This window comes from Paenibacillus sp. GSMTC-2017, from assembly GCF_016019935.1.
GTDB lineage: Bacteria > Bacillota > Bacilli > Paenibacillales > Paenibacillaceae > Pristimantibacillus.
In genome coordinates, this window is record NZ_JAECMT010000003.1 from 288,358 (window position 1) to 403,700 (window position 115,343).

Genomic DNA, 115,343 nt, shown 5'->3' on the forward strand with positions numbered 1-115,343 from the left:
TATTACATTTTTATCGGGGTATAAAGAAAATTGGTTGCTGTTTGTTATTGCTGCTGTTCGCGCGCTCGGGGCAGGTATTCAAACACCTGCGGTTGGGGCTATATTACCTCAAATTGTGCCAGAGGATAAGCTGACAAAGATAAATGGAATAAACGGAACTCTTCAAGCACTCATGATGTTTGTTGCCCCTATCGTAAGTGCGATGTTGCTTTCTAAGTCTACGATTGAAGCGATATTTTTTATCGATGTTGTAACGGCGTTAATGGCGGTCGTTATTTTATCATTCTTTTTGAAAATACCTTTGCACCAAAAAGCTGCTGGTCAGCAAACGACAAGTTATTTGGAAGATTTTAAATTAGGAATAGACTACATTAAAAATCATAGTTTCCTTAAAACGTTCTTTATCTTTTTTGCCCTGTTCTTTATATTGATGGCACCAGCTGCCTTTTTGACACCACTCCAAGTAGCACGTAGTTTTGGAGACGAATATTGGAGACTGACTGCCATTGAAATAGCTTTCTCAGTCGGTATGATGACTGGTGGTGCTGTTATTGCATCATGGGGAGGCTTCCGTAACAAAGTATTTACGATGACTTTTGCGAACCTCATTATGGGTGTTTGTACGGTAGTATTAGGTATTGTACCGATATTTTGGATCTACTTAGCAGTGATGGCTTTATTCGGAGTAGCTATGCCAATTTTTAGTACTCCGACTACTGTCTTGCTGCAAGAAAGGGTAGATCCGAATTACATGGGACGAATATTCGGTGTGTTTGGTATGATTTCAACTTCCATGATGCCAATCGGAATGCTCATATTCGGTCCGCTATCGGATGCTGTAGATATTGAATGGTTGCTTATTGGAACAGGACTGCTGATGGTCGTATTATCGCTAGCATTCGTTCGTAACAAACGTTTAGTTGAAGCAGGGATGCCGCTTGCAATAGACGTGCCTGTAGAGCAGAAGTAATTGATAAGAAGAACATCCAACGATTGATATAACATTGATCTTAAAAAAGGCTGGAGTTTCTCATTTGGGACTCTGGCCTTTGCTATTCAAAGAGTTATAAATATGGATGGGACGTTTTTGTGGTACAATGATACGGGCAATTATAGATAGCTATGAGTAATAAATTAATGTGTATAGATGAATGGAGATAAAGAAAAATGAGTTTGTTAACAGTTGAGCAATTATCGCATACGTTTGGCGATCGGGTATTGTTTAGAAACGTATCTTTTCGTTTGCTTGAGGGTGAACGTGTCGGGCTTGTAGGTGCGAATGGTACAGGGAAATCTACACTCATGAATATTTTGACAGGGAAGCTACTTAAGGACGAAGGAAAAGTAGAATGGACGCCACGCGTTCGTTATGGTTATTTAGACCAACACACGAAACTTGAAGCAGGTAAAACAATTCGTGACGTATTAAAAGATGCATTTCTACCTTTACTTGTTTTGGAACAGGAACTTAACGAAGTTATTGCGCAAATGGGCGACGCAGATCCAGATAAGCTGGACCAGCTTTTAGTACGTATGGGTGAAATTCAAGAGGAACTGGAAATTGGCGATTTTTATTTGATCGATGTAAAGGTCGATGAAATGGCTAATGGACTAGGCCTTAATGCAATAGGACTTGATCGCGACGTAACGGCGCTTAGCGGTGGACAGCGGACGAAGGTTCTACTCGCCAAGTTGTTGCTTGAGAAGCCGGGTGTTTTGTTGCTGGATGAGCCTACCAATTATTTGGACGAAGAACATATTAATTGGCTGACTAATTATTTAAAAAATTATCCGCATGCGTTTGTTCTTATTTCTCATGAAACGGGCTTTATGAATCAGGTTGTTAACGTGATTTATCATCTTGAATTTACGAAGATGACGCGTTACACAGCCAATTATGATAAGTTTATGGAGATGGCTGAGCTGAATAAGGCACAGCATATCGACGCTTACGAAAAGCAAATGGATTATATTAAGAAGCAAGAGGAATTTATACAAAAAAATAAAGCGCGTGCTTCAACTTCTGGGCGTGCGAAAAGCCGTGAGAAGCAGCTCGACCGTATCGATCGCATCGACAAGCCGGAGGAGGCAGCTAAGCCGACTTTTAACTTCAAAGAGTCTAGATCCAGCGGCAAAACTGTATTTGAAGCACAGGGAATGGTTATCGGCTACAATAAGCCGCTTCTTCCTAAGATGGATATGGTCATTGAGCGCGGTGATAAGATTGCAATTGTAGGTTGCAACGGTGTAGGTAAATCGACGCTCCTTAAAACCATTCTTGGCGTTATTCAGCCACTAGAAGGCAAAACTTATCTTGGTGATTATTTATCACCAGCTTACTTCGAGCAGGAAGCTAAAGCTCCAACGATGACTCCGTTAGAGGATGTATGGGATGAGTTTTCATTTATGAACCAACATGAAGTTCGTGCAGCGCTGGCCCGTTGCGGTTTGAAAAATGAGCATATTACACGTTCTCTTAACCAGCTCAGCGGTGGAGAACAGGCGAAGGTTCGTCTTTGCAAACTGATGATGCGCGAAAGCAACTGGATATTGTTCGATGAGCCTACGAACCATTTGGACATCAATGCTAAAGCCGAATTAAAGCGAGCGCTACAAGCATATAAAGGTACAGTCGTTCTTGTATCTCACGAACCTGATTTTTATGAGGATTTTGTAACAAAAACGTGGGATGTAGAAGCTTGGTCGATGGAGAGCGTGAAGTAATCTACAGATGAATTGATTATCGTAGCAGTAAATTTTGAATACATCGTCACACGGGCAGTATGTCCTTGGTGGCGGTGTATTTTTTATGCTCAAAATCAAAACAGAGTCGAGAAGGAGGAGCTAGAATTATTTTGAGATGTTCTATACTTGGAGAAAAGGGGATGTCAGAGTGAATCGGAAGCAATGCTCATCAGAGTCACTGGTCATTGCATAGGCACTCCAAGCAGTTGCAGTAAGTCTAGACTTATGATGAGCATACTTTTTTACAGGTAACTTAAAAGTGCCTACTTGTTTACTTTTATGGATATTTTTATAATTACAGCAAGTCGACGAATATATTCCGTTTTATGGGAGGTGATCCATTTTCCTGCTGGTAGAGGCTGTTGAAATATTTTTCAATTTCCGGTTACGACTTCTAATTTATGATAGGCTCCTCTCGTAGAGTAGAGAGTTTTTACACAATATATATACTTCAAGCAGTGTAACATTATCTTTAGAGGGAATTTCACTCTTTAATTCGTGAAGATGAACAATAAATTTAGGAGGAGTATTAATGAAAAAATATATTTTGCTATTATTGACTCTTATTCTATTAATTCCAGTTAGCGCAGTTTCTGCTGTTAAAGATGTTGGCTCTTATGCAGAAGTAGATCGATATATTGACCCATCTCTACCAGAAAAAGATAAACAGATTTTGAGAGAAGTGATGCTGAATCTTGATAAAGAGGATCGCAAAAATGTTTTTTATATTAATGAAGCAGACGGTTTTTTTACTGCTAATAAAGTTGAAGCACTTAAAGAGTTTAAAGTGAAATATAAAAATTTAATTAATACTGATGGTAAGTTGAAAAAAGATCCTAACTATGTTGAGCCAAAATACGAAGTGGAGAAAGAAGCAGGTTTAGTTAGTACATTGGCATATTTACCACCGACGAATGTTTGTCCAACTGCACATACGGGACCATTCCGCAGAGTGAAATCAAAAATTGGTTATTCTAGAGTAAATGCGTACGTGTATCTACCTCAAAAAGGAACAGAAGCGGTAATGACTCCTAAATCAAAGACCGTAAATGGTGTAACTAAAATGACAGGCGATACTGCTTACATGTATCTTGGTGCAATAAATACTGCTACCGGTCAACAAGTAGATGCTGGTCTTTCATTAAATTATGGTGATGGAATTCCTCCTGTTAATCCAACTGAAGAAACGTGGGCAATGACTTGGCTTGGGATGGATTCAATTGCAAGTGGAAGTCCTGCTAATTTCAAAATGGGGACAACAGCATTTATGAAGTTTTATATCCCTGCTAATAATCAAGCTGCTTTATATGTAAGTGGAACTGCTAAAAATGGATTGCCGCTTGAACAAACTATGGTTTGGAATGTACTTCCGAATAAACAATTTACTCCATCAGGGGCAAATATGTTGGTCAAAAGGGTTACATCGATTGCACAGTCTATAGGATACGAAGATTTTACAACGGGCAGTTACTTAAATAATGCTAGATGGAGCAATGTGAATATAGGAACAACGGCTGGATCTGAAACACCTTGGAATGCTTCTCATATCGGAACGGGTACGAGTGGTGATCCTTCACATTGTGGTTACAAAGCAAATAGTGTGTTAATTGATTGGGTTTCATGGTCAGAAGAAACGATTAAAATAAAAACAGGCATTTTGCCTTAATTTATCGCTAATATTAAAAACTATCACTTGGATTATTCCAGTGATAGTTTTTTAGTTTACATTATTATAATTGTGAAAGCCTATTGTTTGTATTACTCGACATCCGAAGAGTCACTTTTTGGCGTAACAGCCAACCAAAGTTCCATTTCGTATGTGCCGTTGCCTCTGTCATAGGTCATTTCAAATTCTGGACCGACTACAATGTAATTGCAGGTTGGAACCCACTCGCTCCAAATACGCTTCCAAAGTTCATGAATGTTGCTTTGACCATTAGGATATATTCCTGTTGAGAAAATCGCATAGGTGTGTGTTGGGATAGCGAGCGGTTCAAACCCATCTGGAAGACCAGCTTGTGGCATAAAGTATCCAATCGTATAGGTGAATTCATTACCCTGATTGCTGTGAAAAGCAGCATGGATTTGTCCATTCTCCCCTAAACCTGCTGCTGTGCGGATCCGATCGACGGTTCCATCCTCGATACATTTGGTCCAAAATGCAGGTATCTCAATAAATGGATTTTCCCCGCCAGTATTGATCTTAGCCGAAACTCCGAACATTTCAAAAGCTTCTTTATCTTGAATGGTGTAATTCATTTCTGCAGCCCCTTTAATTGAAATATGAAAGGATAACCGCGGATAGGCTTTTAGTGTAACACCCTTGTCGCGCGCTGACATAGGCATTACACCATGCAATTTTTTGAACGCTCGAGAAAAAGCTTCTGGCGACTCATAACCATATTTCAATGCGATGTCGATAACTCGTTGTTCATTGTGCTGAAGCTCAAATGCGGCAAGAGTAAGCCGTCTTCGCCTTATATACTCTGATAGAGGTACATCGACTATGAATGAAAACATCCGCGCGAAATGAAAGTTTGAGCAACAGGCGATTTTGGCAATTTCATCGTGATCGATCTTTTCAGTTAAATGAGTCTCGATATAATTCAAAGCGTTATTCATGCGATCCAGCCATTCCATACGTTACCTCCTTTCAAGTTCAATTGTAGTAGGATTGGAGAAGGGATACTTAGCAATTGATGCACGGAAATATCAGGTAGGAGACATTCAATTTTCTCTTCATATACTTATAACGTTAAGTATGTAGCATGAATATTATGGATATCAAGTCTGAATTTTCGAAAAATGTTGTTTACCTTCTCATTAGATTTTGGTAATATAAATCCACAATGAAATGCGATGAAGAGACGAGTAGATAAATGGATTCTTTCCCAGAGAGCTCCGGTTGCTGAAAAGGAGTAAGGAAGACGTTATCGAAAAAAGACTCAGAGCAGTGCACCGGAACCTGTTATTATAAACGGGGGGTGGTGTGCCAGGAGCTCCTGTTACAGAGCTAGAGTATAAATGTGATTTAAGGTCACATCGTACTTGATGAGGCGATTATGGCGACATAACTGCGAATTTAGGGTGGTACCACGAGAATCCAATCTCGTCCCTAAGGCTGATATCAGTCTTAGTGATGGGATTTTTTTATTATAACAATAGGGGAGATGGATCTAATGACACAATTGTTGAGAGCAGGAATTGTTGGTGGTACAGGAATGGTTGGGCAAAGGTTTGTTCAACTACTGGATGGGCATCCTTGGTTTAAAGTAACGGCTATTGCAGCTAGCGCTAGCTCAGCTGGCAAAACATACGAACAATCCGTACAAGGCAGATGGAAATTGGATACGCCAATTCCCGATGCAGTTAAATCTATCGTTGTACAAGATGCTTCCAAAGTTGAAGAGTTTGCTGCCGACGTTGATTTTATTTTCTGTGCGGTAGATATGAAGAAAGAAGAGATCAAAGCGCTCGAAGAAGCTTATGCTAAGACAGGTACACCTGTTGTTTCCAATAACTCCGCTCATCGCTGGACTGCTGATGTGCCGATGGTTATTCCAGAAATTAATCCGAGCCATCTTGAAGTTATTGCAGCACAGCGTGAGCGTCTAGGCACTTCCACGGGCTTTATCGCTGTTAAGCCGAACTGCTCCATCCAAAGTTATGTGCCTATGCTTCATGCTCTTAAAGAGTATAAGCCAAAGACGGTTGTAGCATCGACTTATCAGGCGATTTCCGGTGCTGGCAAAAACTTTACGGACTGGCCAGAAATGCTCGACAACGTAATTCCTTACATTGGCGGTGAAGAAGAGAAAAGCGAGCAAGAGCCGCTTAGAATTTGGGGAAGTGTTGAAGACGGCGCAATTGTAAAAGCTAACGAGCCTCTTATTACAACGCAGTGTATTCGTGTTCCAGTACTTGACGGTCACTTGGCGACAGTATTTGTATCGTTCGAGAATAAGCCTTCTAAAGAAGAGATTCTAGAACTTTGGAAAAACTTCAAAGGTCGCCCGCAAGAGCTTGGATTGCCAAGTGCGCCTAAACAGTTCATCACATATTTCGAAGAAGAAAACAGACCGCAGACGAAGCTTGACCGTGATATCGAAGGCGGAATGGGCGTATCAGCTGGTAGACTCCGTGAAGATTCCTTGTATGATTATAAATTTGTAGGCTTATCACACAATACACTTCGAGGAGCGGCTGGCGGAGCGGTTCTCATCGCAGAGTTGTTGAAAGCAGAAGGTTATATTACAGCGAAAGTTTAAAGTAAGTTTAGCTTATTAAACAAGCAGGTCGATTTACCCTCTTTTTGGAGTTGGTGGATCGACCTTTTTTCTAACTAAAAATAGGAAGTGGAAAATGAAATTAATAAAAAATTTTACAAGTTTTATTTTAATTAGTCTTCTATTTTTAGCTCCATTGGTTATTAGTTCAGTCTCCATTGCAGCTCAGATTAAAGCCTCGTTATCAGTTAGTGAACTATTGGGTTTCACCAAAGAATCATATGATTTTACTGAAGTAACTGGAGTAGCAGTGTCTGATGTCATTGATAGATATGTAAATAGAGTTGAAAATATAAACAGCGGTCTACTTACAAAAGATTATTTCAAGGAGCAGGAGCGAGCTGTATTAAGAGATTATCAATACCCAAACCCAATTTATTTTTATTTGTCTTTATTTATTGTTTTGATATATGTAGCTGTAAACGCATATTATATTAAAACGATCCAGAAATCAGTTATTCTGAAAATCATCCCAAGTATACTTACTGCGATGATTTGCATTTATTTTGTTATTAGCTATTCTAGTGATTACTTGTTTATCATACAAAAGTTCGACTACATATTTTATAACTTCTTATAAGCAACGAGAAATTAATTAGTTGCCAGCTTAGAAAACACTTCCTTCATATATTCAAGACCTTTATATTGTCCCATTGCTAGCATACGAGGAGTGAGTACAATGAACAGAGAAATAATGAATATTCATCATGTTGGTCATGTTGTAACAAATAGGGAAGCAGCGATGGAGCATTACAGGAGGTTAGGCTTGAATGTTCACCGCCAGATATCCGGCGCTAGCGCAACATGCGGGCGAGACACCTAAGCTACTTGGTGCAGGTAATACGCATGTCTCATTTCTCCGTAATTTTATCGAAATTGTAACGGTGGTGAAAGAAGGAGAGAAACTCCCTGATGATGCGAGCATTATCCCGCTCCTAGTTTCTGTTTGTTATCTGGAAATTGATGGGGAGGTAGTGCCGGAAGGACGGCTGGCCGTTGCAGAAATCCACAAGCCAAAAACGTGCGTGTGTTCACTCTTGGCGAACACGTACGAGTAACCATTGTTCCCGAATGTTGTTTATGCGATATTTTACCCGGTGAATTAGCGCCGCCACTTCCTGGGTTTGCAGGATTTTCAGTTGCTGTACGCGACATTGTTGAGACGCGCTCTTATCTTAATGAAAGAGGGGTTCCAGTAGTGGAAACCCCAGCAGGAGAAATAATGGTACCGTCGATAGCAGGTCTAGGCACAGCTATCATCTTCCGCCAATTATAGTTTTGAAAGATAGGCATCAAGCTGATCAAATGTTCCTCCGAAGCCTTGTTTCATAGAATCAAACATGCCTTTGTAGAAGGCGTGTTGCTCTGCAGTTGCATTGTGAGGTCCGCCACGAAGAGTAAGGGTCGTTTGACCATCTTGTTCAGTAAACGTTATGATATTCATTACTTCAATAGGAAACTCGGAACTGAACTGAGGAAGAATGGTGTTGCCCTCTGCATCAGCGAAGGAGTTTATAAAGACGATTTTTTCGGGTTTAACGATTTCTTGATAGATGAACTTGCCCCACATTTCAAAACCATCTGGAGTGCTCATACTATAATGAAATGTTCCGCCAGGACGGAAATCAAGCTTCTTCACTTCAAGTTTCATACCCTTTGGTCCCCACCATTGTGCTAAGTGCTCGGATTGTGTCCATACTTGAAATACGAGTTCACGAGGTGCGTTGAAGGTACGGGTAATAACAAGTTCTGCTTCCTCAAATTCGGCTTGATTGGTGTTTAATGCTTGATTTTCAGTCATTTCTATTCCTCCAATTATCAATTAGCTAATCATTGTGCTTATTGCTTATAGTCTTCCTAATAGTCTGAGCGAATAAACTTATGCATTGAATATACCTTATTGAGAATATTCTTGTCAATGAATATTTAATGTTCAGCGGCTAGCATCAATTCGTATATTTTACGGGCTGTGTTGACGTTACGGACAGTTACACTTTGGTAGAGCTTCGTACCGATAATTTTGTTCATGCCACTTTTTCCAGCATGTTCCCTATTATAAGACCAAAGAATAGCTCCGTTAACATAGATGACGTGGTCAATATCCGGTTTTATGATCACATTTGTGAGGACAGATTCATCATTGACTTCATCCCATAAATATAGGACATCACTTTTCATACTTTGGTCGTTTGTCCAGTTAGGGGGAAGAGATTCCATAATCGTTTTGATTTCAACAAGAGTGCGGATCATGACTTTGATTGAAAGACTAAAGTCATTAACAATGGCTTCTTCTAGTATGTTGGCTAGTTCTTGCGGGGACCGATGATTATCAGTGAAAATAATATTCCCAGTGTTGATGTATGTTACAACATCATGTAAACCGACTCCCTCAAATGTGTTCTTGAGCTGTTTCATATCAATTTTATTATTACCGCCTACATTAATACCTCGCAATAATGCTACAAAAACCATTATTATCCCCCACAATCATAATGATAGTTTGAAATGTATAACAAGATTATACTGTAAGAAGATGAGAGTTTGTAATGGATGTGGCTTGAAGATAACGGTATCACATACTAAGGTTATGTTCGGAGGAACTATGACTAAACAGACAAAAGAAGAAGTAGTAAGATTCCTACATACATTAGACAAAAAAGAGTATGAAAAGTCGCCATTATTATGGGATGCCCATCAAAAATTAAGAGAGCTTTTGGATCAATTCGACGATATGGATAAAGTATTTGCTGAATGGCAAAACACAATAGAATATCAGAGATTGGGTGTCACAGAAAACGAGAGTATTATTGAAGATGAGGTATATGTTCCTTATGTCGCCATAAGTCACGGGATAGAAATAGTAAAAGAATTAGGTATTCCATATTCCAAAAACCAATTGGAGAATAGATTAATTGAACTGGGGAAAATAGCAGGAATAGAGGATAGTTTTCCTATGGCGGAGTATTTGTCTTTCTTAAACGGGACTCTTATTACAAATCCGAGTCTTTCTGAAAAGCTATTTGAAAATAGAGAAAAGATAGTTATGAACATTTCAGAAAATGAAGGTAAATATATAAAGATTATTAACGAGCCAACTATAATAGTTTACACCATAAGAAATGGTAATGAAGATAGAGAATACTGACTTCGTTCTTGACATTACCATTAGTGTCATACTTTATAATATAATTACCAACTAAAGGGAGGAGGCACTTCATCTGAAAATAAGTAAATTAGCTCATCTAACTGGGGTAAGTGCAAGATCTGTACGGCATTATGAAAAGAAAGGATTACTATCGGCATCACGTCTAGATAATAACTACCGAGAATTTGATGATTCCATTGTTGAAACGATAAATACGATACAACTATATCTTAATCTAGGTTTAACAACGGATCAGATTAAAGATATTATGTATTGCCAACTTCCTAAAGATCCAGCCGCAGACAAAAAAGAAGTGTATTGTGAAGAATTGATGCAAATATATGAAACGAATCTGAGTGAAGTTATTAGACAAAGGGATGCATTGGCTGAGGCCGAATTACGTTTGGAAAAGCAAATAGAATTAATGAAAGATCGTCGTGATCAATGGGAGCCGAATAGAGGAGGGGAATTATGACTATTTTAGTGACAGGAGCTACAGGAAATGTTGGTCGTCATATCGTTAATCAACTAGTCCAAGCGGGTCAGCATGTGCGTGCGCTCTCGCGCAATCCAGAAAAGGCGAATCTGCCTGAAGGTGTGGAAATTGTGAAGGGTGATCTGTCATCCCCCGAAACTTTGAATCATGCACTTGTTGGTGTTACAGGCATACATTTAATTACATTTAATGGCGAAGGGTTCGGAGCTTTGCAGACAGGAGCTGAAATAGTAGGACTGGCTGAGAAGGCAGGGGTTAAACGTGTCACCGTACTGTGGAACGGAGAACCTGGACCGGTAGAACGTGCTATTGAAGCAAGCAATCTTGAGTGGACTTTCCTCGAGCCTGTTGAATTTATGTCTAACACACATGAGTGGGCAGAATCTATTCGTTCAGAAGGTATCGTCCGTGACCCATTCGGCGACTCGCTTAGCGCATTGATTCATGAGGCGGACATTGCTAGTGTTGCAGTTGCTGCTCTAATTGAAGGTGGTCATGCCAATAAAGCATATACGTTGACCGGTTCTGAAGTGCTTTCTGTAGCGGATAGGGTTCGTATTATAAGCGAGGTTATCGGCCGAGACATTGATTTTGTTAGACTTACCGTGGAAGAAGGGCGTGAGCGTATGCGTGCAAGAGGAGCCCAGGAAGATGTCATTGATTTTGTCATTGGCTGGCATGCTAATCCGCCCGAGTCTGCATACACTGTAGTGCCGAACGTGGAACAGGTCACTGGTCGACCAGCACGTACTTTTGCTGAGTGGGTTAAAGAGCATGAACAGAACTTTAAACGTGCATAAGCCCAATTTTATTCTAAAACCTAAGAAGAGATAAAATAAAGACTGGAACATATACATACATCGCCGTGTATTCATATACTCGCAGCGGTGTATTTTTTATGTCTATAAACAACAATTAATCAATGAACAAGACGATTAGAAGCAATATGTTAGATAATCTTTCATAACCGTTACATAAAACTTACAACTTATAGGAATTGCCTATAGTTTTATAGTTTTGAATATTGAAAATATAGTCCGGCTGTAATATATTGAGATAAGCAATTTATCCAATCTAGCAAAGAGGTTTTGATATGAGACAACCCCGAAAATTATTTTTTAGATTTACAATTAGTCGTAAACTTTTTGTTGGATTTATTATGGTTCTTCTCATTTTGTTGTCTACGGTCGCGTTAGGATATTCTCAAATCTCTAAAGTAGACAAAGAATATGCCGCCATTATTAAAAATCAAGCGTATAATTTGATCCTCTTTCAGAAACTTAATGTAAACGTCAAAAAGGAACAGTCAAGCCTCCGTGGTTATTTGTTGCTAGGCGATGCAACTACGCTGCAGGACTTCACAGATGCACACAACGACTATAAAGCATTGAGTCGTGACTTGGAAAAATCGATTAAGAACCCTAAAGCTGTTGCACTGCTTCAAGAAGTAATCAAGTTAGAAAATCAATATTATCATGTCTCAAACAAAGCGATTAAGCTTGTCGTAGCCGGCAATGCAAAGGAAGCTCTTGCCATCACATCAACAGAAGGGCAAGAAATTGTTGCCAAGTTTGACCAAAAGGTTGAAGAGTTATCCGCGTATCAACAAACGCTCTTGGATGAAGGGAATCAAGCCGTACATAAAGAAGTCGAGATCATCAAGCTAATGGTTCTTTTGTTAGGGGCATCAGCTGTGGTCATCAGCCTTCTCATATCATGGTTTATCGGCCGGATCATATCCAGACCAATTGTTACACTTGCACAAACAGCGGAACGAATTGCTGCAGGAGACCTCACTTCGAAAAAAGTGGATGTGCGCAATAATGATGAGGTAGGTGATCTAGCCATTTCCTTCAACGAAATGTCGGATCACTTGCGTCAGCTTATTCAACACGTTGGTTCAAGCGCTGAACAGGTAGCAGCATCATCTCAGCAATTGACGGCAACGAGTGAGCAAGCGTCTTATGCATCAAGTCAAATTGCAATTACGATGCAAAAGGTTGCAGTGGACGCTAATAATGGCTTCAACCATTTAGAAGAAGCATCCAAAACGATCCATGAAATGTCTACGGGTGTACAACATATCGCTGACAGGACGAATATCGTATCGAGAACTGCAATTGCAGCATTTGAAAAAGCGTCAGAAGGCGATCACGCTATTCAGACTGTTGTCGGACAAATGAGTTCCATTCATCATACGGTAGAAGGTTTATCTGCTCAGATTAACGGCTTGGGAGAACGATCCGCACAAATTGGGAACATTTTGAATGCCATATCCGATATTGCGAGGCAAACGAACATATTGTCTCTGAACGCCGGAATAGAGGCGGCAAGGGCAGGAGAGCATGGACGAGGGTTCCTTGTAATCGCAAGCGAAATACGAAAGCTTGCAGAACAGTCGTCACAATCTGCAGATAAAATTGCGCAATTAATTGTTGCTATTCAGGTTGAAACGGAGCATGCAGTACAAACGATGGGAACGACTAGTGAAGAAGTATCGGCTGGCATTGAAGCTGTTCATTCAGCAGGTGCTGCGTTTACACAAATAAAAACCTCAGTTAATTCTGTAAATGACGAAGTTCACGAAGTATTATCTTTAATCCAGCAGATGGCTGGAGGAGCGGAGCAAATTGTTAGTGCAATGAAAGCCGTCACTGTTGTATCTGAATCAACATATTCTGGGACACGTGAAGTATCTGCGGCTACTGAGGAGCAACTTGCTTCGATTGAGGAAGTATCAGCTTCAGCTAAGGGTTTGTCCAATATGGCTGAGGAGTTGCAAACACAAATAGATAGGTTCAAAGTGTAGAAAAAAAGAAGGCCGGTAAGTTCTCAACTATTGAGCAACTTTCCGGCTTTTTAACTAGTATGTCATTCGGTTATTACTATTAAGTGGGTTTAAGCTCATCTATGTATTTTTTAATCGTTTCGGACTCAGGGAAAAGACGGATGTCGAGTAGAAGTACTGTATAAGCATCCACTCTGAGTTAACTCATCTGCTATAAAAGGAATTTCGCTCTCCCGGATATAATAAGTCTCCGACTTTTGCTCCGTAATAACAGTATACTGATCCATTGTGATATCTACGCCGTCTGCTATCGCAATCGCAGTTAAATGGTGTACAAGGGAACGTGTGATGCGGCTCACAGATTCTCCTAGCAAAGCAATGATCATATAGCTAAGACGAGATAACCAAATGAAATCACAGTTTGTCATGAGCGATACAGCTGTGCCATGGTCTGGCAACAATATCAAATGGCTTGAAAACCCAGTATCCATACCGCTATGAGATACGATGCGACTACCTTTATATTCTCCGAGAAACCAGCCAAGACCTATTGTTGCCATTTCCGCTCCATAACCAGTGCTAGCAGTGGATTGCCACATACTAGTATAACTTGTAGGCGATATGATGTTATGATCATCTTTTCCGACACCTTTATTTACATGCACTAGAGCATATTTCCACATATCCTCTGCATTAGCATATAGCGTAGAACTAGGAGCATGTCTTCGATTGTACGGAAAGATTTCGCTTACTGTGGGTCCGTAGCCATCCCTTGCCGAGAGAATATGAGGCCCGGATAATTGCGTATCGATTTCTTGTTTTAAGTAGGAGCTTGCGTGCATACCTGCCGGTTCGAGGATATTGGTTTTCATGCAATGATATCGCCTAACATCTCATATCCTATGTTACTGTATATTGCGGTTTATCCCACTCAATGATTTAAGTCGCTACAACAGTTTTTGAAATGGTTAGTATAAGTAATTAATCGGTATAATTAATTTTTATCAAATGGCTTCTGAGATTACAAAAGAAATAGACCGATAGCCACTCATTAGAGTTGCTACCGGCCTTTTAATCATCTGTTAGATATTAATAAACTAATCGTAATTCATCTTCTGTTGTTAAGCCCTGAGCTAACGCTTGCTCACGTAGTTTCAGGTACAATTCAGCTTTCGTCGCATTGATATACGGTAGAACAAAGAGGACACCGACGAATAATGCTAAAACTCCTAGAATGATCCAACCTAGGAAACTTAGATCAAGTACGAATATACGGAATTTATGACCTCGCGTCATTCGATTACTTAACTCCACCGCACGTGAAGTGCCAATGTTGGGGTTATCCGCCAAAATATATGGCACCAAACTATATGCGTACGTCTTTACGATACCAGGAATGATGAGGAGAAGATACCATAAGAAAGTAAGGAATCCTTTCCAAAGCATTGCTTTCAAAATAGACCAGTAACGTTCACTTTTAAAGGAATATCCCAAATTGTTTAAGTTCACATCTTGTTCGGCAGATCGCTTAAAGTAGCGTGTCACACCAACTTCAAGTGCGAAACCAATAAAGATACGAAATGCAAATGCTAACAACATCCCAAAAATTAAAATCACTATGAAGATAGCTATGAATGGTCCCATAGCCGCCCAATCAATATCACTGCTCGAGGAATCGGATAAATCGAAATTTGAGTTAAAGCTCGGAACGCTACCTCCACCACCTACGAATGCCAAGATTATACTTGCCAAAAATGCTTTCCAATAAGACTTGCGAAGAACATTTTTTGCTTTTTCCTTCAGTTCTTTACGATCCCACATTCAAATCCCTCTTTCCTTACAAGCTCGATTACATATCATACATTATTTTTATTAATGTTCAAAGTGGAAAAGAAGTGAAATTTTTGTCGAAGTCTGATTTTGTAAAGATTGTTTATGAAGCCGTCCATACGATAATGTACCAGATTGCTGCTTGGGCAAAAGAGTCAGTTGCGCAAGCAGTAACGATCAAGTGGATGAATGGTGTTACGCATGCTCAATTCAAAGGGAAACAATTAGCTGTAATAAAATGAGGTTAGTAGTTATTGCTTCTGCTCTAATAGGTTACATGTAATTTTTGTTACGATATGTCTTGGAAATAGACGAGGTGCTTGAGTCAATAACCAGTTTTGAAATCCTGGGACAAATATTTAGTTACTTGAGTATAAGATACTGCGTAAACATTAGTAAAACCATATGCCCACATAATAAAAAAGTACCGTTTGCTTTTTAATGAAAGCTGAACGGCACTTTAATGATATGTATGATTTTATGTGTAGATTGCAGCTGCTAAAGATAGGTTTATTAAGCAGCGATAATACCTTTTGCATGTAGTGCGCTTTGAGCTTGCTCATTTGCTGGACGATATCCTTTTTCTAGCAGCTCTTTAATGTACATGTTGTTATAAATGAAGGAGAAGATAATGCCTGGAATCCATGCGCCAAATCCTAAAGTGAAGAAACCAATTGCAGATGCAGTAAGGAACATAATTGCTGCCCATTTCAAATCTCCTCTGAAAAGAGCCGGGAAGAAACCGAAGAAGAACGTTGTCCAACTAAATCCTACCTTCACACTTTTCAAACCACCAGCAGCGTTTATCAGTTGTACATGCATAAATATAAACTCTCCTTTTATACAATGTTTTTAAGTCATTTTCCAGTATAGGGAATAATTATTACTTTGTCGATAAAAAAAGTAAATTGTCGTAAAAAAGTTTTCCGATGCTAAAAAATGAGTATTATAATAGTGAGAAATAACAATATATCAAAAATAATTTGAAATGAATGGGGGAGCAACGATTGCGCCTAGTTTTAAACGATATTAATAAGAAGTTTGAAGATAAAGAGGTACTAAGAGGAGCGGGATTTACCTTTGAGAAAGGTAAAATTTATGGACTGCTTGGTCGTAATGGAGCTGGCAAGACGACATTATTTAACTGTCTAAGCGGAGAGGTTGCGATGGATAGTGGGGAAGTCTTGATTGAGGAAAATGGGAACTCGCGGAAGCTGAGCGAGCAGGATGTTGGGTATGTATATTCGTTGCCGATATTGCCGGAGTTTCTGACAGGGTATGAATTTGTGAAATTTTTTATAGACATTAATCGGGATAAGCTGCAGATGGACAAGAGTATTGATCATTATTTTGACATGATGAGCATGACGATGGAAGATCGCCACCGATTAATAAAAGGTTATTCGCACGGAATGAAGAATAAGCTGCAGATGTTGTTATTTCTGATGACGAAGCCACCTGTCATTTTGCTCGACGAGCCGCTTACATCGTTCGATGTCATCGTAGCACTAGAGATGAAAAATATGCTCAGAGAAATGAAAAGTGATCACATTCTCATTTTCTCCACACATATTTTACAATTAGCAACTGATCTATGTGATGAGCTTGTTGTTTTGAATAAAGGAGAGTTGTCAGCGGTGCCGTCTGAACTGTTGCATAGTGAAGATTTCGAACAATCCGTCATTAATTTGTTGAGGGACGAAAGCCATGTTTAGAACGTTCCTTACGCTGTTTTCCATAAGGGCCTCAACAACGACGAACATGCTTATTTATTACATTCAGAAGCTACCAATTATCGGCAAGTTGATTAAAGGAAATCTTTACTCACAGTTGGATGTAAAAAAAGCTATATCAATTATAGCGATAATTATTACCCAGTTGTTTGGGTTTGCACTTCGTTTCCTATATGTAGGACTTTTATTGTTTTTACCTGTAATAGGATTAGGTGAAGGATTGTCTGATGAGGATCGCCTTAAACAGTTTGTACATATTTTTGCGATGATTAGTTTCGTGGCTGCAAGCGTTAGCACAGCGACTATTCTTGAGCCAAAACGTGAGAAATATGTAGCTGTGAAGTTGATGAGGATGTCGCCAACGAGGTATATGCAGGCAACGTTTGGTTATCGTTATCTCACTTTTTTTGTATATTTGGTACCTGCTATGCTCATATTCGGAACATTAGCGGGAGCTTCCTTTTTAGAAGCATTGTTATTAGCTGCATTGATTACACTATGGCGAATTGCTGCAGAGTACGGGCATCTTAAACTTTTTGAAAAAACGGGAATTGTTTTGATTAAACAAACAGCTATCGTTTGGGTTGTTATTTTTGCTGGATATGTGGCTGCATACGTACCAATTTTATTGAATATAGTGCCACCTACAGAAATGATTTTATTGAGTTTGCCTGCGATAATTGTTATTACTGCGGGAGGATTATTCGCGGCGATAAAGTTGGTGCGTTATACCGGTTACAGAGAAGTTGTTGATGCGGCAACTAAAAGAGATGATCCGTTGCTTGATTTAGGCCGTATGATGACGGAAACCAATAAGAAAAGTGTAGAGTCGAAAGACAGTGATTATACGACAGACAACAAGCAGAAGATTAATCTTGAGAATAAAGAAGGGTTCGCATATTTGAATGCGATTTTCTTCCACAGACATCGGAGTTTAATAAGCAGTCCAGTTAACAAACGATTGGCTATTATCGGTGCTGTAGGAGTAGTTGGCGTTATGTTGATGCTCCTATTCAAAAATAAAATGCAGCAATGGCATTGGGATTTAGAAGCGATATTTCCATTCTTATTTCTTATTATGTACTTCTTATCCGTTGGGGAAACCATATGTAAGGCGATGTTCTACAACTGTGATCTCAGTCTGATGAGGTATAGTTTTTACCGCAGTGCGGCCTATGAGCATTTTAAGATTCGTCTGGGGAAAATAATTGGTATGAACTTGCTCATCGCAGCGACAGTTGGAGTTGCAATAACAGCTATCCATGCAGCTGCAGGAGGGGAATGGCTAAGCCAACAACTGCTTATGCTGTGGTTATGCGTCATTTTGTTATCTATTTTCGTCTCCATACATCATATGTTTATGTATTACATTTTCCAACCGTATTCTACTGAACTGAATGTGAAAAACCCGCTGTACTATGCTGTGAACATGCTAGTATCTGCGGCAAGTGGAGTCATGATATTTTCTAGTGTTCAAGCAGTTCCTCTCACTATTGTTTTTGTCGCTCTGACAATCATTTATCTGGTTGCAGCACTTGTCCTTGTACGCAAGTTTGGTGCAAAGACGTTCCGTGTGAAGTAAGCAAGTGTTTTCATGAGTGCCATAAAACTTAGCAAATATGATCAAAAACTTCCTGTAATCATTTGTTATTCTTCTATTAAGCAGAATAACGATGAGAAAAGGAATGAGTAACCATGAATCTTTCGGTGATGGATTATGTGAAAGCAACTGCTATTGGACTTATTATGGCAGTCATTGTTTCCGGAATAAATATTGGCATTGCAAGTGCGATAAGTTGGTACAATGGGAATCCACCTGTCGATATTTTCTCAGTAGCACGGCTCGGCATATTTGGAGTAGTGTTCGTATTTGTAGGAACTCAATATTTGTTTTCTAAACAGAAGTCGAGGGGTTAAACCGAATAAAGGGATGGAAGTAGCAGTGGGTTTGTAAGGGTGTGGGTTGGAGGGCTGTGACTGGTTATGAGCTTAGATGCTCAATCCTGTTGCAGCCCTCTTTCATGCGATTTGCTATTGACCGATTGGTTTAACAACATATGCAATACTGTTTTCACGGTCGCCAATACGACCATCGATAGCTTGGAGCGCCCAGCCGAATGATAGAACAGAAGATAGCGAAAATGTTTCAGTTTCTGTAAGAGACACGATAACGGCTTCTTTACCAGGATCAAGCACTAGCTCAGCATCAAGTTGTAATGCAATCAATATCCAGCTATGTATCCCTCGAATCGTATTGTATTTAATCTGATAGCCGTCATTTACTGCACGTTCAAATGTGTCGGCATGGTCGCGAGCTAACTCGGACAAACCCGAATAATTAAATTGAAACTTACTTTCATCTTTAGGTAGCTTGGAAGCATACACATTTCTAATTATTTCTTCGTTTGACCAGCCATATGCCTTTAACGATTCTAACTGAAGGGCGTCCCACTGTGATAATTTCGTTTCTGGTTTGATTACGTTTCCCATATCTACATTCTCCTTCGATTCAAATGTACTATTCATATGCTATGCGAAAGAGACTGCCCGAGGCGTTTGCCTAGGACAGTCTCTTGCCGCTATGTGAGCTTATTTGCTTGCTTTATATGCGTTCAGGAATTCTTTAGCTTTTGCTGGATCAGCTTTCAGTTCAAGACCAGTTTGAACAATCGGACTTAGTGTGGACACAGCCTTGAATTTATTGCCGCTGTAATAAGCCAAAAACTCATCTTGGTTAATCGAGTAAAGGACAGCTTTTCTTAGATCAGCACTTTCTGCAATAGGGCGGTTTTTCGTATTGAACAGTAGGTAAGAAGCAGCATTGCTTGGTACAGTTTGTAGAGCAAGCTTGCTGTCGCCTTTTACTACGTCAAATTTCGTTTCGCTAACTCCGTAATAGATGTGAATCTCACCGCTGCGAAGTGCGGATAGGGCGCTGTCTGCATCTTTAATGAAACGGATTTTGATGGTAGAGATGTTTGGCTCATGTTCTGTACCCTTCATGTAACCAGGGTTTTTGTAGAAAATAGCTTCATAATCATTTTTGTGTGACAAGATGTAAGGGCCGCTTGTGTTCAGTGTGTTGTTGTACTTGCTACCTTCTGTAACCGTATTTTGGTCACCGTAAGGAATATCTTTGTTTACATCAAAGTTTGCAACATCGTACGTATTGATCTTTTCAACCTGTTTTTTAGATACGATACCTGCAGATTGGTGAGCTAGATAGTTTAATACTTGCGGGAAAGGTTTTGTCGTCGATAGTTTCACGACTTGGTATTTACCGTCTTTGTTGCTTGCTTGTGTTTTATCTGCCACTAGTGCAGATATTTTTGTTCCAAGACCTTTTTCAAGGGCTGACTTCACAGTGTCACTGCCACCGGATACTTTTGTAGCATCAAGTACTGCGGGATCTGTTACTAACTCAATGTTTTTAATATGTTCATGGAGCGTATAAGTACGATGGTCTGGTACAGAGTTTTTGTCCTTCGCACGATTTAGTGAGAAGATAACGTCGTCTGCGCCAACGCGCTCGCCAGTATTAACAACCGCTTTGTCTTTGATTGCAGCAAAGTTGATGTCATCTCTTAGGATGAAATAGTAGTCAGAATTGCCTTCGGCAATTGCATGGTTAAGTGAAAGCGATCCTACAGAAGTGATCTTGTCGTCGTCTGTTAGGTTAAGTAGGCGAACGTTACTGTTTGTATTGATGATGTTAATGGAACCGTCGTTACCTTTAATCGGATCAAGCGACGTTAGAGTCGGGATCGTAGATTGAAGTACAAGCGTGTCAGTCGTACGCTTGGACGGATCTTTGAAGTCTAGATCTTCCCAAGGAAGGGAGCGGGATTCCGATATACGAACAGAATCTTTGTTAAGAACTTCTTGGTTAAGAGCTTGCGCCTTTAGTGAGCTATAGAGTGGAGCAATATAGGCTTTTTCAAAAACAAGCTTCTCTTCGAACTTTTTGTACGTCTCTTTGTATTGATCAGGTGTTTGAGCGGAAGCCTCTTCGATAAGAGCATCAATCTCAGAATCTGCAAGAATGCTGTAGTCTCCACCAGTCTTGAATAGTGAGCGTACTGCGTAGTCCGGGTTACCTGTTACAGTTGTCCAGCTAGTAAGAGCGATATCAAAGTTGCCAGCGTCTTGTTGAGCTTTATAGCTGCCGTAGTCTGCTTGTACATTTAGTTTTACGTTAAAACCGTTTTTCGTTAATTGGTCGCGAACGATGTTGAGATCAGCTTCATTAGCGCTCATACCAAGCAATTCGATATCAACTGCTTTGTTGTCAGTGACAACTTCTGTTCCTTGTGTTGGTTTAGGTACTTCTGTAGCTTCTTCTTTTGTTGTTACTTTGCAACCACTAAGCATAATCGATAAGCTCAGTATGAGTATTGCTGCAAATTTACCTTTGTTCTTCATTGTAGTTCCCTCCTATTGGTGTAAAAAATATATGTGAACTCAAATGAATTCGTCGTCGATTCGTAGTTTCGTAACGTAGAAGTCGATGGAATATGAATGAGCTACATGACATTAATACAAAATCGATTAATGATCCAGCTTTGGATCGAGTGCATCGCGCAGCCCGTCGCCAAGGAAATTGAATGAAAGAACGAGCATAATAATAGCGAGACCTGGATAGATAGCAGTAAATGCATGTGTTTCTAGATAAGCACTGCCTAGTTTTAATATGTTGCCCCATTCTGGTATATGTGGCTCTACTCCAAGACCAAGGAAGCTTAAGCTACTCGTCGAGATGACTGCTGTACCGATCGTTAATGTCGACTTTACGATCATTGGAGCAAGTGAGTTAGGTACGATATGTTTAAACAATATCGTCCAATCGCTTGAACCGAAAGCACGTGCAGCTTGCACGTATTCTAACGATGATACGAGCATAACGTTTGCTCTCATTGTCCTAGCATAGGTTGGAATAGCTCCGATACTAAGAGCAAGAATCAAATTAGTTGTGCTAGCGCCAAATGCAGCAATAATCGCGATAGCGAGCAAGATACCTGGAATAGCATAAAGAATATCTAGCGCACGCATAACGATGTTGTCCGTATGTTTACCGTAATAGCCGGATATTGCGCCGAGTGCCCCTCCGATTAGGACAGGAATTAGGGTGGACAAGAATCCAACGATTAGTGAAATGCGAGCACCGAAGACGATACGCGAGAATAGGTCTCTACCGAAATTGTCAGTACCAAGCGGATAAGTTAAGCTTGGTGACTGGAGAATGGCGCTGTAATTATTTTCGATGGCCAAACTGTATTCGAACGTTAAGTAGCTACTTATAGCCAAAACAGTTAGAAATGTAATAAAGAGTAGTCCTAACATGGAAGTAGAACTTCTAGATAACCGTTCAACGAAGTTACCGAGCTTGGAGCCAGATGAATATCCGTTATCTCTGATCTTAGCAATCAAGAGTAAACCAAGGAATAAAGAGAATATGTTACCTGAGATCGAAATGATAATATATGCACCTGCAACAATTCCCATCCAGCGAGGGGGAATAGCTTGGTCCCCATATTTGGCGATCAATAGCAATCCGACTAGTTGGATTACGATTGCGATAATTAGCAAAAACATACCCATAAGAAAGCCGTTGGCGACAAAAGGTTTAAACAGGTTAAGCGTTGATACAGCGAATACGAGTATCGTTGCGAGCAAAGAATAGACAGCGAGAGTATAAGAAGCGCTCTTTTTCCGTTTAATAAGTTGAAAAGCGCTACTAACAATAAATACGTTCGCTGTTAGCAAGCTTAAGAGCAGCGCATAGCCCAGTGATCTTGTGGATCGTTTGATCTCACCTGAACGTGTGAGGTCTCTTTTAATGAGTGCCCATACAATGAATTGAAAGAGGGCAAACCCGAAATAAGTAAGAGTAGCTAACAATAATACTGGCTTCGCTGCTCCGTCAGCTTGCGAGAAGCTGTTCAGCAGCAGTATAAGAGCTAGAGCAAATGAAACAATGCCGGCGAAGCTGGCTTGGCCGTACTCTGGTGATGACTTTAGTCTGAACCGGATTTCTTGTTTCGATAATAAAGGATTGTTCACGGTTAGCACCTGCTTTAGTATTGTTTCATTCTGGAACGAATGCGTGGATCAAAAAAGGCGTATAACAAATCGACGATCACATTGACGATAGATATAGTAATGGCAGTATAGATAACGCCGCCCATAATACCAGGAATGTCAGGAATGAACTGTTTATCTACGATATAACTACCAATACCGCTTATGTTGAATACTTTCTCTGTAACGGCAGCCCCTCCAAGCAGGGCGCCGAACTGTAATCCGATTACTGTAATAATAGGTATTAATGCATTGCTTATGGCATGTTTTCTAAGCACATGTCTACGAGAAAGTCCCTTTGCCTTGGCGGTAATGATATAGTCTTCGTTGATGACTTCAAGCGTTGAAGAACGAGTCATACGTGCTACAGCGGCTGTAAGCCCGGTACCTAAAACGATAATTGGCATAATTGCTGATAACCAATTATCCGGATTATACGTTGCGGGTAGCCAAGGTAACTTAATCGAGAAGTTCAGTATAAAGATAAGCCCTTGCCAGAAGTTCGGTATTGATAATCCTAACAAAGCGATAAACATAAACGTATAGTCAAAAAATGAGTTGGGCCTTGTCGCCGAAATGATACCAACTGGCAAAGCGATAATAATGGCAATTAACATTGAAATGAAAGCAAGCGTCAACGTTACTGGAAACTTATTAGCAATTGCAGTTGTAACGTCTTCATTACCGGTAAACGATTTGCCGAGATCAAATGTTAATATGCCCTTTAGCGTGTTCCACAACTGGACAAGATAAGGTTGATCCAGACCGTAAAGTTGATTGAAATTAGCGATTTGTTCTGCTGTTGCTGTCTCGCCTAATACGTTACCCGCGGGATTCATCGGCGAAATGTAAAGAATCGTAAATACTAATATCGCTACTCCTAAAATAACGAATATCATCATGAAGAGTCGTTCTACAATGTACTTAAAGTAAGGGTTTGCGTAAATAGCCATAAGTACATACATTGGGAATCCGAGCACGAGTGAAATGGTAAAAAAGATTGGGTTGCTTATGAGCCAGTGATACGTATCACCGAACGTGAATTTATGTCCTGTCTTCAGGTCTAATCGTTTCGCGAGAAGGCCTTGTACCTTTTCGTTAAACTTTTTAGAAGCAATCGCTTCGGATTGTAATGCCACCTGATCTGGGCTAACGTTTTGACCGAAAAAGTGATGTTTGCGCTCAAGTTGTTCTCGTGCTTCTTGTAGAAGTATGTTTTTGTAACCTGATTGAATGAGCTCGTGTTGGATTTCTTCTATAATTCCGTGATAACCGTGCTTAGATCTACGATATAGGTAGATTCCAAATACAACTAAGGTTATTGGTGCTCCTGCTAGTAAAAGAAACAGCCTATAGGTGGGATGAAGTAACATTTTACGGTAGACTGCAGCTATTCCGTCTGTGAAGCCGTTCCCTTTTGCTGTAGTGTGTCCAATCAAACTATTCGGCTCCTTTATATGCGAGTTTTTTAAATTGTATTATTCCGATAGATATAGTATATTTTATTTTGAGAGTAGAGTAAAGTCAACAATCTCATTTAGTAATATTACTATTTCATTATATAATGAAATTAATACTAATTATTGGTTTTTTCGAAAAAAGAGCTTGCAACAATTATAGAAAGTTACGTTTGTGATTGGATGAAAACTATTTTATATAACAACATTGTAGGTGACGACATGACAACTTTATTGAAAGTTAATCAATTATCTGTTTCTTTCTTTATGCGTGATAAGGAAGTAGAAGCGGTGCGGAACGTCAGCTTTGAAGTAAAGGAAGGCGAGACGCTTGGTATTGTAGGGGAATCGGGAAGTGGTAAAAGTGTAACTGCGAGATCGATTATGAGATTGCTTCCGTCTCCACCTTCTATGATGAAGGGTGGGGAAGTGCTCTTCAAAGGCGAGAACTTAGCATACAAGACGGATTCAGAGATGGAAGCCATACGCGGTAAAGACATTGGAATGATCTTTCAAGATCCGATGTCCTCTCTAAATCCGACGATGCGAATCGGGAAACAAATTGAAGAGAGCCTAATCAAACATCGGAAGCTAAGCAAAGCGGAAGCTCGTAAAGAAGCAATTGAAATGCTAAAGCTGGTTGGTATTCCGAACAGCGAAGAGCGCTACTACCAGTATCCACATGAATTTTCTGGTGGAATGCGTCAGCGGGTTATGATTGCAATCGCACTCGTTTGTCGTCCATCGCTCCTAATTGCTGATGAGCCAACAACTTCACTTGACGTAACGATTCAAGCGCAGATCTTGCATCAGATGAAAGATTTGCAGAAACGACTGGGAACCGCGATTATTTTGATTACACATGATCTTGGTGTTGTTGCAGGTATGTGTGACCGCGTCGTAGTGATGAAAGACGGAGAAATCGTTGAGACTGGAACGACTGAAGAAATTTTCGAAAATCCACAACATCCCTATACGTTGAAGCTTCTTCATGCACTGCCAAGATTAGATGAGAAGAAGAAACCAAAGCTTGTTTCTGCGATCTCCCGAGATAAGGATGATGTGCCGATACTTCAAGTTCGTTCCTTGAAGCAACATTTTGACATGGGTAAGGGGCATATTATTAAGGCGGTCAATGACATTAGCTTCGATATTTGGGCTGGTGAAACGATCGGCGTTGTAGGGGAATCGGGGAGCGGGAAGTCGACGACTGGTCGGACCATTCTTCGATTAAATGAAGCGACTAGCGGAGAAGTGCTGTTTAAGGGCATACCGCTGCAACAGTTGAATCGTTCGGAGATGAAGATCATGCGGCGGCATATGGGAATGATCTTTCAAGACCCGTACGCCTCGCTTAACCCGAGATTACGAGTTGTAGATATTATAGGAGAGTCGCTCGACGTACATGGACTAGTTGCCAGTAAGAAGGAGCGGTTGAAGCGAGTAGAAGAGTTGCTTGATTTAGTAGGACTAAACGAGTCGCATGCGATGAGGTATCCTCATGAATTTTCGGGAGGACAGCGTCAGCGGATCGGCATAGCTCGAACATTAGCTGCTGAGCCGGAATTTATCGTTTGTGACGAACCACTATCTGCCTTGGATGTTTCTATTCAAGCTCAAATCGTGAAACTACTAGAAGAGTTACAGCAACGACTGGGTTTGACTTACCTATTCATCGCTCATGACTTGTCGATGGTGAAGCATATTAGTGATCGTGTAGCGGTTATGTACAAAGGACGAATTGTGGAGCTTGCCGAAAGTGAAGAGCTTTATGCGAATCCGATCCATGACTATACGAAATCGCTACTCGCAGCGATTCCGGTTCCCGATCCACGTATCGAATCGAAGAAAAAGCTTGTCGTACACAGTGAAGCTGACAAAGCCGATCCTTACGGACTGGATAACTCAGAATTCGTAGAAGTGAATGAGGGACATTGGGTTGCTGTTGCTAATGGATAATAGGTAGTGGATATAAACACATATATAAAATAGGAAAGAAACAATGGAAGCCGAGCACTCTTCGTAAGGAGTGGTTCGGCTTTTTATTATTTTATATGAAAAAATTTCATTTCCACATTATCTAAAAACATGTAAAATTAAGGTTGTTAATTATTTGAGTTAATTCTAAAGTTATCGTTCCAAGAGATCACTTGAAAAAATGAAGGAGAGGGACGTTATATGAACAATACAATAAAAGTGATCATTTTGTCAGTCGTTTATTTGGGTATATTTTTTGGTACATTTTCATGGTTCATCATACCTGTATCAATAACGGGATTCATGGATTATATGCCCACGTATAGTGAATCATTAGTTGGTTTAGTTATTGCGATGCTTTACGTGAATACATATATTTTGTGGCTGTGGTGGTTTTTTAAGTGGAACCCCAAGAAGCACTTTAAGATTCAGCTCGTTGCATTTCTAATATTATTCCTGATGCATGGTTACGTTAGAAGTATTGAGTAGTGTGGCTGAAGGGCGATATTCGGTATGGTGTAAGTTATGGTTGGTTTGCAGCAGTATCTAAAATGAAGGACACACGATCCGCTATTTGAGGTAAAAACGAGGAATCTGCATTTGAGAGGACACACGATCCGCTATTTACTCGAAATAGGACCAAAACTCATTGGGAAATTTGAAATAAGAGATCTGGTGTCCTTCAAGAGTGAAAAACGAGCGAAAATCAGCAAATAACGGATCGTATGTCCTCGAAAAGATTAATTCACCGGCGCCGCCGGAATCCAGCAAATGAAAGTACTGCCCACCCCGGGCTCGCTCTCAGCCGTAATGTGCCCACCCATAATAGAGCAGAATCTGCTCGTTATGGAAAGGCCAAGTCCTGTTCCGCCATATATACGAGTTGTGGAAGAATCAGCTTGTGTAAATGGTTGGAATGCTTTCTCTAATTGCTCAAGGGTCATACCGATCCCTGTGTCCTTAATGAGAAAGCTGTATCCGTGTTTGCCGTCCCGAGCTTCAGCATAAACGTTAAGCTCAATTGTACCTTCGTGCGTAAATTTCCCCGCATTGCTGAGCAAATTGAGTAATATTTGTCTGAGCTTCGTTACGTCAGCTTCCATCTCACCACGCACATGCTCAGTATGTAGTACATTCCTGTTGCTTTCAATAATAGGCGTAATCGTTGTAACGACATCTTGGATCATATCGTAGATTTCGAATGTCTCGTAATACATCTCCATCTTGCCCGCTTCAATCTTCGAAATGTCCAAAATATCGTTAATTAGGGAGAGTAGATGTTTTCCTGCTTTCCCGATTTTACCTAAATCCTCTACAAATACTTGCTCGCCAATTTCTTCTGCTTCCTCCATCAACATCTCACTATAACCAATAATCGCGTTCAGCGGTGTTCGTAGTTCATGGCTCATATTAGCAAGAAACTGGCTTTTTATTTGATTTGCTTTAATAGCTTCATCATGTGCTTTCTCTAATTGCGCTGTTCGTTCTTTGACTAGTTGCTCCAAGTGCTCATTTAGTTGGTGTAATTCCTTATTTATTTTTAGTATTTCAGTTGATTTCCCTTGAATTTCTGAATCTTTAAAAGAGAACTTATTGGAGATGTATATACCGATTAGAGATAGCCCTAACGTAAATAACGTTCCTCCAGAAATAATATAAGCAAGCCACTTCTGATCCAAGATCATTCCATCGCTCGGTGAGCGTAATGATAATTGTTCGATTTGAAAATGTGCAGCCATCATGCCGATATAATGCATACCAACGATTGCGGCTCCCATTAATAATCCACTACCAAGCTTTTTCCATATTCGGCTGTAAGTACGTTCATCATCTTTACGGAAATAACAAGATAGCCACAATGCTGCAATAGAGGCTACGACAGCAATGAGGATAGATAGAGCAAAATAAATAGGATCGTAATCGATGCCAATCATCATGGCTTCCATCCCGACATAGTGCATCGCAACAATTCCGCTTGCGAGTAACATTCCTCCACTAAGTAATTGCCGAAGGGATAGATGTTCCCGACCTACAATATGAAGGGCGGCAAAAGAAGCAGCAATGGCAAACACAACCGAAAGAATAACAGTTGGCATATGATAAGCGACTGGAACAGGCAATGAAAAGGCAAGCATGCCAACAAAATGCATGGACCAAATACCCATTCCCATCGCACAAGCGCCGAAAAGGAGCCATTTCCATCGTTTACGTCCATACGATGTACTAATTCGGCCTACTAAATCGAGTACCGTATAAGAAGCTACAACGGCAACGATATAAGAAAAGACGACCAATACGATATCGTATGTACCATGTGCATGGTTCATTTATTATCCACTCCTAATAAACTCCGTTTATTTATTGTAATTCGACAAAATATGATAAATACCTTTCCTGTTTTTTCGGAAATAAAGCCCTTAATATGCCTTTATCCCTACAATTAGAAGAACTCTATCGATTAATGTCGAATGATGAACTATAATGATAGCGAGTATGGAAAGATTATCTAATAACATATACACAAATGAGGAAAAATAATGGATGAGTTATGGATGAAAACGGCAACGTTTTTGATCGTAGATGATCAGGAATATAACATAAGTTTGCTAGAGCGCATATTGACACGAGCGGGTTATACGAATCTAATCACAACGACGGATGCGACGCAGTTAGAGTTACTATATCGAGACAACGAACCTGATATTGTTTTGCTAGATTTGCATATGCCAGTTATGGATGGACTGTCAGCTTTACAACACTTAAAGGAATGGAAGCGGGATGGCGACTATTTGCCAGTGCTTGTACTAACTGCTGATGTAACACCAGAGGCGCGGATGCGTGTTCTTCATGAAGGTGCAGATGATTTTATTACTAAACCATTTGATAGGACTGAAGTTGTGTTGCGGATCAAAAATTTTCTAAAGACAAGATATTATTATTTACAGCTCCAAGAGCAAAACCAAGATTTGGAGATAAGAGTTCAAGAACGAACGAAAGAGATTGAACAGGCAAAAAACGAAATTTTGACTGTATTAGGACGTACTGCGGAGTTTCGTGATGATGAAACTGGGCAACATACTCAGCGAGTTGGTCAGCTGGCAGGAAAGTTAGCACACGCCTTAGGATTACCTGAAGAAGAAGCAGATCTTATTAGACGAGCTGCACCTTTGCATGATATCGGGAAAATAGGAATTTCAGATACGATCTTGCTCAAGCCAGGTAGGTTCACGCCCGAGGAATTTGCAAAGATGAAACAGCATACGGAAATTGGGTCAATTATATTGCAAGAGAGTCAGTTCCCAGTGCTGCAATTAGCTAAAAGTATTGCGCTCTCTCATCATGAGAAATGGGATGGCTCAGGCTACCCGAGTGGTCTTAGTGGAGAGGATATTCCACTTGTCGGAAGAATTGTAGCTATTGCTGATTTCTATGATGCGCTTACACACGAACGTCCGTACAAACGAGCATGGACACATGAGGAAGCTATTGCTGAAATTCAGAATCAAAGAGGAATCCATTTCGACCCACGTGTTGTTGATGCTTTTTTAGAAGTAATAGAACCCTTCAATGACAATGAAAGTATAGAGTAGTAATAGAGAAACAGGAGGATGATTCATTGTGAAAGGAATGGTATTTACTTCTTTTTTAGAAATGGTAGAAACTAAGTTTTCGCTGAAGCTGGTAGATGAGATCATTGAATCGGCGGATTTACAATCAGGAGGTAGCTATACAACTGTAGGTACGTATGACCACCATGAGATGATCAAGTTGGTTGTCCAGCTTAACGAAAAAACGGGTATACCTGTTGCCGACTTAGTTCGAACATTCGGAGAATATTTGTTTGTTCAGCTGTTAACTATGCATCCTGATTTTGCAGTTGAAAACAGTACCGTATTCGAATTTTTGCAAAAGGTAGACAGCTATATTCATGTAGAGGTTCGTAAATTATATCCGGGAGCGGAGCTTCCAACTTTTCAATATGATACATCAATATCTGGAATGTTGATTATGACATATAGTTCCTCAAGACCTTTTGCTGACTTAGCAGAAGGGCTTATTAACGGTTGTATAGCCCATTACGGAGAATCAATAGAAATGAAGAGAATTAATTTGATCGATGGCACGTCAGCCCGCTTTGAATTAACGAAGGTGGAGGCATAGTTCGATGGATGACATTGATGTAATTCGCAGGATGCTTGAGCGAGAGAAGAAGGCCCGTCAAGCAGCGGAACGGATTGCCGAGGAAAAAACGCGTGAAATCTATTATGTAAACCAAGAGCTAAGACAATTAAACGATCAGCTTGAGGAGCTAGTTAAGGAGCGGACGATTGAACTGTCTAATGCTCGCGACGAAGCGATTGAAGCCAATCAGATCAAAAGCCAGTTTTTGGCGAGTATGAGCCACGAATTACGCACACCACTAAATGCGATTATTGGTTATAGCGAAATGCTCAAGGAAGATATGGAGATGATGGGTGAAGCAGTATTTGCTGATGATCTTAACAAGATTCATAGTGCGGGTCGGCATTTGCTTACGCTTATTAACGATATTTTGGATTTATCAAAAATTGAAGCGGGCAAGATGGAATTGTATATGGAGCAATGTAATATTGCATCTGTTATTCATGACATTGTAACTACAGTTCGTCCACTTATGGAAGTGAATAAAAACGAGATTAAAGTAGAATGTACAGACGGATCTTTCAAAACGGATGTAACGAAGCTGCGCCAAATGCTCTTTAATTTACTCAGCAATGCTAGTAAGTTTACGAAGGATGGTACGATAACACTGCAGGTGTTATTTGAAAGTGTAGCTGGCATGCCAGGCATCGCTTTCCGTGTTCATGATACTGGAATAGGCATGACATCAGATCAACTTGATCAAGTATTTCAAGCATTTAAGCAAGCGGATTCGTCTACAACGAAAAAGTATGGCGGTACGGGTCTAGGTCTAGCCATTAGTCAAAGCTTGTGTAATATGCTTGGTGGAAATATAAGTGCAGAAAGTGTATTTGGGCAGGGAACGACATTCACGATCTGGCTCCCTTTATTAGAACAGACGGTACCTGGACGACTGGATTTGATCATGCAAGGTGATGGCAAATCTGCAACAGACGAAGCTAGAACGATTCTTATCATCGACGATGACCCTGCAATGCTGAGGCTAATGCAGCATTATTTGGGCAATGAAGAGTGGAACGTACAACTTGCTGAGTCGGGCCAAGAAGGGATTCGGTTAGCGAAGAAGCTGAAGCCTTCAATTATCGCATTAGATGTACTCATGCCAGGAATGGATGGTTGGAACGTATTAGCAACGCTGAAGAACGACTCTGAGCTCGCTCATATTCCTGTTGTGATGATTTCTATGATGGATGAACAACATCTCGCTTTTGCGCTTGGTGCATCGGAGTTTCTGACTAAGCCGATTTATCGAGATCGTTTAATTTCTATTTTGGATAAATATATACCTGAGCGACATTCACGATCTGTCCTTGTTATTGAAGATGATGTAGTAACAAGCGACATGATGACTAAGCTTTTAAAGCGTGAAGGTTATCGCGTCACTAGAGCTGGCAATGGTCATCAAGCGTTGCAACGTTTGAATCAAGAAGTGCCTCAATTAATTTTATTAGATTTAATGATGCCAGAAATGGACGGGTTTGAGTTTGTTGCAGCTATGCGTGAGCATGAAGAGTGGCGCTCCATTCCAATCGTAGTTGTGACAGCCAAAAGTATTACGGAAGAAGATCGACAAAGACTCAACGGCTATGTGAAAAATATTGTGCAAAAAGGGCATCTTGATCGCAAAGCGCTCATGCATGAAGTGCGCCATTTGATTGCCCTTAGGGCAGATGAGGGGGAAGAACGTGTATAATATTTTGCTCGTTGAAGATAACGAAATGAATCGTGACATGTTATCGCGTCGCTTGCTACGGAAAGGTTACCAAGTAATAATGGCATCTGACGGTAGACAAGGCATTGATATGGCAAAAGCAGATTTACCTGACCTCATTTTAATGGATATGAGCTTACCGTTAATCGATGGCTGGGATGCGACTAGGGAGCTGAAAGCATCGAACGAAACAAGTCATATTCCTATCATTGCTTTAACCGCACATGCTATGGCGAGTGACCGAGAAAAGGCATTTGACGCAGGCTGCGATGACTTTGACACGAAGCCAGTTGAATGGAATAGACTTTTGGAGAAAATAGGACAGTTTCTAAAATAATTGTGTAAAGTAACATTATAACTTCGTTTGTTTTAAAGTGGGGGAAATAGAGATGGCGAGCGAACAAAAACCTGTAAATGATACTTTTAAATTTATATTGGTAAATGCGGTCAAAATTCCGGGTGTGAAGGTAGACCGGCGAGAGTTTTTGACAGGGCAATTTGCCGAGTATGATACAGACGGTCAATTAAGTGTCATTATCGAAAAAGGTCCGATTAAAGCAGGAGTCAGCTTAGATGTGATTGATAAGATGGCTCGGACATTAATAGAAAAACGTACTCTTGCAAGCACAGCAGCATCTACCGTTGCAGGAATTCCTGGTGGACTTACGATGGCGGCTATGATTCCAGCCGATACCCTTCAATTTTTCGGTGTGGCATTGCGTATGTCGCAAGAATTAGCTTATCTATTTGGTCGCGATGATCTGTGGGCGGACAATGAATTAGATTCAGAAAAAGTTATTCGCGAGCTTATTTTATTCCTTGGCGTCATGTTCGGTGTAGCTGGTTCAGCGTCAATGCTGAGAATACTAACTGCGAGCATAGCAGAGCATCTTTTAAAGAAGATACCACAACAAGCTTTCGCTAAAACGTTGTATTATCCGATTGTTAAAAAAGCAGCTGCTTATATAGGCATTAATATTTCTAAAAAAACGTTCGCACAAGGTGCATCAAAAATTGTACCGATATTAGGTGGAATTATTTCAGGGGGATTAACGTATTTCTCCATGAAGCCAATGGGCAATCGGCTAAGAAAAACATTGTACGAAGCTGCAAACGACTATTCTGAATTACAGTTCAATCAGGATTATGAAAACGTGAGGAAATCGATTCAAGATTCTGATGCCACCATAATCGAAGGTGAATGTATTGAGATCGATATAACTGCGGAAGAGCAACAGGCTGAGAAGGACGAACCATGTGATACTACCGTTCCCGAGAAGGGTAGCGTTGCAGACGAGTTGCTAAAGTTTAAACAGTTACTGGATATGGGTGCTATTACGCAGGAGGAATATGATCGTAAAAAGTTCGAACTGCTGAATGCATAATGATTACATTTGATTTAAGCGAAGTAAGGCTTAATGTTGCATGAGTCGACAGGTAACGTGTTCAATTGTATAATTGTGATAGAATTATACAATTGATAGATGGTGGTGAAGGTCATTTTATATGTTGCTGCATTTATACTATCCTTTTTAATCGTGCTAGTATTAATCCCTCCTTTTAGTAGACTTGCTTTCAAGATTGATTTTGTGGACAAGCCTAGAAAAGATGTTGAACGTAAGCTTCATCGCAAGCCGATTCCTTTAACGGCAAGTTATGCCATATTTATTGGCTTCTTTATAACCTATTTAATTATTGCAAGAGATTTCTCTTTGCAGACAGGTGCTATTTTTCTGGGCGGTATTTTATTATTAGTCATTGGAACGATAGATGATTGGTACAAAACAAAGGGCAAAGACTTTCCAGCATTACCGAAACTTATTGTTCAATTATCAGCAGCTATTTTGGTTTATGCGTCGGGAATCGTTTTTACCGGTTTCTACAATCCCTTTTCAGGTGACTATGTCGTCTTACCTGTAATTTTGCAATTTCTATTAACGATTTTGTGGATATTCGGTGTTACCACCGTCGTCAACTTTTCAGATGGATTAGATGGACTAGCTGGTGGACTTTCACTAATATCTGCAACGACATTATTTATTGTTGCTCTTGCTATGGGACAATCAAACTCAGCAATGATGGCTATCATTTTAGTAGGTGTAACTGCGGCGTATTTACGTTTCAATAAACCTCCTGCTAAAGTATTTATGGGTGATGCCGGGGCAACTTTTCTTGGTTTCGTCTTAGCAGTTATTGCACTGGATGGTGCGTTTAAACAAGCTACAATATTATCGATTTGTATACCGATATTGGCGCTTGGTGTTCCTATCTTTGATAATCTATTCGTCGTAATTAAACGATTCATGCAAGGAAAAGCGATTTATCAAGCAGATGCAAGCCAGGCTCATTATCGTTTGCTTCGTGCAGGGCTTAACCATAAACAAGTGCTTATGTTCTTGTGTTTAGTTAGTACGTGCTTTGGTTTATCTTCTATTATCTTGTTACTCGTGCAAATATGATGGAGCACAATCATCTAGATAATTAGATTTTTTTGAGGTGAAAGTCGCAATGGATATTCGAAAGTTAAATGAGAATGAGCAAGTTCCACTATCATTATTATTGCTAGCGGATCCTTCTCAAAAAATAGTTGAAGAGTATGTTGCAAGAGGTCAATGTTTTGTAGTTGAAGCAGACGGCAGCATAATAGGTACCTATGTTTTAATACGAACAAGACCAGAAACGATTGAAATTGTAAATATTGCAGTTGCGGAACATTATCAGGGCAAGGGCATTGGTAAACGTTTGGTACACCATGCGATTCAAGAAGCTAAAAGTCTTGGTATAAGGACGATTGAAATTGGCACTGGTAATTCAAGTGTTAATCAACTTGCGCTATATCAGAAATGTGGCTTCCGAATTACAGGAGTAGATAGAGATTTTTTCATTAGACATTACGATGAAGAGATCTTTGAAAATGGGATTCAAGTTATTGATATGATAAGATTATCGCAGGACTTATAAGTTTGTAAGTTAGGGCGCGTGAAGGTCATCGACTCTCACGCGCCCTATTTGTGTATGCTTGAACGAGGTTGCTAAGTACTGTCACGGCGAATAAAAATGGGTTCTATCAGAAGTATCTACCCCATACACTTGGAAAAGTAAACAGATAAAACTTTTTGGAGGGATACTGTAATGAGTAATGTACAAACAAGGGAATTAGTGGCGAGTATTAGATCGGAGAAAGCACCACTAAGTGGTCAAAAAAATCGTTCGAGCGGAAACTTCAGTACAGAAGTGCTTCCAACTGGGACAAAAAGATTGTTATGGGAAGTCGAAGGCGGCGGTGTAGATCCATATGATATCACGTTTAATGTAATGAGAGATGTGTCTGCAGGAACTGATCCAGTGGAATTAGAAGGAGTCATTACTGGAAATGCATCCAGAGTAGTCTCTGCAAGATCCCTATACATTGCTAATCCAAGCGGTGCTCAGTCTTCTTTTGTAGTAAAGGTGTACGCTATCGTTTAAGAAGTACGGCATCTCTTTAAAATGATAAAGAAAGGCCGACTGTCGGTTATGACAGTCGGCCTTATTCATTGGTTCATTTCCGTAATTCCTATTTTGCTGAAAATGATCCAGAAATAGCGATACTAGAAAACATGCTATTGTATTCACGAATATGGCGTATCCCTACAAATAATTAAGCCTCGTAACCAGATGAAGCAGGCGGTAGAAGGGATTCTTGTTGCGCGGAATGCTCTTGAAGTAACTCGCCCCATTCATATAGTTGCCACAGGATAGGAATAAATTTTTGACCTAATGGGGCTAAATAGTATTCCACTCGTGGAGGATTTTCATCGAATACTTCTCGTTTAATAATTCCATGGTACTCCATCTCTTGTAGTTGCTGAGTCATAACCTTTTTACTAATACGGGGCATTAAGCGTAAAAATTCATTATACCTTCGTCTTTGATTATCACGTAAATACCATACAATCATAATTTTCCATTTACCTTTCATAATATCGATTGAAAATTCTACCGGGCATTTTGTGTTGAAATGATGTATATGCACCACTGCACCTCCATTCGTATCGTTATTTCTATTTTAGACTATATCACCTAGTTTGTGGAAACTAAATAGAACAAAAAGACAGCTAAACGATGAACCGTTTAACTGTCCTTTTAGTAGATTAAATTAGTTACTAAATGCTGCTTTCCAATCATCGTCAGTGACCGTTTTTTGAGTAATTTTCTCTTGCAATTCTTTTGAAATTAGGGGTCTACTGTAACGTATATAATCGGCCTCAATTGTATGGTCTGGAGCGCCATTTAGATTCGTAAGAAAATTTATTCCGACTTGGAGCTCTTCCGGCAAGTGATCGCGTTCCATGGTAGATGCAAGTTGCCATTCTCCTTGATCATCTTCTTTATATAACTTCACAAATGTTGAACCTACACGCACCATACGTAGAATAATCCATTCTGATGCCACTTCTTTTATGAGATAAGAAGATTGACTGTTTACTGTTGTTTTATAGTCTACAATTCTTTTGTTGCCTTCTCCGCCTGTAGTGATGTACTCCCAATTTTCACCGTTTGCAGGTACTATTTCGCCTTCGATCTGACTTGGTGTTCTAGCCATAAGTCCTGCTAGATCATAAGCTCCACTCGGGATAGAAGAGGATTTACCGAGGACCTTCACTCTCAACGTAATAGAAAAATCTCCTTTAATTTTCTTATAGGACAGGTGGCCTGTATTTATAGAATACCAAGTGCCTGCTGTTGGCAAAATGTATAGAGAGCCCGGACGTGTCGTATTAATATCCATAACTTCAAAAAATCCTTCTTCTTTTTTGGAATGAGAGACATCATCGGCTATCAGCCATTGATTAAGGGTGCTTGCATCGTCAAACTCATCACTTAGAATTGCCAAGTCGTCTGTCGATTCTATTGTTTTATCATTAGTGCTACCACAACCAACGGTTAATCCTACACACATCATCATCGTGAGAATCGGTGTAAATCGTTTATTGAGATTCAAAATATCCCTCCTAGAAATGGTTGTTGCATCGTCGACGTAATTTAATAGTAATCAATTGCATGAAATGGAACAAGAAGGCACTTTAAGGTAACCTGCATGAACAAACATTTGATGATTAAAAGTAAACATAAAAAAGGACAACTACCAAACAAGGCAGTTGTCCTTCTATATGCAAATCTGTGGAACTAGATGGCTATTTTTAATCGTCAGAACGGAGCAGTAGTTTTGCTCCATAAGCTTGCTGTATGAGGACTTGGGTACCAGTTTGGCGCATGGGCAGTATGTGACTGGACACATCTGTAGAACTGGCCATCATAAAATACGATTTGCCCCGCTGTATATGTCCCTCCGAGCACCCATGATTCTATAACAGTTAGATCAACAATGGCTGACGCTTGGTATGAATACGATTCAATGTCCGTTTGCTTCCATAGAGCTGGTGTAAGGGCAGGCGTCCAGTTGGTCGCATGAGCTGTATGAGCTTGAATCGCTTTATAGTAAAGGCCATTGTATTCAACGATATCATTGACCTTATACGTACCTTGCCATCTCCAAGGTGTAGCGATAACTTCTGGTCGTAATGTGATATTGGTAAATGCTGCTGGTAGTATGCCATTTAGAGTTGTTTCGATTTTTAAGTTTAACGTTTCTCCATATGCAATATCAGTGTCATTCGTTCCTTGCAATGTATAGCGGTTCCCTTGCTTGCTCGTAATAATAGCATTAGTTACGGATCTAATATCGCCTGCAAAGTCAAATTGAAGCACCCAAGGAGAAATGGTGTTGTTTCTAGCAGGATCTACATAGAGGTTTGTAATTTGCAAATCAATGAGAGCAGTTTCATAGGATGTTCCGATTCCCCATGCAGTTCCTTGCGCAGTGGCTAATAGTGGTGGATTAGATTGTGCAGAGGCTGCTGGAACAAGTAGAGAGACAACGACTAGGGTGAGCGCTAGAAAGGAGAAGATAGACTTAAACCGCTTTTTTTGCATGGATGATTCCTCCTAAAAGTGAGTGGATTTGGTTAGCCATATTACTGTATGCTGCTCAATTTACAGTTAGTATTACGCTTTCACTTAACAAGATTATGACTTAGGTAGAACTTAATAATAAAACGTAGGAACTGTTCATATGATGGCATTCGGACAGCAAACTCCTTTCTCTACTTATTTGCAATTGACACAAATATTAGAAATGGTTAATATGAAATTAAATAAACATATGAGTACTTGTTCATATGTTATGGGGTGATGTGAATAATGGAGTTAACAAATTATCATGATTGGAGGGGAATCAAGTTCGTTTAATTATGCAATACCCACTTCCTTTCGTAAGGTGAGGCCATGAAAAAACATTGGAATAAATCGTTATTTACTATTCAAGTTGTGAGTATCAATTCCATTTTTTTGATTTTACTTGTTTATATTTGCATGAACGTTCATTCGCATCCATTTATGGGTATATACGCTGAATTGCATAATGGCAAGTGGCAAGTAACAAAGGTTGATAAAGAATGCGGAGCAAGCAAATATTACGACATCGAAGAGGGCGACATTGTCCTCAAAGTGGACGGAGTAAGTCCAGATGAGAATTACAATATAAAAAAATGGAACACCGTAGAGGGATTTTCTTCTGCTTCCTTCGTTAAGTCTAACGGACAAATTATTGGGATCACGGTTGATGATAAGTTAAGTAAAGATTGCATTAATTCTACAATGCCTTATACGATACTGGCCCTAATCATATGGTCTGTAGGGATTTATGCACTTTATAAACGGCCTCCCTCCAAAGCCCTTCAGTCCTTTTTTTTACTAAATCAAGTTTCTGCTATCGTTGCTATTACTGCATATCCGGCTAGTAGCGGCTTGTTGTTTGCAAAGGTAGCCAATATTATCTCAGCAGCTTGGATTCCCTATCTATTAATCGTTTTATTCATTCGTTTCCCAGTAAAAACGCAAACACCATTTATTTACATCGTTAAACTAATTAACTTATTTAGTGGAATTTTGTTCACTTTAGCTCTCACGTTATATCTTATTACAGGGTTGTCTAGTGAAATAATGATTGTTTTGTTTAGATACGGATTATCCATTAGCATTGGAATCTCTTATATTGTTGGGATTGGCATTGCGATAAGGAATATGGTTAGAATCTCACTTGCCGAAAATCGGTTGATGTCGACTTTATTGTTAGTAGGTACCAGCGCAGTTTTACTTATTCCTCTCATCTTTTCTATCTTGCCAGAGGTTGTGACGGGGGATGTAATTGTGGTACTCGAAGTAAGTATATTTGCTAACCTCTGTTTACCAGCCATTTTTCTGTATGCACTTGTCAAGCGACGTGAGTTCAATATTCAAGGTCATGTTCAACAATTGATGCAGGATTATGCTCAAAGTAACCTTTCTCAAAATCGCTTGCAGCCAACAAGCAGGGAATATACTGATCCAGTCATTGTAAGCCAAATGTTGATTCATGCTCAAGAAGCAGAAAAGCAACGACTAGCGGCACATTTGCACGATCATCATTTGCAAAATCTTATTTTTATAATGCGTGATTTTGAAAGGCTTAGTATGAATGATCCGAGCAGGATGGATTCCAATTCCTCTTCCTCCTTGCTGGAGTCAATGAAAGATGCCATATATGATGTTCGAGAAATTTGTGCCGAGTTATACCCTTCGATGATAGAAGATTTAGGTTTGAGATCTTCTCTGCAATGGCTCATTCGAGAGACGAAAAACAGACATAACATTTCTATTGATTGGGAGTATATCGACGTTCAAGAAGAACGGCTTCACTATACGGTCAAAGTGAGCCTATTTAGAATCATGAAAGAATTGGTTGCGAATACGCTCAAGCATGCAAAGGCAAGCCATCTATTTATTAGCCTTGTGTCTAAGTCAAACATGTTGATTTGCGAGATAAAGGATAACGGAATGGGTTTTGATCCATCAAGAGATCAATCGGGTAACGTTTCGGGTAAACATTTTGGACTGATTATGGTTCAGAAGCGCATTCACAATTTAGGTGGAAAAATGAAAATGATCTCGGACGTTGGGGAAGGAACAAAGGTGACGTTAAGTATTCCTATAGTGGAGGGATCACAATAGTATGGGCGGCACAAAAGTTTTTTTGGTAGACGATCATCCTATGGTCATGAATGGCCTGCAGTCCTGTTTGGAGCAGGAAGAAGATATTCAAGTGATAGGTGTTTTTCATAGCGGGGCTGCTGTACTCGAACAATTACAAAAGGGGATATGGCCTGATCTAATTATTACAGATGTGTGTATGAAATCGATAAGCGGATTCGATCTAACTCGTACAATTAGAACGAAGTATGGCAGTGAAATAAAAGTAATTATGCTAACGGGTTATTATTTTGAGGAATATATGAAAACAGCATTTGAGCTGGGTGTTCATGCTTTCATTTGCAAAGAGTCTCCATACAGTGGAATTGTAAATGCTATTCGGCAGAGCATGCTTGGCAATGTGCTTATTCCTGAGACATTTCAACGTGCAGGAAGAAAAGAGAGTTTAACTGTCGTTGAAGCAAAAGTGTTGCAATTTATTGCAAAAGAATGGACGAATGTGCAAATCGCTGAGAAGCTCGATGTCAGTAAAAGGACGATTGAAAATCATATTACGAGCATATTGAACAAACTTAACGTGGATTCTCGAGTAGGTGCGGTAGTACAAGGCATTCAAAGAGGAATTATAGGTCCGTATAGGTAAGTTTATATCTTTGAATATTCTGACAATATGTGCAATTACACATATTTAGTTGTGGAAATCCACTTTAAATATGCGAGAGATACGGATAGAAGGAGCTGTGAATCGTATGATAACCTTAGGAAGCTAATCTATTAATGCAATTATTTGGGAGGTCAAACAATGTCGACGATGAAACAATTATTTCAGAACATGAAAGACTTGAATTTGGATCCGGTGAGCATGATTGCTGCCTCAACACGTGAAATGTTTCGATGGGAACGGAAAGACGCTGAGGAAATGATAGGATATTTGATGGCAAATAACTTCAAATACCATTATGAAAAAAACACGTTCTATCGCAAAATTTGCGATGAAAGGGGCGTGACACCAGAGCAGGTTCAAGGTTTCACCGACATTAACAGTATACCACTTATCCCAGTAGCTAATTTTAAACAAGCAGATTCCCACTTGCTTATGTCGAAGTCACTCAGTGAAGTTGAGTTTGAAATGAGAAGTACGGGAACGAGCGGTATTCCTTCTTTATCCCGCAGAGACTCCCAGTCTGTCAGCCGAGCTGTTTTCGGATTATATGCGATGTATCGAGATCTGTTTCAGTTTTCAAAAGGAGCAGGATTGTTTTTGTTCCCTTCCCCGGAGGAAATGCCTGAGATGGGAATGGTTAAGGTGCTTAATATGTTTGGAGGGTTGTTTGACGCTACAAAGTGTCTAGTAAAAAGAGCCTCGTTCAAACCGAAAGAAGCGATTGAAGTATTGCAAAATTGGGATGGCATTCATACTCGCCATATTGTGGGACCTCCTTTCCTCGTATATAAACTTATCAACTATCTAAAAGAAAATAACATTCGTCTTAAGCTGGATAAAGGAACAAAAATTATTAACCTCGGAGGTTGGAAGCGGTTCTGTGGAATGGAAATTCCGAGAGAGCAGTACAACCAAGAGATTGCAGAATATTTAGGTATAGAAGAGAACCAGGTTAGGGATATGTACGGTCTTGTAGAATCAAATATTTTGGCAATTGAATGTGAAGAGCACTCCAAGCATGTACCGCCTTGGGTATACTTCTCCGTCCGTGACGTAAAGGATCTTTCACAAGAAGTTCCTCAAGGGCGCCGGGGTGTACTTGCCATAATGGACCCAATATCGCTTGCATATCCAGGTTTTATTTTGACCGAGGACTTGGTTTATTTGGAGAAAGAAAACGAATGTGCTTGCGGTCGGGTAGGACAAAAAGTTGTCTACATATCCCGTATTGCTGGCGCAGAAGTTGGTTGTTGTGCCATTAATTTAGAGAAGCATATGGATGAGATGGAAGCTGATTTGACGTGCAACGTATAGTCATGGAAACGAAAAAGCGAGGAGCGTATCTATGTATAATTCTATCATTGTAGATCATTTCACTTCACCTCGAAACATAGGGGAGCTTGAAGATAGGGATGAGGAAATCAGCATAGGGAATCCAGTATGCGGAGATACCATTCATCTGCATTTGAAAAAGAATGACAAGACAATCGTTGACGTGAAGTTTAAAGCTTACGGATGTGCCACATCCATTGCGACAGCTAGCGTTTTCTCTGAATACATTAAGAACAAAACGATCGATCAAATTCGCGAAACGGTAAATCCAGCTCGTGAAGAAATGTTAGGTGAACTGGAACCTTCACAGCGTCATTGCCTTGATATTTTGGCACAGTTATTCGGTCATTTCGACAGAATCACTGCTTAGGAGGACGTTATGGCTGAACGATATTTCGACTATAATGCAACGACTCCATTAGACTATGAAACAGCGAACTGGATGTTTGAGCAGATAGGGCTGTTCGGCAATCCATCGAGTACGCATACGTACGGTGATCAAGCGAAACAAGCATTGATCCGTGCTAGGGAGCAAATATCGCTGGCTCTAGGATCTTTGCCAGAGGAAATTATTATTACTTCTGGTGGTTCGGAGTCAAATAATTTTGCGATAAAGGGATGGCTGAGTCAATTTCTGGGCTGCCCCGGACACATTGTGACAACTTGCATGGAACATCCTTCTGTCTTGCAAGTTGTTCAGTATATGGTAAAAAGTCATGGCTTCCAAGCGACGTATCTCCCTGTGAACAGAGAAGGTTTTGTAGCGGTAGACGACTTTAAGAGGGCACTGCGTCCAGATACTCAACTGGTCACAGTAATGTTAGCGAACAACGAACTAGGCACTTTGCAGCCGATTCGAGAAATGGTTGACGCAGCTAGAGGGCACGAGCTCTTTTTTCATACCGATGCTGTGCAGGCAGTGGGTAAAGTGCCGATCGGGCTCCAGCAATTAGGGGTTGACGCGCTTTCCTTTTCAGCGCACAAATTTAATGGACCTAAGGGCATTGGCGGTTTGTTTGTGCGAAAAGGTATTGTATTGGAGCCGCTTATACACGGAGGCGGTCAGGAAGCTGGATGGCGCAGCGGAACGGAAAATTTGCTGGCTGTAATGGGTATGGGTAAAGCTTGCGAAACATTGACAGAACGGGCATTAGTGTTGCATGAAAGAAGCTTAAGAATGAAGCAACTGCTTGTTAGGGAGTTGCTGAAAATACCTAAGTGCTCGCTTAACGGTTCTTCCGATCATCTGCGTACGCTACCTAATACAGTAAATGTTTGCTTTAACGATGTGCGCGGCGAAGCACTTGCTGCACAGCTAAGCATGCTTCATGGAATTGCCATTTCAGTTGGCTCAGCTTGCAGCGCCAATAAGGAGACAAAGTTATCTCATGTTCTGACAGCGATAGGACTAACGGAAAGTGAAATCAAATCATCGGTGCGGATTAGTTTTGGTCCGAATACGACGGAGGACGATATTTGCTTTTTGAGCGAGTCTATTCATCAATTAGTTACTAATTTGCGTAAGCTTCTTCCGGTTGAAATGAGATAGGAGGGCGATTCAAGATGAATATTGTGGCTCCAGCTAGATCGCCTTTTATGCTGAAAGAAATGATAGAGGCAGGTGCAAACGAGGTATACATCGGTTTGAAACCAAAAAGTTTGCGGAAGCTTTCGTTCGACGGACGGTTTCAAACGGTAGCGGATTATCCTGCCCATGTAGAGGACGAAGAGACGCTTGAAAGTATGGTCAAATTTGCGAAGCGGGATGGTATAAAGGTTGCTTTTATGGCCAATCCCATTTTGCTCCCACGGGATTATGAGGATGAATATAAGAGACATGTTGCTACCGCTGTGGAGATTGGGGTCGACTTTGTCACTGTATCCTCACTGCAATGTGCCCGAATTATTCGCAAAGCGGGAATTACCGTTCCTCTTATTGCAGGCTCTAGCTTTTCTTTGCTCAACAGAGGTGCGCTACGGATGCTCAAAGATTGGGGTTTCGAGCGTGCAAACGTGCCGCACTCTATATCCATTGAAGAATTAGCTGGCTGGAAGGAAGAAGGACTTCAGCTGCAAATGACAGGAAACTTCGGAAGTGGCAGTGTGCCAGGTTTATGCCGTTTGTGGGAGTCCCCTAACAATTTGGAAATGGGAGACGGAACCCGTTCCGTATACCGGCTTACGCTGCCAAACGGCGGGACCCTAGACCAATCCTCATTTCTGGACGCGGCGACTGACTGTAGTTTATGTAGTCTTAGAGAATTAGAGCAAGCAGGCATAAGTTCCATTAAGCTCATTGGCAGGGAGGCACCAAATCCTTCAACACTTGCTGTCGTCATAGATCTCTTTAGACAATGGCTTGATATGGAGTCCGAAGGGAAACCCGTAAGCAAAAAGATCGAAGTGATGGAAAGAGAAATGTTAATGTGGACGATGAAGTGGGTGCCGCGGTTTTGCGATAAACAAAGATGTACATATCTCGCGACGCCGGTTACGAACAGTTATGTATAGTTTAGAACGGGAGAGGGGTGAGCTTTCATGATGAGTAGAAAAAGGGAACTTCGGCTGTATCCCTCTCAATTTGTTCTGCTACAGGAAGATGATCTTGCAGGTTATGACTCTATCTGTGTTGGTCATCCAAGCTGTGTACATAAAATGGTTGGACTTACGGAAGCCGTAATCGAGAGGGCATTGCAGTGGGGGATTGAAATCAATGTTGAAATTCCTGTTTTGTACGATACACATTACGCTGAATGGATGGAACGGATTGAGTCATGGCTTCATTTTCCTATCGGATTAGTCATACACGACCTTGGAACGTTGCACGGCGTCCACCGGATGTTGCATGGAACCCATCGCAAGATAACGCTAGGGCGTAATTTGGTTTATAGCTTCTACAATTGTCCTTGGCATGACGACATTTTGCAGGAAGAAGATATTGATGTACGCGCGAAGTGGGGAGAGCTTAACCTCGATAACGACGCTATGATCGACATACTTAGAGAATATAGGGTGTCAGCGATAGATGTTGATCTATCGCCTGCCCTTGAGGATTCCATCAGGCGAATTCGAGCGCAAGGTATTGAGGTGAATGGATTTGTAGAGTCGCCTCTTGCCTCTACCTCAAGAGCTTGCCATACACTGCGTTATTATAAAGGAGTCAAAGGGCAATGCCAACATCTGTGCGAAGAGCCCATTATGCTGGAGCCTAAACAACGCTGGAATAGATTTGATGATTCACTAGTTCGTATTGGTAAACCGAGCCGAGATGCGCTTGGGATATTGCAAGTATTCGGGAATACGATCGTTCGGAAGTTAGAGAAACCTGTAGAAGTAAGTTATGAAATTGATGTGCTCTGTGAGGATGTTCGTTATACCGCTACATCGAAACTTAGGGAGGCCAAGTTATGCTGACTAGCACTGAACTGAACCGTGAAGCAATATTAGAAAGTGTAGAGGAACTCATATGCGATTATCTGAGGCCAAATGCAAAAAAAATTGACCAAACAGGACAATTTCCAAGAGAAAATATGACGGCACTAGCGGAAGCGGGTTTACTGGGGCTTATAATTCCTCGTGAATTAGGAGGGCTCGGTGCAACACCTTCCTTATATAAAGAGATAGTGATGCGTCTTGCTAGTGCATGTGCTTCGACTGCACTTGTATTCGTCCAGCATATGTCGGCAACGTCAGTCATGTTATATGGTGCTCATCAGCCGTATGTTCAAACGTGGCTTAAAGGAATCGTTGATGGTCAATGTTTGGCAACGATCGCCTTTAGTGAAGCGGAATCAGGCTGTTATTTCTTTCTTCCAGTTAGCCAAGCAAAGTCCGAAGGTGAAGATCATTTTGTTCTAAATACGAAAAAAACGATGGTTACTAGTGCAGGCGAAGCAGATATTTACGTCGTCTCCACACGTTCAACTTTCGCAACGAATTCAATGCAAAGCGACTTCTTTATTCTCACACGGGAAACGGAAGGATTTAGTTTAGGCGGCGTATGGGAAGGAATGGGCCTTCGTGGAAACTGCAGCGCTCCTATGACGGTGAAGGATTGCCTTGTCCATCGTGACAAGTTAATAGGAACGGAAGGGGAAGGTTTTAAAATTGTTCAGCGTTCTTTGCTTCCTATGGGGCAAATCGGGATATCATCTCTAAATCTTGGCATTGCAAAGGCTATTTTTGATGAATCAGTTGCTTACGTTAAGAAACGTCATTATTCCCATTTGGATGCAGGATTGTCCTCCTTCCAAAGTGTTCAGCAGACGATTGGCAAGATGAAGGTGTTGTATGATCAAGCTGAGAAGTCGCTGCAAACCGTCTGTCGCCTGATGGAAGAAGGAAGCATTGACTTAGTGTCGACGCTAGAGATCAAAGTTATGGCATGTGAGACTGTAATTAGAATGGCGGAATACAGTTTGAATGTGTGCGGAGGTTTTGCTTACTCGTCGCACTCACCGCTGGAGCGTCTTATTCGAGACAGTAAGGCTGGAACGATCATGGGACCAACACCAGAGGTGCTAAAAGAACTGATCGGCCGAACGTTGCTCGACGTTCCGACGAAGCTGTAGAAGAGAATATGGAACATACGATCATGGGATGAAGGGAGTTGTCCGATTTGGAACAAACAAAGCCGGTATATGGTGGGCTGAAGCAAGTATTTGCAGTAAGCCTCGGACTGTTTATCGTTTTTATAGACAGCACAATCGTGAATATTGCCTTGCCCAACATGATAGAGGAGTACAGTATAGGACTTGGAGCTGCATCTTGGATTATAAACTCATTTGTTATTACACTGGCAGTGTTGTTAGTAACGATGGGTAAACTGGCGGATATATTCGGGAAAGCAAGGTTTTTTCTAATCGGCTTGTTCCTATTTATGATCAGTTCCTTCTTGTGTGGAGCTGCGCCGAACGAAGAGAGTCTTATTATTTTCCGTGTCCTTCAAGGAATAAGTGGAGCGATGGTTATCCCAACGAGTATGGTATTAGTTCGCTCGGCAGTACCACCCGAACGTGCAGGACTTGCAATGGGAATATGGGGAGCGGTTGGAGCACTTGCAGTTGCCATCGGGCCAAGCTTAGGCGGACTAATTACCGAATTAATTAATTGGCGCTGGGTTTTCTATATTAACGTTCCAGTTATTCTTATTGGATTGCCCCTTACATGGCTAGTATTCCGTGGAACAAAAGAAGAGCGGAAGCCGTTTCGCATCGATCTATGGGGTACAATTTCTTTAAGCTCTACATTATTTTTCTTAACGTATTCTATTCTTCAGGGACAAGAGTTTGGTTGGCTGTCTGGTAAAATTATTGCCAGCTTTGCCCTTAGTTTAATAAGTGGATTAGCTTTTATTTTCATAGAACGAAAAGTGAAAGACCCGTTGCTCGATTTTACGATCCTGCAAAATCGGGCTTATGTTGCGGGAATTGCATCCAATCTGCTTAGCGGTATCGTTTTGATGGGTACGATGATATTACTCCCCATTTTCCTTGCAGAGGTAAAAGGATTTGATACACTGGATGCAGCTTTCGCCATTACGCCCCTATCGGCTGTCATGCTGATCGTTGCACCGTTAGTTGGAAGACTAATCGATAAGGTAGGGTATGTTTGGCCATTAATTATCGGTTATATGATCATCATTGCCGGATTTGGACTATTATCCACCGTACATGCCGATATGTCGGTCGTTCGGTTGGTCTGGTATATTGCAGTTGCAGGTGCTGGAATCGGGATTATTATGGTGACCAGTGTTACAGTTAGTACTTCCGTTGTACGTCCGGATCAAATATCATTAGCTTCGGGAATATTTGCGATGATGCGTAACTTGGGCGGTGCAATTGGAGTTGCTTTATTCATTTCAATTACGCTCACCGGCTTGAACAGTCAGTCTTCGGTTATTGTGGATGAAGGCATTGCAAAGTTCAAGCAAGCTGATCTGCCTCCAGTCGTTCAAGAGCAAGCGATTGCCCGATTGGAGGAGCGGCGGGAACACTTCTTCGATTTCAACAAACCTGCCCCGGAGTTCCAACTATCGTCGGAACAAAAGGAGGAGCTTATTGAACAGAAAAAGAAGGAGGCAATCGCTGCCCTTCCTGCTGGTACCGAAATAACAGCGAAGCTACAAGAGGAAATTGGACTGAAGATAGAGTCTGAGCTAAAAGTAGTAGAAGAAAAAGTGACGGCGATACGAGAATCTATTACAGAGCAGGGCAAGTCAGATGTCGCTGAGTCTATGGGTAAAGCATTTTTGAGCGGCTTAATCCTTTGTGTATTGTTCAGCTTCACTATTGTTTTTCTGAGACGTAAGGCAATTGAAGGGTTACTGAATTCTCATCCAGATAGAAAGTCTTCCGCATCACATTTTCACTAATGTTATGATCCCCTTAAGTTTGACCGTGCCGATTGACTCTTTTAAGAGTTTATGGATACTGTTGATCGAAGGGGATTTTTTATGTCTACAGGGTGAGTTTGAAAGGGATACTTACAATAGTGTACGCTTAGTGTAAATAAAGTTTAAGGATGTGTCTTGCGTGAAGCAAAATAAATATGATGATTCCGATTTTTTTGCACAATATAGTGGAATGCCTAGATCAATTGGAGGGCTGAATGCAGCAGGAGAATGGCAAGAACTTCGTGCAATGCTTCCTGATCTACAGGGTAAAAGAGTGCTTGATCTAGGCTGTGGCTTTGGCTGGCACTGCCGTTATGCACGCGAACAAGATGCTAGCTCAGTAATAGGTGTTGACTTGTCTGAGAACATGCTAGAAAAAGCTAAGGAGATGACGGACGATCCAGAGATCACATACATCCGTCTTGCTATCGAAGATATTGAATTTCAAGCTGAACAGTTTGACGTAGTAATAAGTTCACTAGCGCTCCATTATGTTGAACGATTCGATCTCCTTTGCCAGAAAGTTTATACCTATCTTGCACCTGGAGGTACTTTCGTACTTTCGGTTGAGCATCCAGTATTCACTTCATTAGCATCTCAGGATTGGATATACGGCACTGATGGAGAAAGATTGCATTGGCCTGTCGATGACTATCACCATGAAGGATTACGGGAAACTAGATTTCTAGGCAATGATGTCATTAAATATCATCGAAACGTCGCAACACATATGAATGCACTAATTGATGCAGGTTTTACGATTACTAAGGTATCTGAGCCGGGCCCTTCGAAAGAAATGCTTGAGAAAGTACCTGGCATGCAAGATGAGCTGCGCAGACCGATTTTTCTTATGTTTTCAGCAGTTAAAAAGTAGGGAAGTGTTCTAGATTAGTATGATGAAATAGGATACAGAGCAGGGAGGGATATGACCTCCGCTGCTCTTTTTTTGATAAAATCACATCCAGGGTAACTATCTTGCTCATAAAATATCATTATGTATAGTTGTCTATTTTCTTTGAATGATACGTGTATTGATTGCACTCTTTAATTTTATGCATATGATATCTAGTTACGATATTAGATCCGTGAAATATGAGAAGGAGAATGATAATGTCACAAGCAAATATTCCTAATATTACTCCGCTAATTACATTAACTAGAGACGATGCAATTAATCTATTACTTTCCTCCATTGCATTAGAAGAACTAGGGCTTAGTCACATCTTGAATGCTGAAGGAGAAAAACTCCAATTTGTACTTGGTACTCTGCCGGGAGTATCATCCCCTCCAGCAACAATTAGTGACATTTTGACTATTAATGAAAGCGTTAGGGACACAATTAATGCCGTCACGAAAAAAGAGTTTTTATTAGACAGTAAGCTTAACAGTATTTTGAATACACCAATTGCGGTTGGTCCAACTGGTCCTACTGGGGCGACAGGACCAACTGGCCCTGCGGAAGGTGCTACGGGAGCAACGGGAGCAACAGGAGCAACGGGAGCAACGGGAGCAACGGGAGCAACGGGAGCAACGGGATCAACAGGAGCAACGGGAGCAACGGGAGCAACGGGTGCCACGGGAGCAACAGGAGCAACAGGAGCAACAGGAGCAACAGGAGCAACAGGAGCAACGGGAGCAACAGGAGCAACAGGAGCAACGGGAGCGACGGGTGCAACAGGAGCAACTGGAGCGGCGCCGACGAATTTTACAAAAGTTATTAATTTTGGTGGGAATAACGTTGGATTCCAACGACTATCAGGATCACCTGGAGCGCTTTCGAATGCTGTACCATATGTGGATGCTGCGGATGGAAGTATTGTAGCTTTTTCAGGAGGAATAAATGTAAACAACTTACCAGCTGGAACGTATAATTTTCTAGTATGTTTTGATGTTATTAATAATGCAGCAATACCATTACCAGCCAACGTCATATCTACAATTACGTTAACAACAACGGCTGTCCTTACTGGAACTATCGTTTTCTCAATTAGACCTACAGATGTAGGAGCTCAGCCTGTGCGCATTTCCAACGGAGCTGCTTATGTAGTCACACCTAGTGCGACAGTAACATGGACCAGTAATATAGCTGGTGACCCTGTCACAAGAAATGATGCAATTTCATTATTCCTAGATATGAATATTGCACAAAGTGCCGTTTATTCCGTTTATATCTCATCAGCAATCTAAAAGGAATGGACTAATAGTTATTAATCGAATTGTCATTTGAGAGCTGTAACGGGACATAAACTTGTCTTCTGTTACAGCTCTTTTTGGGTTATTTAGTTATAATCATTAATTACATTCCTATTAGATATTAATTGGTATAGCATGAATTATGGAAACATTCTTATATAGTGAGGTGTTGAAATGACGGAGAGGTTAGACACAGATTCTCAAGATGAGATAAGGAAAACAATAACGAAGTCGAAAAATACGGCGCTTAGAGCTCTTCAAAACTACGACTTGGATTGGGATCAAATCCAATTCAATCAATTATCAGATACATGCACTTTCAAGATAAAGACGAGTAATGACGGAGATTTTTTGCTTAGAGTACATTTAGGGGCGACTAGTGAGGAAGTTAATTCCGAGATCTTATGGCTAGATGATCTGAATGCAAAGTTAGGCGACACACTTCCAAAAGGAGTGTTAGATCGTAACGGCGCACGAACGGTGCAAATCGATCATGTGGATGGAACATTCAATTGCGTATCACTTATGCGATGGGTGGAAGGGGAACATTTTGATTGGCCTCTAACAGATGAGCAAGCTTACAAAGAAGGCGTTCTCTTAGCAAATTTACATGGGACATCACAGCAATTTCATATACCTTCTCAATTCACTCGCCCTATATGGGGGGAAGAAAGTTTTCATAGATCAATGCATCGTTTTACGAAATATTACGATACGTTTTTAACCGATGTAGATTTTGCATTGTATCAGTCCGCAGCGGATAAAATAATCTCTAACATAAAGAAGTTCCGAATAGATGACGAAAGCTACGGTTTAGTACATGGCGATTTGCACCAAGGGAATATCATCTTTCATAATGGCGAGCCGCGTCCAATAGATTTTGGCAGATGTGGATTTGGTTATTTTGTTTACGATATCGCACATACGATCCTGGGGCTTTATCCCCCACAGAGGAGATTAGTGCTAGAAGGATACGAGAGCATCAGAAAACTAACTCAGAACTGTATACAAGAGTTAGAAACTTTTATGGTAATGGTTATGATCGAAAATTATAGTCACCACGCCTCTGACCCAAGAGAATGGGAAGGGCTAAGGGAAGAGCAGCCATACGCCCAAGCTATTCTAAAAAACTTCTTAAATGAAGAACCATTTCTATTTAATGAAATAAAGATATGAGTTAAAATACAGAGAATGGAAAGTGAAATTTCCAATACTCTGTATTTTTCTGTTTTTAAAGCCGATAGGAAGTAGAGAGGTGAGAGGAATGAACTTTACTCCACTAGAGGGTAACCGAATATCATTAATCCCTCTTGAAGTAGGACATGCCAATGCACTATTTCAATGTTCGCAGTTTCCAGAGCTATGTTGAGGCAGCAATCGCAGAGAGGGAATGTGGGGAACAATTTCCTTATGTTGTCTTTGATAAGCAACTTCAAAAAATAGTCGGAATGACTCGTTACTTACGAATATCACCTTCGCATAAAAACGTAAACATTGGCTGGACGTGGTACTCTCCAGAGGTTTGGCGATCATCAGTAAACACAGAGTGCAAATATTTATTACTGAAATATGCGTTTGAAGGTTGGGAAGCAGTACGTGTTGAGATCATTACGACAACGACGCATAATCGTTCTCAAAAAGCTATTGAGAGGTTGGGGGCAACAAGAGAAGGCATTTTGAGAAAGAAATATAATGGTCTTGATTATGTCATATACAGCATTATTGATGAAGATTGGGCAGACGTTAAAAGTCGTCTCGAAGCGTATTTAAAATAGACCTCATAAGGAGAGACGGAAATGAAATCATATATTGTATTTGGAGCTAGTAAAGGTTTAGGAGATGCATTTGTAAAAGGATTGCCACAAGCAGGGGATAGAGTTTGGGTTGTTTCTCGAACTAGACCAGATAGCGTAGATTTGAATGATGGCGTTCATAGAGTATGGATTCAAGCAGATTTGTCCCAGCAGCATGCATCTTCCATCATTTCCGAGGCTTTGCAAGGCGAAAAACTTGATGTACTCCTATACAATGTGGGCATCTGGGAAAAGGAAGGTTTCGAGGATCATTACGATTTTGAAAAGGATACACCTGCAGAAATCGCAAACATTATCCATGTAAATATGACTTCGACAATTATTTGTATCCAATCATTATTGCCGAACCTTCGGAAATCAGATGCGGGTAAAATCATTTTGACAGGATCATCGGCAGGGCTAGATAATACAAATAATACACAAGTTTCGTTCGTCGCTTCAAAGTTTGGGATGCGAGGTATTGCTAGCGCATTGCGGGAGTATGTGCGTAAGGACGGGATTGCTGTCACTTGTATAAACCCTGGAGAGCTGGCAGCCGAAATCCCTTATGAAGATGGAGCTGAACGAGCTATAGTTGAATACAATGGTACGCGGATACCTGTTCAAGATATTGTTGCTCTAGTGAAGTGTGTTGTAAGTTTATCGAATGTGTCTTGTGTAAAAGAAATAAATATACCAGCAATTACGGATGTGAATGCTTAACTTAATAGAGTAGTATAATTAGATTAACGTTTTCAAAAAACAGCGTAGAGCCGTCATTCTATTAAAGAGGATGGCGGCTTTATCGCATCAACAATAAGGGACACGAAACCGAGCTCACCATCTTGGTTACGGTGATCGAATTTTTTGGAACGATAAATGAAACCTTGTGTTTCATCCCAATCATTACTATGAAACTGACCATCTTCATCGCAATATTCCAGTAATTTAACTTCAAATCCTGCTCGTTCAAACATGGAGACAATGCTAGCGTAGTTGTGAACAATTTTATGGCTTGCGGCTGGATGATCGATTGGTCCTGGCCCGTCGATTTTAACCATGTTTTGATATTCTGCATTCGGGAAAAAAGCATCGGGTACAGCACAGCGGATATATCCTCCTGGTTTTAAAAATTCCATACATAAAATTGCTGCTTCAGTGCCTTCTTCATAGTCTAAATGCTCCCAAACATGTTCCGCTAGTATTGCATCTATCGAATTAGGGGTAAATTTCGATTCCCAATGTGACCGTTCTACTAGATTCAGTTCTTCTTCTTGTGTGTGAAGCCATCCAGGGTTGTTGTTCTGGAGTCCTGCACCAATAACCACTTTTATTTGTTCCTGACTCATTTACATCCACATCCAATCGATCTATTCATTTTAAATAATTTTACGATATTATTACTATTAAATATAGGACAATCCCATCCGTAACTTGCAAAAAAATTATTTGATCTATTTTTCAATAGTTGGTCGAGTTATTCGTTTGTTATTCGTCATTACTATAGGGAGGGGACATATACAATCGTGAATAGTTCCGCTGTAGAGCGTACAATAGATGCCATTTGGCGGATTGAATCTGCTAAAGTAATTGCAGGATTGACTAGAATCGTACGAGATGTAGCACTTGCTGAAGACCTTGCACAGGATGCGCTAGTAATTGCACTCGAAAAATGGCCAGATACAGGCATTCCGGATAATCCTGGAGCCTGGTTAATGACTACAGCGAAGCGTCGTGCTATCGACTATCTTCGTAGAAATAAAAAGCGTGATCAGAAATATGAAGAGTTAGGTCGCAGCGGCGAACTATACTCAGAGGATGATATTGATATGGCTATGGATGGCGAGGTCGGAGATGATATCCTTCGATTAATCTTCACGACATGTCATCCAGCGTTGTCCCAGGAGGCAAGAGTAGCGTTAACGTTGCGACTACTTTGCGGCTTGACGACTGATGAGATTGCACATGCTTTTCTAGTTGCTGAAACGACCATTGCACAACGAATCGTTCGGGCGAAACGTACATTAAGCGCATCACGTTCTGACTTTGAAGTTCCTGTCGGTGAGCAATTGAAGGAACGTCTTCCCGCAGTGCTCGAAGTTATCTACCTCATGTTTAATGAGGGATATACGGCGACTTCTGGGGGTAACTTGATTCGACCGTTGTTATGTCAAGAAGCGTTAAGACTCGGACGTATTTTAGCTGAGATTGCACGTAACGAACCTGAGGTTCACGGCTTAGTCGCACTGATGGAAATTCAATCGTCCAGGTTCAAAACGAGGGTGAATGCAACAGGAGAACCGATTCTACTCATGGATCAAAATCGTGTATTATGGGATCAGCTGTTGATCCGCCGTGGATTATCTGCACTAGAGCGTGCGCAAAGTATCGGACGTCCGCTTGGTCCATATTCGCTTCAAGCTGCAATTACTGCATGCCATGCGGAAGCTCGGATTGCATCTGAAACGAACTGGACTCGCATTGCTGCTCTATATGAAGCTCTGTCTCGCATAATGCCATCTCCAATTGTAGAGCTGAACCGGGCAGTAGCTATTGCAATGGCATTTGGTTCAGCATATGGACTTCAAATTGTAGATGAACTGAATACTGTTCCAGCGTTAAAGGATTATCATCTGCTACCAAGCGTTCGAGGAGATCTCTTGGCAAAATTGGACCGTATGGACGAAGCACGTAAAGAGTTTGAACATGCAGCGTCACTTACTCGCAACGAGAGGGAGCGGGTGCTTTTGCTGAAGCGCGCAGCTGAGTGCGAATAAACGGAATAATATTATTTTTGTGTAAAGTTGTCGATAATGAAACCTCTCGTTCGTTGATTAAGTAGAGGCGGGAATACAAGTAGCCCCACCTTCATACGTAATCGGGAGGAAAACAGAAATGCGATATATGTTAATTGTTAAGTCTAATGGATATTCTGAAGCTGGTGTTAAGCCAAGTTTGGAATTTATTGAAGCACTCGCTGCATACAACGATTCCCTATCGAATGCAGGTATTCTTCTTGCGAATGAAGCACTACTGCCGAGTTCAAGTGGAGTACGAATTGTGTATTCAGAACATGCCGAGAAGCCAAAGCTTACAGTAGGTCCTTTTGCAGAAGTACAAGATATGTTTACGGCGTTTACGGTAATTGAAGTGCGGTCAGTGGAAGAAGCAATCGATTGGGCATTGCGTATGCCGATTTCGAAAGAATACGGTGAGTATGGGATTGAGCTACGACAGCTTTGCGAGGTTGAAAATGAACGAGAAGTTCCGCTAACCATTGCACTGGAGGTTGAACTAAGAGATCAAATCGGCATGTTAATAAAATAAACGATTTATAAGAGGAGCGAGAAAAATGAATCAAGAAGTAGTGGATTTTATTGAAGCGGTAAAAGAGCCTTGGCAAAGAGAAATATGCACACAGCTACGCGAGATTGTTCATGAGGCAGTGACTGATGTTCAAGAGCGTATCCAATATAAAAAACCTCATTTCTTAAAAGGTGGTAAGTATGCTGCTGTAATTTCTACTTCGAAAGATGCGGTTAGTTTTACAATCTTTAATGCGAATGAGTTGTCTTTTCCAGAAGGATTGTTCGAAGGACCGGCCGAAAGAAAGACGATTAAGTTACGTAAAGGGCAGTCGGTAGATAGTAATCTGCTATCTCCACTATTAAGTCAAGCATCTTCGAAATTATAATGGTGGCTCACGTTTCCGAACGTATGGCTAACGAACCCAGCAACTCTTATTTGACTAAAATGTACCGTTCAAAACGTTTAACGAACTCCAGAATGCTTATTACCAGCAAAGTAGCTTTATTTCGGTCAAATAATACTCAATAACGACACTGGAGTTCGATACATCAAATTACACGATATTTTCTTCAAAATAAACACAATACGATTCGTTAGTGGATTAACATACAATTGTTTATTGATTTGATAGAGAGTAGGTGAAGCGGATCTTCATTTGCTCTTTTTTATATGTGCTCAACCATAATAAGAACGTATGGTGGGATTTTCGATATGCTCAGATAACCCATAATATGGTATTGTGGGGTAAGGGTGGATATTTACGCTAGTTCGTTAATCTACAAGGAAGGGACAGATTACGATAATTCGATCTGATGAGCTAATTTTGCGAAAAACGGAAGCAAATGATTTAGCATTTGTTATTGAAACCGAATCAGATGATGGAAACAGTCCTTTTGTCGGACAGTGGTCCATTAACCAGCATTTAGATGCTTTGCAATACGAAGATATGATGCATTTAATAATAGAGGACAACCAAAACAATAGAGTTGGATATGTCCTATTAACAGGTCTGTTAAATCCGAACAAAGCCGTTTGCGTGATGCGAATAACGATTAAGATTAAAGGCCAAGGATACGGAAAAGAGTGTTTAACACGCGTGCTCGTCATGTTTATGAATCAGTAGGATTTCAATTTGAAGGAACTCTTAGAGACTCTTACTTTAATGGGAACACTTATGAATCACTTTCGGTGATGTAAATTCTTAGACATGAATACGTACGTTAAGCAAGAGTAAAAAGATCATAGGTTTATTTATCAATAGGGGAGGCTATATCATGATTTATGTGGTCAGACACGGGCAAACAGACTTGAACAAAGAAGGAAGGCTTCAAGGAAGACAAGGCTTACCTCTAAATGAAAGTGGTATAGAGCAAGCCGAACTTTTGAAAGAAGAGTTTAAATCGATCACATTTAATTATGTATTTTCTTCTCCACAAGAAAGAGCTATTCAAACAGCAGAATTAGCAACGGGTATAAAAGCAATTGTGGAGCATAGACTAGACGTCTTTGATTTAGGTGAAGCAGATGGATTAAAAAGAGAAGAAGTGAAGTTAGCAGGGGTTGTTCCAGATTCTAGCGTATATAAGGGCGTTGAAGAAATACCAACTTTCATGCAGCGAGTGTTTGCATTTATGAAAGAGCTTGAGGATAAGTATGACTCAAGTAATGTTACTATTTTGTTATCCGGACATAGATGTACGACAGGTTGTATTGGTGCATATTTCGAAGGAATACCTGAAGATGGAAACTTGTTAAAGCTTTCATTAGATAACGGGAAATTCAAAGGATACACGTTCAATTCGGTACAAGTACATGAATAAGCTAACTATTATATTGAAATTAATGGTTATGTTGTGTCTTCTAACTAGTTGCAAAGGTACAAATGATGAACAGGTGGAAGTAAATGAAGGGTTCCAGGTAACAGCTAACTATTATCAGCTTAATGGCGAATTACCCACTCAATTGTTCCCAAATGCTGATGCAAAGCTAATAGCTGACTGGGAGACTCTATTAGCAGATGCCAAATTAATAAGTGCTTCAATTAGCAGTAAACATTATAAATGGTCTGATGCCGATAACACGTATGTCGCAGCAGGAATTAATGAGATGCAAGATGAATCATTTGGGTATATTGTTCATAACTACGCTTTCGTTGCTGAGACGAAAGGGGAAAATGGTGAAGATCAGCTAGTTGTTTTTGGTTCATTTGAGCATAATTTCAATATGGATAAACTTCCCTCTAATGCTTCGAGTTTAGGATATTCTATTGCATTTAATACCAAGGATGCTATATTAAGTAAGTCTTCAATACTACACTATTTAAACAAAGATGATACGATTCCAGTCGCAGCTGTTTTCTCCGGCATTGGTTGGGAGAACGGGATGAATAACGATGATTTTCCGAGTAGTGGTACTTTCTCTATGAAAATACATGAAAATAAATTGGAAGACTACAGGGCCACTATATTTTCGAGACTAGATGTGAAATTTCACTCTCAAAATCAAGAACAGCTACATTATCGTTTTAATGGATCGCAACTAGATACATTAGGAAAAGCTGATGTTATTATAACTAGTGAAACGAAAAGCTAGTGGAAATAAAGTACCATACACACAATTTCGTTTAACATCATCGTACGGAAAGAGAGAACTATGACTATGAGCTCTATTGAATTTAATGAAATACGTCAGCCGGTTCATTCATTTTATATGCCTGTTCGTATAATGGGACTCGATAATGATAGATTAGGTAATGATCGAGTCGTAAAACAATCCTTTCATCGTATTCTGATCGTATGGAGCGGTGATGGGTTGCTTTTTGTCAACGAAGAGCAGCATGAAGTAGCTCGTGGGAGCGTGTTTTTATGTGATGCTGCTTCGCAACTAGAACTGAAGTTAAAGTCACGTTCTCCTCTTAAAGGGGTACTAATTGAATATTGCAACCTAAACATAGATGGCTACCAATCGAGTATTTTAAAATATCCAGTGCCGCTGCAACGCTGTTCGCTTGGCATATTGAGACTTGCTGGTGAACTAGAAAATGTATGGAGAGAGCCAGAATTGAGTGGTCCCTTCAGATCACAACAGCTATTTATTGAACTGCTCACTGAGCTTTATCAATTTATACTAACGAAACAACAACCGTCCAAGGATTGGCTAAATGAAGTTTGTAGTTACATGGAGAATCATTACAATGAGGACCTGACAAGGGAGCAGCTCGCTGAACTAGCAAGTGTAAGCCCAGAACATTTGTCACGTACATTTCGGAAACATACAGGACGAACGTTTAATGCCTATCTAACTCTAATTAGGATACGTAATGCTCAGAGTCGCATACTGACTGGGGCACCAGATTTGAATACGTTAGCACACGAGGTAGGCTACAAGGAAGGTTTTTATTTAAGTCGCAAATTTAAAGAAACGGTCGGTTTATCACCGACAGCCTATCGACGTGCTGACAAAAGGATCGTTTCTCTAAATCTTAATCATACAGCGAGCTTAATAGCGCTAGGTGTTGTTCCGGAGCTTGGTGTTTATACGTCTTGGCTAGAGCAAGTCATGCAAAGGGACAATATGATCATTGGTAAAAAGTTCAACCCGTATGGACATACCGCTTCAACCTATTATGATGGAATTGTCGCTGTAAACCCGGATGTCATTATTAGTTACATCAAGGAAGAAGAGAATAAAAGTCTGCTTCCAATTGCACCAGTATTAGAACTACCTTTTATGACGATGAGTTGGCGTGAACAATTTCATATGATCGCTCATATCGTAAACAAACAGCAGCAGGCAGAGGTATGGCTGGAAAACTATGACGCACAGGTTGTGAAAGGAAACAATCGTTTGGATCAGACGCTTGGCAGTCGTGGAACAGCAATTGTGTGGGAAATTGGTCAACATAAAGCATATTGTTTCAACAACAGTCATGGGAGAGGCTCTCAAGTGCTCTATGATGATCTCGGCTTTCGACTGCCTTCGGAATTGCTTGATCAAGGTATAGCTACGAGTGGTTATATTGAAGTTGACTTCGAGTCTATGGCGAACTATTCAGCCACACACATCTTTATTACAGCCATGCCGACCTCTCCAGAAGGACAAGAGCGGATCAATCGGTTATTTCGATCTGCAAACTGGCTGAAGCTAGAAGCGGTTAATCATAATCGGGTTTATCTCTTGAATGAAGATGAGGTGTTCTGGGGCTACGATCCTATATCTTCTCAAGCACAGCTTCAAGTATTACTACAGGCGCTAATACCAGATCATAAATTTGCATGAAGGAACATCACTTTTAGGTATAGTATTTTTCCCTCTTTCACTGTAGAGTGAACTGATAATGATTATCGTTATTAAATGAGGAGGATTACTATTGTTTACTAGAAGAAAACAAGAAGGCAGAAGTCGTGTATCATTTATCGTATTAACTTTATTATTGATCGTTGCTATCATCTCCGGGTGTGGAGCGCCAGCGACGAATAACAAAGAGGGAGTTAAGGGTAACGCTACGGTAGAACCGAGCCCTACAGCAACAACCGAAGCACCAGCGGAGGAAACAAAACAATTCAAAACAATTAAAACGATTAACGGTGATATTGAAGTTCCAGTTAACCCGATACGAATCGTTGCTGAAGAATATTTAGGTACGCTAATCGCACTGGGTGTTGTACCTGTAGGTGCGCCTGGGTTAACGATCAAAAACTACTATTTTAAAGAAGCGCTTGCGAAGGTTGCTGATATCGGCGATTACTCGAAACCGTCCATAGAAAATATAATCGCGCTTAGTCCTGACCTCATTCTAACTGGAGTGCAAGACAATTACGCTCAGCTTAGCAAAATTGCTCCTACAGTCGTCATTCCATATGGTGATCTAAAAAATACACATGATGAACTTACGTATTTCGGAACTTTGTTTAATAAAGAAGCAGAAGCAAAAGCATGGCTTGCGCAATTTGATGAGCGAATTGCCGCTGCTAAAGCAAAAGTAGATGCTGTCATTCCAGCTGATGCAACGTTTACGATTTTTGAAGATGGAGGAAAACAAACGTGGGCATATGGAGATAACTTCGGCCGAGGTGGACAACCTATTTATCAAGCTTTAGGCCGTAAACCGCCTACAGAAGTCGCAGCTGAAATTATGGAGAAACAGTGGGCCGAAATTACGGCTGAATTACTTCCGAAGTACGCTGGCGACTATCTTATTGTCACGTCGAATACACGCACGGTAGAAGATTTTAAAGCTGATCCGATCTGGGGAAGCCTGCCTGCAGTGAAAAACGGAAATATTTATGTGTGGAAAGAAGAAGTTTCCTGGTATTACGATCCACTAGCCGTACTTGCTCAAACGGAAGAATTGACAGAATGGCTTACTACTAAAAAATAAATTGTCAAAATAAGAGCGTTCCTTAGCTACAATCGCACAACTATGTGTGATTGTAGCTGGAACGCTCTTTTTACGTTATGAGAATAAGTTGCCTAACAACCGAACGTTTGAGGGATATAACGCATAATTTTAATAAATAGTAGAGTGGGATTAATGAAGCGGTTATTGTATCTTAAATTGGAGCGGAGAGATGACGTGATTATTATTAACAGCTCGAATCGTCACGACTATAAGTGGCTTTCTAACATAGAAGGGCATACAACGAGATTGAAGATAGAAGATGAAAGCTATTCTATATGTGATGCATATTTAATTTGGAGTTCTGACGACTCCGAGCAAGAAGTTACGCTCAAGACGGAGAATGCCGAAGCAAAAGTTAATTCTACTAAAGGATATGAAAGTAAACAAGCAGGCCAATACGCTCATATTAAGAACGTGCTAGCATTTGTACGTGATCATTCGAATGAAACGTATGTGCTGGATATCCATACTAGATGGCATTTAATTGTTGTCTATAGTTCACCATTTCTTTCAGTAAGTCATGTGTCTCTCTATATTCCAAAGCTATTTGAACAGGGACAGAGGGATGTTTGGAAGCCTTGGTTAAAAAGTTTGCCGATCAATCATTTAGATTTACCATGGTCAGCAAATGTACATGTTCTCGGAGCGGATCTAAATTCAATCGATATGGATACTAACCTCATATTGGAAGAAAATAGCATTCATGAACGTAACTATGAAACGATTCAGAATCAATTTCCAAGTCCTATCATTATCGCGCAAAAAATTAATTTACCCGAAACTAAAATGCGTTTAGAACACACAGTTGACATTGAGAAAATTAAGGTAGGAGATATCGTAACGATCACTACAAAGATTACTAATGTTAGTAAAGTAATTGCAGGTCCAGTCCAATACCGCTCAACGTTACCGCAGCGAACGACACTTCTACCTAATAGTTTCAGCCTAAATCGGACAGCGATTCCAATGGGAGTCGATGGCTTTAATTGTATTACTGTTTATTTAAGACATATGCCTGAAGGTGATGTCATTATAGTTGTCTATAAGATTTACATTCAAGCGGAATCATCTACTGAACTTTTTACAAGTAGTACACTGGACTACAACTTTTCTCCGGCATTAAACAATTGGCTTGTCGGTAACCAGCCGAGCAATATAGTAAAACTTACATTTTTGGATGGGTAGCCGAATGAATATAAGCATAGTAGAAAAGGTTTATAGGTAAATTTTATCATTAATAGTAATGGCTATATGCTAAAATGGTGATGAGAATATTAGATTAGGAGATCGTGATATGCAAAAAGAGATTTTGGCATTGTTCAATCTGTATGCAGAAGAGCACAGCTTTTCCGGTGCTGGGTTAGTAAAAAAAGGTGACGATATAATATGTGCAAACGCATATGGTTTAGCACATAGAGGGTTCAAAGTACCTAATGAAATAAATACGATGTTTGATACGGCTTCCGTTACGAAGCTGTTTACAGCAGTAGCTATATTGCAGCTCGTTGATAAAGGGTTGGTTAATCTAGATGATCGAGTTACCAATATTATTGATCTATCTGGTACTCAAATTCCAACGGACGTTACCGTTCGACATTTACTTACTCATACTTCTGGTATTGCTGATGATGCAGATGAAGAGGATGGAGAAAGCTATGAAGAATTATTTATAAACAAGCCTAACTACTCCATTCGAAATTGTATAGATTTTATTCCGCAGTTTGCTTATAAGGAACCTAAATTTAATGCGGGGACGAAAGTCAGCTACAATAACTGTGCTTTTGTATTGCTTGGACTTGTAATTGAAAAAGTGAGCAAAAACAGGTATAGAGATTATGTTACGGAGCATATATTCCGTATTTGTGATATGCAAAACACTTCGTTTAGCGCAAAAGACGATGCTGATACGCGAGTAGCAGAAGGTTATTCTGCAAGTACAAACGAAAGAAATGAAGTGATATGGAAGAAAAATATATATTCTTTCCCGCCGATCGGAACATCTGATGGAGGAGCCTTTACTACAGTAGGTGACCTTGATCTATTTATACGTGCATTAATTAGTGGAAAACTGTTGTCTCAAGAGATGACAACTGAAATGATAAAGCCTCAAACAACCATAGAGCAGAAATACGACTGGGGAAAAATAGTAAATGGATATGGCTTTCATTTTAGTTACAATAAATCGGACAAGCTGATTCGAATGTATAAGGAAGGTTCAAACGCGGGTGTGGCCGTCATGTTTGCTTATTACCCCGAAATAGATACAACTAGTATTATTTTGGCTAATCAAACGTGTAATGTATGGGAACTACACCGGAAGGTTGAACAACACTTACTCGCTGGAAGCTGATGATTTTGAAAGGTTATTGAAGGCTATTAAACGACTATTAAATGGAGGGTAACATACGTGGGAGAATCCATTGAAAACAGATTAAAGCAATTAGGTATTGAGCTACCAGATGCTAGTGGACCAGCAGCTAAATATGCTAATTACGTAATAACGGGAAATCTACTATTCGTTTCTGGTAAAGGTCCATCAGGCAATCCAAAGGGTAAATTAGGACGTGAATTTACAACGGAGGAAGGCTACCAGTATGCGAGGTTAGCAGCTATAGAGGTACTCGCAGTAGTGAAGGATGCACTTGGTAGCTTAGATCAAGTGAGTAGAGTAGTTAGAGCACAAGGACTAGTAAACGCCGATCCAGAATTTGAAGAACACCATAAAGTGTTAAATGGTTTCTCGGATCTTATGAACGATGTATTTGGCGAAAAGGGTCTCCATGCCCGATCAGTGATGGGAGCGAATTCACTAAGAGAAAATCTTCCGATAGTTATTGAATCTGTTTTTGAGATTAAAAGCTAAAGGAGCGGTTGTGATGCCTATTATCTATCAAAAGTTTAGTGAAGAGGATTCCCAGCTTACTAGGCTTGGTTATCAATTGTTTGTGCCATTGTTGCTCCTCAATGTCCTGCCGATTCGAACTGGCCTACGGAGCGAGATAAGGTTATTGCTTTATTAGATCAAATTGAGTCAGACTATCCTGTTGATTTATCTCACATCTATGTGACTGGCTTCAGCTTGGGAGGCAATGGTGCTTGGGATCTAGCAGCCTATCACTCTGTGCGATTTGCGGCAGTTGCTCCATTAGCAGGGTGGTTTCAGCCCGAATTAGCACATCTGCTGAAAGATATCCCCGTTTGGGCTTTTCATGGCGCTGATGATGATATTAACCCAGTAACGAGTACGATAGATATGGTTACTGCCTTGCAAGAAGCTGGTGGGCATATTAAAAGTACAATATACCCTCCAGGACTAAGGCATGAAATTATGCAAGAAACGTACAAGGGAGAAGAGCTCTTTAATTGGTTTCTTCAATTTAATCGACAAAAGGCTAGGGATAACTTTTCTTAAGTTACCCTAGCCTTTTTCTATGTACCATATAATCCTACACTGCTCTTGGTAAGTTACGTCCTTATGGTTTGTACAAAAGTTTTAGAACTATTTTTTTTGTCCATTGTAACATCGCAAAATATTGCGTACGATACTTATTGATAATGATAAACATTATCAATAACAGGATGATGATTTTAAAGGGGAGAGTTAAATGGTTAAAGTAAAAAAGGTAAGTCAGCTTCTGATTGTCATTGCACTAACAAGTGCGTTGTTGGTTGCTTGTGGCAACCCATCGAACAACGCAGCAGAGAAAGCAGTGCCGACAAAAGAAACTGTTGAACTAGCAACAGCCGAGCCAGAGAAAACCGAGTCTGCAACCCAATTGTATAAAGATTGGAGTGGGCATGAAGTTAATATTCCTACTAACCCACAGCGCGTTATATTTCATGGTGAAGTAACAGGTGATATTTTCGCGCTTGGTGTAACACCAGTAGGCGTATTGAAACAATCTGGCACATCGTATGATGAGCTGTTAAAGCCTATTGAAGATGTTGGATTCCCAATTAACTTGGAGAAGTCTTTAGGGCTTAAACCAGATTTAATTATATTCTCAAATAGCGATGCCGATCAATATGAAAAGCTCACCAAAATTGCTCCAACCGTAACATACGATTCCTTCTCCCCGCTGAAGGATCGTTTGACTGAACTTGGCGTTATATTAGGCAAAGAGACTGAAGCGGCAGCTTGGCTACAAAAATATCATACGGATCGAGATGCTATGTGGGCTGAACTGCGCAAAGAAGAAGTGAAAGAAAATGAGACTGCAACTGTATTTACGATGTATCCTGGCAATCGACTATTTGTAATGGCAGGGGCAGGATTGCCACAGTTTTTGTATGAAGAGGGTGGCTTCAAACCGGTTGCAGGCGTGCAAAAACTGATCGATGAAGCAACAGGGTTTCTTGAAATATCAACCGAAACGATTGGTGATTACGCAGGAGATCGCATCTTTATTTTGAATCCGACCGACGCTAGCGCAGAAGAAGAAACGGAAGCGATGATGAAAACAAGTTTATGGAGCAGTCTTCCAGCGGTGGAGAAGGGTTATGTTTACAATTTTGATATTGAAAAAGCTAGCGGAGATGCATTAGCAAGAACATGGATGCTTGAGGAATTGCCCAAAGCTCTTAATAAGTAATCATAAAATAATTTGAAGATAAGCTAGTGCCATGAATTATCTGGTACTAGCTTTTTTATTCGAAGTCGTCCATTTAGGTTTAGATATCCAAAAATGGAAATACCCAACCAAAGTCTAGGGCAACATACAGTCTCAAGTCTATATTGGTCATTTGTTAGCTGTGATAATCTTAGTGAGATTCACAAAATAATCCAATTATAGATAGGAGAGTATGGAATGAAGAGAAGATCTCGCATGACGGCGATGCTGCTTGCAGTGGCGGTTGCTGTTTCAGTCGCTTTTGTGCCAAATGAAAGTATTCAGGCAGCCGCATCCCAGGGACCCAAAGATGCAGCGGAAGTGAAGAAATTCGCAGATGCTTTTTTTAACCGACCTGATGTGAAAAAGAATTTAGTTGGTAGTGCGTTTGTAGTAGTTGGAGACGGCAAAGTTTTGTTGAATGAAGGATATGGTTATGCAGATGTAGAGAGTAAATCCCCTGTTGAACCAAATAAAACGATGTTCAGAATGGCTTCTATCTCTAAGGTGTTCACAGCATCTGCTGTCATGCAGTTGGTAGAGGAGGGTAAGATCGATCTAGACAAGGATGTCCATACTTACCTGAGCGATTTCACAATACCGAATAAAACAGATAGTAAATTAACGATGAGACATCTTCTAACACACTCTACTGGCTTTGATTATACCGATATATTGACTGACTCCACGGCAACAACTACTGATTATCCTCTAAAAAAGTACCTACAAGATTACAAACCTACAATTATTCGTGAGCCAGGCTCAGCATACCGTTATGATAATTTGGCTTCAGCCTTGCAAGGTTTAATTGTTCAAGAAGTTGCTGATAAACCATTCGAGGAAGTTATTCAAGAACGTATATTTGAACCGCTGGGTATGGAAAATAGTGACTTTCACATGAGCGATAAAGTACGCGAACAGTTAGCTACAGGTTACGATGGTGTAGGCAAGCCGTTGCCTCAATACGATAACACTCCAACTATCGCCCCTGAGGGAGGCATGTTCGCTACAAGTACTGATATTAGCCAATACATGCTTGCTCATTTGAACGGCGGAGAACTTAATGGTAAGCGTATATTGAAGGAAGATACCGTCAAACTCATGAATAAGACACATATAGGTATTCATCCTGAGATATCAAATATGGGTTTGGGTTTTGAAATGTTTTTCCCTGAGTTTTATAATGGCCAATACGTCATAGGTAAAGGTGGCGATTTACCAGGTGCTCACTCATGGATGTGGCTAATTCCCGAACATAATGTTGGTGGATTTATTGTGTCGAATAACGATAGCTCCGACATACGAACGAAGTTGTTCGAAGCCTTTATGGATCACTATTTCCCTACTCCAGATAAAGAACGTGAGGTTTTATCGCTCACCAAAGCACAGCTATCTAAATATGAAGGTCAATACAGCTACTTGCGCATGCCCGTATTTCATATGAGTGTAGAAGCAAACGAAGGCTTTTTGACCGTAAAAGGCCCGTCAAACTCTAAAAAGTTAAAGCCAGTAGGCGACAATCTGTTTCAAGATGAGGACGGTAAGTTAGCTGCTTTCAAAACGAATAAGTCGGGAGAAATCGTACATTTTTCATATATATTCCCCGACGCTTGGCTCGAAAAGCTTCCAGAACTGCCGAAGTTTGGCGATGTGCCACAAAACCATCCTTATGCTGATGCGATCTACTCTCTTCGTAATTCAGGTGCTCTCTTAGAACCGACTGCACAATTGTTTGAACCGGATCATACGGTGACACGCGGTGAATTTGCAACACAATTGTTTCGTTTAACAGGTGTAAAGAATACTCATATGCCAGCCACTTTTACAGATACGAAAGGACATAAGTATGAAGCGGAAATACAAACATTAGTTGAAATAGGCATCATAAACGGTACTTCGAGCAACCGATTTGAACCTGACCGAATTATAAGTCGTGAGGAATCTGCAGTTATTCTCTATCGGTTCGCACAAAAAATTATGGGAGCACCTCCCGTTCCGGCTAAGCTTAGCGCTCCAGTTTCACCTTGGGCTGAGGAGGGAGTTCAATTCGCTGTCGGTCTCGGTTTGTATGGTCCTGAGGTGATAATAAGTGATGCAGGTGCTGATTATCGCGCAGGTGATAGCTTAGTACGCAAAGAAGTAGCTATCCTACTTAGTAAATACGCGGCAATTCTTTCTGGATCAGTTGGATTGTAAAGCTGACATCAGGAGATTAAATGAAGAAGAAGCTATTCGGCGAAAGTTGATTAGCTTCTTTTTTTCAACTATAATCATCTAAATGAGATTCATTATCAATTGTAAAAGGATAGGGAGAGGAGGTCGAGCAGCGATGCAGGCTACAGGTGTACAAGCAGAACAACTACATACGTTATCTTTTCATATGCAAAGTGTAGAGCAAGTAACCATTAAGGCAGATAATGCCGCGAGCGAAAAAATGTCAAGCTGCTATACATTACTAGTATGTAGCAATGGAAATGGAAAGTTGTATTTGAAAGATGAAGTACTGTTATTTGATAGATTCAGCTCTTATTTATTGCCTCCCTACACTTATTTTCAATTTAAAAGCAGCAATCAAAAGGTCGTCTCTTACTATAAAATTCATTTCGTTATTACACAAATAAGTGAACCAAGTCCCCCTAGACCTTTTCAGGCGGAACTTTTTCCGACTATAAGTGAACTGAAGGTACACCCTGTTTCAGAAATGCTAGAAATGACAGAAAAGATTTATAGGAATGGATGGAAACAAAAAGGGCTATCCTTTTTTGGGCAAAATGTAATGTTTCTTCAGATGATTCATTTTATTATGAGTCATCATATCCAATCAGATGAAAGAGCAAATGCTATTCAAGCAGTAGAAGGAAGCATTCGGTATTTGCAAGAAAACTATGCTGACAAAATAACGGTAAGTATGTTGGAATCTCTTTCAGGCGTACCGAATGGACAGTATTCTACCATTTTTAAGGAACTAACAGGTATGAAGCCATTAGATTACGTAACGGATCTTCGAATAAAGCATGCACAACATCTACTACTCCAGTCGAAGGAATCGCTGAGTCATATTGCGAAACAAGTCGGGTTTACGGATGAATATTATTTTAATCGTAAATTTCGCCAGATGACAGGTTTACCACCGAGGCAATATGCTGTGAGAATGAAGGGGAGCATTCGTATTAATGATTGGAAAGGTAACGAGGTGACCATGGCTTCAAGTCCGTCACGCGTTATTTTTTATGGAGAGACGGTCGAAGACTTGCTTGCACTTGGTATTCAACCAATAGGTGGGGGAATATGTGTGGGTGAACGTCAGTTTGACTTTGATTCTGCGGAGTTGTTAAAGCCGGATTTAATTATTTTGGACAATGAAAGTCAAGAGGATTATGAGCGATTTTCACAAATTGCTCCTACATTGACGTATAATTCATTCGCTTCAATTGAAGCAAGGCTTTCTCTACTGGGGCGATGGTTTGGTAAAGAGAAGGAAGCCGATGAGTGGATAGAGGATTACCGCAGACGCAAAGATATGATGTGGCAGGGACTGAGCTCCACGATAAGAAAAGGAGAGACGGCGACTGTATTTATTTATCATCGCGGTAAGCAGTTATTCGTCATGGGTAACGTTGGATTAACATCCGTGCTCTATCATCCGAATGGCTTCGAACCTGTCCGTCTCGTTAAGGAAATGTTGAATGAAGAATTACCTTATAAGGAAATAACAAGGGATGACCTTCCAAACTACGCTGGTGATCGTGTATTTATGTTAACCCCGAGTAGTCCGAGCTCAAGAGATGCTTTAGAAGAAACATTATCAAGTTCGGAGTGGCAACAACTTGAATCGGTTAAGAAGGGACTTGTTTATCAGATTGATGTACTGAACTGGAACTGTTATGATGCGAACACATTTAGTAAAGTTATAGATAAGCTTCCTCGTTTACTTCAATTAGGTATTACTGAATGAGTGAGTGTTAATGACTATGCTGTCAACTTTTTATGGCACGATCTAGCATTAGTTTCATTTGAATATCAAGCTGATGATGCATGGAGATTGGATCTGTTACGGCAAATTCCTTGTATGATGTTTCATAAACGCGATCGTTTTTTACAGCAGGTAATTCGTTCCACCATCGCTCACTTGAAAGGCGATCGAAACGATCAGAATCTACGATAGTTAGAAATAGATGATCACCTGCATATGAAGGTATTTGCTCCTCCGATATGAGACGATAAGCTTCTTGATCGATCATTTCCTTCTGTACGATAGCTGGAGCACTTAATCCAAGTCCATCGTATAGATTATAAGCCCCTCTGCACCAGTAGTTACCGAATACATAGATGGAATCCGGGCGGATTTCCATGACGGAGAAGGTTTCGGAGCTAGAGATTAAGCCCTTTAATCGGCTCTTCAACCGTTGCGTCTTACGTTCATATTGTTGAATAACTCGTTCTGCTTCGGGTCCTTTGCCCAAAGTCTCCCCAAGCTTTCGGAGCAAAGAAAATGGTTTGTGCTCATTTTGTGAAAAAACGAGAGTTGGTGCGATAGGTGAAAGTTTCTCATATTCTTGTTCATTTCCTACAAGTATGAGATCAGGCTCCAAATAGGAAATTTCTTGTAGGTCTAGTGGGATGTTGTTGACCTTATGAATTTCTGCGCTTAATTTGTTTAAATAAAACTCATTTGATAAGTTTTTGGCTACAGCAGCAGGACGAACACCAAGAGCTAACAGATGGCCAAGGCAGCTCATAGCACAAATGTTTACGGGATGAATACGATTGCTTCTAAATTGACCAGGCGAGATGCCTTCTATTTGTTTAAAGCGTCGATTGAAATAGAACTCGTCGTTATAACCAACCTTTGTAGCGACATCTTTTAAACATTCACCACTTAGAAGTAAATGTTTTGCATGATCCATACGAAGGACTGTAATAAAGTCAGTTAAACTTTTCCCCGTCAACTGCTTGAACCAATGTGTAAATCTTCGTTTACTAATTCCAGCCAGTGCTGCAAGCTCATGTACTGTGATTTCTTCATGGAATCGAAGCTGTAACTGTTCAATAATTTCTGATACTTTCGCTTTGGAATGTTCATCAGCAATGTCATTAACTGATTCACTCGTCTCATTCCATATATTTCGCATTAGTAATTGAAAATGATTATGATTGTCCATCTGTTCAGTGGGAGAAGAAACATCACGAAGCATAGCGATTTCCATTATTGATTGAAGAAGAGAAGCGAATTCAGAGTTATTTAGTTCTTTTATAGTGGGAAGTATGTCAGTAAGGTTGTCTGAAGCCCCATGTGTGGAAAAGGAAATTAGCCATAAAGAGAGGCCAAGTTCATTGCTAGCTGTTATGCCAACTATATCTTCCGGTTTCAGTATGAATACCATATTGCTCTGTAAATTATGTTCCTTATTGTTGCAAAAAAGAGTGCCTTCCCCTTCCTGAGCAGCGATTAGCAAACTATTATTTATCTTCTGCAATGGAATTCCTTCGTTAAAGGATACCTCGCGATTTAATAAACCACGAAGCTCAAAATGTATGTTGCGGACGGAATAAGTAGCCCCGATTTGATTTAAATTCAAAAAAGCACCTCCACACTGATAATCATTATCACTTGGACTCATCATACCTAATTAATGGGTGATATTCAATAGGGAAGCATACGTAAAATCTTATGGATATTACAAAAAACACGTCCTACTGCTGTCATTTCAGTCGGATGTGGTGACAGCTGCTTACGGTTCATTCCGAAGTCTGATCTTTTTCGTATATTCACACATTCAGATTGACAAGAACATATGTTCTCATGTTAAAATGTTTCTAATAAATGTAAAGGGATGTGTAGCTATGTCAGAAGTTAAGACGATCATCGACACCTTCAGATCGATAACAACGTGGAGTAATCAATTTAATACGTTAGATGATACAGCATGGTTTAAGCCGATTGAGGAAGGAAAAGCGTCCACGGCAGAAATCATTTCACATCTTATGAATTGGGACCAATATCTGATTACTTATGGAATACCAGCCGTACAAAGAGGAGAAGGGATCGTATTTCCTGACTTTGACCCTTACAATGCAATAGCCTACTCATACGCAAAATCAGGAGTTAGCAAAAGTCAATTGTTAGTTGAGTTTAACGCTACTCGTCTAGAACTATGTGAGTTGCTACATGAAATGGGGGAAGAAACGTTAAGAAAACCAATTACAGCCAATGGCGATGAATTGTGCCCTCATACTGGAACACCGTTCTCTATCCTATCTATCATTCAAGATTTTATCCATCATGATACCCATCACAAAAATCAAATCGAAGAGGTATTGCAGACGATTGTAGTACACAATAGTCCCGTTTAACTTTAAGACCAGTAAGGCTCAAGCGGTTGTCGAGACGACCTCTTAGAGCCTTTTTGGTCTGTTCATTGTTAAAAAACGTTAAAGTTCTGTGACGGATAATCGTAAATGAAATGAGATCAATCACCTCGAAACACTCGAAAGCTTACCACTTGCATTAATTTGATATGATCAAAATATAACTAGTTGGAAGTAGTGACTAGATTAGAAGAGGGAGTGGTAATGATGAAGATTAACCATATCAATCTTACGGTTAACGATGTGATTGCAACGAAGGCGTTTTTGGGGGAATATTTTGGATTACAAACAAGCGAAGAAAATAGTGAAACATTCGATGTACTATTTGATGATGATGGATCAGTGCTTACTTTGATGAAAGGGAAAGAGGTCGTTTATCCGAAAACGTTTCATATTGGATTTATTCAGGAGAGCGAGGAAAAGGTGGATGAAATAAATAAACGATTAAAGGATGACGGATATGATGTAAAGCCGCCTAAAAGGCTGCATGGCTACACATTTTATGTGGAAGCGCCAGGTGGATTTACTGTCGAGGTACTTGCTTGAGTAAGATGGTTGTTAAATATAATCTATGAGTTGCTGAAGGACATAGCTAATAAGAAAGAACTCTTTCCGAATAAAATCGGGAAGAGTTCTTTTTTGACATTATTGTTGTGCTTGCTCTAGCGCACGTTTTGCATACATCTCTTTAACACTGTAGTGAGTCAAGATACAGAATATAATACAACATACCGCACCTGACAAGAGGAATACAAATCCGCCTTGCCAACCGAAAGCGTCAGATACAAGACCTACGCCAAGTTGGCCAAGTGTTGCACCAAAGATATAACTCATGAAACCACGTAGACCAACCGCGGAGCCAACTGCAAACGAAGGAACGATTTCCATCGTTTGTACGGAAGCAAGAAATTGCGGTACGTAGATGAAGCAACCGATAGCTGCTGCAAAAATTGTCGTCCAAAGCACGGAATCACTTAGCCAGTAACCGATAATACAACCGATAATAATGACCATGGAAGCAATCGCTGGCGGCATACGATGACCTCTGAAGAATTTGTCAGACAAGTAACCGATAAGTAATGTTGAAGGTATTGCAGCCCACTCGAAGAACAAGAATGCAACGTGCATTTCATCTTCAGAGAAATTCTTAACGTCGAATAGATAAATTGGCAAGAAGAACAAAATACCGTATCTGATCATATACACGAACACGTCAAGTAGCGAAACGTACCAAGCATTTTTATTATAAAATACATACTTCATGAAGATTTGGAGTGCAGTCATCTCTTCTGGAAGCTTGTCCGTAGATTTAAATTTAACAACTGGATCACTGCTATCTTTATGAACTTCTTGTACAGATGGCAAACCTTCACTCTTAGGTGAACCTTTTGTCAGAAGCAAGATAACGATTACAAAAACAAGTGCAATTGCAGCAGGGACATGATAGGTTGCAACGCGCCATTCATCTCTACCTACAACAGCAATTGTAGCACCGATAATTGGAGCAATTACGCCACCGCCGATGTTGTGTGAAGTGTTCCAAATTGCACCAACTATAGCTTTTTGCTTACGAGGGAACCAGCTAGCAATTGTAATAAATGCTGGGCCAACGCCCATACCTTGAACTAGACCAAGCATAATGACTAGTGCAACGAAAACCCAGAACGATGTACTGAAACCAAGCATAATGTTAACGAGTCCACTTAGTGTCAAACCAAGTGCCATAAAGCGTGCTGGACTTGCTTTATCTGCAAGAACACTCATAAAACCTTTACTACAACCATATGCAACCGTCATACACGTTCCGAGTAAACCTACTTGTGCAAGGCTTAGTCCCATCTCTTCTTGTAAATAAGGAGTAGATAGATTGAAGTTGTTACGAACGATGTAATAGGCCATATAACCAAAGAATACGCCTAGCAATGACTGGAGACTGTAGCGACGAAACGTTTTCGCAATGTCCTTTTCTGGTACTTGTGATGAGGCAACCTTTTGCCTTAAAAATGGTAACATTCTTTTCACCTCGAAGTTGGTATGTGTGATTCTGACAACAGAAAGACTTTTTCGTAGCTGTTGGCATAAATGCCAATTTATGAAACGCTTTCATAAAGATTCTATCCAGTGTCGTCTTCTCGATTCCTATTATCTACGACTTACCCTTTTCCAACTATCAGCGTAATTCTGATTTTTTATTAAGAATTTTTAGTAGTCATGTAGGATAAAATCCTACTGTTTAGTTTGCTATTCCCTTGGGTTATTAGTGTTGTTTTCATGTTATACTTCATTAATGTAAGCGCAGACATCAGGGTGGAGGTAAGAACATCTATGAATAAAATGTACAAGCTGTTGCTGATCGTTTTAATTTCACTGCTTGTATTGGGGTGTCAGGGTGGTCATACAAGTTATGACATTAACTTTTCCAAGATAGAATCTGCACCATTAATAGAGTCACCAGATAATGAACCAGATCCTGTCCGAGTAGCTTTTTCAAGTGTGCTGAACCCAGCTGACACGATAAAGTATTACAAAGAAATTTCAAATTATATAGGATCTAAACTTAACCGACCTGTCATTCTCATTCAGCGCAAAAGTTACAGTGAAATAAGTATGCTAATGATTAATGGAGGGGCAGATATCGCATTATTGTCCGCCGGAGCATTTATTACTTATCGCAATGTGGCTGGTTTAGAGGCAATTGCTATGCAAGAGAGGATGGGGTTACCCTACTATCAGGGCTATCTCGTAGTTAACAAAGAAAGCAACATAACGGATATACATGAATTAAGAGGGAAAAGTATTGCGTTCACAGATCCTATCAGTTATTCTGGGTACATTTTTATAGATCAAAAATTAGACCATATTGGAGAAGATCCCGAACAGTTTTTTGGTCGTCATGTGTATACGTATAATCACGAAAACTCACTACTAGCTCTACTAGATAAGGTTGTAGATGCGGCAGCTGTAAATAACTTGGTGTTGAAAAACTTAGAGCTGTCTAATCCTGAAGTTGCAGAAACATTACAAATCATTGAAGAATCCGCAACACTTGGAACAGGACCAGTCGTTGTTAACAACCAAATGCCGAGCGAAGATAAAAACCGTGTGAAGGAAATTTTCTTATCGATGCATGAAGACCCTAAGATGTTAAAAGCGCTAGAAGGTTTGTCCATAGACCGATATGTACCTGTAGACTTCAAATTGTTTGAAGCTATAGAAAACACGATTCCGGACAGAAGGGGTCGCTAATGAACGAAAAGAGTAGATTAACGATTAATCAAAAAATATTCGGAGCGCTCCTTGTAGCTCTACTTTTTCTTTCTTTAGTGTTAGGGCTTGTCATTTGGGATTCATTAACGAAAATGACCGGTGAGGAGTTGAAGAAACGTGGTCTCAGCATTGCGAATCATGTTGCGGTATCGTCTTCGGACTACATTTTGACAGATGATTATTACGCAACTTACTTATTGATTACGCAAGCTCAGCAAGCGAATGAGGATGTTCGTTATATATTGGTGTTCAATAGTAATCATACTCTTGTAGGTCATACGTTCTCAGGTGATTTGCCGCAAGGTATTATTAATGCACATCTCCCAAACGGTACAAATAAATATGATGTCGCTACATTAACGACAAACGAAGGTGATATGCACGATATTTTAAGTCCGATTGAAGAGGGCGATGTTGGGTATGTTCGTGTAGGTATGGCTGAAAAGCGTGCAAAAGCGAGCATTTTAGGAAAAATCGGGGAACTCATTGTCGCGACTATCATCGTCTGTATCGTTGCAGCTGCAATCGTATATTCGGTTACTCGTCTTATAACAAGATCAATTAACAATTTGGTCGGCGTTGCCACTGGCATATCTGCGGGTAAATTGTCACTTAGGGCGAACGAAACAAGCAATGATGAGGTAGGGAAATTAGCGCGAGCGTTTAACGAAATGGCTGACAATTTAATAAGCTCAAATATAGAAGTAGAACAGCTTCTTCAGACACTTCAAGAAAAGGATCGTATCCGGGATACGCTCATTTCCAAGCTGCTATCAGCGCAAGAAGATGAACGAAGACGCATATCTCGTGAGCTACATGATGAGACAAGCCAGGCGCTTACTTCATTAATGGTTACGATGCGTGTAATGGCGAACGAGGCAAAGGATGAAGAACAACATTTGCTGCTGACTTCATGCCGTGACATTACAGCAAATATTTTGCGAGAAATTAGAGATTTGGCGGTAGAGCTTAGACCACCTATATTAGATGACATGGGATTAATACCAGCCATTCGAAAATATGTGAGCAATTTCGAAGAGAAGTACGGTGTTGCTGTCATACTTGATCTTCCTAGTAATGAGGTTGTCATCGACATTCATAAAGCAGTAGCGCTGTACCGAATCGTTCAAGAAAGTATGACTAATGTAGTGAAACACACGTCAGCTTCACACATTTATATCACTCTGTCGTACGAAGAAGAGTACATCAATCTAACGATTCGTGACAATGGACATGGTATTCAATTACATGATTTTGAAAAAGCACGTGAACAGAATCGGATCGGGATATATGGAATGAGGGAGCGCGCGGAACTGCTAGGTGGAACTTTCCAACTAGCATCGACAAGTGTCGGTGGTACAGAACTGAACGTCTCTATCCCGCAAAACTAGACAAGAAAAAAGGTGCAATAATTATGGAACAAACAATTGAAATTATGCTTGTGGACGATCATGCAGTACTAAGAGCAGGACTGAAGCTGCTTCTTCAAAAACGTCCAACCTATAAAGTAATAGGTGAAGCTGCTGATGGATTGGAAGCTCTTGAGCTTTATGATAAGCTGATGCCTCATATTCTAATTCTCGATATTAGTTTGCCTCGTTTGGATGGTGTTCAAGTATTGCAACGAATTAAAGCAAAACATAAGGAGGCAAAAATAATCGTATTGACGATGCATGAGGATGAAGACTTTGTCAATTCCATCATGCAATCGGGAGCTTCTGGTTTTATTCCAAAGGTGGCTGTCGATGAAGATTTGTATGCGGCTATCGATCATGTGGTGATGGGCAACTTGTTCCTTCGGCCTAAAGAAACTCAAGCTTTGCTCTCATCCATGCTCAAAAAGAATGTACAGCAAGCAGAAACGCAAGTGTCTTACGAGCAATTGAGTCCTCGTGAACGTGAAGTATTAACCTTTCTAGCTCGTGGATACTCACTAGTAGAAATCGCTCAACAATTAACGTTAAGCATCAAAACAGTCGATACACATAAGACAAGACTTATGAACAAATTAAATGTCACCAAAAAGAGTGAGCTCGTAGAGTTCGCAATGAAGCATAGACTGCTTGATGAGGGTTAATCGGTTTTTGGTAAGTGAGGAGTGTACAGATATGTGGCTAAGTGATCACATTGCTTTATGGAATCGTGCATTAATAAATATGATAGATATAAGACATTTTGTAAAGTTTGAAGGTGAGGAGTTGCGAGGATTTATTTTGCCAAGCAGCTTCTATTTATTTGCGATCCGAGGTAATGCGCTCTTGTCATTAGATGGGAAGCAACACAGAACGGAACAATTTTATGTGCTTCACGGCGGTAAAGGTGCTTGTCTAGATATACATGCTACTAATACCTTCGAATATTATCTTATACTCTATAAGGCAATTATCCCGCATCCTTGCAGACTAGAGACTCAGCAGCTGCTGGATAGAAGTTTTCCCTTTCAGCTTCAATATGGACTGATGCCTCATTCATCCTTGAATCTGCTAACGAAAGTGAAAGAGATGGAGAGTTGTTGGAACTTAAAGGGAGAATTACATCGTCTTCGAGTTAAAGCACTATTTTATCAATGTGCACATGAACTCTTTACTCAGCTCTATAATGATGGAGTCCTGATGACCAAAGCATCGTATGTATCTCAAGCGACTCGATTTATGGATGAACATTATTCCAAACCTATTACGCTTAATATGTTATCAGAAATGTTGGATTGCAGCGTTGGTCATTTAGTTAAGTTGTTCAAACGGGAGATGGGTTGTAGTCCCATTCAATATTTGAATCGCATACGAATTACTGAAGCAAAGGAACTATTGTTGACATCAGACGCATCTTTAGAGGAAATCTCGAGTTTCATCGGATATGTGGATAAATATTATTTCAGCCGAAGCTTCAAAAAACAAACAGGATTATCACCAATCCAGTATCGATTGCAGCATCGTGAGCTGAGGAGAAGTGCAGAATATCCATCCGAGAAGCGCAATATTTCCATTGGCAAGAAAGGGGTAAACCTTTATATTGGTATTGATAATCATTATCAAAACAAATATAGAGGAGAGTTAACCATGTTTAAAGGAACTAGAGCTTTTGCTACCATAATTATTAGTTTGGCCCTATTATTAAGTGCGTGTTCGAGCAATGCACCGTCGAAAGGTAACAGTGTCGGGGGAAATCAGACTGCTACTGAACAGAATACGTCCACCAATACTGTGCAGATAGAAGCGGGTAGTCAGTTCCGAACAGTCTCTACAATGCATGGAGAGATTAAAATTCCAGATAAGCCAGAACGAGTAGTGGTAGACCTATATTTAGGCAGCTTCATTGCGCTCGATGTAAAGCCGATAGGTACTCCAACTCTTAATTTGAAAAATCCGTATTATGTGAATGAGTTAGACGGAGTAGAAAATATTGGTGAGTATGAAAGTATTTCAATGGAAAAAGTTTTATCTCTTCAGCCGGATTTGATCGTTACTGGTAACGAAGCAGCTTACGAGTCATTTAGCAAGATCGCTCCAACTGTTGTTGTCCCATTCGGTCAGTTAAAGACAGTTCATGAAGAGGTTAATTACTTTGGTAAACTACTTGGTAAAGAGAAAGAAGCAACTGCTTGGCTTTCCAACTATGATGATCGTATAGCGTTAGCTCGTGAGAAGGTAAATAATGCAATTCCAAAGGAAGCAACGTTTTCCATTATGCAAGATTGGGGAAAAACGGTAGGCGTGTTTGGTGACAATTTCGGACGCGGTGGACAAGCGATTTATCGCGCATTGGATCGTAAGCCGCCTGCAGCACATGCGAAGGAAATTATGGAGAAACAATCACTAGAAGTATCAATGGAAATGTTGAAAGAGTATGCAGGTGACTATATTATTTTCACGTCAAAAGAACTTACTCTAGAGGATCTGAAGAAGGACAGCATTTGGTCGACTTTTGATGCAGTAAAAAATGATCGCGTATTTATTTGGAAAGGTGAGAAGTCGTGGTACTTTGATCCCATCGCAACGTTGTCCCAGACTGAAGAACTTGCTGCATGGTTAGCAGGAGAGTAGTTTCTGATTGGAATGTGCGAAAAAGTACAAAGAAAAGATCACAATAGTCCATTGCCATAAGGGACAAACTAACGTACAATTTGATACTGATTATCAATATCAAATATTTGCATAAAAGGAGTGTTTTCATCATTGTTAGTTCGGCGTTTTTTTTCCTATTATCAACCATATAAAGCCCTGTTTATGCTTGACTTCACTTGTGCGGTACTTGCAGGATTATTAGAACTTGCATTCCCGCTTGTCGTAAACACATTTATAGATGATCTGTTGCCAAAAGGGGAATGGATGATTATTGTATGGGCTTCACTTGGTTTAGTTGCATTGTATGCAATTAATACTGTCCTTCTTTATATTGTGAATTATTGGGGACATACGTTAGGTATAAATATTGAAACTGACATGAGAAAAAAGCTGTTTGAGCATATTCAAAAGCTATCGTTCCGATTTTTTGATAATACGAAGACGGGTCATCTAATGAGTCGTTTGACGAACGACATGATGCAGATTGGTGAAATGGCTCACCATGGTCCAGAAGATTTGTTTATAGCGATTATGACATTAGTAGGTTCCTTTATCCTCATGTGCTTCATTAACTGGAAGCTCGCAGTACTTACTTTTATCGTCGTTCCAATTATCATTTGGCTAGTTGTTTATTTCAACGGTAAGATGACAAAAGCCGTTCACCAGTTGTACACGGATATTGGCGATTTCAATGCAAGAATAGAAGACAATGTAGGCGGAATTCGTGTTGTTCAAGCGTTCGCGAACGAAGAGCATGAGAAAAAACAATTTGCTGTTAACAATAGCAGATTCCGCTTTACGAAGATGAGCTCATACAAGTTGATTGCACTTAATGGTTCCATTAGCTATATGATGATGCGTTTTGTTACGATGTTCGTCATGGTATGCGGTACATGGTTCGTTATTGATAAACAGTTAACGAATGGTGAATTTATCGCCTTTTTACTTCTGACTAATGTGTTCTTTAAACCGATTGAAAAGATTAACGCAATCATAGAAAGTTATCCTCACGGCTTTGCTGGTTTCAAACGTTATATTGAATTGCTTGATACTGAACCAGATGTTGCAGACGCTCCGAATGCGGTAGCTATGAGTGAACTTAAGAAGGAAATTTCCTTCAACAACGTATCCTTTGGTTATGGAGAAGAGTCTGAGGTTTTAGCTGACATCAGTTTAGTTGTTCGTAAGGGAGAGACAGTTGCTTTCGTTGGACCTTCCGGTGCAGGTAAAACGACGTTATGTAGCTTGCTTCCTCGTTTCTATGAGGTAACTTCAGGATCTATTACGATCGATGGTATTGATATTAAAGATTTGAAGTTGGAGTCTTTGCGTAGTCAGATCGGTATTGTACAACAAGATGTATTTCTATTCTCAGGTTCGATTAAGGAAAATATTCTTTACGGTAAGTTAAATGCTTCTGAGGCAGAAGTATGGGAAGCAGCTAGACGTGCTCGTTTGGAAGAGTTTATCCGTTCTCAGCCTGAAGGAATGGATACGATTATCGGGGAACGAGGAGTAAAATTGTCCGGTGGTCAAAAGCAACGATTATCGATTGCAAGAATGTTCTTGAAGAACCCGCCAATTCTTATTTTGGATGAAGCAACATCTGCTCTTGATACAGAGACTGAAGCAGTAATACAACAGTCACTTGCTGAACTATCAGAAGGACGTACGACGCTAGTAATTGCACATCGACTTGCCACAATTAAAAATGCGGATAGAATTGTAGTTGTTACTGAACAGGGAATATCAGAACAAGGACGACATGAAGAGTTAATTGTTCAAGGTGGCGTATATAGCAGACTTCATCATGCACAATTCGGATAAGTCAGAGTACGGAATATAGGAGACGTTATGGCGCATACAAATCTAACAAGTACATCAAATGTACCCGTGCAGCATAAAGGCATGATCAAAAGTCGACCTCTGGCAGCTACGTTAATATTAACTGGTGGGTTAGTTGCATTAGCTATCGGAATGGTTCTTGCCATTTCTTTTGGAGCAAAAGATATTAATTTCTGGGTTATTTGGGATGCTATTTTCAATTTTAATCCAAAGATAACCGATCATCAGATTATTCAAGAACTGCGGTTACCGCGTGTATTTGGTGGTGCAATGGTCGGAGCAAGTTTTGCAGTTGCCGGTGCAATTATGCAAGGAATGACGCGGAATCCGCTTGCTGATTCAGGATTGTTAGGCATCAACGCCGGATCAGGTTTTGTTATTGCATTATGTTTTGCTTTTTTCCCTGGTCTGCCTTACATGTATCTAATCTTGTATGCTTTTCTAGGTGCAGGTCTTGGTGCAGGTATCGTCTATGGTATTGGAGCGTTAGCCAAAGGTGGTCTGACGCCAGTACGACTCGTATTAGCTGGAGCGGCACTTAGCGCTTTGCTCAGTGCACTTAGTGAAGGGGTAGCACTCTACTTCCGTATTGGACAAGATATCGCATTTTGGTATGCGGGTGGATTAGTTGGGACGAAGTGGATTCAGCTAAAAATTATGTTTCCTTGGATTGCTGCTGCGATAGCTGGTGCAATCATTTTATCAAGGTCCATTACGATGTTAAGCTTAGGTGATGATATCGCACGGGGCTTGGGTCAACGAACGAATCTAGTAAAGATTGCGTGCGCTATAATCGTCCTTATTCTTGCTGGATCTGCCGTTTCAGTCGTAGGTGCAGTAGGATTTATCGGGTTAATTGTTCCACATCTTACTCGAAAATTTGTTGGTGTAGATTATCGTTGGATTATTCCTTGCTCGGCAGTGATTGGAGCATTGCTTGTCGTATTTGCCGATCTTGGTGCCAGAATGATTAATCCACCTGCAGAAACGCCGGTTGGTGCGATTATTGCCTTAATCGGAGTACCATTCTTCCTCTATCTTGCACGTAAAGAAAGGAGGGAATTATAGATGGGATTCGCTACAGCGGAGCAGATTGAACAGAAAAGACGTAAACGAGGTACTATCGTTCTTATTATTTTGGGAGTTATTATTCTCATAGCATTTCTTATCAGTATGAATACAGGACATATTAGACTCTCACCGATGGATGTCATTCGTACGTTGTTCGGTGGAGGAGATGAAAGAGAAGCTTTAGTCTTGTTTGAATTCCGACTTCCGCGTATTGTGTTGTCCGTATTAATTGGTGCGGGACTTGCTGTATCTGGCTGTATTATGCAAGCTATATCGAGGAATGCACTTGCTGATCCTGGGATACTTGGTATAAATGCCGGAGCAGGTATTATGGTTATGTTATTTTTTTCCTTCTATCCGTCTAATGCAGCAGCACCATTGTATATGTTGCCTATCTTAGCATTTGTAGGGGCAGGAGCTACAGCATGCTTGATCTTTGTATTAGCTTACAAACGACATGAAGGGGTATCTCCTACAAGGCTACTATTAACAGGTATTGCTGTTGCAGCTGGTATTAGTGCAGCAATGATTGTATTGACATTAAAGCTGAGTCCAGAGAAATATCAATTTGTGGCAACTTGGCTTGCAGGTAGTATATGGGGGGCAAACTGGAAATTTGTATTAACGTTGCTACCGTGGATTTTGATCCTTATTCCATATGTTATGTTTAAGTCTAACACTGCTAATGTGTTGAATTTGGGAGATACAACAGCAAAAGGGCTCGGTGTTCACATATCAAGGGAACAAATAAAGATGCTTGCAGCTGCTGTTGCCTTAGCGGCAGCCTGTGTTTCCGTTAGCGGTGGTATAGGCTTTGTAGGGTTAATTGCGCCTCATCTTGCAAGAAGATTGACGGGACCAAAACATCAGATTTTGCTACCAGTTTCTGCAATGGTCGGAGCGTTGCTCGTATTAGTCGCTGATACAATTGGTAGAGCGATATTACAACCTTCTGGTGTTCCTACAGGAATTGTCGTAGCAGTAATTGGTGCGCCTTATTTCCTTTACTTGCTCGCACGTTCACGTACGTAGTTCATAGATTATCAACGAACGATTATAGAGAACTTTCGGAAGAAATAGGCGTTGTCCTAAGTGTAGATTAATCTATGCTTGGGGCAACGCCTTTAGTTTGTGCTTTGTTAAACCTCGTCTTATTAGTGATCTCATTGTCTAGATCGAGTCGATAGTTGTATTTAGTTTGTAATATAGTTGTTCCCGCTGCATCAACTCATGCATTACGGAGCATTGAAATAAACGAATCATTAAAACCAGCCTGTGCAGCCCTTGCGGAGTCCCATACTCGACTAGTTAGGTCGCCAGAATGATAATGTTGTGTTTCTTTCGTACGCGATCTAACTAATTTGGCAAGCATAGAAGTTTGGAGCTTTGTTACCGAATTGTTGTTTAAAGTTGATTTTAGCCATGTTGTGATCATCGAATTAATGAAGCGAAAAAGAATAATACCGATACCTAATATAGCTCCGCCATAAACCAAATCAAGGTTGCTGTTCGTTGCACCTTTTACAATCCGCCTAATCGATTCCATGTAACCTACTTCAATAACAGAAGCAATAATTGAGGGAACGATAAGCAAGGCCATCCAGCCCCAATTGCTACGTGATATCTGAAGAAGACGAAATAACGTTTTCCCTGTTCCATAAGATTTATTGTTAACTTCCACTGATATCGCATCCCCGATCTTGTAATCGTATAAACACGAATATCACTATATAATATCTAACTTGGTAATAGTGGATTTTAATAGATCTTTACCATCTATTAGGTGGTATACTTCTGTTATATACAAGTGTACCAATGTAAAGGGGGCAGTTTGGATGGACTATTTCACTCATTATTATAAAAGAGGTTCTTCTCCATTTCGGACGTTATCTGCTTTAACAGATGAGGAAGCTAAAAAAGTGATGGAACAGCTCGCTGATGATTCTCCATTATTCGCTAGATTTAAAACACCCCAGCAATATTTGAATACGAGAAAACAAGTAGAAAATTGGCTCAGAGGTGAGTTTATCGCCAAAGGCGGCTTACCGAAAGACGACTATCCGCTGTACGCTGTACTCGGTTCTTCCTCATGGATCGAAAGTCATTCTGCTAGCTTTGATATAGAGAAGATCCAAATTCCTGTTTCTTCATTTGATGAACGGGATATTAGCTTTACGTTCCCGGATAGTATGGTATCTTATTGGCTCGGCAACGATAAACCAGCGGATTATTATCAGGAAGAATATCACGGGAAAGTATTCACTCTTTCTGAAGTTAAGGCTTTAGTGGATGCAATTGGAGTAGCCGAAGCGGAGTGGAAAGTTACACTGCCAGCAGATGTGGCACCTTATCTTGAAGTACAAATTTGGAATCATAAACCTCTTTTCAAATAAAAGAAGACCAATCTGGGTGACTGGTCTTCTTGCTATACTGACTATCTTCGAGATAGCTTCCTCATGATTTTTTTGAACAGCAAAGCCAAAAAGTAGAAGGCAGGCATCGGGTCTTTTATGCTCCATACGGCTGGTGCTTTTTTCATAAAGTGTGTCTTAACGATCTGAAGGACGGTTAGTTGCTTCGTCTTAACGTAATTACGAGATGAGATAAGATCCTCGAAGAGGAAGCAGAATGCTAGATTCAAGTTGCCTCTAACAACGTGGCTTCCAATAGGCTTACCTGTTAACTCGTTATAAGCGAGTAGCGGGAAGTTTATTCCGCATTTTTGAAGAAGCGGATCGAGTGTAGTCGTTCGTGCGTTAATTTCTAAGAAATAGTACTTTCCAGTCACAGCATCCTTCTTGAATTCAATCTCTCCGAACCCTTTATAACCAATCGCTTCAAGAAAGGGAGCACCAATGTCATTAAGCTCTTCTACATATTTTTGCTTAGTGAAGGAGGATGCACCAAAGTTAATCGGGAACTGTCGCAGCTTTTGGCATGTCATCCAATGTGTTACTTTAGACGATTGGTCCAAGTATGCATCATAAGTGTACACATGATCATCGCTACCTGGAATGATTCGCTGTACGATGACTTTAAGTTTAGCTTGTTTTGCCTTGTTAATCGCTGCATAAACGTCTTCTATCGTGTGGCATGTAAAAATTTTCGCCCTGAAAGTAGTGACGAAAGTAGGGGAGTCCGTAGGTTTGACGATACAAGGAAAGCCGATTTCTGTTATTATCCGTTGTTCAAAATGTTCGTCAGAAGGACTAATGGACTCAGGAACCAGTACATTGTGCTTTGTCGCAAGTGAATGGAGAATCTCTTTATCCATTATTTCGCTCCAGAAACCTTGAACGGTCATATTAATATGATAGTACTTTTTTAACTCATCGAGATATCCATCTATAAACTCGACATAGGGATCTACACTAGGAAATAAAACAGGCTTAGCATCTTGAGCCTTCGCATAATCAATCAAAAACTGAAGGAGCTGTTCCTTCTGCTTCTTATAATGAGGAACGATATTTTGTTCGTTTAAATAAGTGGATTTAGCACCATATGTACCTTCTTTGGAATAGTCCATAGCGACAGTATATACACCGTTTGATCCTAAACCTCTAATAACACTTAAACCTGTATAAAAGTTCGAACCGAGAATGACAGCTTTATTTAGCACAAAACAACACTCGCTTCCTCATTCATATGGGGCCAGTCAATGATTAGTTTATCATTCGGATTCTCTCGAGCCAATACGGTTTTTTGATTTGGGTCATTCTCTCTGTTTTACATATTTTATTATAATAATTGTGAAGGGGTGTGAAATGAATATTTTAAAAGTAAGATTAGGCTATTTAGCTGTAACTAACATCATACTAGTTGCGGGTCTCAGTACGAGACAGTTTGCGGAGTATCTTCCAGCATTCGTAGCAAGTCACTTCGGTGATGCGCTTTGGGCGGCGATGATTTATTGCGGGTTCCGTACGCTTGCAGTTACGAAGAAACTAGAATGGGCGCTGATGCTAAGCATCATATTTTGTGTTGCAATAGAGTGTAGTCAGCTCTACCAGGCGGATTGGATTAATCATATTAGAGACACTTTAATAGGTGGGCTAATCTTAGGGAATGGTTACTTGAGTATTGATTTAGTGAGGTATGGAGTCGGAATTTTGGTTGCTTATATAATTGATAGAATGGTTAGTAAACCAATCAATACTTGAGATGTAACATTGCGAGATAGAAGAGGGAAGAGCGAGGACTAACCCGAGTAATCGGGTTAGACACGTAATAAAAAAGGAGCTACCCATTGGTAGATAAATCTACGAATAGGAGAGCTTCTTATTATTTGCTTTCAAACTCAGCGATAGCTTCGGGCAATTCGCGTTCGTAATTTTTATAAATTTGATAGCGGTACAAACCTTTGCAGCTTTGCAAAGCTTGTTTAGCTAGAGCAATCGCTTCTTGGCGATTACCGGATTTCACTTCAATTTCTGCAAATAATACTTGCTGCATATATTGCGATGGTATTTTAGCTGCTGTAGTGCGCGCAAGCTCCAAATTACCTTCCTCGATATGAAGGGCAGCTTCATAATAGTGGCGGAATTTAGGTGAATGAATAGAAGCAATTTCATTTTTTGCTGAAGCTAGATTTTTTTGATAACCGGCATATATAGCCTTGTACAGCACTTGTTTCTGCGGGTTATAGTTTTTTACGAGCAAACGGTCGATAATACGGGAAACCTCATCGTCTTGTTTGTTTGCTACTGCATAAATAAGAGCGTGATCCAAATTCTTCTGATTTTTAAGTAAATGCTTCTCAAGTTTATCAATATTGGTCTCCACCATCATAATATGATAAGTTGGAAGCCCTAAAAATAGTGCGAAAATGATAACGGCAGCAATGAAAGTATAAATCATTGGTTGTCCAAGTGAAGCTAATACAAATGCGCTAATGAATACAAGAAGATAGGCTATAATTTTTAAATTAAACGATTGTATAGTAATTCTCTCCCTCTAGATGTAAATAGTGCAATATAGGTTCAATCCGATATGCCCATGCAAATTATACAGGTTTTATGAAGGGGAGCGCAATTATGTTGTGAAAGCAAAATCTTCTTTAGTTTGTTCCAAGTACCCTCAAGTGATTAACGAGCGGATCAGCCATCCCATGCAACTCGCAATTTTGTTCCTTAAGTAGTTGGATATAGGCGACAATCTCCTTCGAAATTCTTTCCCCCATACAAATAACGGGAATACCCGGCGGGTATGCCATAACCATTTCTCCTGCAATCTCACCAATGGAATCTTCCAATGCAACTACCTTTTTAGGACTGTAAAATGCACTGCGCGGCGAGACGAGCATTTCAGGACTTTTTGGAATGGCGACGGAATGTGTAACCGTTACTCGTTCTGTTTTCATATCCGATAATTCGATTTGTATGTTATAGTCTCTTCTTAAAATCGTTTCGATTTGGTAGCCGGTATAGCCGATTCCTGCTACATGTATACTTAGTTTCGTTTCGTCAAAGTCGAAACATCCAGGTGTCCCGATTAGTTCTTTGCCGAATGCATTTAAACCTTCAATCGTATTGATAGCATCTCTAGCCCAGCGTGCAAGCTCTAACGTTTCTTCAAGCAACTCGTCCCCGTTTGTAGCCATCTGTTTTCTTGCGACATCGAGTGAACACATAAGAACATAAGAGGCACTGGGAGTGTGAGTTAAACTAAGCACTTGCCTTACTCGTTCTGGCGAAATAACATCGCTTCGAAGCAATAGAACTGAGCTTTGCGACATGGAGCCTGATGTTTTGTGCATGCTGGATGCACTCATATCTGCGCCAACCTCCATAGCAGTTAACGGGAAATCATCGTGGAAGGACATATGTGCGCCGTGAGCTTCATCAACTAGGACAGCCATTTCATGTCTATGTGCTGCACGAACAATCGCTTTTAGGTCGGAGACAGCCCCGTAATAAGTTGGATTAATAACGAATACTGCTTTTGCATGGGGATGTTCTTTGATCGTTTTTTTCAAGCTTTCTTCCGAAATACCCATTGCTTTCCTAATTTATCATTGATTTCTGGCTGAATATATACAGGTATTGCACCGCTCAAAATGATACCACCAATGGTAGACTTATGAGCATTCCGCGGGATAATCATTTAGTCGCCTGGCTCACAAGCACTCATAATCATCGCTTGTACACCAGCGGTCGAACCATTCACTAGAAAATAAGCATGTTGTGCCCCAAATGCATTTGCCATAAGTTTCTCAGCTTCAAGAATAACGCCTGTCGGATTGTTCGCATAATCGAGATCTTCCATGCCATTAACGTCCATTTGAAATAAGCGTTCACCCAAATAATCGGTTAACTCCTTAATTCCTCGTCCTTGTTTATGGCTTGGTACATGGAAGGGGACAACTTTATGATCAATATACGCTTTTAGCGCATCGAATAATGGCGTTTTATTTTGGTTTAATCTAGTCAACTATCATCCACCTTTAGTAGTTTAATGCTTTATTAAGACAAAGTAAATAAGAGAAATATAGAAAACTATCGATAAAATGTCAATCTATTTATTTAAATAGTCGGTTTACAGAAATAATTGTCGAAAAAATCTGACATTACGTGTAAGATGTATGAAGAGCATTTCGTTTAAAGATGGAGATGCTGATGCGATTAAGGGGGAATTCAGTTGACTATTCGAGTAGGTATTGTTGGCTACGGCAATCTTGGAAAAGGTGTTCAAAAGGCAATCTCGCAAAATCCTGATATGAGCCTAGTGGCAATCTTCACACGCCGCGAGCCTTCGCAAATGGAATCTCATGAAGAGGGCGTTCGCTTTGAACATATTTCTTCCGCAGAACAGTACATAGGAAGTATTGATGTTATGTTACTATGCGGTGGTTCGGCGACAGATTTACCAGAGCAAGGACCTGCGTTCGCAAGACTTTTCAACACAGTAGACAGCTTTGATACACATGCACGTATCCCTGAATATTTCGATGATGTACATGCAATCGCAAGTAATTCTGGTAAGCTTAGTGTTATTTCTACTGGATGGGACCCGGGTCTATTTTCATTAAATCGCCTATTAGCTGGAGCAATATTGCCAGAAGGTAAAGAGTATACGTTCTGGGGAAAAGGTGTAAGCCAAGGCCATTCTGATGCAATTCGTCGTGTACCAGGTGTTAAAGGTGGCGTACAGTATACGGTTCCCGTAGAGGAAGTCATCGAACGAATTCGTGGTGGTGAGACACCTGAACTTGCGACAAGAGAAAAACATCTTCGTCAATGTTTTGTAGTAGCTGAAGATGGTGCAGATCAAGAGGCAATTCGTGAAACGATTGTCAATATGCCGAACTACTTCGCCGATTATGATACGACAGTGGAATTTATTTCGGAGCAGCAACTAAAGGACGAACATTCGGGTATTCCGCACGGTGGTTTTGTTATCCGCAGTGGTGTAACTGGTGAAGGAACGAAACAAATTATCGAATTTGGACTTACGCTAGAGAGCAACCCAGAGTTTACAGCAAGCGTACTTGTTGCTTATGCAAGAGCGGTTCACCGTTTAAGCACAGAAGGACAAGCAGGGGCACGTACAGTGTTCGATATCCCGCTCGGATATTTATCACCGCGATCTGCTGAAGAGCTTCGCAGAGACCTATTATAAAACTTAACCCGATCACTCCAAATGGAGTGATCGGGTTTTTTAATGGGCGTTACAATTTATTTTTATTGGTAAAAATATTCTGAATTTATTACACTTCTCGTTAACAAGTACAAGCTTTTATACAGAAAATGCAAATGAAACCATATCCGATAAAAGGAGTGTTATCAATCATGCCCATCTCATCAGTAATCGTAGCGGAGCGTCAGGTCGAAGCAGAACAATATGTGCGCTCTGTTTTTGAAAAGGTTGTTCGTCGTGATCCTAACGAAACGGAATTTCATCAAGCGGTAAAAGAAATTTTGGAATCGCTAATTCCGATTCTTGCTAGGCATCCTCATTATATTCAACATGGTGTCCTCGAACGGTTGGTCGAGCCTGAACGCATCGTTACATTCCGAGTTCCTTGGGTAAATGATGCTGGTGAAGTGAAGGTGAATCGAGGCTTCCGTGTTCAATTTAATAGCTCGATTGGTCCGTATAAAGGCGGCTTAAGGTTTCATCCATCAGTAAACTTGAGCATTATTAAGTTTTTAGGATTCGAGCAAATTTTCAAAAATGCTTTGACTGGTCAACCAATTGGTGGCGGAAAAGGTGGATCGGATTTTGATCCAAAAGGAAAGTCGGATCAAGAAGTTATGCGGTTTACTCAAAGCTTCATGACAGAATTGTATAAGTATATCGGACCTGACACGGATGTACCTGCGGGAGATATCGGTGTTGGAGCACGAGAAATTGGATACATGTTTGGTCAGTATAAACGTATTCGTGGTGGTTATGAGGCAGGGGTTCTTACAGGAAAAGGAATTGGTTATGGCGGTAGTCTTGCACGTAAAGAAGCGACTGGTTATGGCTGTGTATACTTTGCCGTGGAGATGCTAAAATCAAGAGGTTTATCGTTCCAAGATAGTACGGTTGTTGTATCTGGTTCTGGTAATGTATCCATCTATGCGATAGAAAAAGCGCAGCAACTTGGGGCGAATGTCGTTGCTTGCAGTGACTCCAATGGTTACATTTATGATCCTAACGGTATTCACTTGCCGACAGTTAAAAGGTTGAAAGAGGTTGAACGTAAGCGGATCAGCGAATATGTAGAGGAGCATCCGGGAGCAGTATTCACTGAAGGTTGCGAAGGTATTTGGTCAATTCCATGTGATATCGCATTGCCTTGTGCTACACAAAATGAAATTGACGAAGCTGCGGCACGAACATTAGTAGCTGGTGGAACGATAGCTGTAAGTGAAGGAGCGAATATGCCTTCGACGCTGGAAGCGATTGATGTATTTTTGAAGGCAAAAGTATTGTTCGGTCCTGCAAAAGCGGCAAATGCTGGTGGTGTTGCAGTATCAGCATTAGAAATGGCACAGAACAATATGCGCCTGTCATGGTCATTTGAAGAGGTAGATGCGAAGCTGCAAACGATTATGAGAAACATCTATAATGAAAGTCTTCGCGCTGCTCAGGCTCATGGAGATGCAGATAATTTGCTCATGGGTGCCAATATTGCAGGGTTTATGAGGGTAGCAGATTCGATGATCGTTCAAGGGGTTATATAAGATTCCCTTTAAAGATGTACGTATTGAAAAGTAATTTATTTAAGCTGTCATCTCGTAGATTCTTCTACTAGATGACAGCTTTTTTAACTAGCTTGACTACGTTTCGATATAATTCTACACATTACGATTTCGATCGATTTATTGCGATAAAATTCCCAGTTATTTTAAGCCTAATTATGACAATATAAGCATAAGTCTTTCAAGTTGTAAAAACAAAAAAGCGAGACTACATAAGGTGTTTATCCATTTTTGTCTATAGAAAACAGAAAATTTTTATACAAGTTTTTAATTTTTTTATGACTCAGAAATGGATATTATGGTATGATAAAGAAATTATGTGGAGGGGTATTTAGAAAGTCACCGATGCGAATGCAGCTAAAGTAATCGCCTTGGAAGGACCGTGTTCAAATGTGGAGACTTGTTGACAGCCCGCGTTCTAGACGCAGCTTATTATTTATAGCAGGTATAGTCGTTTTAGCCATTATTAGTGTTTCGGAGCAACTTCAACTTATTTATGGAATTACGTTTGCTTTTACAAGTATTATGATGCTTCTATTAACTCGGCTATTTGGGCTACGAACGGGCTTGACTGCGTCAATAATCGTTTATGGTTCAGCACTGTTTTTCTTTCAAGCTCCGTTATTCATTTTGATTTTTTTACTAGAGGCTTGCTGGATAGCCATTTGGCAGAAGAAAAAAATAAGTCCAGTACTCATACCCGGGGTTGCATTTTGGATCATTTTAGGATTTCCTGTTACTTTATTAGCATGTTATCTATCAGGACCTTTCTCTACGACAGAATTTATTTTGTTATTATCAGTAACCGCTGCCAATGGTATGTTTAATGCACTTATTGCAGAAATAATTGTTGATTACTTACCGATTAGACGCTGGCTCAAATTGGGTAATACTCAGCAAAATCCTATTCCTTTCAGTCGTGCTATATTTCACCTCTCTATTACAATTGTTGCATTGCCTTTTCTAGTAATTATGGTGATTAGTGGCTGGAGCTCCTATCATTCCTCAACGAATACAACTCTTCAAAGCGTTAGCAACACAGTATCTAGTATCTCTGATGAGCTTGGGCAATGGAGCGAAAAAGATGTAATAGGTGTAAAGCTACAAAATATTGTGCAAATAGGTTATTTGCAAGAAATTATTAAACGTCATACACCACAAAAACTATATGGTATTGTAATGACTAATCCGGATATGAGAGTACTTGCTGGAACATCAAAGGGGATTGAAGGGTTAGCTACAGATGTTGTAACTGCAAAACCAATCGCTGATAATTTTGCGATTGAAATGCCGAAAACAGATGCAGTAATGCTTTTGCCAACTCAGCAGTGGCGCGAGGCGAAGTATGTCTATCGTGTCCAGCTTAAGGGAGTTCCTATTGCGATTGCAGTTAGTGTTCCTGTAGAGACATTTAAAGAACAACTTTTTCGAGAGTATATTTATCATTTGTTCTATACGATGGGTAGTGTAATTGTAGCTGGGCTACTTGCATTTGGTATAAATCGATGGTTAAGTCGTGGTTTGCAACAGTTAGCAGGCTCAACGACGAATCTCCCTGTAAAGTTAAAGATGGGTGTACCACTGGAATGGAAGCATAGTGGCATATTAGAAATAGATTCACTCGTTCATAATTTTAAGGATATGTCACATAATTTATCGTCGATGCTGAGGGAATCTGAACGAATGAATCATCAGTTACGTGATTCAGAAGTAAAGCTTCATCAATTGGCTTATTACGACAGTTTAACGGGTTTACCGAATCGACATCACTTTAAACAGACACTTAGTGCAATCGATGGAGATTCTTTGGAAGATGGAGAGAAACTAGCTATCATGTTCGTAGATTTGAATCGATTTAAACAGATTAACGATTCACTGGGTCATGCTGCAGGAGATTTACTTCTTCAACAAGTTGCGAAAAGATTTGTTGGAATTGTAGGGGAGAAATGTAGTGTATTTCGGCTCGGCGGTGATGAGTTTGTATTTGTACTTCGATTTGTAAATCCTGAGTTGCCGGCAGTATTTGCTGATCTGATTTGTGCTTGTTTCCATGAACCATTTGAAGTGAATGAATCGCATGTTTATACAACAACTAGTGTTGGTATCAGTCTTTATCCAGATCATGGGGTGATCATTGACGAGATAGTAAAAAAAGCAGGTATGGCGATGTATACTGCAAAAGAGCAAGGAATAAGCAGTTGCCATTTCTTTGACTATGAGATGGAACAATCACTAAATGAAAATATGCATTTGGAAATTGGGATGCGCAAAGCACTAGAAAAGGAACAGTTTTTTCTCGTTTATCAACCTAAGGTGTGTCCTTTAACGAGTTGTACAACTGGCTTTGAGGCTCTTATTCGCTGGGAACACCCGGAGCGCGGTCTAATCTCTCCTGCCAAATTTATTCCGCTCGCGGAATCTACTGGTTTAATATTGGATATTGACCTATGGGTGTTTAAAGAGGCATGCAGACAAACAAAAGAGTGGCAAAGGATGGGACTGCCACATATCCCGGTGTCAATTAACTTATCTGCAAAACATTTTTATCATAGTAATTTGGTAGAGAATATTGTTGGTATATTACGAGAAACGGGATTGGAAGCAAGTTGTGTCACTATCGAAATAACAGAAAGCGTATTTATTAGACAGATGGAAAGTGTAATTGGAATGCTAACTCAATTAAGGGATTTAGGGATACATATTTCCATAGACGATTTTGGAACAGGTTATTCATCGCTTAACCAATTGCAACGATTACCTGTTTCTATTGTTAAGCTTGACAGAACCTTTATTGAGGATGCAGAGCACGATGGAAGAAAATCTGCGGTAGTAAGGGCGGTTATTGAGCTTGCACATAGTATGGGGCTTAAAGTAGTAGCGGAGGGGATTGAGACGGAAGAAGAGAGAAAGTTTTTCAGTAGACTGAAATGTGACGAGTTGCAAGGTTTTTATTTCAGCAAACCTCTACCTAGCGCACAATTTGTCCGCTATATAAGAAGGGAACTTCAGCGTATTCACCTTGAAAAGCGAGGGATAGAAGCATGAAGATGAGAATGTTATTTATACTTTTTCTTGTTATGAGTATATTAATTACTGCTTGTGATCAAACCGCGATCACACCAAAGGGTGAGGACAAGTTATCAGAACAAAAGAAAGTGGAATTATCGAAAAATAAAGTAGAAATAGAATTTTGGTCACATTACACTGGTTGGGATGATATTATTGCAGAATTTGAGAAAAAGTATCCGAACGTAAATGTAAACACAAGAACATTTTCTTTTGATTCTTACGTTGAAACGTACGAAATGGCTATCGCAAATGGTAGCGCCCCTGACGTAATGATTGCCGATAGTAAAGATTTTGGTAGATTTGCGGCAATTAGCGGGTTAGAAAATTTATTAGCACATGGTGCGGAAAAATATCGTAAAGATTTCAGCAGCAGTTTATGGGATATCAATCTTTCTTTTGATAAAAAGTCTTTAGTCGGGTTTCCTTCTGGAAGTTCCCCATATATAACTTATTATCGTGCGGATTTGATGGAGCAGTATGGTTTTCCTTCAGATCCTGAAGAACTAGGGAAATATATGGAGGATCCTGAAAATTGGCTCAAGATTGCTAGAGCGCTAAAAAAGGATGACCGATACATTGCAAATTGGTTGATGGATATTGTACAAATATATGACACTACAGCGCCTGTATTTAATGAAAATATGAAATTTGCCAGAAGAAATGAATCGTTTATAGATGCGTTAGAGCTTGCAAGTACGATCTATAACGAGGGATTAACGTCATCAACGGATACGTGGACAGCGGCTGGTGGAGAAGCGCTTAAGAATGGGAAAATAGCCATGTTGTATATGGGAACTTGGGGGGCAAATGAACTTCAAAGTTGGGCCCCTAATACAACAGGAAAGTGGCGTCAAACTAGATTGCCATTTAATTTGAACGGATGGGTCAATAGTTCAAGCTTCATGATACCAACTTCATCCGAAGAAAAAAAATGGGCGTTTGCGTTTATTGAATATTGTGTAACGGAGTATAGTATGAAGGGAAAAGGAAATAGTGTACCTTCTTATTTACCAGCACGAGAAAGCGAGCAGAGGGTAGCTTCAGGCGTGAAGTTTTTTGGTGGCCAAGATCTGTTTGCTATGAGTGAAACACTTGCAGAACAGATGAAAGAGACTAGATTGACCCCAATTGATGAAGAAGCAAAGGCAATTTGGACTAGAGTAATTAATGAAGGCGTAGAGCGGAATAAAAGTGCGGATCTCATACTTGTTGAGGCAGAAAAGCAAATATATTCTACGCTCGGTAAGGAAATAGAAATATTGAGCGAATATCTCTATGAAAATAAAACTAAATAAGCGAAGAAGAGGTCAACCAGCAAATGTTGGTTGACCTCTTCTTCGTATGAGATTATTCGATGATCCAAAGTGATAGTCACTATGGTTGTGAAAGCTTAATAATCCATTCTCGTGCGCCATGAGCGATTAAACGTTGTGGTGTTTTTGGCGTTGTAATAGTGCAACACTTTAGCAATTCTGGTAATGCATGTGTATTTAACGCAGCGTGAACGGCGTCCATATAGCCCTTGTAAGTTGGTGTACTTCCACCGATAACGAGGATGCTTGGATTGTATAAATGAATTAAGTTAACGAGAGCATATCCTAAGTACGTTCCTGCTTGGCGTACAAGCTCGATGATTTCTTCGTCGCCAGCTTCGAGAAGCTCCCGAACAGTGGCTTCATCTTTACCAGCTTTGTTCGTAATTGCATATCCACTTGCAATCAAGTCAAGTAATACAGGTTCGCCATTTACAGCAATAATCATATAGCCTAGTTCACCGCTCCAGCCCTTTGAGCCAAGCAGCAACTCTCCATTAGCAACGATGCCAGAAGCGATGAAGGCATCAAGCATGACGACTGCAATCGTTTCATTGTCCGTATAATGTGCGGCTTCGGCCATCGTTGCTGCTTTAACATCATTGATAAAGACCACGGGGATTCCAGCTGAAGTTGCAAACTTATCAGCAGTTACACCGTTCAAAGCAGGTAATACATGGCTTAATTCAACTTTGTCATGGCCTACAACGAGTCCTGGCATACCCATTCCAATACCGCAGGGTGTGTAGGGAAGCTTAGATATGAATGATTCGATTTCTTGTTGTATCTCGGTCAGTGTACAGTCTCTGTTAATAGTAACGGAATGGTCCAAAAGTCCATCCGGCGTTTCTGCCATCAAGTAGATTTGTCCCCCGTCTAATTCGATGCCTACATATTGATTCATATCAATGGCTCCTCTATTAACGATTGTTAAAACAGAACTATTCTAGTGATAATGCTAACATATGTCAGTTTAGTATGACAATATAATATGATGTTGCTTATAGAGTAGAGGGGGCTAACTAATAATAACAATGAGCCCTGCATATAAATACAGGGCTCATTGTTATGGGTAAATTAATCGATAGAATCTGTTCTACTGGTAAATACCAGCCATAACATGCCAGCTTCCCCAAGCAGAAAGTTCATATCTGTATTGGCCTGCTGGTAGACCAGTTGCTAGAATTAGTTCAGGAGTTGTTCCTGTTCCTGGATAGATCCATTGACCAGGATTAAGCGTTATTGTTTTAGTTGCGACTAATGTGGTTCCACGATACAGATTAATCTTAAGATCGTCTCTATACTTTCCAGTATTAACAATAACGCCATTGCCGAACTTAACTGTTCCGCCTGCTAGATTATAATTTGGACTGGAGTAGCTGAATGCGGCAAACACTGTAGTTGCCAAACTTAGAATGATAACGACCATTAAACTTATTGAAGCGAGTGATTTTTTCATCTTTACAGCTCCCTCTTTAGATAAGTGATTAGGAAAGTGTGTATGGAAATATCTGTCCGAGCGATTACATTGTCGAAACAACTGAAAGCGATTTCAAAAATGTAAATTTGAGCTAATACTGAGTTGGACAGCTTAGAGCAACAGTGAACATGATAACGTTCACAGAAACTAATTACTTCATCCGTACACCTCGAATTTTAAAAGAAAGATAAGGAACGAGTGTAAGATGAATTAATAGCTAGTGAGATTAGCCTTTACATTCCAATCTCCTGAAGCTGATAGTACAACATGGTAATTGCCAGCAGGTTGTCCAGTCGCTAAAACGATCAAAGGAGTTGTTGTTGATCCAGGGTAAATCCAGGCTCCATTCCAAAGATGGACATTTGTAGAGCTAATTAAAGTGTTTCCACGATAGAGTTTAATCGTTAGATCGTCATGATGGTTTCCAACTGAAGTGTTAACAATAACTCCGTAACCATACGCGATAGTTCCGCCTGATAGGTTGACACTTGGCTCAGTAACGCTGAATGCTGCAAATGCATTTGTTGAAAAGCTTAGCACCGCAGCGAGCATGATAACGATTAAAGAAAATGATTTTTTCATCATTAAACCTCCAATTTTAAATGAAAGATAAGGAGCAAGTGTAAGATGAACTAATTATGGATTCCAGCTAGAACATGCCAGTTTCCTGAAGCGGATAGTTCATATCTGTATTGACCAGCGGGTTGGCCTGTTGCAAGAATAATCTCAGGAGCGCCTGCATATCCAGGGTAAGTCCATTGTCCTGGAGCGTAAGTAATTGTTTTGATACTTACTAGTGTCGTTCCGCGATAAAGCTTGACGGTTAAAGTGTCATATGTTTTGCCGGAGTTGGATATAACTCCTTGACCAAGCTTGATCGTTCCGCCTGAAAGAGTAATATTCCCGCTATTATAGCTGAACGCGGCAAATGCAGTTGTTGTAAAACTTAGAACAACTGCTAGCATGATAACAATTAAAGAAACTGATTTTTTCATCCGTACACCTCCTTTCTTACATGAAAGATAAGGAACGTGTGTAAGGTACCATCTGTGGATTAGAGTATATTTTAATTTTTTGTAAATGTAAATAAGGAAAATTATATAAAAAGTTAATAGGAAATAGAAGGGGGCAGAACAATACTTCCATTAATAAAGAAAATGATATAGTGTCTTATTAAAATAGTATTAATCATTCTCCATCGTGAGTGTTCTGAAGGGGATAACTGACAGCCTGGGGACAGTTGCTCAAAGGAGCGACAGCCTACGATCGCTCCATGCGATATTTCACTAAAGCAGAATAGATTTGGACCTTGCTTTTGGAAATAGCCATATAACTAATAATTGCAACAATGTAATCCATAAAATAAACATTATTGCTTCGCCTGTTAAAGAATCGATGAATTGCTTCACGATTGAAAATGGTTCGGTAAAGACATGAACGGAATGAAATCGAAGAAATCTGCCTATATAGATGCCGATACTCCCGAGTACAACGAATACAAAAAGGAGTAAAGTTCCCCATTTGCTTCGGTTAACAATATTGCGAACTTGCTCTATCATTAAGTGATAGAAGAAAATTGCAATAATTACACCGCTCGTAAGAATATAAAAGTGCCACCACTCTTTCGGCTCAACTTCAGCCCAAAACTTGAATGGGAATATTCTAAGATGAATAAGATCGGTTACCACATAAAATATATTTGGGGACATTAGAATAAAAGCGGTATAAACAATTATGCTAACGGGTGCTTGGAATTTCGATTTGAATAAGAATAAAGGAAGTAAATAGGACAGCTCCAAAGCTACGAACGCTAGAAACAAATTAAATATCATAAACGAAAAACTATTATCAAAATATATCAAAACACTACAATACAAAATAAACAGAATACGAGATTTATTACGGCCGCTCAAATTGTTCATATAGGACATAGGATCACCTTCTTAGTAGTAGTAAACTCAAGTGTAACATTATTAACCACTACAAGCACACATACAAAGATCCCTAAATTAATCATTTTAGAACATAATAAATGTATATTAATTATGGTTTAATTAAAGGTTTTGTATAACAATAGCATAAAAACTTAATATACAATGGCAATGAAATCATTTAAAATATGGAATGGAAGATTATTTATATTAATAATCGATTCCGGAATATTTATACACATTACTTAACTATCGGAGGTAGAAACGTGAGATTGAAAAAAATGTTATTATTGGTTTTAATTGCGGCTATTTGGATGCTCCCTGTTTCCGTACATGCAGAGGCGATCATCCCTGAAACTAAGCCTGGGTTAGTTATTGGTAAAGCTCAAAGATCAGTTACAAAGTTGTTTATAAATGAGGTACAAATACCGGCAATGAGCTTTAATGGAAGATTAGTAGTATTCACGAGTGATCTTAAAAATTATGGTTTTGTGCCAGGATGGGATGGCGAATATCGCGGTATTACAGTTCAGCGCGACTTGGGTGTTAAAAAATTCACTAAAGCAAAAGATACGACAAGTACAAAAGAAGTTAACGTGACTTATACAGATATTAAAGTGTTTTTGGATAATAGAATGGTGCCATCCTTCCACATCGACAAAAAAACAGCGATCTATGCAGACGATATTTTCCGGTATGGAGCAATTAGTTATGATACTAAAAATAAAGCACAACGCCTGACGCTATCCAAGTATCCGCTAAAAGAGGTCGCGGTAGGATATAAGACATATACCGGAGGGGAAGAACTTCTCTTCACAAATAAGTATAAAGAAGATTTGTTGTCAGTTGACTATAATGTGTACTTTCATAATCGTGTAACGCAAAAGATCGAAACAATTCCAATGCAACTAAGCTATTTGGAGGCAACAGATAAGGACTTGTATATACATACACCTTATATGACCTATTTCGAGGAAAATAATATTGGAAAGTATATTTTGCTAGGGGCTGCAATTGAATCGGTTAAAGATCATAATGGGAAAGTTATAAAAAACCCGATGTTTAATGATGAGGCAAAATATATTAAAACTAAGTATTCGGATTATGTTCTTATGCTAGAAAAAATTCGTAAATCAGCGCTAGCCGCTGAGCTTAAAGCCAATAAAAATGTGCCAGTCAAAGTAACAAAAATTGATATGTATGAAAATTCTATTGGTATTCCAGAACCTAATATTAACTTTAAAAATCTTTCTACTAAAACAATCGATGCCATTGAAATTGATATACGTTGTTTCGACACTTTTGGAAGAGCAGTCACATTCCCTGGTCAAAGTAACTTATTTGAAGGAATCGTTCAAGATGTTATGATTCCTCCAGGTGGCGAAGAAGCATTTTCATGGACACTCAATTTATTTGGTAACACAACAAAAATAAACGTAACAGTTGTAAATGTTCATTTTACAGACGGCACAACATGGAAGAAGAAATAACTAATAAAATAATTCTCTCTCTATTAAAAATCGACCATCACTGGTCGATTTTTTTGCGTTTACACCTCCTAATATAAATTTCTGACCATTGCTAGTAATAAGTGGATGATTTTGTCCCTGATTGTTTAAATCTATACCTATTCCAATAAAGAAAGCGCTTTTATAATGAAGATGCAACGACAATAACAAGTATCCATTGGAGGGTCTAAGGGATGAAAAAGAGTTTATTGATGATGCTAGTTTTAATGCTTAGTGCTTCACTCGTTTTGGCAGCATGTGGTAATAAAACTGATGCGCCGAAAGAGAGCGAAAAGCCGGCTGCTTCAGCAGATCCATCAGCGGAGCCACCAAAAGAAGGTGAGAAAGTGGAGCCTTTCACGGTATCACTTCGTCACATCCAAATCGGTGACACGCAAAAATTCCGTAAGGCACTACTCGACGATGTAGTAAAGAAAACAGAAGCAGAAATTCCTGGTCTTAAATTTGAGCTTGATGCAGTAGAAGACCAAGTTAACCGTTATACAAAACTTCCAGCTGAGATGGCTACTGGCAACCCGCCAATCATCTTCGACTTATTCGGAGGAAAAGGTGATGCTCAGAAGTATGGGGAAGCTGGTAAATTGCTTGAGCTAACGCCAATTCTTGAAGAGCTTGGAATCAAAGATAAATTCATTAACAACAGTCAGTTTATGATCGGCGACAAAACGTACGGCCTACCAATTGGTGGAAATAATGAAGGTATCTTCTACAACAAAAAGTTGTTTGCTGATAATGGGATTACAGCTCCAACAACCATTGAAGAATTGGAAGCAGCAGCAGATAAGCTGAAAGCAGCTGGAATTACTCCGATTGCAATGGGCTCCCAAGCTGCTTGGGTTCCAAACATGTTAGTGAATACACTAATCGGACGTTATGCAGGTCCTGAGCTTGTAGAACGTATCGGTGACGGTTCACTGAAATGGACAGATCCAACTGTCGTAGCTGCTTACAGCAAATACGAGCAATGGGTTAAAGCAGGCTACTTCCCTAAAGGTGAACTTGGTATGACGTATGACCAAATGTTGAACGATTTCTTGAACAGCAAAGCAGGTATGATCTTCGACGGCAGCTGGCGCTCATCAGCATTCAATAACCCTGAATTAACAAAAAATATTACGCCTGAAGATGTTGGTTACATTCCTTTCCCTGCAGTAACTGGTGGAACTGGCGACCAAACATTCATCAATGGTAACTATGGTAATGGTTACGGATTCTCCGCAACTGCAAATGAAAATGAACTAAAAGCAATTAAAGCGTTCATTAAAAACTTGTACAACGATGAAATGCAAGTTCGTGGACTTCTAGAGGATGGCGTGTTGCCTTCCATGAAAGTTTCCGGCGATGCAGTAAGCAAAGTTACTGATCCAGTAGTGAAACAAGTACTAGATGTTGCAGGTAAAGCAGCTGGTGCATTCTCTCACTACGAAATTATTATCCCGTCGAAAGTGTATACAGAGACAGAAGTACAAATTCAAGCAATCATTGCAGGTCAAACAACTGCAGACAAAGCTACTGCTGCTATCCAAAAAATATTGGAAGCTGAAGCAGGTAAATAACAGCGCAAGGACATGAGATGGAAGGCGCTTCCCGCCCTTGAGTGGGTAGCGTCTTCTTCTGTTATTCGGAAGGAGAGAGACGAGCGATGAGAAGTATCTTGAAGAACCCATATGCGTACGCCATTTTTATCATTCCAACTATAGCAATGTATTTCTTATTTACGATTTATCCGATGGCGTCATCAGCTTACTTAGGGTTCACTGACTGGGATGGGCTTAATGATCCTAAGTTTATTGGTTTTGATAACTTTGTAACAGCTATTAAAGATCCTTATTTCCGAGATTCTATAATAAACAATATGTACTTTATTTTGTTCTCTGTATTTATACAGGTTCCATTCATCATTTTCTTTGCCATACTTATTGGTGGGGTGAAGAGGTTTCAGCGATTTTATAAAACGACTGTATTTGTACCATCCATCCTTTCAACAGCAGTTATAGGTATTTTGTGGCAATTTATTTATCACCCAGAAGTAGGTATACTGAATAGATTTCTAGGGTGGTTTGGTATCGAGCCTATTTATTGGCTTGCTGATACGAAGTGGGCGTTATTAGCTATTTTGCTTACGAATGCATGGCAATGGATGGGCTTCTACATCGTATTAGTGCTAGCAGCAATATTGGCGATTCCAAGAGAGCTGAATGAAGCAGCGGAAATTGACGGGGCAAATGGTTTCCAAAGAGCTATTCGTATTACCGTACCACTTATTAAACCAATCATTTCTGTTATCGTGATGTTATCTATTGCTGGTGCGATGAGAGTTGTTGATATCATTCTCGTTATGACAAAGGGCGGCCCTGTGGCTTCAACTGAAGTAATGGCATCCTATATGGTTAATCGTGCGATTAAGTACGGTGAGTATGGATATGGTACAACACTCTCCATTATTATTTTCGTAGTCGCATTACTTTTAACTGCTATTTATCAACTGACATTTGGTCGTTCTAAGGATGAGGTGAATTACTAATGTCTGTAATTAAACGTATACTTCCACATGTTGTACTTATGATTTACGTCGTAGCTATATTGGCACCGTTTGTGTTCGTGGTGTTTTCATCACTTAAAGATAACAACATTGAAATTGCGGAAAACCCATTTGGGTATCCTCAAAAATTAGTATTTGAAAATTATGCTGATGCATGGGTTAAAGGTAAAATTAACAAATACTTTTTTAACAGTGCTTATTTATCTACTTCATCTGCACTTGCTGGTGTCATATTATCTGCGGCAACTGCATTTGCTCTAGTAAGAATGAGATTTATTCGAACAAGCAAATTAATTTATCAGATTATCTTGATTGGTATGTTAATTCCAGGTAATGTATTGTTTATCGCACAATATATTCTAGTTTCAGATTTAGGTTTACTCAACACCCATTGGGCATTATTTCTACCCTATACAGCAGGTGCACTACCTATCAGTGTTCTGCTAATAGCTGCTTTTATGAAGTCGATACCTAGTGAGCTAGAGGAAGCTTCGATCGTAGACGGACTAGGAATTATGGGGCTTTTCTTTAAAATTATTTTGCCAGTTACGATGCCAGCTTTAGTCACCGTATTTATCGTCAATTTCCTTGGCGTCTGGAATGAGTATTTATTGGCCAACTTCTTTATTAGTAAAGAGGCACTGAGAACACTTCCGACTGGAATGGTAGGTTTCAGAGATGCCTATCAAACGAATTATGCTTTAATTTGTGCAGGGATTGTATATAGCGTATTACCTGTACTCGTTTTGTATGGTTTCTTGCAAGAGAAAATTATTGAAGGAATCACAGCAGGTAGTGTTAAGGGTTAACTATTTGAAACGAGGTGCAAACATGAATGTCATTACGCTTTAAGTTGTTTGCAGCCTTTCTTATGTTTATTATTTTTCCATTATTGTTACTTGGAATCGGAGCTTATTATTATGTTTCCGAAACGGTAGAAAAAAATTATGCAGGGCAAACAGAGCTTACGCTCAGGGCCCTAAGGCAAAATGTTGATTTTGTGTTCAACGAAATGAATAAAGTAACGGATAGTACAATTGCTAGTACTGCATTACAGGAATTACTTAATCAACGTTTCTATGATTTAAATAACTTATCTAGAATAGATGAGTTTGAGCTTAACGGTATACAAGCTGAATTTAGAAATCTACTTATAAACCATCCTTCTGTAAAATATGCACTTCTATATTCGCTGGAGGATGGCATGCTTATTCCGATTTATTCAAAGGACTATTTCGAGGCTATGCCATTTTCGGAACTTACTGATCAACCAATCTATCAAGCTGTAGAAGTTAGAGATGGTAAGCCAGTTTGGATAGGACCTTATGAATACCCTGAGATTACCGGTTGGAGTTCCGTCTTTACGCAAATTCGAGTAGTAAAGGATGTTGGAACGCTGGAAGATGAGGGTATTTTGCTTGTGCAAATTAAACAATCAGGATTAGATGAAGTATTTCGTTACTTCCGATTTAATCAGGAGCGTTATGATACAAGATTTTTTATTGTTAATGGAAGCGGATTGGTTCTCTATGATAGTTCTGAACAAATCAATGGAAAAGTCGTTAAAGAATATACAGATAATGATTTTTTGAAAGATTATACATTTAATAGTAAACGACAGTTTTTTGACGGTGAAGACAGCATAGTATCTAGTGTAGGTCTTAATAATGAAGATTGGCGTTTAGTTTCGGTTGCTTCATGGGACTCAGTATCCAATGAAATTGATCTCTACGTACGTTGGGTTGCAGGAATTGTAACGATATCCATGTTGTTAGCTATGATATTTTTATTGTTTTTCGTAAATCGAATTGCCAAAACAATCATTCGAGTAGTCAGATTTATGCGGCGAGTGGAAGATGGGGAACTTAGCATTCGAATGGATGTGAAAGGCAGTGATGAGCTTCACTTGCTTGGCAACGGATTAAACAGCTTAATTATTCGTATTCAATACCTGCTAGGACGTGTGAAGCAGGAGCAGGAACAGAAAAACAAAGCGGAGATGTTGTTGCTACAAACGCAGATCAAACCGCATTTTATATTTAATACGTTAGAGTCGATTAATGTTTTGGCAGTGCAGAATGAAGGTCGTAAAGTGAGTCAGATGGTACTTAGGCTCGCCAATATATTACGAATTAGCTTTCGCAGTCAGGAAGAAATTCCGCTTTGTCAGGAAATCGAGCATGTTCGGAGCTATTTAGAAATTCAAAGTTTCCGTTTTGCCGACAGTTTTCATTATTCAATGGATATTCCTGATGACTTACTAGATTTTAGGGTACAGAAATTGACGCTCCAGCCATTAGTGGAAAATTGCATTCAGCATGGCTTCGAAGGATTAGAACGAATAGGACAAATCGTTATTCGAGCCGAATCTCTTAATGGAAAGCTAATATTGTCTGTTGAGGATAACGGAAAGGGTATATCAGGTGAGCTTCTGACAAGGTATCATGCTAACTCTACAGATGACGGACGAAGTAATTCGGATAAAGACAAGGATGTGCATAATCCGGAACTCAGAGGACTTGGACTTCGCAGTGTAGCCGACAGAATTCGTATTCAGTATGGATCAGCATTCGGATTAATGATATGCACGACAGAAGGACACGGTACAACCATTAGATGCACCATTCCAATGATGGGGTTAGGTGATTTCAATGAGGCTAAAAGCCATGCTAGTGGACGATGAGTTACCAATATTGAATAACTTAAAAGCAGTCTTGCCCTGGGACGACATGGGCATCGAGGTTATTGCTCTTGCTCGTAATGGGCAGGAGGCATTCGACTATTACAAGGAAAAGCAGCCTGATCTTATTTTGTGCGATATTCGAATGCCTATAATGGATGGAATAACATTTCTTACAGAAATTCGTAAGCTGAGTACGGAATGCGAAGTGCTGATGTTGACGGGGTATCAGGAGTTTGAATATGCTCGCATTGCACTCCAGAATGGTGTAAGGGATTATATTTTGAAACCAATTAATTATGATGTGTTAGAAACGACTGTAAGGAAAGTTAGCGAAGATATACGTGCTCGTAAGATGAAAAGTATTCATACAGGGGAACGCTGGCGTGTTATGGCTCAGATGGCCCATGAGAAAATTTTGTATAACATGTTGTTAGGATTTTCGTCAGAGCAGACGTTATATATGCATGTAGATGAAGATAAACCGATTGAAAAGTTCCAGTATACGATATTTCTTGCAGATACAGATCATTACGCACAATTGTCACTACAGTGGAGCGAAGTGGATCGTAAACGTTGGAATTCTGATGTGAGGCAAGTGCTCCAGACTGCGTTAGTTGCTGAAAACTTCCTTTGTTCCGTCTTGCAACTTCGAGAAGGGGAATGGTGCATCCTTGTTAGACATGAAAGTGATGAACATGAACAAGTAGAGGGTCGAGCGGGAGTATGGCTTAACTCACTACAACAATCAGTTCGAGAGCAAATTGAACTTCCAGTCAGTGTCGCTGTATATCCGAGCCAAATTGTAGTTGCTGATCTTGCAACATCCTATAAGAAGCTGCAATTTATACTGCTGCAAGCGTCAAGCAGTATGGTACCAGAGCTGCTCGATGAGAGCGCTGATGCTCATGACAGGAGTCAATCGTTATGGAATACAATTGATGATATTGTATCTGGACTACGTAAGCTAGATCAATCCATAATGCATAAGGCTTTGACTGGACTAAAGCGAATTTATTTAGAGGAATCACAGAGGAAGCAAGTTTCAATGGACAAGTTTCTTCATTATTTACTTATCCATCTGTTACGCGAAATGCGTGAGATGAATATTGTAACGTCAAATGAAGAGGAACAAATCTGGAAGAAGCTGAATCACAGCATAAGTGAAAAGGATGTTATGGAGGTCATCATTCAACTCGTGGATGCTGCTCTTACGAAAGCATTTTGCAAAAAATCTAGTCAAAAGTTGATGTTATCTGCCAAAGACTATATTCACAAACGACTGGCTAGAGATATCGGAGTTGAAGAATTAGCAGGACATTTAGGTATTAGCAGTAGTTACTTCAGTTTATTGTTTAAATCTCACTTTGGGGAGACATTTGTTGAATATGTAACACGGCAAAGAATGGAACTTGCTCAATCATTGTTGTTAACGTCAGATAAAACGGTTACAGAAATTGGAGTTGTAACTGGTTATTCAGAACGAAGGTATTTTACAAAGGTGTTTCAAAAGTATGTTCGAATGACACCGTCCGAGTTTAGGGAGATAAATCAAGCTGTAAGACAATAGTAGTAAAAAGGTAAGAAGGCCGGAGTTCTCCTCTTTGGAGATGCTCCGGCCTTTCGTATTTAATGAAGCATTATTGCAATGCAAGTAGTGCTTCCTTGGAAGGAAGGTAATCGGAATATATGTTAATTGAGTTATGATAGGCTACTTTGGCTTGCTTCGGATCGGATAGTTTTTCGTGGCATTGGCCAATGTAGTACCAAGCATGGAATGATCCGCTGCCAGCTAATGTGAGATGCTGGGTATGACTTTCTCCAAGTAGAATGCAGTGTTGGAAAGTGCTAAGAGCTTCGTCATATTGCTTATCGGTAAAAAGCATTATTCCTCGATAGAGATGCAAATCTACATAGTCTGGGTACATTTGTATCGCTTTATCAATTGCAGCAATTGTATTTTTATCGATGTGTTTAACTTCAATTAGAATAGCGTATTTTAATTTGTACAGGAGAGAAGGAGGGGCTTGATTTTTCCCAAGAAAAGCGAGTACTGCACGATTGACATAACCATACGCTAGTTCGTATTTTTTAAGATGTACATATTCACTTGCTAAATGATAATAGGTCCAAGGATTATCAATTTCTTTAACTAATGAAGCTTCTAGTAAAGCAATATTCCGATCCGATTTCCCTTTGGCTAATACGACATTGTTTAAATAACCATAATGATAGATTTCTATAGGCAGGCATTGAATATCGATTGATTGTAGCTCTGGCATTACTTCATGTACATTAATTGTTTCATGGACACTATTATTAAATTTTAATCCAACATAATTTCTTATGATTCGAACTTGATTGTAATGGTATGTTTCATGTGGAGACACATGATCTCCAATATAGTTAATGAGACGAATGGAGTAAATATTTTCGTTTGATTGCTCTAGCTGCTTTCGAATCGATTCGGGTTCACTTATTAGAAGTTGTTCATCAGCGTCTAGCCACATAATCCAGTCTCCTGTAGCGAGCCCAAGGCTGTAATTTCGTGCCGCTGCGAAGTCATTATTCCACTCAAGATGTTGAACGGTTACGCCAAGGGTGTTGCATATGTCTAATGTATGATCTGTAGAACCTGTATCAACTACAATAATTTCATCTGCGAACTTCAAGACGCTCTCAAGACATTGTGCGATCCATCGCTCCTCATTTTTTACAATCATGCATACGGATATCTTTGTTCTTTTCATATGCAGTCAAATCCTCCATTCCTGTTCGCATGTATCAACCAAAGACATTTCATGAATAAACAATCAATTATATGATTTTTTTGTTGTAGTTAGACTGTAGCTGCGGAATTGCACATAAGTAATAATGTACAACTACATAAACATAGGATTGTAAACGTAAGGCGAATAACACATAGGTATAAGCTAAATAGAAGCGAGGTGAAATTGAATTGTCACAACCGAATATTCCTAATATCACCCCGGTAATATCTATTACAATTGGCGATAGTATTAATTTGCTATTAGCCTCTATTGCACTCGAAGAGCTTGCGTTAGCACATATTTTGAACGCAGAAGCAGAGAAGATCCAATTTGTTTTGGGTACGCTGAGTCCAGGAATTGAACCGCCGCCATCGCTATCTCAGTTATTGTTGATTAACAACAGTGTGAATCAAACTTTGCAAAGCGTAATGCTGAAAGAGTTGCTGTTAGTCAAGAAACTAGGAGACATTATTAGTTTTATTCCGGAAGAGTAATTTTTGTTAGTTTTAATGAAGTACAATACATCGCTAGTGCATTATCGTATGTAAAGTGAGCATCTCCTGCAGTCAAAATGATTGTAGGAGATGTGTTACATATACATAATTTCTTTTGACATTTCCTCATAAAGATGATTAAGAGGACATATATGTAATGATGTAGGCTTTTGATAACTAAGATAACTTGAGAAATGATAGCCAAAAGGAGATTGATATCAATGTCGATGCCTAATGTGCCTAATATAACTCCAATAATCACTTTGGAACGCGAAAAAGTGATCAATTTACTACTAACATCTATTGCGCTTGAAGAGATCGGATTGTCGCATCTTCTTAATGCAGAAGCAGAGAAAATACAAAGTGTTCTCAAACACAAGGACTTTTGTTTAGGGGATGCGCTTCTTGTGAACGAAAGCGTAGAACGCATGTTACGTAACATCATTAAAAATCAAATGCTGTTACAGTTTAAACTTGAGGATGTTATTCGACTGGATCATAAACACGATCATCATTTTGAGGAATAGATTGTATTAAGCTATGAGTGATGTCCACATTAGTTAAGAAGGAGGGAGTACATGCACTCTTTTTCAGGAGACAGCATCCCATCAATGTCTGAAGCTCTGTCTCATCTTATCGAGTCAATTGCCTTAGAGGAAAAAGCATTATCAAAGCTAGTTACGTCAGAAGCTAACAAAATCGAGGCATTCGTCGGTAAGCAACGTAACTTTCCACTTCATCCTTCGTCGGAAGACATTATTCGGTTTAATGATTCAGTAATAAGTGTTCTGGACTCTATACAAATGGCAGAGTGGCTATTGTTTAAAAAACTACATACTATCGCCCAACTATCAAATTGGAGTGAGGACAAAGCTCGTATATCAAATGTTGAAACTTTGGAAGAGTCCGCCCAAATCATTGAGGTTGAGCAATTAGCGTTAGATGAAGAAAGTATTGAAGCAACGGATCAAGAAATAGAAACGGATCAAGAAGAGGTCAAGGATCAAGAAATAGAAACGGATCAAGAAGAAGATAAACAGTAAATAGTTAAAGAACGAGAGGTGGCGTGCAGTGAGTAGGGGAACACAATCAACTTCAATACTGATTGCAGCGATACTGCATCTGGTTAAGGCGCTTCATAAAAGGAAGAAGGGAATGCAGCGGGGTGTCCGGTTGAAAATTGAGAACCAGATTTCTATGCTCATTCATCAGATTGCAGAGATTCATATGGCAGTTAAGCGCAATGAAATTATGCATAGAGATGCGAAGAGTACCTTTAAAGTGGAAATATCTGCATTAAAAAATATAGATTCTGGGGATCATATGGCTCATGACTTGTCTGAAACGATAACGTTATTAAAGTTATGGGAATTTAACGATCCCTCTGTAGTATCACATTTGGAGGAAAAGCTTCGTTATTTACAACAATATTATCATTGAAGATAGTAAATAAGACGGCAGTAATTACTGCCGCCGCAATGATTTATATTAGTTCGTTCCTCCAAATGAATAAATGTTATGTTGCTTCATGAAATAAACCCGGTTGGCTAGTAGTTCTGGATGATCAGGATAATAATGAAGTGCAGATTCATTGTAGTCGTAAGCTATTTTATATTGTCCTAGCCTATTGTAGCTTTGACACAGCTTTAGGAGAGGTAACCATGTCTTGTAGTCTTTATTAGGCGGCAGTTTGTCATAATCGTCTTCAGGAGATTCTATAGCTTGCTTATACCATTCAATTGCAGTAGAATCACTATTTCTATCCGAATGCCATTCACCGATTTTGTAACATACTTCAGCTGGTGGAAAACCAAATTCGAACGTTCTGAACAATGCTTGAATACGAAGATCGTGTTGCTGTAGTTTGCCTGCACATTCTGACAACTTACAGCATGCTGTTACATGCTCACGTACGGATTTGGGTTGTTCGTTTAAGTATTTCGTATAATACACGATGGCTTTATCGTAAAGTTCATAATTAAACAACTCATTTGCATAACCTAGCGTTTCGTATGGTGATAATGAAAGTTCGGCCTCTAGACGGCTTTTGTAGATGCAGAGATTGCGTTCTGTTGATCGAAGACCTCTTTTATGAATAATGGCGATATCACTTTGCAGTGTAGTGCCATTCACAGATAAATAGTCATTTAAAGCACCTTGCCATTGGAAATGGGATCTACTGCGTACAAGTCGATTACATCGTAGAGTAGAAGTTAAACGTTCATTTGCATCAAATAGTTGGTGATACAGCATAGATACACAATCCACTTCAGCGGTGAGTCTACCTTTAAGTGATAGTAGACGTTCTTGAGCCTCCGAAGTAACTATATCATCTGCATCAAGCCATAAAATAAAGTCCTTAGTAGCTTTGCTGAATGCAAAGTTGCGTGCTACGGAGAAGTCGTTGATCCATTCCATATCATAAATAATCGCTCCAAAAGATTCAGCAATTTCCTTCGTACGATCCATTGAGCCAGTATCTACGATGATTAACTCATCTATTATATCTATTACAGATTCAAGACATTGCTTAAGATGAGCTTCTTCATCTCGTACAATCATACACAAGCTTATGTTTATGCTTGAATGGTTCTGATTTTTCATTTCCTCAGCGTGTTCGGCAATCTCCACTTTTAGCTTCTTTAAAGCTTCCTTTGCTGGTTCATAGGTCGGACAAGTCTCTATGCTTCGTTTATAGGCCTCAATGGCACTCTCGAGATGTCGCTCCTGCTCAAAGCATCTTCCAATATAATAATGAGCTTGGAACGTACCAAGGCCATATAAAGTTAAATGGCGAGTCATCTTGTCACCGAGCTCCAAGCAATGCTCGAACGTTTCCCTCGCAAGTACGTAGCGCTTTTTTAGCCATAATACGACTCCCTTAATAAAATGGAGATCCACATAATCTGCATATAGTAGTATAGCTTTGTCTATGCCTGGCCATATTCCTTCGTAAGTACCATAGGAGAGCATAGTCTCATACTTCAAACGATAGATTAAGGATGGCGGCAGTTGATTGGATTTAATGAATGCAAGGATAGATTTATTAACTGAATCATATGCTTTTTGATATTCGCTCATTTGGTTATATTCACTTGCAATATGGTAGTGTACCCAAGGGTTTGTATCCTCTTTATCCAGTTCTTGAAGAAGCATGGTTAGGTTGCGTTCTGACTTGTTTTTTTGTGTTCTTACGGGGTCTAAATAGCCGTAGTGATGCAAATTAGTAGCTAAGTAATGGATTCGATTCTCTTTTATATTTAGTTCCTTAACATTTAGACGTTCATGGATTCGTCCTTGAAACTTAAAGCCGATATGGTTGCGGAACAGTCTATGCTGCTGCACATGGTAAGCTCTATCGACACTTACAGGATAATCGCCAAAATAATTGATGAGTCCGATAACGCCCATATCTTTATCGTTCCAGCCAAGTACATCCCGTATTAATCCACGACTTGACTCCGCTAATATTTCGTCTGCATCCAGCCATAGAATCCAGTCTCCTGTAGCATGCTGTAGACCGTAATTACGAGCTGCTGCAAAGTCTTCATTCCATTCATAGCGTAGTACAATCGCACCATAGGATTCGCATATTTTAATGGTGTCATCAGTTGAACCAGTATCGACAATTATGATCTCATCAACGACAGAATGTACATGTTCGAGACATTCCTTAATAAAACCATCTTCATTTCGGACAATCATACATAATGAAAGACGTGGAGCAAGTTGCACAGATCTTTCCTCCTTACGCGAGCATTTACACCTATGATATGTTTTGGCGCTATTGAGGTGCTTATGTTCATTTGGCTTTGTTTCGAATTTGGAAAGATAGGGTAAGAAATAATAGATGAACATAAATGAGATGAGGGGTATTAAAAATGAAAAAAGAATTAGGGATTATTATGATGACATTACTGCTAGTGGGTTGTTCTTCTAATGGACCAAAAGAAACGACGAATGAAACGACCAATGGAACATGGGATTACCGTGAAGGTAATGTACTGGCTAAACAATCGACAAAGCTTCTAGTTGTAGATAGTACAGATGTAACAGAAATCGAGTTAAAGCCAGAGCTGGAAACAGTGGAACAAATTTTAAAAGTTGTTCAACCGGAAGCTGTTTGGGTAACACCAATTAACGAATCAGAGCTAGAAGCAGTCGAGGTTGGGGACGAAGTAAGTTTGGAAATTACCGGAGATATTTCGGACTCTTACCCAGCAGAGGCGTCAGCTAAACGAATCACTGTCATCGACAAAACGCAATAAATAGGAAATAATTAGAAATTAATTTTCTCTTTTTATGCCTACTATTCAATTCTATAATGGTATATAGATACGAATAGGCGGCAGTAAGGAGGGAGTAAAATGAATGCGATTCCAATTAGGGATAGATGTATTCGAATGATCGTAGCCACGCTTTGTTTTCCACTTACAATCGTACAGACAGTAATCGCAAAGCTATACGCGAAAAAATATCGTCAACCAGGAGAACTTGTTGCTATTGGTACGGATCATCTTCATGCAATTATTACGGGTAATGGTAAATCGACCGTCGTTCTTGAATCAGGAATGGGTGGGGTATCACTTGATTGGTCTCTCGTACAACACGAAATATCGGGACATGCAACGGTGCTTTCTTATGATCGAGCTGGATTCGGCTTTAGCAATCGATTATTAAAGATGCCAACTTGTCAGCAATATGTGGAAGATCTTAGATGCCTACTTCATACTAAACAACTAAAACCTCCATACATATTAGTAGGACATTCCTATGGGGGAATGATCATAAGGTTATTTGCCTCACAATATCGGGATGAGGTTGCTGGGCTCGTTTTGGTAGATGCAGCACATGAAAGTAGATTTATACCGAAGGAAATGGGTGCGATAGGTAAGGAGAAAAGGCGCATCAGCAGGAAATTGTTAAGATTGGGTTACTTGCTGTCTCCGATAGCTATTCCTCGTTTTATGAAAAGACATATCGGATCGAGAAATTTACCATCATCCATACAAAAGGTTATCAAACAACGAGGATACCGTAATGAAGCATATCGAACTGCTTATGCAGAGATGCTATGTACCGAAATGAGTGCGGAGCAGCTTGTTGCCGCACCTCCTCTTCCTAATCATATGCCAGTTATCGTAATGAGCGCGGGGAAGCAGGACGAAGAATGGAAGAAAGGTCAAGAGAAACTGTTAGATATAACAGGGAAAGTGACCCATATCAATGTTGAGGATAGCTGGCATTCTATCCAAGTTCATAGACCGGATACAGTCATTGCAGCGATTAAGAGTTCGCTATTCATTGGTAACAATTGCAACGATAAAGTTGGAAACGTGCAAAAAAACTCGATCATCTAAATGATGATCGAGTTTTTTTCATTCGCATCGTTTACGATTCTTAATTACATTGCGATTGCCATCCTTCATGATACTCTTCACAGTAGTCTATCAGTTGGTAGTTTTTGCAATGCGAGAGAATGTCTATAACCATTTAGTAACAGAAATTTGTTGGTAAAAAATAAATATAGTTGAAC

General features: G+C 40.0%; 109 protein-coding genes, 2 pseudogenes and 1 other annotated feature (1 of these 112 running past the window's edge). Of the genes and pseudogenes, 82 read left to right on the top strand and 29 right to left on the bottom strand.

All coding sequences use genetic code 11. The annotated features are described in order from the left end of the window. The 3 genes from I6N90_RS13280 to I6N90_RS13290 form a co-directional block, all read left to right on the top strand. On the top strand, positions 1 to 970 hold the 3' portion of the coding sequence (locus tag I6N90_RS13280; protein ID WP_197936097.1) for an MFS transporter. It extends 290 nt beyond the left edge of the window; 970 of the gene's 1,260 nt are visible here — the last part of the coding sequence; the start codon falls outside the window, past its left edge; it ends in the stop codon at positions 968 to 970. 197 nt (positions 971 to 1,167) lie between these two features. Continuing rightward, positions 1,168 to 2,724, top strand: a complete 1,557-nt coding sequence (locus I6N90_RS13285) for an ABC-F family ATP-binding cassette domain-containing protein (protein WP_197936098.1) — start codon at positions 1,168 to 1,170, stop codon at positions 2,722 to 2,724. Positions 2,725 to 3,277: 553 nt separating this feature from the next. Further along, entirely contained in the window at positions 3,278 to 4,411 is a 1,134-nt protein-coding gene (locus I6N90_RS13290; RefSeq protein WP_197936099.1) for a hypothetical protein, read from the top strand. Between the two features lie 92 nt (positions 4,412 to 4,503). On the opposite strand, the gene I6N90_RS13295 is transcribed toward I6N90_RS13290, so the two are convergent. Then, the gene (locus I6N90_RS13295) at positions 4,504 to 5,385 is read right to left on the bottom strand and encodes an AraC family transcriptional regulator (RefSeq protein WP_197936100.1); all 882 of its coding nucleotides are present in this window, start codon (positions 5,383 to 5,385) and stop codon (positions 4,504 to 4,506) included. Positions 5,386 to 5,595: 210 nt separating this feature from the next. Further along, positions 5,596 to 5,865, top strand: a binding site (T-box leader). A gap of 59 nt (positions 5,866 to 5,924) precedes the next feature. Here I6N90_RS13295 and asd point away from each other — a divergent pair. The 4 genes from asd to I6N90_RS13315 all read left to right on the top strand — a co-directional run bounded on the left by asd (position 5,925) and on the right by I6N90_RS13315 (position 8,307). Next, on the top strand, positions 5,925 to 7,013 hold the full coding sequence (gene asd, locus I6N90_RS13300) for an aspartate-semialdehyde dehydrogenase (RefSeq protein ID WP_197936101.1): 1,089 nt from the start codon (positions 5,925 to 5,927) through the stop codon (positions 7,011 to 7,013). 154 nt (positions 7,014 to 7,167) lie between these two features. Next, entirely contained in the window at positions 7,168 to 7,611 is a 444-nt protein-coding gene (locus I6N90_RS13305; protein ID WP_232242976.1) for a hypothetical protein, read from the top strand. Positions 7,612 to 7,710: 99 nt separating this feature from the next. Then, positions 7,711 to 7,854, top strand: coding sequence for a hypothetical protein (locus I6N90_RS13310; protein WP_197936103.1), 144 nt, complete (start codon positions 7,711 to 7,713; stop codon positions 7,852 to 7,854). 198 nt (positions 7,855 to 8,052) lie between these two features. After that, positions 8,053 to 8,307: a hypothetical protein gene (locus I6N90_RS13315; protein ID WP_197936104.1), complete on the top strand. Its 255-nt coding sequence runs from the start codon at positions 8,053 to 8,055 to the stop codon at positions 8,305 to 8,307. Here the strand turns inward: I6N90_RS13315 and I6N90_RS13320 are convergent. Beyond that, a complete protein-coding gene (locus I6N90_RS13320) occupies positions 8,302 to 8,832 on the bottom strand; it encodes an SRPBCC family protein (RefSeq protein WP_197936105.1) in 531 nt (176 codons plus the stop codon). The two genes, I6N90_RS13315 and I6N90_RS13320, sit on opposite strands and share 6 nt — an antisense overlap. Positions 8,833 to 8,957: 125 nt before the next feature. Next, entirely contained in the window at positions 8,958 to 9,503 is a 546-nt protein-coding gene (locus I6N90_RS13325; protein WP_197936106.1) for a DUF1697 domain-containing protein, read from the bottom strand. A 130-nt stretch (positions 9,504 to 9,633) separates the two neighbouring features. Here I6N90_RS13325 and I6N90_RS13330 point away from each other — a divergent pair, with 130 nt between their 5' ends. The 5 genes and pseudogenes from I6N90_RS13330 (at position 9,634) to I6N90_RS13345 (ending at position 13,481) form a co-directional block, all read left to right on the top strand. After that, entirely contained in the window at positions 9,634 to 10,176 is a 543-nt protein-coding gene (locus I6N90_RS13330) for a hypothetical protein (RefSeq protein ID WP_197936107.1), read from the top strand. 79 nt (positions 10,177 to 10,255) lie between these two features. Then, a pseudogene (locus I6N90_RS24775) lies at positions 10,256 to 10,435 on the top strand (MerR family transcriptional regulator); the annotation flags it as partial. Positions 10,436 to 10,444: 9 nt separating this feature from the next. Further along, positions 10,445 to 10,651 (top strand): hypothetical protein, encoded by a 207-nt coding sequence (locus I6N90_RS24780; RefSeq protein WP_232242977.1) that lies wholly within the window; start codon positions 10,445 to 10,447, stop codon positions 10,649 to 10,651. Next, positions 10,648 to 11,472: an NAD(P)H-binding protein gene (locus I6N90_RS13340; RefSeq protein ID WP_197936108.1), complete on the top strand. Its 825-nt coding sequence runs from the start codon at positions 10,648 to 10,650 to the stop codon at positions 11,470 to 11,472. The genes I6N90_RS24780 and I6N90_RS13340 overlap by 4 nt, the downstream gene beginning before the upstream one ends. A gap of 293 nt (positions 11,473 to 11,765) precedes the next feature. Then, positions 11,766 to 13,481: a methyl-accepting chemotaxis protein gene (locus tag I6N90_RS13345; RefSeq protein WP_197936109.1), complete on the top strand. Its 1,716-nt coding sequence runs from the start codon at positions 11,766 to 11,768 to the stop codon at positions 13,479 to 13,481. 125 nt (positions 13,482 to 13,606) lie between these two features. Here I6N90_RS13345 and I6N90_RS13350 read toward each other — a convergent pair whose 3' ends face one another. Both I6N90_RS13350 and I6N90_RS13355 read right to left on the bottom strand, forming a co-directional pair. Continuing rightward, positions 13,607 to 14,332: a serine hydrolase domain-containing protein gene (locus I6N90_RS13350; protein WP_197936110.1), complete on the bottom strand. Its 726-nt coding sequence runs from the start codon at positions 14,330 to 14,332 to the stop codon at positions 13,607 to 13,609. Between the two features lie 217 nt (positions 14,333 to 14,549). Continuing rightward, entirely contained in the window at positions 14,550 to 15,281 is a 732-nt protein-coding gene (locus I6N90_RS13355) for a DUF975 family protein (protein ID WP_197936111.1), read from the bottom strand. A gap of 74 nt (positions 15,282 to 15,355) precedes the next feature. Between I6N90_RS13355 and I6N90_RS13360 the strand changes: the two genes are divergently transcribed. Beyond that, the gene (locus I6N90_RS13360) at positions 15,356 to 15,532 is read left to right on the top strand and encodes a hypothetical protein (protein ID WP_232242978.1); all 177 of its coding nucleotides are present in this window, start codon (positions 15,356 to 15,358) and stop codon (positions 15,530 to 15,532) included. 271 nt (positions 15,533 to 15,803) lie between these two features. Here I6N90_RS13360 and I6N90_RS13365 read toward each other — a convergent pair whose 3' ends face one another. Next, the gene (locus I6N90_RS13365) at positions 15,804 to 16,112 is read right to left on the bottom strand and encodes a DUF2628 domain-containing protein (protein WP_197936113.1); all 309 of its coding nucleotides are present in this window, start codon (positions 16,110 to 16,112) and stop codon (positions 15,804 to 15,806) included. Positions 16,113 to 16,297: 185 nt separating this feature from the next. On the opposite strand from I6N90_RS13365, the gene I6N90_RS13370 reads away from it, so the two are divergent. The 3 genes from I6N90_RS13370 (at position 16,298) to I6N90_RS13380 (ending at position 18,940) form a co-directional block, all read left to right on the top strand. Beyond that, positions 16,298 to 17,005 carry an ABC transporter ATP-binding protein gene (locus I6N90_RS13370; RefSeq protein ID WP_197936114.1) on the top strand — a complete coding sequence of 236 codons (708 nt, stop codon included), beginning with the start codon at positions 16,298 to 16,300 and terminating at the stop codon, positions 17,003 to 17,005. A 46-nt stretch (positions 17,006 to 17,051) separates the two neighbouring features. Further along, complete coding sequence (locus tag I6N90_RS13375) at positions 17,052 to 18,605, top strand: hypothetical protein (protein ID WP_232242979.1); 1,554 nt, start codon at positions 17,052 to 17,054, stop codon at positions 18,603 to 18,605. A 113-nt stretch (positions 18,606 to 18,718) separates the two neighbouring features. Beyond that, positions 18,719 to 18,940, top strand: coding sequence for a hypothetical protein (locus tag I6N90_RS13380; protein WP_197936116.1), 222 nt, complete (start codon positions 18,719 to 18,721; stop codon positions 18,938 to 18,940). A 114-nt stretch (positions 18,941 to 19,054) separates the two neighbouring features. Here I6N90_RS13380 and I6N90_RS13385 read toward each other — a convergent pair whose 3' ends face one another. The 4 genes from I6N90_RS13385 to I6N90_RS13400 form a co-directional block, all read right to left on the bottom strand. Continuing rightward, positions 19,055 to 19,513: a hypothetical protein gene (locus I6N90_RS13385; RefSeq protein WP_197936117.1), complete on the bottom strand. Its 459-nt coding sequence runs from the start codon at positions 19,511 to 19,513 to the stop codon at positions 19,055 to 19,057. A gap of 99 nt (positions 19,514 to 19,612) precedes the next feature. Next, complete coding sequence (locus I6N90_RS13390) at positions 19,613 to 21,445, bottom strand: ABC transporter substrate-binding protein (protein WP_197936118.1); 1,833 nt, start codon at positions 21,443 to 21,445, stop codon at positions 19,613 to 19,615. 126 nt (positions 21,446 to 21,571) lie between these two features. Then, entirely contained in the window at positions 21,572 to 23,083 is a 1,512-nt protein-coding gene (locus I6N90_RS13395; protein ID WP_197936119.1) for an ABC transporter permease, read from the bottom strand. Positions 23,084 to 23,097: 14 nt separating this feature from the next. Further along, on the bottom strand, positions 23,098 to 24,540 hold the full coding sequence (locus I6N90_RS13400) for an ABC transporter permease (RefSeq protein ID WP_442950961.1): 1,443 nt from the start codon (positions 24,538 to 24,540) through the stop codon (positions 23,098 to 23,100). A gap of 240 nt (positions 24,541 to 24,780) precedes the next feature. Between I6N90_RS13400 and I6N90_RS13405 the strand changes: the two genes are divergently transcribed. Further along, a complete protein-coding gene (locus tag I6N90_RS13405; RefSeq protein WP_197936593.1) occupies positions 24,781 to 26,517 on the top strand; it encodes an ABC transporter ATP-binding protein in 1,737 nt (578 codons plus the stop codon). Positions 26,518 to 26,736: 219 nt separating this feature from the next. Further along, positions 26,737 to 27,024, top strand: a complete 288-nt coding sequence (locus I6N90_RS13410; RefSeq protein ID WP_197936120.1) for a hypothetical protein — start codon at positions 26,737 to 26,739, stop codon at positions 27,022 to 27,024. 251 nt (positions 27,025 to 27,275) lie between these two features. Here the strand turns inward: I6N90_RS13410 and I6N90_RS13415 are convergent, their stop codons facing one another. Further along, on the bottom strand, positions 27,276 to 28,862 hold the full coding sequence (locus I6N90_RS13415) for an MHYT domain-containing protein (RefSeq protein WP_197936121.1): 1,587 nt from the start codon (positions 28,860 to 28,862) through the stop codon (positions 27,276 to 27,278). Between the two features lie 210 nt (positions 28,863 to 29,072). On the opposite strand from I6N90_RS13415, the gene I6N90_RS13420 reads away from it, so the two are divergent. The 8 genes from I6N90_RS13420 (at position 29,073) to I6N90_RS13455 (ending at position 35,896) form a co-directional block, all read left to right on the top strand. Then, entirely contained in the window at positions 29,073 to 30,125 is a 1,053-nt protein-coding gene (locus I6N90_RS13420) for an HD domain-containing phosphohydrolase (protein WP_197936122.1), read from the top strand. A 37-nt stretch (positions 30,126 to 30,162) separates the two neighbouring features. Then, positions 30,163 to 30,696 carry a heme NO-binding domain-containing protein gene (locus tag I6N90_RS13425; protein ID WP_232243034.1) on the top strand — a complete coding sequence of 178 codons (534 nt, stop codon included), beginning with the start codon at positions 30,163 to 30,165 and terminating at the stop codon, positions 30,694 to 30,696. A 4-nt stretch (positions 30,697 to 30,700) separates the two neighbouring features. Further along, complete coding sequence (locus tag I6N90_RS13430; protein ID WP_197936124.1) at positions 30,701 to 32,410, top strand: ATP-binding response regulator; 1,710 nt, start codon at positions 30,701 to 30,703, stop codon at positions 32,408 to 32,410. Further along, entirely contained in the window at positions 32,403 to 32,765 is a 363-nt protein-coding gene (locus I6N90_RS13435; protein WP_197936125.1) for a response regulator, read from the top strand. The genes I6N90_RS13430 and I6N90_RS13435 overlap by 8 nt, the downstream gene beginning before the upstream one ends. Positions 32,766 to 32,817: 52 nt before the next feature. Further along, a complete protein-coding gene (locus I6N90_RS13440; protein ID WP_197936126.1) occupies positions 32,818 to 33,813 on the top strand; it encodes an SHOCT domain-containing protein in 996 nt (331 codons plus the stop codon). Between the two features lie 99 nt (positions 33,814 to 33,912). After that, on the top strand, positions 33,913 to 34,887 hold the full coding sequence (locus tag I6N90_RS13445) for an MraY family glycosyltransferase (RefSeq protein ID WP_197936127.1): 975 nt from the start codon (positions 33,913 to 33,915) through the stop codon (positions 34,885 to 34,887). Between the two features lie 49 nt (positions 34,888 to 34,936). Continuing rightward, the gene (locus I6N90_RS13450) at positions 34,937 to 35,389 is read left to right on the top strand and encodes a GNAT family N-acetyltransferase (protein WP_197936128.1); all 453 of its coding nucleotides are present in this window, start codon (positions 34,937 to 34,939) and stop codon (positions 35,387 to 35,389) included. Positions 35,390 to 35,560: 171 nt separating this feature from the next. Continuing rightward, the gene (locus I6N90_RS13455) at positions 35,561 to 35,896 is read left to right on the top strand and encodes a DeoR family transcriptional regulator (RefSeq protein WP_197936129.1); all 336 of its coding nucleotides are present in this window, start codon (positions 35,561 to 35,563) and stop codon (positions 35,894 to 35,896) included. Positions 35,897 to 36,068: 172 nt separating this feature from the next. Here I6N90_RS13455 and I6N90_RS13460 read toward each other — a convergent pair whose 3' ends face one another. The 3 genes from I6N90_RS13460 to I6N90_RS13470 all read right to left on the bottom strand — a co-directional run bounded on the left by I6N90_RS13460 (position 36,069) and on the right by I6N90_RS13470 (position 38,404). Further along, positions 36,069 to 36,389 (bottom strand): winged helix-turn-helix transcriptional regulator, encoded by a 321-nt coding sequence (locus I6N90_RS13460; RefSeq protein ID WP_197936594.1) that lies wholly within the window; start codon positions 36,387 to 36,389, stop codon positions 36,069 to 36,071. 177 nt (positions 36,390 to 36,566) lie between these two features. Next, positions 36,567 to 37,412 (bottom strand): hypothetical protein, encoded by an 846-nt coding sequence (locus I6N90_RS13465; protein ID WP_197936130.1) that lies wholly within the window; start codon positions 37,410 to 37,412, stop codon positions 36,567 to 36,569. Positions 37,413 to 37,618: 206 nt separating this feature from the next. Beyond that, the gene (locus I6N90_RS13470) at positions 37,619 to 38,404 is read right to left on the bottom strand and encodes a carbohydrate-binding protein (protein WP_197936131.1); all 786 of its coding nucleotides are present in this window, start codon (positions 38,402 to 38,404) and stop codon (positions 37,619 to 37,621) included. Between the two features lie 351 nt (positions 38,405 to 38,755). Here I6N90_RS13470 and I6N90_RS13475 point away from each other — a divergent pair, with 351 nt between their 5' ends. The 14 genes from I6N90_RS13475 (at position 38,756) to I6N90_RS13540 (ending at position 53,597) form a co-directional block, all read left to right on the top strand. Continuing rightward, positions 38,756 to 40,519 carry a sensor histidine kinase gene (locus I6N90_RS13475; RefSeq protein WP_197936132.1) on the top strand — a complete coding sequence of 588 codons (1,764 nt, stop codon included), beginning with the start codon at positions 38,756 to 38,758 and terminating at the stop codon, positions 40,517 to 40,519. A 1-nt stretch (position 40,520) separates the two neighbouring features. Beyond that, positions 40,521 to 41,141, top strand: a complete 621-nt coding sequence (locus tag I6N90_RS13480; protein ID WP_197936133.1) for a response regulator transcription factor — start codon at positions 40,521 to 40,523, stop codon at positions 41,139 to 41,141. A gap of 159 nt (positions 41,142 to 41,300) precedes the next feature. Then, positions 41,301 to 42,476 (top strand): LuxE/PaaK family acyltransferase, encoded by a 1,176-nt coding sequence (locus I6N90_RS13485; protein WP_197936134.1) that lies wholly within the window; start codon positions 41,301 to 41,303, stop codon positions 42,474 to 42,476. A gap of 31 nt (positions 42,477 to 42,507) precedes the next feature. Next, the gene (locus I6N90_RS13490) at positions 42,508 to 42,864 is read left to right on the top strand and encodes an iron-sulfur cluster assembly scaffold protein (protein WP_197936135.1); all 357 of its coding nucleotides are present in this window, start codon (positions 42,508 to 42,510) and stop codon (positions 42,862 to 42,864) included. Positions 42,865 to 42,873: 9 nt separating this feature from the next. Next, positions 42,874 to 44,043 (top strand): cysteine desulfurase family protein, encoded by a 1,170-nt coding sequence (locus I6N90_RS13495; RefSeq protein ID WP_197936136.1) that lies wholly within the window; start codon positions 42,874 to 42,876, stop codon positions 44,041 to 44,043. Between the two features lie 14 nt (positions 44,044 to 44,057). Further along, a complete protein-coding gene (locus I6N90_RS13500; RefSeq protein ID WP_197936137.1) occupies positions 44,058 to 45,005 on the top strand; it encodes a peptidase U32 family protein in 948 nt (315 codons plus the stop codon). Between the two features lie 27 nt (positions 45,006 to 45,032). After that, positions 45,033 to 45,908, top strand: coding sequence for a hypothetical protein (locus tag I6N90_RS13505; RefSeq protein WP_197936138.1), 876 nt, complete (start codon positions 45,033 to 45,035; stop codon positions 45,906 to 45,908). Beyond that, positions 45,902 to 47,065, top strand: coding sequence for an acyl-CoA dehydrogenase family protein (locus I6N90_RS13510; protein ID WP_197936139.1), 1,164 nt, complete (start codon positions 45,902 to 45,904; stop codon positions 47,063 to 47,065). The genes I6N90_RS13505 and I6N90_RS13510 overlap by 7 nt, the downstream gene beginning before the upstream one ends. A 47-nt stretch (positions 47,066 to 47,112) precedes the next feature. After that, on the top strand, positions 47,113 to 48,867 hold the full coding sequence (locus I6N90_RS13515; protein WP_197936140.1) for a DHA2 family efflux MFS transporter permease subunit: 1,755 nt from the start codon (positions 47,113 to 47,115) through the stop codon (positions 48,865 to 48,867). Positions 48,868 to 49,027: 160 nt separating this feature from the next. Further along, complete coding sequence (locus I6N90_RS13520) at positions 49,028 to 49,762, top strand: class I SAM-dependent methyltransferase (protein WP_197936141.1); 735 nt, start codon at positions 49,028 to 49,030, stop codon at positions 49,760 to 49,762. Positions 49,763 to 49,998: 236 nt separating this feature from the next. Next, positions 49,999 to 51,075 (top strand): collagen-like protein, encoded by a 1,077-nt coding sequence (locus tag I6N90_RS24785; protein WP_232242980.1) that lies wholly within the window; start codon positions 49,999 to 50,001, stop codon positions 51,073 to 51,075. A gap of 180 nt (positions 51,076 to 51,255) precedes the next feature. Further along, positions 51,256 to 52,257, top strand: coding sequence for a phosphotransferase enzyme family protein (locus tag I6N90_RS13530; protein WP_197936142.1), 1,002 nt, complete (start codon positions 51,256 to 51,258; stop codon positions 52,255 to 52,257). Between the two features lie 152 nt (positions 52,258 to 52,409). Continuing rightward, on the top strand, positions 52,410 to 52,856 hold the full coding sequence (locus tag I6N90_RS13535; RefSeq protein ID WP_232242981.1) for a GNAT family N-acetyltransferase: 447 nt from the start codon (positions 52,410 to 52,412) through the stop codon (positions 52,854 to 52,856). Between the two features lie 21 nt (positions 52,857 to 52,877). Further along, entirely contained in the window at positions 52,878 to 53,597 is a 720-nt protein-coding gene (locus I6N90_RS13540) for an SDR family NAD(P)-dependent oxidoreductase (RefSeq protein ID WP_197936143.1), read from the top strand. Between the two features lie 53 nt (positions 53,598 to 53,650). Here I6N90_RS13540 and I6N90_RS13545 read toward each other — a convergent pair whose 3' ends face one another. Then, positions 53,651 to 54,223: a class I SAM-dependent methyltransferase gene (locus tag I6N90_RS13545; protein WP_197936144.1), complete on the bottom strand. Its 573-nt coding sequence runs from the start codon at positions 54,221 to 54,223 to the stop codon at positions 53,651 to 53,653. Positions 54,224 to 54,400: 177 nt separating this feature from the next. Between I6N90_RS13545 and I6N90_RS13550 the strand changes: the two genes are divergently transcribed. From I6N90_RS13550 to I6N90_RS13620, 15 genes are all read left to right on the top strand, one after another. Beyond that, positions 54,401 to 55,651: an RNA polymerase sigma factor gene (locus tag I6N90_RS13550; RefSeq protein WP_197936145.1), complete on the top strand. Its 1,251-nt coding sequence runs from the start codon at positions 54,401 to 54,403 to the stop codon at positions 55,649 to 55,651. A 118-nt stretch (positions 55,652 to 55,769) separates the two neighbouring features. Then, on the top strand, positions 55,770 to 56,201 hold the full coding sequence (locus tag I6N90_RS13555) for a YciI family protein (RefSeq protein WP_197936146.1): 432 nt from the start codon (positions 55,770 to 55,772) through the stop codon (positions 56,199 to 56,201). A gap of 25 nt (positions 56,202 to 56,226) precedes the next feature. Further along, a complete protein-coding gene (locus I6N90_RS13560) occupies positions 56,227 to 56,568 on the top strand; it encodes a DUF1801 domain-containing protein (RefSeq protein ID WP_197936147.1) in 342 nt (113 codons plus the stop codon). 438 nt (positions 56,569 to 57,006) lie between these two features. Then, a complete protein-coding gene (locus tag I6N90_RS13565; RefSeq protein ID WP_232242982.1) occupies positions 57,007 to 57,306 on the top strand; it encodes a hypothetical protein in 300 nt (99 codons plus the stop codon). A gap of 151 nt (positions 57,307 to 57,457) precedes the next feature. Further along, a complete protein-coding gene (locus tag I6N90_RS13570) occupies positions 57,458 to 58,003 on the top strand; it encodes a histidine phosphatase family protein (protein ID WP_197936148.1) in 546 nt (181 codons plus the stop codon). Further along, entirely contained in the window at positions 57,996 to 58,775 is a 780-nt protein-coding gene (locus I6N90_RS13575; RefSeq protein ID WP_197936149.1) for a hypothetical protein, read from the top strand. Before I6N90_RS13570 ends, I6N90_RS13575 begins: the two co-directional genes overlap by 8 nt. A 66-nt stretch (positions 58,776 to 58,841) precedes the next feature. Beyond that, a complete protein-coding gene (locus tag I6N90_RS13580; RefSeq protein WP_232242983.1) occupies positions 58,842 to 60,461 on the top strand; it encodes an ABC transporter substrate-binding protein in 1,620 nt (539 codons plus the stop codon). A gap of 91 nt (positions 60,462 to 60,552) precedes the next feature. Continuing rightward, complete coding sequence (locus tag I6N90_RS13585; protein WP_197936151.1) at positions 60,553 to 61,563, top strand: ABC transporter substrate-binding protein; 1,011 nt, start codon at positions 60,553 to 60,555, stop codon at positions 61,561 to 61,563. Between the two features lie 153 nt (positions 61,564 to 61,716). Next, positions 61,717 to 62,769, top strand: a complete 1,053-nt coding sequence (locus I6N90_RS13590; RefSeq protein ID WP_197936152.1) for a hypothetical protein — start codon at positions 61,717 to 61,719, stop codon at positions 62,767 to 62,769. Positions 62,770 to 62,878: 109 nt separating this feature from the next. After that, the gene (locus I6N90_RS13595) at positions 62,879 to 63,934 is read left to right on the top strand and encodes a serine hydrolase domain-containing protein (protein WP_197936153.1); all 1,056 of its coding nucleotides are present in this window, start codon (positions 62,879 to 62,881) and stop codon (positions 63,932 to 63,934) included. Between the two features lie 57 nt (positions 63,935 to 63,991). Next, positions 63,992 to 64,447 carry a RidA family protein gene (locus tag I6N90_RS13600; RefSeq protein ID WP_197936154.1) on the top strand — a complete coding sequence of 152 codons (456 nt, stop codon included), beginning with the start codon at positions 63,992 to 63,994 and terminating at the stop codon, positions 64,445 to 64,447. A 144-nt stretch (positions 64,448 to 64,591) separates the two neighbouring features. Beyond that, on the top strand, positions 64,592 to 64,996 hold the full coding sequence (locus I6N90_RS13605; RefSeq protein WP_332262464.1) for a dienelactone hydrolase family protein: 405 nt from the start codon (positions 64,592 to 64,594) through the stop codon (positions 64,994 to 64,996). Between the two features lie 193 nt (positions 64,997 to 65,189). After that, positions 65,190 to 66,176, top strand: coding sequence for an ABC transporter substrate-binding protein (locus tag I6N90_RS13610; RefSeq protein WP_197936155.1), 987 nt, complete (start codon positions 65,190 to 65,192; stop codon positions 66,174 to 66,176). A gap of 216 nt (positions 66,177 to 66,392) precedes the next feature. Beyond that, positions 66,393 to 68,390: a serine hydrolase gene (locus I6N90_RS13615; protein ID WP_197936156.1), complete on the top strand. Its 1,998-nt coding sequence runs from the start codon at positions 66,393 to 66,395 to the stop codon at positions 68,388 to 68,390. Positions 68,391 to 68,523: 133 nt separating this feature from the next. Next, entirely contained in the window at positions 68,524 to 70,149 is a 1,626-nt protein-coding gene (locus I6N90_RS13620) for a helix-turn-helix domain-containing protein (protein WP_197936157.1), read from the top strand. A 22-nt stretch (positions 70,150 to 70,171) separates the two neighbouring features. Here I6N90_RS13620 and I6N90_RS13625 read toward each other — a convergent pair whose 3' ends face one another. Continuing rightward, the gene (locus I6N90_RS13625) at positions 70,172 to 71,773 is read right to left on the bottom strand and encodes an AraC family transcriptional regulator (protein ID WP_197936158.1); all 1,602 of its coding nucleotides are present in this window, start codon (positions 71,771 to 71,773) and stop codon (positions 70,172 to 70,174) included. Between the two features lie 265 nt (positions 71,774 to 72,038). Between I6N90_RS13625 and I6N90_RS13630 the strand changes: the two genes are divergently transcribed. Continuing rightward, entirely contained in the window at positions 72,039 to 72,548 is a 510-nt protein-coding gene (locus I6N90_RS13630) for a DinB family protein (protein WP_197936159.1), read from the top strand. Positions 72,549 to 72,770: 222 nt separating this feature from the next. After that, the gene (locus I6N90_RS13635; protein ID WP_197936596.1) at positions 72,771 to 73,109 is read left to right on the top strand and encodes a VOC family protein; all 339 of its coding nucleotides are present in this window, start codon (positions 72,771 to 72,773) and stop codon (positions 73,107 to 73,109) included. A 99-nt stretch (positions 73,110 to 73,208) separates the two neighbouring features. Here I6N90_RS13635 and I6N90_RS13640 read toward each other — a convergent pair whose 3' ends face one another. Then, entirely contained in the window at positions 73,209 to 74,576 is a 1,368-nt protein-coding gene (locus I6N90_RS13640; protein WP_197936160.1) for an MFS transporter, read from the bottom strand. Positions 74,577 to 74,888: 312 nt separating this feature from the next. Here I6N90_RS13640 and I6N90_RS13645 point away from each other — a divergent pair, with 312 nt between their 5' ends. The 7 genes from I6N90_RS13645 (at position 74,889) to I6N90_RS13675 (ending at position 83,842) form a co-directional block, all read left to right on the top strand. Then, a complete protein-coding gene (locus I6N90_RS13645) occupies positions 74,889 to 75,809 on the top strand; it encodes a substrate-binding domain-containing protein (RefSeq protein WP_197936161.1) in 921 nt (306 codons plus the stop codon). Continuing rightward, positions 75,809 to 77,221 carry a HAMP domain-containing sensor histidine kinase gene (locus I6N90_RS13650; RefSeq protein ID WP_197936162.1) on the top strand — a complete coding sequence of 471 codons (1,413 nt, stop codon included), beginning with the start codon at positions 75,809 to 75,811 and terminating at the stop codon, positions 77,219 to 77,221. The genes I6N90_RS13645 and I6N90_RS13650 overlap by 1 nt, the downstream gene beginning before the upstream one ends. Positions 77,222 to 77,244: 23 nt before the next feature. Beyond that, on the top strand, positions 77,245 to 77,907 hold the full coding sequence (locus I6N90_RS13655) for a response regulator (protein WP_197936163.1): 663 nt from the start codon (positions 77,245 to 77,247) through the stop codon (positions 77,905 to 77,907). 31 nt (positions 77,908 to 77,938) lie between these two features. Beyond that, complete coding sequence (locus tag I6N90_RS13660; protein WP_197936164.1) at positions 77,939 to 79,873, top strand: AraC family transcriptional regulator; 1,935 nt, start codon at positions 77,939 to 77,941, stop codon at positions 79,871 to 79,873. Positions 79,874 to 80,056: 183 nt separating this feature from the next. Further along, positions 80,057 to 81,721 (top strand): ABC transporter ATP-binding protein, encoded by a 1,665-nt coding sequence (locus tag I6N90_RS13665; RefSeq protein ID WP_197936597.1) that lies wholly within the window; start codon positions 80,057 to 80,059, stop codon positions 81,719 to 81,721. A gap of 27 nt (positions 81,722 to 81,748) precedes the next feature. Next, positions 81,749 to 82,807 (top strand): FecCD family ABC transporter permease, encoded by a 1,059-nt coding sequence (locus I6N90_RS13670; protein ID WP_197936165.1) that lies wholly within the window; start codon positions 81,749 to 81,751, stop codon positions 82,805 to 82,807. Next, a complete protein-coding gene (locus tag I6N90_RS13675) occupies positions 82,808 to 83,842 on the top strand; it encodes a FecCD family ABC transporter permease (protein ID WP_197936166.1) in 1,035 nt (344 codons plus the stop codon). It begins immediately after the preceding gene. A 196-nt stretch (positions 83,843 to 84,038) separates the two neighbouring features. On the opposite strand, the gene I6N90_RS13680 is transcribed toward I6N90_RS13675, so the two are convergent. Then, on the bottom strand, positions 84,039 to 84,491 hold the full coding sequence (locus I6N90_RS13680) for an ABC transporter ATP-binding protein (protein WP_197936167.1): 453 nt from the start codon (positions 84,489 to 84,491) through the stop codon (positions 84,039 to 84,041). A gap of 154 nt (positions 84,492 to 84,645) precedes the next feature. Here I6N90_RS13680 and I6N90_RS13685 point away from each other — a divergent pair, with 154 nt between their 5' ends. Next, entirely contained in the window at positions 84,646 to 85,203 is a 558-nt protein-coding gene (locus tag I6N90_RS13685; protein ID WP_197936168.1) for a hypothetical protein, read from the top strand. A gap of 41 nt (positions 85,204 to 85,244) precedes the next feature. Here the strand turns inward: I6N90_RS13685 and I6N90_RS13690 are convergent, their stop codons facing one another. Further along, on the bottom strand, positions 85,245 to 86,429 hold the full coding sequence (locus I6N90_RS13690; protein ID WP_197936169.1) for a carboxylate--amine ligase: 1,185 nt from the start codon (positions 86,427 to 86,429) through the stop codon (positions 85,245 to 85,247). A 145-nt stretch (positions 86,430 to 86,574) separates the two neighbouring features. Between I6N90_RS13690 and I6N90_RS13695 the strand changes: the two genes are divergently transcribed. Beyond that, on the top strand, positions 86,575 to 86,970 hold the full coding sequence (locus I6N90_RS13695; RefSeq protein ID WP_197936170.1) for a ribosomal maturation YjgA family protein: 396 nt from the start codon (positions 86,575 to 86,577) through the stop codon (positions 86,968 to 86,970). Positions 86,971 to 87,091: 121 nt separating this feature from the next. On the opposite strand, the gene I6N90_RS13700 is transcribed toward I6N90_RS13695, so the two are convergent. From I6N90_RS13700 to I6N90_RS25090, 3 genes and pseudogenes are all read right to left on the bottom strand, one after another. Beyond that, positions 87,092 to 87,667, bottom strand: coding sequence for a hypothetical protein (locus I6N90_RS13700; RefSeq protein WP_197936171.1), 576 nt, complete (start codon positions 87,665 to 87,667; stop codon positions 87,092 to 87,094). Positions 87,668 to 87,866: 199 nt separating this feature from the next. Continuing rightward, positions 87,867 to 88,805, bottom strand: coding sequence for an aminotransferase class I/II-fold pyridoxal phosphate-dependent enzyme (locus tag I6N90_RS25085; protein WP_269669506.1), 939 nt, complete (start codon positions 88,803 to 88,805; stop codon positions 87,867 to 87,869). Then, positions 88,781 to 89,239 (bottom strand): annotated as a pseudogene (locus I6N90_RS25090) (DegT/DnrJ/EryC1/StrS family aminotransferase). Before I6N90_RS25090 ends, I6N90_RS25085 begins: the two are co-directional and overlap by 25 nt. Positions 89,240 to 89,440: 201 nt before the next feature. Between I6N90_RS25090 and I6N90_RS13720 the strand changes: the two are divergent. The 4 genes from I6N90_RS13720 to I6N90_RS13735 all read left to right on the top strand — a co-directional run bounded on the left by I6N90_RS13720 (position 89,441) and on the right by I6N90_RS13735 (position 96,362). Then, complete coding sequence (locus tag I6N90_RS13720; protein ID WP_197936598.1) at positions 89,441 to 90,427, top strand: diaminopimelate dehydrogenase; 987 nt, start codon at positions 89,441 to 89,443, stop codon at positions 90,425 to 90,427. Between the two features lie 170 nt (positions 90,428 to 90,597). Next, complete coding sequence (gene gdhA / locus I6N90_RS13725) at positions 90,598 to 91,980, top strand: NADP-specific glutamate dehydrogenase (protein WP_197936175.1); 1,383 nt, start codon at positions 90,598 to 90,600, stop codon at positions 91,978 to 91,980. Between the two features lie 408 nt (positions 91,981 to 92,388). Next, positions 92,389 to 95,043, top strand: a complete 2,655-nt coding sequence (locus I6N90_RS13730; protein WP_197936176.1) for an EAL domain-containing protein — start codon at positions 92,389 to 92,391, stop codon at positions 95,041 to 95,043. Positions 95,044 to 95,075: 32 nt separating this feature from the next. Then, positions 95,076 to 96,362 carry an ABC transporter substrate-binding protein gene (locus tag I6N90_RS13735; RefSeq protein ID WP_197936177.1) on the top strand — a complete coding sequence of 429 codons (1,287 nt, stop codon included), beginning with the start codon at positions 95,076 to 95,078 and terminating at the stop codon, positions 96,360 to 96,362. 79 nt (positions 96,363 to 96,441) lie between these two features. Here the strand turns inward: I6N90_RS13735 and I6N90_RS13740 are convergent, their stop codons facing one another. The 5 genes from I6N90_RS13740 to I6N90_RS13760 all read right to left on the bottom strand — a co-directional run bounded on the left by I6N90_RS13740 (position 96,442) and on the right by I6N90_RS13760 (position 99,791). Continuing rightward, on the bottom strand, positions 96,442 to 97,284 hold the full coding sequence (locus I6N90_RS13740) for an ROK family protein (protein ID WP_197936178.1): 843 nt from the start codon (positions 97,282 to 97,284) through the stop codon (positions 96,442 to 96,444). A gap of 192 nt (positions 97,285 to 97,476) precedes the next feature. After that, complete coding sequence (locus I6N90_RS13745; protein WP_197936179.1) at positions 97,477 to 97,839, bottom strand: hypothetical protein; 363 nt, start codon at positions 97,837 to 97,839, stop codon at positions 97,477 to 97,479. A 231-nt stretch (positions 97,840 to 98,070) separates the two neighbouring features. Continuing rightward, on the bottom strand, positions 98,071 to 98,445 hold the full coding sequence (locus tag I6N90_RS13750; RefSeq protein ID WP_232242985.1) for a hypothetical protein: 375 nt from the start codon (positions 98,443 to 98,445) through the stop codon (positions 98,071 to 98,073). A gap of 47 nt (positions 98,446 to 98,492) precedes the next feature. Beyond that, entirely contained in the window at positions 98,493 to 98,855 is a 363-nt protein-coding gene (locus I6N90_RS13755) for a hypothetical protein (RefSeq protein WP_197936181.1), read from the bottom strand. Between the two features lie 291 nt (positions 98,856 to 99,146). Beyond that, on the bottom strand, positions 99,147 to 99,791 hold the full coding sequence (locus I6N90_RS13760; RefSeq protein WP_332262455.1) for a DUF1361 domain-containing protein: 645 nt from the start codon (positions 99,789 to 99,791) through the stop codon (positions 99,147 to 99,149). Positions 99,792 to 100,057: 266 nt separating this feature from the next. Between I6N90_RS13760 and I6N90_RS13765 the strand changes: the two genes are divergently transcribed. The 6 genes from I6N90_RS13765 to I6N90_RS13790 all read left to right on the top strand — a co-directional run bounded on the left by I6N90_RS13765 (position 100,058) and on the right by I6N90_RS13790 (position 108,112). Then, positions 100,058 to 101,281: a hypothetical protein gene (locus I6N90_RS13765; protein WP_197936182.1), complete on the top strand. Its 1,224-nt coding sequence runs from the start codon at positions 100,058 to 100,060 to the stop codon at positions 101,279 to 101,281. A 212-nt stretch (positions 101,282 to 101,493) separates the two neighbouring features. Continuing rightward, a complete protein-coding gene (locus I6N90_RS13770) occupies positions 101,494 to 102,876 on the top strand; it encodes an extracellular solute-binding protein (RefSeq protein WP_197936183.1) in 1,383 nt (460 codons plus the stop codon). 86 nt (positions 102,877 to 102,962) lie between these two features. Beyond that, complete coding sequence (locus tag I6N90_RS13775; protein ID WP_197936184.1) at positions 102,963 to 103,844, top strand: carbohydrate ABC transporter permease; 882 nt, start codon at positions 102,963 to 102,965, stop codon at positions 103,842 to 103,844. Beyond that, the gene (locus I6N90_RS13780; protein ID WP_197936185.1) at positions 103,844 to 104,671 is read left to right on the top strand and encodes a carbohydrate ABC transporter permease; all 828 of its coding nucleotides are present in this window, start codon (positions 103,844 to 103,846) and stop codon (positions 104,669 to 104,671) included. Before I6N90_RS13775 ends, I6N90_RS13780 begins: the two co-directional genes overlap by 1 nt. 26 nt (positions 104,672 to 104,697) lie before the next feature. Next, positions 104,698 to 106,545, top strand: coding sequence for a cache domain-containing sensor histidine kinase (locus tag I6N90_RS13785; protein WP_197936186.1), 1,848 nt, complete (start codon positions 104,698 to 104,700; stop codon positions 106,543 to 106,545). Then, complete coding sequence (locus tag I6N90_RS13790) at positions 106,514 to 108,112, top strand: response regulator transcription factor (RefSeq protein WP_197936187.1); 1,599 nt, start codon at positions 106,514 to 106,516, stop codon at positions 108,110 to 108,112. Before I6N90_RS13785 ends, I6N90_RS13790 begins: the two co-directional genes overlap by 32 nt. A gap of 70 nt (positions 108,113 to 108,182) precedes the next feature. Here the strand turns inward: I6N90_RS13790 and I6N90_RS13795 are convergent, their stop codons facing one another. Further along, a complete protein-coding gene (locus tag I6N90_RS13795; RefSeq protein ID WP_232242986.1) occupies positions 108,183 to 109,292 on the bottom strand; it encodes a glycosyltransferase in 1,110 nt (369 codons plus the stop codon). Between the two features lie 209 nt (positions 109,293 to 109,501). Between I6N90_RS13795 and I6N90_RS13800 the strand changes: the two genes are divergently transcribed. The 4 genes from I6N90_RS13800 (at position 109,502) to I6N90_RS13815 (ending at position 111,247) form a co-directional block, all read left to right on the top strand. Next, positions 109,502 to 109,807 (top strand): hypothetical protein, encoded by a 306-nt coding sequence (locus I6N90_RS13800; RefSeq protein WP_197936188.1) that lies wholly within the window; start codon positions 109,502 to 109,504, stop codon positions 109,805 to 109,807. A gap of 221 nt (positions 109,808 to 110,028) precedes the next feature. After that, a complete protein-coding gene (locus I6N90_RS13805) occupies positions 110,029 to 110,334 on the top strand; it encodes a hypothetical protein (RefSeq protein ID WP_197936189.1) in 306 nt (101 codons plus the stop codon). A 51-nt stretch (positions 110,335 to 110,385) separates the two neighbouring features. After that, on the top strand, positions 110,386 to 110,850 hold the full coding sequence (locus tag I6N90_RS13810; RefSeq protein WP_197936190.1) for a hypothetical protein: 465 nt from the start codon (positions 110,386 to 110,388) through the stop codon (positions 110,848 to 110,850). A 28-nt stretch (positions 110,851 to 110,878) separates the two neighbouring features. Beyond that, a complete protein-coding gene (locus tag I6N90_RS13815; protein WP_197936191.1) occupies positions 110,879 to 111,247 on the top strand; it encodes a hypothetical protein in 369 nt (122 codons plus the stop codon). Between the two features lie 48 nt (positions 111,248 to 111,295). On the opposite strand, the gene I6N90_RS24800 is transcribed toward I6N90_RS13815, so the two are convergent. Further along, on the bottom strand, positions 111,296 to 113,542 hold the full coding sequence (locus I6N90_RS24800) for a tetratricopeptide repeat-containing glycosyltransferase family 2 protein (RefSeq protein WP_332262456.1): 2,247 nt from the start codon (positions 113,540 to 113,542) through the stop codon (positions 111,296 to 111,298). Between the two features lie 146 nt (positions 113,543 to 113,688). Between I6N90_RS24800 and I6N90_RS13830 the strand changes: the two genes are divergently transcribed. Together I6N90_RS13830 and I6N90_RS13835 are read left to right on the top strand one after the other, a co-directional pair. Beyond that, the gene (locus tag I6N90_RS13830) at positions 113,689 to 114,075 is read left to right on the top strand and encodes a DUF3221 domain-containing protein (RefSeq protein ID WP_197936192.1); all 387 of its coding nucleotides are present in this window, start codon (positions 113,689 to 113,691) and stop codon (positions 114,073 to 114,075) included. Positions 114,076 to 114,174: 99 nt separating this feature from the next. Continuing rightward, positions 114,175 to 115,167 carry an alpha/beta hydrolase gene (locus tag I6N90_RS13835; RefSeq protein ID WP_197936193.1) on the top strand — a complete coding sequence of 331 codons (993 nt, stop codon included), beginning with the start codon at positions 114,175 to 114,177 and terminating at the stop codon, positions 115,165 to 115,167. Positions 115,168 to 115,343: the final 176 nt, after the last annotated feature.

Bases quoted from the DNA above. Each gene is read 5' to 3' on its own strand.
- I6N90_RS13285 (WP_197936098.1), top strand. From the start codon at position 1,168: ATGAGTTTGTTAACAGTTGAGCAATTATCGCATACGTTTGGCGATCGG.
- I6N90_RS13290 (WP_197936099.1), top strand. From the start codon at position 3,278: ATGAAAAAATATATTTTGCTATTATTGACTCTTATTCTATTAATTCCA.
- I6N90_RS13295 (WP_197936100.1), bottom strand. From the start codon at position 5,385: ATGGAATGGCTGGATCGCATGAATAACGCTTTGAATTATATCGAGACT.
- asd (WP_197936101.1), top strand. From the start codon at position 5,925: ATGACACAATTGTTGAGAGCAGGAATTGTTGGTGGTACAGGAATGGTT.
- I6N90_RS13310 (WP_197936103.1), top strand. From the start codon at position 7,711: ATGAACAGAGAAATAATGAATATTCATCATGTTGGTCATGTTGTAACA.
- I6N90_RS13320 (WP_197936105.1), bottom strand. From the start codon at position 8,832: ATGACTGAAAATCAAGCATTAAACACCAATCAAGCCGAATTTGAGGAA.
- I6N90_RS13325 (WP_197936106.1), bottom strand. From the start codon at position 9,503: ATGGTTTTTGTAGCATTATTGCGAGGTATTAATGTAGGCGGTAATAAT.
- I6N90_RS13330 (WP_197936107.1), top strand. From the start codon at position 9,634: ATGACTAAACAGACAAAAGAAGAAGTAGTAAGATTCCTACATACATTA.
- I6N90_RS24780 (WP_232242977.1), top strand. From the start codon at position 10,445: ATGTATTGCCAACTTCCTAAAGATCCAGCCGCAGACAAAAAAGAAGTG.
- I6N90_RS13340 (WP_197936108.1), top strand. From the start codon at position 10,648: ATGACTATTTTAGTGACAGGAGCTACAGGAAATGTTGGTCGTCATATC.
- I6N90_RS13345 (WP_197936109.1), top strand. From the start codon at position 11,766: ATGAGACAACCCCGAAAATTATTTTTTAGATTTACAATTAGTCGTAAA.
- I6N90_RS13350 (WP_197936110.1), bottom strand. From the start codon at position 14,332: ATGAAAACCAATATCCTCGAACCGGCAGGTATGCACGCAAGCTCCTAC.
- I6N90_RS13355 (WP_197936111.1), bottom strand. From the start codon at position 15,281: ATGTGGGATCGTAAAGAACTGAAGGAAAAAGCAAAAAATGTTCTTCGC.
- I6N90_RS13365 (WP_197936113.1), bottom strand. From the start codon at position 16,112: ATGCATGTACAACTGATAAACGCTGCTGGTGGTTTGAAAAGTGTGAAG.
- I6N90_RS13375 (WP_232242979.1), top strand. From the start codon at position 17,052: ATGCTTATTTATTACATTCAGAAGCTACCAATTATCGGCAAGTTGATT.
- I6N90_RS13380 (WP_197936116.1), top strand. From the start codon at position 18,719: ATGAATCTTTCGGTGATGGATTATGTGAAAGCAACTGCTATTGGACTT.
- I6N90_RS13385 (WP_197936117.1), bottom strand. From the start codon at position 19,513: ATGGGAAACGTAATCAAACCAGAAACGAAATTATCACAGTGGGACGCC.
- I6N90_RS13390 (WP_197936118.1), bottom strand. From the start codon at position 21,445: ATGAAGAACAAAGGTAAATTTGCAGCAATACTCATACTGAGCTTATCG.
- I6N90_RS13405 (WP_197936593.1), top strand. From the start codon at position 24,781: ATGACAACTTTATTGAAAGTTAATCAATTATCTGTTTCTTTCTTTATG.
- I6N90_RS13410 (WP_197936120.1), top strand. From the start codon at position 26,737: ATGAACAATACAATAAAAGTGATCATTTTGTCAGTCGTTTATTTGGGT.
- I6N90_RS13415 (WP_197936121.1), bottom strand. From the start codon at position 28,862: ATGAACCATGCACATGGTACATACGATATCGTATTGGTCGTCTTTTCT.
- I6N90_RS13420 (WP_197936122.1), top strand. From the start codon at position 29,073: ATGGATGAGTTATGGATGAAAACGGCAACGTTTTTGATCGTAGATGAT.
- I6N90_RS13425 (WP_232243034.1), top strand. From the start codon at position 30,163: ATGGTATTTACTTCTTTTTTAGAAATGGTAGAAACTAAGTTTTCGCTG.
- I6N90_RS13430 (WP_197936124.1), top strand. From the start codon at position 30,701: ATGGATGACATTGATGTAATTCGCAGGATGCTTGAGCGAGAGAAGAAG.
- I6N90_RS13440 (WP_197936126.1), top strand. From the start codon at position 32,818: ATGGCGAGCGAACAAAAACCTGTAAATGATACTTTTAAATTTATATTG.
- I6N90_RS13445 (WP_197936127.1), top strand. From the start codon at position 33,913: ATGGTGGTGAAGGTCATTTTATATGTTGCTGCATTTATACTATCCTTT.
- I6N90_RS13450 (WP_197936128.1), top strand. From the start codon at position 34,937: ATGGATATTCGAAAGTTAAATGAGAATGAGCAAGTTCCACTATCATTA.
- I6N90_RS13455 (WP_197936129.1), top strand. From the start codon at position 35,561: ATGAGTAATGTACAAACAAGGGAATTAGTGGCGAGTATTAGATCGGAG.
- I6N90_RS13460 (WP_197936594.1), bottom strand. From the start codon at position 36,389: ATGAAAGGTAAATGGAAAATTATGATTGTATGGTATTTACGTGATAAT.
- I6N90_RS13470 (WP_197936131.1), bottom strand. From the start codon at position 38,404: ATGCAAAAAAAGCGGTTTAAGTCTATCTTCTCCTTTCTAGCGCTCACC.
- I6N90_RS13475 (WP_197936132.1), top strand. From the start codon at position 38,756: ATGAAAAAACATTGGAATAAATCGTTATTTACTATTCAAGTTGTGAGT.
- I6N90_RS13480 (WP_197936133.1), top strand. From the start codon at position 40,521: ATGGGCGGCACAAAAGTTTTTTTGGTAGACGATCATCCTATGGTCATG.
- I6N90_RS13485 (WP_197936134.1), top strand. From the start codon at position 41,301: ATGTCGACGATGAAACAATTATTTCAGAACATGAAAGACTTGAATTTG.
- I6N90_RS13490 (WP_197936135.1), top strand. From the start codon at position 42,508: ATGTATAATTCTATCATTGTAGATCATTTCACTTCACCTCGAAACATA.
- I6N90_RS13495 (WP_197936136.1), top strand. From the start codon at position 42,874: ATGGCTGAACGATATTTCGACTATAATGCAACGACTCCATTAGACTAT.
- I6N90_RS13500 (WP_197936137.1), top strand. From the start codon at position 44,058: ATGAATATTGTGGCTCCAGCTAGATCGCCTTTTATGCTGAAAGAAATG.
- I6N90_RS13505 (WP_197936138.1), top strand. From the start codon at position 45,033: ATGATGAGTAGAAAAAGGGAACTTCGGCTGTATCCCTCTCAATTTGTT.
- I6N90_RS13510 (WP_197936139.1), top strand. From the start codon at position 45,902: ATGCTGACTAGCACTGAACTGAACCGTGAAGCAATATTAGAAAGTGTA.
- I6N90_RS24785 (WP_232242980.1), top strand. From the start codon at position 49,999: ATGTCACAAGCAAATATTCCTAATATTACTCCGCTAATTACATTAACT.
- I6N90_RS13530 (WP_197936142.1), top strand. From the start codon at position 51,256: ATGACGGAGAGGTTAGACACAGATTCTCAAGATGAGATAAGGAAAACA.
- I6N90_RS13535 (WP_232242981.1), top strand. From the start codon at position 52,410: ATGCACTATTTCAATGTTCGCAGTTTCCAGAGCTATGTTGAGGCAGCA.
- I6N90_RS13540 (WP_197936143.1), top strand. From the start codon at position 52,878: ATGAAATCATATATTGTATTTGGAGCTAGTAAAGGTTTAGGAGATGCA.
- I6N90_RS13545 (WP_197936144.1), bottom strand. From the start codon at position 54,223: ATGAGTCAGGAACAAATAAAAGTGGTTATTGGTGCAGGACTCCAGAAC.
- I6N90_RS13555 (WP_197936146.1), top strand. From the start codon at position 55,770: ATGCGATATATGTTAATTGTTAAGTCTAATGGATATTCTGAAGCTGGT.
- I6N90_RS13560 (WP_197936147.1), top strand. From the start codon at position 56,227: ATGAATCAAGAAGTAGTGGATTTTATTGAAGCGGTAAAAGAGCCTTGG.
- I6N90_RS13570 (WP_197936148.1), top strand. From the start codon at position 57,458: ATGATTTATGTGGTCAGACACGGGCAAACAGACTTGAACAAAGAAGGA.
- I6N90_RS13575 (WP_197936149.1), top strand. From the start codon at position 57,996: ATGAATAAGCTAACTATTATATTGAAATTAATGGTTATGTTGTGTCTT.
- I6N90_RS13580 (WP_232242983.1), top strand. From the start codon at position 58,842: ATGAGCTCTATTGAATTTAATGAAATACGTCAGCCGGTTCATTCATTT.
- I6N90_RS13590 (WP_197936152.1), top strand. From the start codon at position 61,717: ATGAAGCGGTTATTGTATCTTAAATTGGAGCGGAGAGATGACGTGATT.
- I6N90_RS13595 (WP_197936153.1), top strand. From the start codon at position 62,879: ATGCAAAAAGAGATTTTGGCATTGTTCAATCTGTATGCAGAAGAGCAC.
- I6N90_RS13610 (WP_197936155.1), top strand. From the start codon at position 65,190: ATGGTTAAAGTAAAAAAGGTAAGTCAGCTTCTGATTGTCATTGCACTA.
- I6N90_RS13615 (WP_197936156.1), top strand. From the start codon at position 66,393: ATGAAGAGAAGATCTCGCATGACGGCGATGCTGCTTGCAGTGGCGGTT.
- I6N90_RS13620 (WP_197936157.1), top strand. From the start codon at position 68,524: ATGCAGGCTACAGGTGTACAAGCAGAACAACTACATACGTTATCTTTT.
- I6N90_RS13630 (WP_197936159.1), top strand. From the start codon at position 72,039: ATGTCAGAAGTTAAGACGATCATCGACACCTTCAGATCGATAACAACG.
- I6N90_RS13635 (WP_197936596.1), top strand. From the start codon at position 72,771: ATGAAGATTAACCATATCAATCTTACGGTTAACGATGTGATTGCAACG.
- I6N90_RS13640 (WP_197936160.1), bottom strand. From the start codon at position 74,576: ATGTTACCATTTTTAAGGCAAAAGGTTGCCTCATCACAAGTACCAGAA.
- I6N90_RS13645 (WP_197936161.1), top strand. From the start codon at position 74,889: ATGAATAAAATGTACAAGCTGTTGCTGATCGTTTTAATTTCACTGCTT.
- I6N90_RS13650 (WP_197936162.1), top strand. From the start codon at position 75,809: ATGAACGAAAAGAGTAGATTAACGATTAATCAAAAAATATTCGGAGCG.
- I6N90_RS13655 (WP_197936163.1), top strand. From the start codon at position 77,245: ATGGAACAAACAATTGAAATTATGCTTGTGGACGATCATGCAGTACTA.
- I6N90_RS13660 (WP_197936164.1), top strand. From the start codon at position 77,939: ATGTGGCTAAGTGATCACATTGCTTTATGGAATCGTGCATTAATAAAT.
- I6N90_RS13665 (WP_197936597.1), top strand. From the start codon at position 80,057: ATGCTTGACTTCACTTGTGCGGTACTTGCAGGATTATTAGAACTTGCA.
- I6N90_RS13670 (WP_197936165.1), top strand. From the start codon at position 81,749: ATGGCGCATACAAATCTAACAAGTACATCAAATGTACCCGTGCAGCAT.
- I6N90_RS13675 (WP_197936166.1), top strand. From the start codon at position 82,808: ATGGGATTCGCTACAGCGGAGCAGATTGAACAGAAAAGACGTAAACGA.
- I6N90_RS13685 (WP_197936168.1), top strand. From the start codon at position 84,646: ATGGACTATTTCACTCATTATTATAAAAGAGGTTCTTCTCCATTTCGG.
- I6N90_RS13695 (WP_197936170.1), top strand. From the start codon at position 86,575: ATGAATATTTTAAAAGTAAGATTAGGCTATTTAGCTGTAACTAACATC.
- I6N90_RS13700 (WP_197936171.1), bottom strand. From the start codon at position 87,667: ATGATTTATACTTTCATTGCTGCCGTTATCATTTTCGCACTATTTTTA.
- I6N90_RS25085 (WP_269669506.1), bottom strand. From the start codon at position 88,805: ATGGGTATTTCGGAAGAAAGCTTGAAAAAAACGATCAAAGAACATCCC.
- gdhA (WP_197936175.1), top strand. From the start codon at position 90,598: ATGCCCATCTCATCAGTAATCGTAGCGGAGCGTCAGGTCGAAGCAGAA.
- I6N90_RS13730 (WP_197936176.1), top strand. From the start codon at position 92,389: ATGTGGAGACTTGTTGACAGCCCGCGTTCTAGACGCAGCTTATTATTT.
- I6N90_RS13735 (WP_197936177.1), top strand. From the start codon at position 95,076: ATGAGTATATTAATTACTGCTTGTGATCAAACCGCGATCACACCAAAG.
- I6N90_RS13740 (WP_197936178.1), bottom strand. From the start codon at position 97,284: ATGAATCAATATGTAGGCATCGAATTAGACGGGGGACAAATCTACTTG.
- I6N90_RS13745 (WP_197936179.1), bottom strand. From the start codon at position 97,839: ATGAAAAAATCACTCGCTTCAATAAGTTTAATGGTCGTTATCATTCTA.
- I6N90_RS13750 (WP_232242985.1), bottom strand. From the start codon at position 98,445: ATGATGAAAAAATCATTTTCTTTAATCGTTATCATGCTCGCTGCGGTG.
- I6N90_RS13755 (WP_197936181.1), bottom strand. From the start codon at position 98,855: ATGAAAAAATCAGTTTCTTTAATTGTTATCATGCTAGCAGTTGTTCTA.
- I6N90_RS13760 (WP_332262455.1), bottom strand. From the start codon at position 99,791: ATGTCCTATATGAACAATTTGAGCGGCCGTAATAAATCTCGTATTCTG.
- I6N90_RS13770 (WP_197936183.1), top strand. From the start codon at position 101,494: ATGAAAAAGAGTTTATTGATGATGCTAGTTTTAATGCTTAGTGCTTCA.
- I6N90_RS13775 (WP_197936184.1), top strand. From the start codon at position 102,963: ATGAGAAGTATCTTGAAGAACCCATATGCGTACGCCATTTTTATCATT.
- I6N90_RS13780 (WP_197936185.1), top strand. From the start codon at position 103,844: ATGTCTGTAATTAAACGTATACTTCCACATGTTGTACTTATGATTTAC.
- I6N90_RS13785 (WP_197936186.1), top strand. From the start codon at position 104,698: ATGTCATTACGCTTTAAGTTGTTTGCAGCCTTTCTTATGTTTATTATT.
- I6N90_RS13790 (WP_197936187.1), top strand. From the start codon at position 106,514: ATGAGGCTAAAAGCCATGCTAGTGGACGATGAGTTACCAATATTGAAT.
- I6N90_RS13795 (WP_232242986.1), bottom strand. From the start codon at position 109,292: ATGAAAAGAACAAAGATATCCGTATGCATGATTGTAAAAAATGAGGAG.
- I6N90_RS13805 (WP_197936189.1), top strand. From the start codon at position 110,029: ATGTCGATGCCTAATGTGCCTAATATAACTCCAATAATCACTTTGGAA.
- I6N90_RS13810 (WP_197936190.1), top strand. From the start codon at position 110,386: ATGCACTCTTTTTCAGGAGACAGCATCCCATCAATGTCTGAAGCTCTG.
- I6N90_RS13830 (WP_197936192.1), top strand. From the start codon at position 113,689: ATGAAAAAAGAATTAGGGATTATTATGATGACATTACTGCTAGTGGGT.
- I6N90_RS13835 (WP_197936193.1), top strand. From the start codon at position 114,175: ATGAATGCGATTCCAATTAGGGATAGATGTATTCGAATGATCGTAGCC.